The sequence below is a fragment of the Nocardia sp. NPDC058499 genome (assembly GCF_042719915.1).
Taxonomy (GTDB): domain Bacteria; phylum Actinomycetota; class Actinomycetes; order Mycobacteriales; family Mycobacteriaceae; genus Nocardia.
Map to the genome: position 1 here is coordinate 170,854 of NZ_JBHXMZ010000010.1, position 114,450 is coordinate 285,303.

At 67.5% G+C, this 114,450-nt stretch carries 102 protein-coding genes (2 of these 102 cut by a window edge); 52 read left to right on the forward strand and 50 right to left on the reverse strand.

All coding sequences use genetic code 11. From position 1 onward, the window contains the following. Positions 1-624, forward strand: partial view of a hypothetical protein gene (locus ACFWPH_RS27155; RefSeq protein WP_378754946.1) — the final stretch only. The gene continues 1,026 nt to the left of window position 1, outside the view; the window shows 624 of its 1,650 coding nt (coding positions 1,027-1,650); the start codon falls outside the window, past its left edge; its stop codon occupies positions 622-624. A 588-nt stretch (positions 625-1,212) separates the two neighbouring features. After that, positions 1,213-1,518, forward strand: coding sequence for a hypothetical protein (locus tag ACFWPH_RS27160; RefSeq protein ID WP_378754947.1), 306 nt, complete (start codon positions 1,213-1,215; stop codon positions 1,516-1,518). Between the two features lie 182 nt (positions 1,519-1,700). Here the strand turns inward: ACFWPH_RS27160 and ACFWPH_RS27165 are convergent, their stop codons facing one another. The 3 genes from ACFWPH_RS27165 to ACFWPH_RS27175 are packed head-to-tail and all read right to left on the reverse strand — an operon-like array spanning position 1,701 to position 2,718. Continuing rightward, positions 1,701-1,913 (reverse strand): hypothetical protein, encoded by a 213-nt coding sequence (locus ACFWPH_RS27165; RefSeq protein WP_378754949.1) that lies wholly within the window; start codon positions 1,911-1,913, stop codon positions 1,701-1,703. Further along, on the reverse strand, positions 1,910-2,428 hold the full coding sequence (locus ACFWPH_RS27170; RefSeq protein ID WP_378754950.1) for a DNA-directed RNA polymerase subunit beta: 519 nt from the start codon (positions 2,426-2,428) through the stop codon (positions 1,910-1,912). The genes ACFWPH_RS27165 and ACFWPH_RS27170 overlap by 4 nt, the downstream gene beginning before the upstream one ends. After that, a complete protein-coding gene (locus tag ACFWPH_RS27175) occupies positions 2,425-2,718 on the reverse strand; it encodes a hypothetical protein (protein WP_378754951.1) in 294 nt (97 codons plus the stop codon). The genes ACFWPH_RS27170 and ACFWPH_RS27175 overlap by 4 nt, the downstream gene beginning before the upstream one ends. A 253-nt stretch (positions 2,719-2,971) precedes the next feature. On the opposite strand from ACFWPH_RS27175, the gene ACFWPH_RS27180 reads away from it, so the two are divergent. Both ACFWPH_RS27180 and ACFWPH_RS27185 read left to right on the forward strand, forming a co-directional pair. Beyond that, positions 2,972-3,865 carry a helix-turn-helix domain-containing protein gene (locus ACFWPH_RS27180; protein ID WP_378754952.1) on the forward strand — a complete coding sequence of 298 codons (894 nt, stop codon included), beginning with the start codon at positions 2,972-2,974 and terminating at the stop codon, positions 3,863-3,865. Further along, positions 3,862-4,059, forward strand: coding sequence for a DUF397 domain-containing protein (locus tag ACFWPH_RS27185; protein ID WP_378754953.1), 198 nt, complete (start codon positions 3,862-3,864; stop codon positions 4,057-4,059). The genes ACFWPH_RS27180 and ACFWPH_RS27185 overlap by 4 nt, the downstream gene beginning before the upstream one ends. A gap of 74 nt (positions 4,060-4,133) precedes the next feature. On the opposite strand, the gene pglX is transcribed toward ACFWPH_RS27185, so the two are convergent. Continuing rightward, the gene (pglX, locus tag ACFWPH_RS27190; protein WP_378754954.1) at positions 4,134-7,754 is read right to left on the reverse strand and encodes a BREX-2 system adenine-specific DNA-methyltransferase PglX; all 3,621 of its coding nucleotides are present in this window, start codon (positions 7,752-7,754) and stop codon (positions 4,134-4,136) included. Positions 7,755-7,795: 41 nt separating this feature from the next. After that, on the reverse strand, positions 7,796-12,286 hold the full coding sequence (gene pglW / locus ACFWPH_RS27195; protein ID WP_378754955.1) for a BREX system serine/threonine kinase PglW: 4,491 nt from the start codon (positions 12,284-12,286) through the stop codon (positions 7,796-7,798). A gap of 250 nt (positions 12,287-12,536) precedes the next feature. Here pglW and ACFWPH_RS27200 point away from each other — a divergent pair, with 250 nt between their 5' ends. From ACFWPH_RS27200 to ACFWPH_RS27225, 6 genes are all read left to right on the forward strand, one after another. Beyond that, positions 12,537-14,114, forward strand: coding sequence for a TIGR02677 family protein (locus ACFWPH_RS27200; protein ID WP_378754956.1), 1,578 nt, complete (start codon positions 12,537-12,539; stop codon positions 14,112-14,114). After that, a complete protein-coding gene (locus tag ACFWPH_RS27205) occupies positions 14,114-15,331 on the forward strand; it encodes a TIGR02678 family protein (protein ID WP_378754957.1) in 1,218 nt (405 codons plus the stop codon). The genes ACFWPH_RS27200 and ACFWPH_RS27205 overlap by 1 nt, the downstream gene beginning before the upstream one ends. Further along, complete coding sequence (locus ACFWPH_RS27210; RefSeq protein ID WP_378754958.1) at positions 15,328-19,446, forward strand: TIGR02680 family protein; 4,119 nt, start codon at positions 15,328-15,330, stop codon at positions 19,444-19,446. Before ACFWPH_RS27205 ends, ACFWPH_RS27210 begins: the two co-directional genes overlap by 4 nt. A gap of 47 nt (positions 19,447-19,493) precedes the next feature. After that, on the forward strand, positions 19,494-20,762 hold the full coding sequence (locus tag ACFWPH_RS27215; protein WP_378754959.1) for a TIGR02679 family protein: 1,269 nt from the start codon (positions 19,494-19,496) through the stop codon (positions 20,760-20,762). Positions 20,763-21,329: 567 nt separating this feature from the next. Beyond that, positions 21,330-22,259 (forward strand): hypothetical protein, encoded by a 930-nt coding sequence (locus ACFWPH_RS27220; RefSeq protein ID WP_378754960.1) that lies wholly within the window; start codon positions 21,330-21,332, stop codon positions 22,257-22,259. A gap of 280 nt (positions 22,260-22,539) precedes the next feature. Next, a complete protein-coding gene (locus ACFWPH_RS27225; RefSeq protein WP_280416277.1) occupies positions 22,540-23,055 on the forward strand; it encodes a C40 family peptidase in 516 nt (171 codons plus the stop codon). Positions 23,056-23,088: 33 nt separating this feature from the next. On the opposite strand, the gene ACFWPH_RS27230 is transcribed toward ACFWPH_RS27225, so the two are convergent. After that, positions 23,089-23,964, reverse strand: coding sequence for a UTP--glucose-1-phosphate uridylyltransferase (locus ACFWPH_RS27230; protein ID WP_280416278.1), 876 nt, complete (start codon positions 23,962-23,964; stop codon positions 23,089-23,091). A gap of 508 nt (positions 23,965-24,472) precedes the next feature. On the opposite strand from ACFWPH_RS27230, the gene ACFWPH_RS27235 reads away from it, so the two are divergent. The 6 genes from ACFWPH_RS27235 to ACFWPH_RS27260 all read left to right on the forward strand — a co-directional run bounded on the left by ACFWPH_RS27235 (position 24,473) and on the right by ACFWPH_RS27260 (position 34,423). Beyond that, positions 24,473-26,137 carry a DNA polymerase IV gene (locus tag ACFWPH_RS27235; RefSeq protein WP_378755095.1) on the forward strand — a complete coding sequence of 555 codons (1,665 nt, stop codon included), beginning with the start codon at positions 24,473-24,475 and terminating at the stop codon, positions 26,135-26,137. A 94-nt stretch (positions 26,138-26,231) separates the two neighbouring features. After that, entirely contained in the window at positions 26,232-26,738 is a 507-nt protein-coding gene (locus ACFWPH_RS27240; protein ID WP_378754961.1) for a hypothetical protein, read from the forward strand. Between the two features lie 310 nt (positions 26,739-27,048). Further along, entirely contained in the window at positions 27,049-30,207 is a 3,159-nt protein-coding gene (locus ACFWPH_RS27245) for an arabinosyltransferase domain-containing protein (protein WP_378755096.1), read from the forward strand. Positions 30,208-30,241: 34 nt separating this feature from the next. Further along, positions 30,242-32,662 carry an HAD-IC family P-type ATPase gene (locus ACFWPH_RS27250; protein ID WP_378754962.1) on the forward strand — a complete coding sequence of 807 codons (2,421 nt, stop codon included), beginning with the start codon at positions 30,242-30,244 and terminating at the stop codon, positions 32,660-32,662. A 188-nt stretch (positions 32,663-32,850) separates the two neighbouring features. After that, positions 32,851-33,465, forward strand: coding sequence for a GNAT family N-acetyltransferase (locus tag ACFWPH_RS27255; RefSeq protein ID WP_378755097.1), 615 nt, complete (start codon positions 32,851-32,853; stop codon positions 33,463-33,465). Positions 33,466-33,604: 139 nt separating this feature from the next. Next, positions 33,605-34,423, forward strand: a complete 819-nt coding sequence (locus ACFWPH_RS27260) for a PhzF family phenazine biosynthesis protein (protein WP_378754963.1) — start codon at positions 33,605-33,607, stop codon at positions 34,421-34,423. Between the two features lies 1 nt (position 34,424). On the opposite strand, the gene ACFWPH_RS27265 is transcribed toward ACFWPH_RS27260, so the two are convergent. The 3 genes from ACFWPH_RS27265 to lspA are packed head-to-tail and all read right to left on the reverse strand — an operon-like array spanning position 34,425 to position 36,813. Next, positions 34,425-35,135: a hypothetical protein gene (locus tag ACFWPH_RS27265; protein ID WP_378754964.1), complete on the reverse strand. Its 711-nt coding sequence runs from the start codon at positions 35,133-35,135 to the stop codon at positions 34,425-34,427. Positions 35,136-35,140: 5 nt separating this feature from the next. Beyond that, positions 35,141-36,067, reverse strand: coding sequence for an RluA family pseudouridine synthase (locus tag ACFWPH_RS27270; RefSeq protein WP_378754965.1), 927 nt, complete (start codon positions 36,065-36,067; stop codon positions 35,141-35,143). Continuing rightward, on the reverse strand, positions 36,064-36,813 hold the full coding sequence (lspA, locus tag ACFWPH_RS27275) for a signal peptidase II (RefSeq protein ID WP_378754967.1): 750 nt from the start codon (positions 36,811-36,813) through the stop codon (positions 36,064-36,066). Before lspA ends, ACFWPH_RS27270 begins: the two co-directional genes overlap by 4 nt. A 133-nt stretch (positions 36,814-36,946) precedes the next feature. Here lspA and ACFWPH_RS27280 point away from each other — a divergent pair, with 133 nt between their 5' ends. The 7 genes from ACFWPH_RS27280 to ACFWPH_RS27310 all read left to right on the forward strand — a co-directional run bounded on the left by ACFWPH_RS27280 (position 36,947) and on the right by ACFWPH_RS27310 (position 43,622). Further along, a complete protein-coding gene (locus ACFWPH_RS27280; RefSeq protein ID WP_378754968.1) occupies positions 36,947-37,894 on the forward strand; it encodes a hypothetical protein in 948 nt (315 codons plus the stop codon). 94 nt (positions 37,895-37,988) lie between these two features. Continuing rightward, positions 37,989-38,450 carry a VOC family protein gene (locus ACFWPH_RS27285; RefSeq protein ID WP_378754969.1) on the forward strand — a complete coding sequence of 154 codons (462 nt, stop codon included), beginning with the start codon at positions 37,989-37,991 and terminating at the stop codon, positions 38,448-38,450. Positions 38,451-38,548: 98 nt separating this feature from the next. After that, a complete protein-coding gene (locus ACFWPH_RS27290; RefSeq protein ID WP_378754970.1) occupies positions 38,549-39,289 on the forward strand; it encodes a LytR/AlgR family response regulator transcription factor in 741 nt (246 codons plus the stop codon). After that, the gene (locus ACFWPH_RS27295) at positions 39,286-39,654 is read left to right on the forward strand and encodes a hypothetical protein (RefSeq protein ID WP_280460855.1); all 369 of its coding nucleotides are present in this window, start codon (positions 39,286-39,288) and stop codon (positions 39,652-39,654) included. Before ACFWPH_RS27290 ends, ACFWPH_RS27295 begins: the two co-directional genes overlap by 4 nt. Before the next feature lie 66 nt (positions 39,655-39,720). After that, positions 39,721-41,472 (forward strand): cation acetate symporter, encoded by a 1,752-nt coding sequence (locus tag ACFWPH_RS27300; RefSeq protein ID WP_378754971.1) that lies wholly within the window; start codon positions 39,721-39,723, stop codon positions 41,470-41,472. 171 nt (positions 41,473-41,643) lie between these two features. Continuing rightward, complete coding sequence (locus tag ACFWPH_RS27305) at positions 41,644-41,997, forward strand: DUF485 domain-containing protein (RefSeq protein ID WP_378754972.1); 354 nt, start codon at positions 41,644-41,646, stop codon at positions 41,995-41,997. Beyond that, positions 41,994-43,622, forward strand: coding sequence for a cation acetate symporter (locus tag ACFWPH_RS27310; protein ID WP_378754973.1), 1,629 nt, complete (start codon positions 41,994-41,996; stop codon positions 43,620-43,622). Before ACFWPH_RS27305 ends, ACFWPH_RS27310 begins: the two co-directional genes overlap by 4 nt. 109 nt (positions 43,623-43,731) lie before the next feature. Here ACFWPH_RS27310 and ACFWPH_RS27315 read toward each other — a convergent pair whose 3' ends face one another. Together ACFWPH_RS27315 and ACFWPH_RS27320 are read right to left on the reverse strand one after the other, a co-directional pair. Continuing rightward, positions 43,732-44,910, reverse strand: coding sequence for a sensor histidine kinase (locus ACFWPH_RS27315; protein WP_378754974.1), 1,179 nt, complete (start codon positions 44,908-44,910; stop codon positions 43,732-43,734). Between the two features lie 242 nt (positions 44,911-45,152). Continuing rightward, entirely contained in the window at positions 45,153-45,602 is a 450-nt protein-coding gene (locus tag ACFWPH_RS27320) for a hypothetical protein (RefSeq protein ID WP_378754975.1), read from the reverse strand. 288 nt (positions 45,603-45,890) lie between these two features. Between ACFWPH_RS27320 and dnaE the strand changes: the two genes are divergently transcribed. After that, complete coding sequence (gene dnaE / locus ACFWPH_RS27325) at positions 45,891-49,436, forward strand: DNA polymerase III subunit alpha (RefSeq protein ID WP_378754976.1); 3,546 nt, start codon at positions 45,891-45,893, stop codon at positions 49,434-49,436. A 413-nt stretch (positions 49,437-49,849) separates the two neighbouring features. Here the strand turns inward: dnaE and ACFWPH_RS27330 are convergent, their stop codons facing one another. The 3 genes from ACFWPH_RS27330 to ACFWPH_RS27340 all read right to left on the reverse strand — a co-directional run bounded on the left by ACFWPH_RS27330 (position 49,850) and on the right by ACFWPH_RS27340 (position 51,437). Further along, the gene (locus ACFWPH_RS27330) at positions 49,850-50,167 is read right to left on the reverse strand and encodes a WXG100 family type VII secretion target (protein WP_378754977.1); all 318 of its coding nucleotides are present in this window, start codon (positions 50,165-50,167) and stop codon (positions 49,850-49,852) included. Further along, a complete protein-coding gene (locus tag ACFWPH_RS27335; RefSeq protein WP_378754978.1) occupies positions 50,164-50,673 on the reverse strand; it encodes a YbaB/EbfC family nucleoid-associated protein in 510 nt (169 codons plus the stop codon). The genes ACFWPH_RS27330 and ACFWPH_RS27335 overlap by 4 nt, the downstream gene beginning before the upstream one ends. Before the next feature lie 149 nt (positions 50,674-50,822). Further along, positions 50,823-51,437 carry a class I SAM-dependent methyltransferase gene (locus ACFWPH_RS27340; protein WP_378755098.1) on the reverse strand — a complete coding sequence of 205 codons (615 nt, stop codon included), beginning with the start codon at positions 51,435-51,437 and terminating at the stop codon, positions 50,823-50,825. Between the two features lie 86 nt (positions 51,438-51,523). Here ACFWPH_RS27340 and ACFWPH_RS27345 point away from each other — a divergent pair, with 86 nt between their 5' ends. Continuing rightward, complete coding sequence (locus tag ACFWPH_RS27345) at positions 51,524-51,691, forward strand: DUF4236 domain-containing protein (protein WP_378754979.1); 168 nt, start codon at positions 51,524-51,526, stop codon at positions 51,689-51,691. Positions 51,692-51,695: 4 nt separating this feature from the next. Here the strand turns inward: ACFWPH_RS27345 and ACFWPH_RS27350 are convergent, their stop codons facing one another. Next, on the reverse strand, positions 51,696-52,421 hold the full coding sequence (locus ACFWPH_RS27350; RefSeq protein WP_378754981.1) for an amino acid ABC transporter ATP-binding protein: 726 nt from the start codon (positions 52,419-52,421) through the stop codon (positions 51,696-51,698). Positions 52,422-52,424: 3 nt separating this feature from the next. After that, a complete protein-coding gene (locus ACFWPH_RS27355) occupies positions 52,425-54,209 on the reverse strand; it encodes an ABC transporter substrate-binding protein/permease (RefSeq protein ID WP_378754982.1) in 1,785 nt (594 codons plus the stop codon). A gap of 489 nt (positions 54,210-54,698) precedes the next feature. Between ACFWPH_RS27355 and ACFWPH_RS27360 the strand changes: the two genes are divergently transcribed. Further along, entirely contained in the window at positions 54,699-55,250 is a 552-nt protein-coding gene (locus ACFWPH_RS27360; protein ID WP_378754983.1) for a hypothetical protein, read from the forward strand. Positions 55,251-55,264: 14 nt separating this feature from the next. Here ACFWPH_RS27360 and ACFWPH_RS27365 read toward each other — a convergent pair whose 3' ends face one another. After that, positions 55,265-56,125, reverse strand: a complete 861-nt coding sequence (locus ACFWPH_RS27365) for a helix-turn-helix domain-containing GNAT family N-acetyltransferase (protein ID WP_378754984.1) — start codon at positions 56,123-56,125, stop codon at positions 55,265-55,267. A gap of 331 nt (positions 56,126-56,456) precedes the next feature. On the opposite strand from ACFWPH_RS27365, the gene ACFWPH_RS27370 reads away from it, so the two are divergent. Beyond that, the gene (locus ACFWPH_RS27370; RefSeq protein ID WP_378754985.1) at positions 56,457-57,680 is read left to right on the forward strand and encodes a serine hydrolase domain-containing protein; all 1,224 of its coding nucleotides are present in this window, start codon (positions 56,457-56,459) and stop codon (positions 57,678-57,680) included. Positions 57,681-57,709: 29 nt separating this feature from the next. On the opposite strand, the gene ilvA is transcribed toward ACFWPH_RS27370, so the two are convergent. Continuing rightward, on the reverse strand, positions 57,710-59,056 hold the full coding sequence (gene ilvA / locus ACFWPH_RS27375) for a threonine ammonia-lyase IlvA (RefSeq protein WP_378754987.1): 1,347 nt from the start codon (positions 59,054-59,056) through the stop codon (positions 57,710-57,712). Between the two features lie 91 nt (positions 59,057-59,147). After that, positions 59,148-59,582 carry a nitroreductase family deazaflavin-dependent oxidoreductase gene (locus ACFWPH_RS27380; RefSeq protein ID WP_378754989.1) on the reverse strand — a complete coding sequence of 145 codons (435 nt, stop codon included), beginning with the start codon at positions 59,580-59,582 and terminating at the stop codon, positions 59,148-59,150. A 128-nt stretch (positions 59,583-59,710) separates the two neighbouring features. Between ACFWPH_RS27380 and ACFWPH_RS27385 the strand changes: the two genes are divergently transcribed. Together ACFWPH_RS27385 and ACFWPH_RS27390 are read left to right on the forward strand one after the other, a co-directional pair. After that, positions 59,711-59,938, forward strand: a complete 228-nt coding sequence (locus tag ACFWPH_RS27385; RefSeq protein ID WP_378754990.1) for a hypothetical protein — start codon at positions 59,711-59,713, stop codon at positions 59,936-59,938. A gap of 148 nt (positions 59,939-60,086) precedes the next feature. After that, a complete protein-coding gene (locus ACFWPH_RS27390; RefSeq protein WP_378754991.1) occupies positions 60,087-61,487 on the forward strand; it encodes an amidase in 1,401 nt (466 codons plus the stop codon). 16 nt (positions 61,488-61,503) lie between these two features. Here ACFWPH_RS27390 and treY read toward each other — a convergent pair whose 3' ends face one another. After that, positions 61,504-63,906 (reverse strand): malto-oligosyltrehalose synthase, encoded by a 2,403-nt coding sequence (gene treY / locus ACFWPH_RS27395; protein WP_378754992.1) that lies wholly within the window; start codon positions 63,904-63,906, stop codon positions 61,504-61,506. 223 nt (positions 63,907-64,129) lie between these two features. Then, complete coding sequence (locus ACFWPH_RS27400) at positions 64,130-64,672, reverse strand: cupin domain-containing protein (protein WP_378754993.1); 543 nt, start codon at positions 64,670-64,672, stop codon at positions 64,130-64,132. 29 nt (positions 64,673-64,701) lie between these two features. On the opposite strand from ACFWPH_RS27400, the gene ACFWPH_RS27405 reads away from it, so the two are divergent. Continuing rightward, positions 64,702-65,163: a MarR family winged helix-turn-helix transcriptional regulator gene (locus tag ACFWPH_RS27405; RefSeq protein ID WP_378754994.1), complete on the forward strand. Its 462-nt coding sequence runs from the start codon at positions 64,702-64,704 to the stop codon at positions 65,161-65,163. A gap of 180 nt (positions 65,164-65,343) precedes the next feature. Then, positions 65,344-66,642 (forward strand): adenosylmethionine--8-amino-7-oxononanoate transaminase, encoded by a 1,299-nt coding sequence (locus ACFWPH_RS27410; RefSeq protein ID WP_378754995.1) that lies wholly within the window; start codon positions 65,344-65,346, stop codon positions 66,640-66,642. A gap of 461 nt (positions 66,643-67,103) precedes the next feature. On the opposite strand, the gene ACFWPH_RS27415 is transcribed toward ACFWPH_RS27410, so the two are convergent. From ACFWPH_RS27415 to ACFWPH_RS27435, 5 genes are all read right to left on the reverse strand, one after another. After that, on the reverse strand, positions 67,104-69,425 hold the full coding sequence (locus ACFWPH_RS27415; RefSeq protein WP_378754996.1) for a DUF2339 domain-containing protein: 2,322 nt from the start codon (positions 69,423-69,425) through the stop codon (positions 67,104-67,106). Between the two features lie 149 nt (positions 69,426-69,574). Then, positions 69,575-70,240, reverse strand: coding sequence for a response regulator (locus ACFWPH_RS27420; RefSeq protein WP_378754997.1), 666 nt, complete (start codon positions 70,238-70,240; stop codon positions 69,575-69,577). A 218-nt stretch (positions 70,241-70,458) separates the two neighbouring features. Continuing rightward, positions 70,459-71,166 (reverse strand): GNAT family N-acetyltransferase, encoded by a 708-nt coding sequence (locus tag ACFWPH_RS27425; protein WP_378754999.1) that lies wholly within the window; start codon positions 71,164-71,166, stop codon positions 70,459-70,461. A 135-nt stretch (positions 71,167-71,301) separates the two neighbouring features. Next, the gene (locus ACFWPH_RS27430) at positions 71,302-72,024 is read right to left on the reverse strand and encodes a nucleotidyltransferase domain-containing protein (protein ID WP_378755000.1); all 723 of its coding nucleotides are present in this window, start codon (positions 72,022-72,024) and stop codon (positions 71,302-71,304) included. Between the two features lie 98 nt (positions 72,025-72,122). Beyond that, entirely contained in the window at positions 72,123-73,304 is a 1,182-nt protein-coding gene (locus ACFWPH_RS27435; RefSeq protein WP_378755001.1) for an alpha/beta hydrolase family protein, read from the reverse strand. 142 nt (positions 73,305-73,446) lie between these two features. Between ACFWPH_RS27435 and ACFWPH_RS27440 the strand changes: the two genes are divergently transcribed. Beyond that, on the forward strand, positions 73,447-74,298 hold the full coding sequence (locus ACFWPH_RS27440) for an alpha/beta fold hydrolase (RefSeq protein ID WP_378755002.1): 852 nt from the start codon (positions 73,447-73,449) through the stop codon (positions 74,296-74,298). 24 nt (positions 74,299-74,322) lie between these two features. Here the strand turns inward: ACFWPH_RS27440 and ACFWPH_RS27445 are convergent, their stop codons facing one another. Both ACFWPH_RS27445 and ACFWPH_RS27450 read right to left on the reverse strand, forming a co-directional pair. Further along, positions 74,323-75,756 (reverse strand): MFS transporter, encoded by a 1,434-nt coding sequence (locus ACFWPH_RS27445; RefSeq protein ID WP_378755003.1) that lies wholly within the window; start codon positions 75,754-75,756, stop codon positions 74,323-74,325. A 104-nt stretch (positions 75,757-75,860) separates the two neighbouring features. Further along, entirely contained in the window at positions 75,861-76,691 is an 831-nt protein-coding gene (locus tag ACFWPH_RS27450) for a helix-turn-helix transcriptional regulator (RefSeq protein ID WP_378755004.1), read from the reverse strand. Positions 76,692-76,918: 227 nt separating this feature from the next. Here ACFWPH_RS27450 and ACFWPH_RS27455 point away from each other — a divergent pair, with 227 nt between their 5' ends. Together ACFWPH_RS27455 and ACFWPH_RS27460 are read left to right on the forward strand one after the other, a co-directional pair. Then, complete coding sequence (locus ACFWPH_RS27455; protein ID WP_378755005.1) at positions 76,919-77,434, forward strand: MarR family winged helix-turn-helix transcriptional regulator; 516 nt, start codon at positions 76,919-76,921, stop codon at positions 77,432-77,434. After that, positions 77,431-78,657, forward strand: coding sequence for a multidrug effflux MFS transporter (locus tag ACFWPH_RS27460; RefSeq protein WP_378755006.1), 1,227 nt, complete (start codon positions 77,431-77,433; stop codon positions 78,655-78,657). The genes ACFWPH_RS27455 and ACFWPH_RS27460 overlap by 4 nt, the downstream gene beginning before the upstream one ends. Before the next feature lie 53 nt (positions 78,658-78,710). Here ACFWPH_RS27460 and ACFWPH_RS27465 read toward each other — a convergent pair whose 3' ends face one another. After that, positions 78,711-79,352 (reverse strand): SDR family NAD(P)-dependent oxidoreductase, encoded by a 642-nt coding sequence (locus ACFWPH_RS27465; RefSeq protein ID WP_378755007.1) that lies wholly within the window; start codon positions 79,350-79,352, stop codon positions 78,711-78,713. Between ACFWPH_RS27465 and ACFWPH_RS27470 the strand changes: the two genes are divergently transcribed. After that, positions 79,291-79,668, forward strand: coding sequence for a MerR family transcriptional regulator (locus ACFWPH_RS27470; protein ID WP_378755008.1), 378 nt, complete (start codon positions 79,291-79,293; stop codon positions 79,666-79,668). The genes ACFWPH_RS27465 and ACFWPH_RS27470 overlap by 62 nt on opposite strands. A gap of 103 nt (positions 79,669-79,771) precedes the next feature. Here the strand turns inward: ACFWPH_RS27470 and ACFWPH_RS27475 are convergent, their stop codons facing one another. Next, positions 79,772-80,200: a DoxX family protein gene (locus ACFWPH_RS27475; RefSeq protein ID WP_378755009.1), complete on the reverse strand. Its 429-nt coding sequence runs from the start codon at positions 80,198-80,200 to the stop codon at positions 79,772-79,774. Positions 80,201-80,703: 503 nt separating this feature from the next. Between ACFWPH_RS27475 and ACFWPH_RS27480 the strand changes: the two genes are divergently transcribed. Beyond that, positions 80,704-81,795: an epoxide hydrolase family protein gene (locus tag ACFWPH_RS27480; protein ID WP_378755010.1), complete on the forward strand. Its 1,092-nt coding sequence runs from the start codon at positions 80,704-80,706 to the stop codon at positions 81,793-81,795. Positions 81,796-81,814: 19 nt separating this feature from the next. On the opposite strand, the gene macS is transcribed toward ACFWPH_RS27480, so the two are convergent. The 4 genes from macS to ACFWPH_RS27500 all read right to left on the reverse strand — a co-directional run bounded on the left by macS (position 81,815) and on the right by ACFWPH_RS27500 (position 85,673). Next, the gene (macS, locus tag ACFWPH_RS27485) at positions 81,815-83,005 is read right to left on the reverse strand and encodes a MacS family sensor histidine kinase (protein WP_378755011.1); all 1,191 of its coding nucleotides are present in this window, start codon (positions 83,003-83,005) and stop codon (positions 81,815-81,817) included. Positions 83,006-83,014: 9 nt separating this feature from the next. Further along, complete coding sequence (gene bioD / locus ACFWPH_RS27490) at positions 83,015-83,746, reverse strand: dethiobiotin synthase (protein WP_378755012.1); 732 nt, start codon at positions 83,744-83,746, stop codon at positions 83,015-83,017. Further along, positions 83,743-84,909: an 8-amino-7-oxononanoate synthase gene (locus ACFWPH_RS27495; protein WP_378755013.1), complete on the reverse strand. Its 1,167-nt coding sequence runs from the start codon at positions 84,907-84,909 to the stop codon at positions 83,743-83,745. The genes bioD and ACFWPH_RS27495 overlap by 4 nt, the downstream gene beginning before the upstream one ends. Before the next feature lie 176 nt (positions 84,910-85,085). Further along, the gene (locus ACFWPH_RS27500) at positions 85,086-85,673 is read right to left on the reverse strand and encodes a TetR/AcrR family transcriptional regulator C-terminal domain-containing protein (RefSeq protein ID WP_378755014.1); all 588 of its coding nucleotides are present in this window, start codon (positions 85,671-85,673) and stop codon (positions 85,086-85,088) included. Positions 85,674-85,820: 147 nt separating this feature from the next. On the opposite strand from ACFWPH_RS27500, the gene bioB reads away from it, so the two are divergent. The 4 genes from bioB to ACFWPH_RS27520 all read left to right on the forward strand — a co-directional run bounded on the left by bioB (position 85,821) and on the right by ACFWPH_RS27520 (position 88,533). Further along, complete coding sequence (gene bioB / locus ACFWPH_RS27505) at positions 85,821-86,849, forward strand: biotin synthase BioB (RefSeq protein ID WP_378755015.1); 1,029 nt, start codon at positions 85,821-85,823, stop codon at positions 86,847-86,849. A gap of 32 nt (positions 86,850-86,881) precedes the next feature. Then, on the forward strand, positions 86,882-87,109 hold the full coding sequence (locus ACFWPH_RS27510; protein WP_378755016.1) for a hypothetical protein: 228 nt from the start codon (positions 86,882-86,884) through the stop codon (positions 87,107-87,109). 2 nt (positions 87,110-87,111) lie between these two features. Then, entirely contained in the window at positions 87,112-87,852 is a 741-nt protein-coding gene (locus ACFWPH_RS27515; protein ID WP_378755017.1) for a DUF2567 domain-containing protein, read from the forward strand. 150 nt (positions 87,853-88,002) lie between these two features. Beyond that, complete coding sequence (locus ACFWPH_RS27520; RefSeq protein ID WP_378755018.1) at positions 88,003-88,533, forward strand: DUF1353 domain-containing protein; 531 nt, start codon at positions 88,003-88,005, stop codon at positions 88,531-88,533. Positions 88,534-88,585: 52 nt separating this feature from the next. On the opposite strand, the gene ACFWPH_RS27525 is transcribed toward ACFWPH_RS27520, so the two are convergent. Next, the gene (locus ACFWPH_RS27525) at positions 88,586-89,335 is read right to left on the reverse strand and encodes an NUDIX domain-containing protein (protein WP_378755019.1); all 750 of its coding nucleotides are present in this window, start codon (positions 89,333-89,335) and stop codon (positions 88,586-88,588) included. A gap of 76 nt (positions 89,336-89,411) precedes the next feature. Here ACFWPH_RS27525 and nadA point away from each other — a divergent pair, with 76 nt between their 5' ends. The 3 genes from nadA (at position 89,412) to nadC (ending at position 93,486) form a co-directional block, all read left to right on the forward strand. Next, positions 89,412-90,467: a quinolinate synthase NadA gene (gene nadA / locus ACFWPH_RS27530; protein ID WP_378755020.1), complete on the forward strand. Its 1,056-nt coding sequence runs from the start codon at positions 89,412-89,414 to the stop codon at positions 90,465-90,467. Between the two features lie 144 nt (positions 90,468-90,611). Further along, positions 90,612-92,519: an L-aspartate oxidase gene (locus tag ACFWPH_RS27535; RefSeq protein ID WP_378755021.1), complete on the forward strand. Its 1,908-nt coding sequence runs from the start codon at positions 90,612-90,614 to the stop codon at positions 92,517-92,519. Positions 92,520-92,625: 106 nt separating this feature from the next. Continuing rightward, positions 92,626-93,486, forward strand: coding sequence for a carboxylating nicotinate-nucleotide diphosphorylase (gene nadC / locus ACFWPH_RS27540; RefSeq protein ID WP_378755023.1), 861 nt, complete (start codon positions 92,626-92,628; stop codon positions 93,484-93,486). A 45-nt stretch (positions 93,487-93,531) separates the two neighbouring features. Here nadC and ACFWPH_RS27545 read toward each other — a convergent pair whose 3' ends face one another. The 4 genes from ACFWPH_RS27545 to ACFWPH_RS27560 all read right to left on the reverse strand — a co-directional run bounded on the left by ACFWPH_RS27545 (position 93,532) and on the right by ACFWPH_RS27560 (position 95,934). Beyond that, entirely contained in the window at positions 93,532-94,350 is an 819-nt protein-coding gene (locus ACFWPH_RS27545) for a maleylpyruvate isomerase family mycothiol-dependent enzyme (RefSeq protein ID WP_378755024.1), read from the reverse strand. Positions 94,351-94,564: 214 nt separating this feature from the next. Next, positions 94,565-95,113 (reverse strand): DUF1062 domain-containing protein, encoded by a 549-nt coding sequence (locus ACFWPH_RS27550; RefSeq protein WP_378755026.1) that lies wholly within the window; start codon positions 95,111-95,113, stop codon positions 94,565-94,567. 255 nt (positions 95,114-95,368) lie between these two features. Then, positions 95,369-95,674, reverse strand: a complete 306-nt coding sequence (locus tag ACFWPH_RS27555) for a hypothetical protein (protein ID WP_378755027.1) — start codon at positions 95,672-95,674, stop codon at positions 95,369-95,371. Next, positions 95,671-95,934, reverse strand: a complete 264-nt coding sequence (locus ACFWPH_RS27560) for a hypothetical protein (protein WP_378755028.1) — start codon at positions 95,932-95,934, stop codon at positions 95,671-95,673. The genes ACFWPH_RS27555 and ACFWPH_RS27560 overlap by 4 nt, the downstream gene beginning before the upstream one ends. A gap of 263 nt (positions 95,935-96,197) precedes the next feature. Here ACFWPH_RS27560 and ACFWPH_RS27565 point away from each other — a divergent pair, with 263 nt between their 5' ends. Beyond that, a complete protein-coding gene (locus ACFWPH_RS27565; protein WP_378755029.1) occupies positions 96,198-97,490 on the forward strand; it encodes a hypothetical protein in 1,293 nt (430 codons plus the stop codon). Here ACFWPH_RS27565 and ACFWPH_RS27570 read toward each other — a convergent pair. Then, positions 97,468-98,487 (reverse strand): NAD-dependent epimerase/dehydratase family protein, encoded by a 1,020-nt coding sequence (locus tag ACFWPH_RS27570; RefSeq protein WP_378755030.1) that lies wholly within the window; start codon positions 98,485-98,487, stop codon positions 97,468-97,470. The two genes, ACFWPH_RS27565 and ACFWPH_RS27570, sit on opposite strands and share 23 nt — an antisense overlap. 242 nt (positions 98,488-98,729) lie before the next feature. On the opposite strand from ACFWPH_RS27570, the gene ACFWPH_RS27575 reads away from it, so the two are divergent. Further along, on the forward strand, positions 98,730-99,659 hold the full coding sequence (locus ACFWPH_RS27575) for an inositol monophosphatase family protein (RefSeq protein WP_378755031.1): 930 nt from the start codon (positions 98,730-98,732) through the stop codon (positions 99,657-99,659). A 39-nt stretch (positions 99,660-99,698) separates the two neighbouring features. On the opposite strand, the gene ACFWPH_RS27580 is transcribed toward ACFWPH_RS27575, so the two are convergent. Further along, positions 99,699-100,454: an SDR family oxidoreductase gene (locus ACFWPH_RS27580; protein ID WP_378755032.1), complete on the reverse strand. Its 756-nt coding sequence runs from the start codon at positions 100,452-100,454 to the stop codon at positions 99,699-99,701. An 84-nt stretch (positions 100,455-100,538) separates the two neighbouring features. Between ACFWPH_RS27580 and ACFWPH_RS27585 the strand changes: the two genes are divergently transcribed. Together ACFWPH_RS27585 and ACFWPH_RS27590 are read left to right on the forward strand one after the other, a co-directional pair. Continuing rightward, a complete protein-coding gene (locus ACFWPH_RS27585) occupies positions 100,539-100,880 on the forward strand; it encodes a winged helix-turn-helix transcriptional regulator (RefSeq protein ID WP_378755033.1) in 342 nt (113 codons plus the stop codon). Positions 100,881-100,991: 111 nt separating this feature from the next. Then, positions 100,992-101,873, forward strand: coding sequence for an arylamine N-acetyltransferase (locus tag ACFWPH_RS27590; RefSeq protein WP_378755034.1), 882 nt, complete (start codon positions 100,992-100,994; stop codon positions 101,871-101,873). On the opposite strand, the gene ACFWPH_RS27595 is transcribed toward ACFWPH_RS27590, so the two are convergent. Then, positions 101,847-102,149, reverse strand: a complete 303-nt coding sequence (locus ACFWPH_RS27595) for a hypothetical protein (RefSeq protein WP_378755035.1) — start codon at positions 102,147-102,149, stop codon at positions 101,847-101,849. The genes ACFWPH_RS27590 and ACFWPH_RS27595 overlap by 27 nt on opposite strands. Positions 102,150-102,714: 565 nt before the next feature. Here ACFWPH_RS27595 and ACFWPH_RS27600 point away from each other — a divergent pair. From ACFWPH_RS27600 to ACFWPH_RS27610, 3 genes are all read left to right on the forward strand, one after another. Next, a complete protein-coding gene (locus tag ACFWPH_RS27600) occupies positions 102,715-102,948 on the forward strand; it encodes a DUF397 domain-containing protein (protein WP_378755036.1) in 234 nt (77 codons plus the stop codon). Positions 102,949-103,008: 60 nt separating this feature from the next. After that, a complete protein-coding gene (locus ACFWPH_RS27605; RefSeq protein ID WP_378755037.1) occupies positions 103,009-103,926 on the forward strand; it encodes a helix-turn-helix domain-containing protein in 918 nt (305 codons plus the stop codon). A gap of 319 nt (positions 103,927-104,245) precedes the next feature. Next, on the forward strand, positions 104,246-105,559 hold the full coding sequence (locus ACFWPH_RS27610; RefSeq protein WP_378755038.1) for a cytochrome P450: 1,314 nt from the start codon (positions 104,246-104,248) through the stop codon (positions 105,557-105,559). A gap of 49 nt (positions 105,560-105,608) precedes the next feature. On the opposite strand, the gene ACFWPH_RS27615 is transcribed toward ACFWPH_RS27610, so the two are convergent. The 5 genes from ACFWPH_RS27615 to ACFWPH_RS27635 form a co-directional block, all read right to left on the reverse strand. Then, entirely contained in the window at positions 105,609-106,445 is an 837-nt protein-coding gene (locus tag ACFWPH_RS27615; RefSeq protein ID WP_378755039.1) for an ABC transporter permease, read from the reverse strand. Further along, positions 106,442-107,179 carry an ABC transporter ATP-binding protein gene (locus ACFWPH_RS27620; protein WP_378755040.1) on the reverse strand — a complete coding sequence of 246 codons (738 nt, stop codon included), beginning with the start codon at positions 107,177-107,179 and terminating at the stop codon, positions 106,442-106,444. The genes ACFWPH_RS27615 and ACFWPH_RS27620 overlap by 4 nt, the downstream gene beginning before the upstream one ends. Positions 107,180-107,194: 15 nt before the next feature. Then, entirely contained in the window at positions 107,195-107,677 is a 483-nt protein-coding gene (locus ACFWPH_RS27625) for a hypothetical protein (protein ID WP_378755041.1), read from the reverse strand. 102 nt (positions 107,678-107,779) lie between these two features. Continuing rightward, positions 107,780-108,592 (reverse strand): SAM-dependent methyltransferase, encoded by an 813-nt coding sequence (locus ACFWPH_RS27630; RefSeq protein ID WP_378755042.1) that lies wholly within the window; start codon positions 108,590-108,592, stop codon positions 107,780-107,782. A 196-nt stretch (positions 108,593-108,788) separates the two neighbouring features. After that, positions 108,789-109,856, reverse strand: coding sequence for a hypothetical protein (locus tag ACFWPH_RS27635; RefSeq protein ID WP_378755043.1), 1,068 nt, complete (start codon positions 109,854-109,856; stop codon positions 108,789-108,791). Between the two features lie 333 nt (positions 109,857-110,189). Between ACFWPH_RS27635 and ACFWPH_RS27640 the strand changes: the two genes are divergently transcribed. Further along, on the forward strand, positions 110,190-110,654 hold the full coding sequence (locus ACFWPH_RS27640; protein ID WP_378755045.1) for a MarR family winged helix-turn-helix transcriptional regulator: 465 nt from the start codon (positions 110,190-110,192) through the stop codon (positions 110,652-110,654). A gap of 16 nt (positions 110,655-110,670) precedes the next feature. Here ACFWPH_RS27640 and ACFWPH_RS27645 read toward each other — a convergent pair whose 3' ends face one another. Then, on the reverse strand, positions 110,671-111,309 hold the full coding sequence (locus ACFWPH_RS27645) for a GNAT family N-acetyltransferase (RefSeq protein WP_378755046.1): 639 nt from the start codon (positions 111,307-111,309) through the stop codon (positions 110,671-110,673). Between the two features lie 29 nt (positions 111,310-111,338). Then, complete coding sequence (locus ACFWPH_RS27650; RefSeq protein ID WP_378755047.1) at positions 111,339-112,517, reverse strand: winged helix DNA-binding domain-containing protein; 1,179 nt, start codon at positions 112,515-112,517, stop codon at positions 111,339-111,341. Positions 112,518-112,890: 373 nt separating this feature from the next. On the opposite strand from ACFWPH_RS27650, the gene ACFWPH_RS27655 reads away from it, so the two are divergent. After that, entirely contained in the window at positions 112,891-113,862 is a 972-nt protein-coding gene (locus tag ACFWPH_RS27655; RefSeq protein WP_378755048.1) for an alpha/beta hydrolase family protein, read from the forward strand. Between the two features lie 222 nt (positions 113,863-114,084). Here the strand turns inward: ACFWPH_RS27655 and hisH are convergent, their stop codons facing one another. Beyond that, a protein-coding gene (hisH, locus tag ACFWPH_RS27660) for an imidazole glycerol phosphate synthase subunit HisH (RefSeq protein ID WP_378755049.1) crosses the window boundary here: on the reverse strand, positions 114,085-114,450 show its 3' portion. 264 nt of this gene lie beyond the right edge of the window; 366 of the gene's 630 nt are visible here — the last part of the coding sequence; the start codon falls outside the window, past its right edge; the stop codon is at positions 114,085-114,087.

Consider the following 114,450-nt stretch of genomic DNA (forward strand, 5'->3'; position numbering starts at 1 on the left):
GGCCCGGTGAAGTGCGCGCTGAAGCCGGAGGGTGAGCAAGACTTCGGGGGCGTCAACGACCGGGTGAAGGGCTGGATTCAGGACGCGGTCGAATACGGCAACCAGGCGGGTGTCGATCCGCGCCTGGTATTGACCGTTCTCTACAACGAAGGTGCAAAACGATCGGATACCTGGATCGAGGACCGCATCGGTTCGCACTGGTGGGATCAAGTGCGGGAAATGGGAAACGGGCCACGCAAGCTGATCGACGGCGGGGTGGGTATGTCACTCGGGCTCGCGAATATCAAAGAGGATACTTTCAACGAACTGAAAGCCAAGTACCCGCAGGAATTTGGAAACGCAAGTTGGCAGGATATGACCGAGGATGATTCTTTGGCGATCAAGGCGGTGGCATTCAGTCTGAACAGGCTCGGCAAAGAATACGCCGGGTCGGCGGATGAAAATATTGTCGAGCAGTACTCGCGGAATGAGTACCTAGCCTTATCTTACAACGCCGAAGATTTTCTCGATGAATACAACGATATGAGCAAGGTCGGGCCGGAAGGCCAGAACTATATCAACATGACAAACGAAAACTGGAAGATCGCCTCGGATCTGATAGATGGAGCTTACAATTGCCAGTGATTCCGAAATCCAGGCGTGGGAAGTTGTCCCTTTTATTCTTTGTAGCGACACTATTTGCGTGTATTATCCTACTTTTTCTCGCGATCCAACCGTCGCCGACGTCTCGACACGCGGATGAGACCGTCATACTCGGCTACGAACGAATCGAAAAGAGCCCGCTCGGGGACAGTGGATTCGAAGTATTCTATTCGGGGCCACGGGATGAGAATATCCTGCAGAGAATTTCAGCCCCCGGACTGAAGATGAATATGCGGCCGCGAACACACGGACCCACCAGGTACGACTGGGTAGCCCGTGGATCCTTCGATGGAGATGATTGCAATGTACATGCAAAACTGGTCGAACCGGATTCCTGGGAGTGGCGGCACTATATGAAGGAAGTCGATTCGACGGGCGATGGCGACCCTGTTGATCTAGTTCGGCTGAACTTCTCCTGCGGTTCTGGATAACTCATGGAACGGTACCGAGGGTCGTTTTCCAAGAAGACCGGCGCGGGAAGGTAACTGACCTTGGGCTGAGGTGTAGACCGATCGGATGTCGGACCTCTGTGGTGTCATGACCCGAGCCTTTACAGAACAGGAGACTGCATTGGATGACGCTGAGTTGGTTGCCATCATCGAACTCGATGCCAATTCGAACGAGGACGCCTGGACCCAGGCCAATTGGATCGGGAAGCTCGAGGCGTGCAAGGCTGCCGGAATCACCGACCGCCGGGAGGTCGAGCGTACCCCTGTGAGTTGGGCCCGCGGTGGTTACGGGTTGACCGTCACAGGGCCCGACGGTCGGGCATATAAATCGCGGATTGTCACCCGTGAAATGGGAGGTCCACCGACCAACATTCCGTTGCGGACTCTCCGTCCTGGTGACGGTGACTGGCCTGCGCTGCTGGGGTGAGACCGGCACGGGGCGGGTAACAGTGGTCGTATCCATGTGAAAGCACCAACCCGACGGGTCCCGTGGAGCCTGTAGATGGTCGGCGTCTCTGTTCGGACGGTCTGTGTACGACTCTCTGATCGTGAGCGGGTGGCGTTCTCAGCGTCGTCGGACTGCTCGGGCGGCTGTGTCTTGCCAGCGGATCAGCTGTGGAGGTAGAGGCGTTCGTTGGGGAGGCGGGGGAGGCCGGTGGGCGGCCGGCCGGGGAGAATGGTGGCGGCGTCGGGGTGGTGGTGGGCGCGCCATTCGTGGAGGAAGTGGTGGGCGGCGGTGTGGCAGGCGGCGTAGTCGAGGCGCAGGTCGTGGAGGTGGATGCTGAGGTGGAGGTCGGGTTCGTGGGGGCGGGGTGAGGTCATGGGCGGGGTCCGGGGGTTGGGGTGCGCAGCCAGCCGGTGCGGGCGGTGCAGGTGCGGAGGGAGTCGAGGACGGTGTGGCCGGAGGGGCGGAAGGGGTTGTGGGGGAGATGGATCCAGCGGCGGAAGTGTGCGCCGCGGTCGGTAGGTGAGGGGAGGGGGAGGGTGGTGCCGGGGTGGGTGAGGGCGATGTGGAGGCGGAATAGTTCGGTGAACAGGGCGGTGTCGTCGGGGAGGTCGGGGCGGATGAGGAAGGTCCAGCGGCCGGAGCGGGGGTGGGCGAGGACGGGGCCGAGGGCGGAGACGGCGTTGTGGCGGTGGCAGTGCCGGAGGTCGGTGTGGACAGCGTGGGCGAGGGACGACGGCATGACGAGGGCGGCGATGTGGTCGGCGCGGACGGTGATGCGGCCGAGTTCGGGTGGGTCCAGGCGGGCGGGGAGATCGCAGACGCGGCGGTAGAAGATGCAGCGGGTGTCCGGGGTGTCGCCGAACGGGACGGGTGGTGTCGGGTCGGTCATGGGCGGATTCCGGTCGTGTATCGGGCGGCGGTGGTGTAGCGGGGGCAGTCGTGGCCCGCGTGAGCGGCCATGAGCTGGTGGGCGTGAGCGTGGCCGCGGATGGGTTCTCGGGAACGGCAGTCGTCGGTGGGGTGTTCGTCGGGAAGAGCGCGCAGTCCATCGGCGAGGCGGTGCAGGATCGCTGGGTCGTCGGTGATCCAGCATTCGCGTGTGTGCCAGAGGCTCAGGGCAGCGGTCATGGCGGGATCGGACGGTTGACGGGTGGGCAGGGGCGGAAGTTCGGGGCTCATGTCGTGGTGTACCTCGGTGGTTTCGGGCTGGAACAGAGGCGGGCAGCCGAACTGGGTGGAGCGCACAGCGTTGGCGCCAATTCGATAGCAACGCTGGTGTTTTGCTCGGTGTGGAGCCAGTCGACCATCGAAACAACCCATCGGGGAACATTCCCGAACGAAAATTCTTGAAAAGAGGGTGAAAGTTCCTGAACGGGGGCAGAATCGGTTCCAGTACGAACCATCTCGTCACTCAATCCATCTGGAGCATCCAATGATCGAGAGTTCGACCGTCCCCAACTCGACGCTTCCGCGACGCATCCTTGCCCGCCTGTTGCGAGAAAAGCGTGAGGAAGCCGGGATCTCTGCTGAAGCCGCGCGCCGGGCGATCGGCGTATCGAAACAGACCTTCTGGCGGATGGAGACCGGGCAGCCGACGCGGATCAACCCCTTGTTCATCACCCACTTGGCCGAGATGTACCGATTGAACGACGAGGACGCGGCGGTTCTCCTGGGACTGACGGAGGAATCGCAGGCCAAGGGCTGGTGGCACGCCTTCGGCGATGCTATTCCCAAACACTTCGACCTCTATATGGGTCTGGAGGATGCGGCGCGGAGTTTCAGCTCGTACCACACGATGCTGTTGCCTGGACTGCTCCAAACCGTCGACTATCGGCGGGAAGTGATCTGGGCTGAGTTCCCCGGGATGGCAACCAGTGAGGTGGAACTACGCCTGGAACTGCACACCCGCCGGCTCGACCGGTTGCACAGCAGGAAGCATCCGCTGGAGCTGACCGTGATGGTGGACGAGTCCGTCCTCCGGCGCAGCATCGGGTCGCCTGACATCATGGCCGCACAGTTGGCGCATCTCTTGGATGCAGACCAGATGCCGAACGTGGCGGTTCGGGTGGTCCCGTTGGCCGCACGCCGGCACAAGGGTGTCGTGACCGGTCATTTCGTGATTCTGGAGTTTCCCCGCCATCCGACGGCGAAGCTCACGGATCCACCGGTTGTCTACGTCCAGGGATTCACAGGCGCCCTGTATCTGGACAAGCAGGCCGAGTACGACCAATACCGTGACGCGTATGCTGACATCCGGCGTGTCGCGCTGGACGAGGCCGGTAGTTATGACCTCATCCAGGAGATTGCAGAGGAGTGGGTTCGGTGACGGTCGATCTATCAGGGGCACAGTGGTTCAAGAGCAGCCATAGCTCAGGGAGCCAAGAGTGCGTCGAAGTCGCGCACTTGGTGCAGCGCATGGTCGGTGTCCGTGATTCCAAGGATCCCAGTGGGCCCGTGCTGGCGTTTTCACCGTATGCGTGGGAGACGTTCACCCGCGCGGTGCACGGTGGAGTCTTTTGACATCAGATTCCAAACCTGAGGAAGGGCTCGTACTGCATTGCTGAGTACGAGCCCTTCGCGGTTCTGAGTGGCGTTCAGCTCGTGGCTGAGGTATCGACCTTTCGACGACCGCCGCGGCCGCCGCGCGAGTCGGCCGGTGGGCGCCAGGCTCGCAGATAGTCGTCGGTGAGGTTGTGTTCGCCCTGGATGGTGCGGCGGTGGGAGGCGAGGAAGGCGGCGGGTGAGAGGCCGTAGGCGGGGTCGACTTCGGTATGCCATTGGTCGAGCCAGGGTTGCAGTTCAAGCATGGCGGCCAGGAGTGGGGTGATCACCTCGGTCGGCGGTGCGGCGTTGGTGAGGTGGGTGGCGAGGGCGAAGGCTTGTTCGCGGTGGTCCCAGCCGGCCCAGCCGTACAGGTCGGGGGTGGGGGTGTTGGTGGTGGCGTAGGAGATGAAACGTTCCTTGGGGACATCGAGTTTGCCGCGTACCTGCCAGTAGGAGGTGCGCAGGAAATCGGCAGAGGTGTACTTCGGGGGGGCCGGGATGGATTTTCGGATGTCCAGTTTCTTGGCGCCATCGGGTTCGTGGTCCTCGGCGCGCTGGAGGTTCCAGACGTGCTCCCAGTCGGCGCGCTTCTTCAAGCCGGACGGTTTGTAGCGCAGCGCGGCGACTGCCGGGACGTGTTCGGGGGCGATCAGGTCAGACACGATTTTGGCGACGGCGGTGTGCGGGACGTAGAGAGCAGCCACCGAAACGAAATCCTCATCGCGGGAGAGATGATCTGTAAGCCGGGACAGGGTTAGAAGCTGCGGCTGGTCGAAATCGTCAAACCACAGGTGGCGGGCCTCCAGGCGATCTAGAAGCCAAGAGCGTAGAGCTTTATTCTGCAACGAATCCCAACCCTCGGTTGCCCAGCGGCGCTTGTATTCTGGGCGCTCGATCATATTGATCGCTTGGTTTGATTCGATGGTCTCGATGCGGCGTTGCACCAGCTGCCGATAAGATTCAGGCCAGTGGGCGGGGATGTCCGTAATGGCAGTGGAGCCGTGTCGCTTGAACCACTCGTCGGATGCTTCACCATTTGCAATCTGGCGGGCGAGGACAATCTCAAATGCTCGCTCACCCAGATTTATCGGCACATGCGTTGCTGGAGGATTCTGAAGTTCGGTTGGGATTAGCTCATACGCGGAGTATGTCCACCAGTCAAGCTCTTCCTGAAGAAAGATCATTCTCTCCCTCAGGCGATCCCATTCTGTGCGTTTCACTGTGAGTAACCCCGCAGAAGGAGCATCGTCTGATACATTGCCGGTCTGCAGGATGTCAAGCTCGCGCGCAGCCTGATCCAGTTCGGTGGCGATGTTTTTTTGCTGTGGAGTGGGGACTGGGAAATCAGACAGATTTCCCCCAGTGAACTCGTATCGGTCCGACCACGGGTGGATAGATACGCGTGCGCCTGAATTTCCCATAGGGTCGCCACCTTTCGGATAGCTCACCATTTTGAGCCAAAAGCAGGCGGTGGAGCTATTGAGTAGGCCGAGTAGTCGCAGGTGATCCTCCTCGGTTGCATTCTCAGGCAATTTTATTGCTGGCGCAGTTTGCTTGAATACCTTACCGCCTCGGTCGAGTGCGAAATGGTTGTGTGTGGCTACGAATGGGAAGGCGATCGATAACGGTGATCGGAAACGCTTTGGAAAAAACATACTGTGGTCGAACCATCTCAGACCTCGTTCTTCGGGTCGGTTTCCGAAGTCGACTCGTTGGCGCAGCAACGTTCTCATCGGCCAGAGGAAACGTTCCTCGGTAGCACCGATGGGGCGAGGTGCGCCATGCTGATCATAAGGGAAATATGTGCTCGTCGGGGCTGCGACCTGGTAGTCACGGATGCCGTCTCCCAGTACAACTGGCACGCAGTTCTTCTGAATTCCGCGAGTTATTCCAGACGACCGGGGCATGTAGTAGGCATCGTCCAAACCGGTATGAGTTGTTCTTCCGATAACTTCAACGATTGTTCCGAGCTTTGTGGCGCCGGCAGAGTCCAGCTGGGAGACCATTTCGAGTCCGCCTGCTGTTAGAATCCATGGCTGTTTGGCGAAATATTGCTGTCGGCCCAAGTCGTCAACCGCGACCCATTCACTCTTGGAGCCGGGTTGGTCGATCTGGTCGACGATTGCGCTCCACACTAAACCTTGTTCCGGAATCTCTGGAGAGTGCGGTTCCCCCTGTGCGCTTCGAGCAGTGCGGATTGTCGGTGAGCGGTGTGGGTCAGTGCGTGTGGTGCCGATCAAGATTACAGTGGGTGTGCCGTGCCCGGGGATGTATGCGCCAGAAGTATCGATGACTTCTGTTAGCTCGATATCCCGTGCAAAGAATCTCTCCACAAGCCTGTTTCCGAATTCGCGCTTCATGAAAGAGCTGGCGGTAATCTGCCCGACTCGGCCGAATGTGCCACTATCATCGTACTGCTTAGCTAACTCAAAGAATCTTTGAGCGAATGGGACTGATAGTGCGTAGGCGCCAGCGCAAGCGTCGTACCAGTTTCGGTATTGAGCACTTAGATGCTTGTCTTTGACGGTGATGTACGGCGGATTTCCTACTACCACATCGTATCGCCCGGGCTGCAAAATCGTGGGATAGTCTTGGATATCTTCGGTACCGTACGAGAATTCAATAAGGGGGCCGCCTGGTCGGTCGGCACCGAGGGATAGCTCAAGCTGACGTTCTTTTATTAGGGAGTCGCCGACGGCGACCTTGATGGGCCACTCGTGCTGGGTGGTTTCTGCGAGCGTGCGCATGTTAGCCGCAGCCATAGCGGCGACCAACAACCGGAATCGTGCGATCGCGACGGCGAAGGGATTGATATCCACACCGTGCACCGATTCGAGAGCCGACCGCACCTGTTCGTGCCGATCCTTGCTGGGATATTTCTCAGACCACAACCCCATGAGCCGTTGAAACGCTCCCAGGATGAAATGCCCCGACCCGCACGTCGGATCGATCATCTTCAGGTCTTCGAACCCGAACTCCCGGATAGCGGGCGTCATCGTCCGATCGAGAATGAACTCCTCCACGAACTCCGGCGTTTGCAGCAGCGCGTAGTTCTTGCGGATGTCCTCGGAGAGGTCCTGATAGAGGTCGCCCAGGAACCGCGTATCCCACCCGTTGATCCCCTCCTCGTCCAGCGGGTCAGTGAAATCGTGGACCAGCACCCCGTGCTCGTCCCGCTCCCGCCAGAACTCGATGAGATCCCGTGCCCCGTCGTGGGATAGCGGAACCTGGTAGAGCGCATTGTGCGCCGGGTCAAAGAGCAGTTTCCCCGCCTGCCCCGCCCCGAGTTCGGCGAAGGCGTGTTCCAGCCAGCCGCGGTAGGTCGGATCGGGGTCGGTTTCCACGTAGGCGTCGTAGCGGGCGAGAGCGAGTTCGCGGCGGTCGGGGGTGGGGCCGGTGAGGTAGGGGTCGGGGATGAGGTGGTTGTCTTCGCAGAAGCGGACGAAGACCGTGCCCAGGACCCATGCCACCGCTACCTGGGTGCGGCGTTCGTCGAGCCAGGAGGTTTCGGTGGCGGCGGTGCGTTTCAGGTCGCGGGCGCGGGCCCATTCCGCGTGCAGGCCGGCGCGGGTGTCGGCGAGGGCGGGGTGTTTCAGTTGGGCGTCCAGATCTTTCTCGGCTGCCGCTACCTGCTTTTTCAGGTCGGCGAGCAGGGCGGCGCGATCGATCATGGGCTGAACTCCTGTGTGCGGGAGACGGTTACGGAACGAGATTACGCAGACGCCTGGCCGGCGTCGGGTGCCGCCGCGGTATCGGTGGCGCGGTGCAGATTGCGGACCCAGCTCGCGGGTAGCGGGATCCATTCGTGCAGCGACGACTGGTACGGCACCGCCACCGTGCCCAGATGCGGGTCGCGATCGGCATCGGGCTGTGGGCACAGCAGCCATACCGCGCCCCGGCCCCGGCGGGCCTGTTCGACGGTGCGGCTGAGCACGCCGAGGGCGCCGTAGCGGGCGAAGACGTGGGCGTCGGTGAGCAGGAGGGGGCCCTCGCCGGGGAGCTGTTCGGCGATGCGCGGCTCCACGCTGCTCCATGCGGTGCGGGCGTATTCGGAGAACTTCACGGCCGCTTTGGAACCGGGGGCGGCGATATCGGCGCGCAGGATCGTGTCCCAGGTGGGTTTGGTGCCCGGCGGGACGAGGGCACGCAGGGCGGTGAGGAACAGTTCGGTCACCGAGAGCGGGCGGGCCGCGAACCGGCGGGCCAGGGTGTCGGCAGCGGTGCGGACCTGCCGGGATTCGACGGTGAGCACGCGGAAACCGTCGCGTTCGGCGGCGGATACGAGGCTGTCCTCGGCGCGGGCGGCGGCGGCCACCAGCGGGTCCTGGGCGTAGCGGGAGAGGGTGGGGCGGTCGGTGTCGGTGGTGCGGCGCAGGGAAGTGGCGTGATAGCTGGAGGGGGTGTCGGTGTGGTCGGGGAGGTAGCGATGGCGGTGGGTGTTCGCCCGGGTCGCCAGGTGGACGGCGAAACCGGCATCGCGTAACGCCTTGGTGAGCGCCGGCCCGGTCGGCAGACCTCCCTCACCGTCGATAGCGAGATCGGGGAAGCGGGCACGGATACGTTCGTGCACGTCCTTGACCTCGAGGCCGGGTTGCAGATCGGGGCGCACACCGGGAATCCAGGTCATCAAACCGGCCTGGGTGAGGCGGATGGCGCGCACCAGCGGCAGCGCCCGCGGATACACCTCGAGGCGTGGGGTTACGGCGGCGGTGCGGGAGGCGGCCACCGCGATTTGGGCGAGACGGCGTTCGTCCCAGAAGAATTCGGCCGGACGGTCCACGGCTGCGAACCGCTCCAGTGCTGTGGCGGCGGTCGGGAGGGTTTCCTCGGCAGCAAGGGTGTCGGCGATACGGCCGAGGCGCTGCGCGTAGTGGACGAGGCCGTGGAAGGAGGGGGCGTCGGGTTCGGTGTCCTGATCCACCTCGAGTGCCAGCAGAACCGTCACATCGGCGCCGTCGGTGCCGGCACCTGCGCGGCGCACCTGGGTCGAAAATGCTTTTTCCTCCGGCACCAGCTGCTCGACCTCGACGACCACTCGCAACACCGCCGATCCCATCGCGCGGCGATCGTGACGGCTATCGAGACGGGTGCCGCGGCTCGCGGTGAGCGCGTCGGCGAGTTCGGTGGCCGAAGCGATGCGACCGAATTCGGCGAGCAGACCGAGAACCTGCGCACGCAGCGCAGGGAAGGCGGGATTGCGTTTCCAGCGTTGCCGCTCCTGCCTCAGCAGCTGAGTGAGACCGCTCGACGACTGGCCGGGCGATTTCGCCACTGCGGCCTGGGTCGGCCAAGTGCCCAGCTCGGGGAGGTCGCTGTCACCGGGCACCCGAAGCAGCCTGGCTACCGCGTGCACCTTGTGCTCGTTCGAGCGGTCGGGTTTGAGCTCGGGGACGAACCGGGTGATCAGGTTGTCCAGCGACAGCGCATCGAGATCGGCGGCCAGGGCGGTGGATTCGGCCTTCGCCGCTTTACGCGCCTCCGAGGCGAGCGGGGCCGGGGCGAATTTGCCGAGCCGCTGCCCCCACTCCCTCTGCCGTTGCTGGATCTCCCGACGGGTGAGGTAGCCCAAGCCGCGGGCGGTGACGAGACTACGCTGCCCGTAGTCGAGCAGCTCACCGACCGTGGTCACTTCCAGCCCGTAGAGGAACTGTTCGGCGGTGGGTGACAATCCGGCGGCGGACAGATGGGTTTCGCGGGTGACCTGTTCGGCGGCGAGCTCCCGTTCCTCCGCCGGGGTTACCCGTTCGGATACCTGCTCCGGGTGGCGGCTGCGCGACGGTACCGCCTGCATGAGGGCAAGGAAAATCTGACGCCAGCTGTCGCGCATCGGCTTCAGATCCGGGAAACGCTGGGCGGTATCGCGATGCAACGCTTTACGGAAGAACGCGACCAGCCCGTCGCGCAGGGCAGGGTCGAAACCGTCCGCGGCGATCTGCGGATACGGCCATTCGTCCGCGTCGAGCTGCTGCGGCAGCGCACTGCCGTCCCCCCACTTCGGCAGCTCACCGGACGCCATCTCGTGCAGGGTGATCGCCAAGGCGTACCGCTCGGCGTGCGAGTCGTAGGAAGAACGGGGAATGATGTGCTTGCCGATGAACGGATCCAGGTAGCCGTCGGTACCGGCCTCCACCTGAGTGGCCGGATACCAGGAAAGCGAGAAATCGATCAGTACCAGCTCGCGAGTACGGTTGGGACGCACCCTGATCGCAATATTGTCCGGTTTCAGGTCGCGATGCCAGATCCCTTCGCCTTCCAGGAAATCGATCGCGCCGAACAGATAGTCGCTGTACCGCTCGAGCTGATCGATCTGCAAACGGCCGGTATCGCGCAGCTGGCGCGCCACCGTCTCCTCTGTGCGCCGCCGCTTACCACCGGACTCCGGTTCGGTCGCGACCTGCTCATCGCCGACATACTCCAGCACCAGCGTGGTCCGGCCGCCGAGTTGCACCACGCCGGGCTCGAGCAGGGTGATCACCCCGGAATGTGGCCGCAACCGGCGCAGCACCTCGGCTTCCTTCACCAAGTAGTCGGTGCGTTCATCCGAGAGCGCCACCTTCAGCACGGCGAGTGGATACGCACCGCGCTTGGTGAGATCTGCCCGCAGATCACGCACCAGCAGCGCCCGGCTCGTCGACCCGGTGCCGAGCCTGCGCACCACCTGCCAGCGGTCGCCCAGCACATCGTCGGGACCGGCCTCGAGGGGATCGGGCTCAGGTTCCGGATGCTCGCTCTCCACCGGCGGCTGCAATGATTCGTCCACCTCGTCGAGCTGTTCGAGGAACTCGTCCATCGAGGTGAGTCGCAAGGTTGGTTTGAATTCGGTGGCGGTGGCCACCAGCAGATCCAGATCGTCGTTCGGGCCCGCCAACAATGCGCTGGGACGCAACGACTCACCCGATTCGAACCGCGCCAGCAACTCGGCCTGCGTGGCTGCCGGAGCGCTGCCGGTCGCCAGTAGGAACGTGAGCATGCCGAGGCCGTAGACATCCAGCGCGATCGGATCCGGGCGCGGCGCAGTGAGTTCCGGCGCGAGATACGCCTCGGTACCGGCGGACAGATGCTGCACCGACAGTGTGGTCGAGGAATGGCGCGGACCGCCGGGATGAGCACTGCCCGCACGCAGCGTCTTCGCCAGCTGCCAATCGGAAATCTGCAGACGCGGGGCGCGCCAGCGTTGCTCCTCGGACTCACCGGGACGCGGGACCACATGGATCGAATGCGCGGTGAGCGCGCGGTGATGGATCCGTGCCTTGTGCGCCGACCGCAAGGTCTCCACGAGCTGGCGCACCAGCCCCATTCGGTCTGCGAGAGCGAGCAGCCCGCCATAGCGGGCGAGATACTCCTCCAACGGCAGGGTGTCGGGATGGAACTGGAAGATGAGTGCGGGGCCCGCCGAATGCGCCGACGGATCGAACAGCTTCAACTGGACCACCCCCGGATGCCGGAACCGGTCCAAGGCGGTGGCCTCCCGGTGGGCGGCGTTGCCGACCGAATTGCGCGCCTCCTGGTCGGCTCCGCGTTCCTGCAGGTAGATCCGGATGCGGACCAGCTCACCCAGGGATTCGTGGCGTGCCAGGTAATCCTGCCAGGTGGGACCGGTGTCGTAGGGTTTGCGCTCCAGGGCGTAAGGGCCCACCGCGAACTCGGCGTCGCTACGGCGGATACCCAGCGCGTTCAGTGCCTTGGCGATTCGTTCCGCCCGCATAGGGTCGATGCGATGATGTGGCTCCTGCGCCGGCGCAGCAAGCCGCTTCACCAGTCCGGCCACAGTATGGGTGGTGGCCTTCTCGCCGTCGGGCAATCTGAACTTCAAATCCGAATTGGTGAAGCACACCGCGTGGTGCACCCGCACGTTGACGCCGTGCCGGCCGAGCAGGCTCGCCAGCTCCTTCGACTTCTGGTTCACCAGATGCACCGGACTGCGACGTTTACGCCGGCTGCCGTTCGGTGTCACCTGCACCCAGGCGCCGTCGCGCCACGTGAGCTCGCCGCGCCAATCCTTCAACTCGACCATGTACACGCCGGAGGGTGAGATGACGAGCAGGTCCACCTCCCGCACATGCCCGGTCTGCGCGGTGAAGGTGAAATTCGACCATGCGGCCCACGGGGCGTTATCGGGCAGGCGGGTACGGATCGCCTCGAGACCCCGGCGCTCATGGTCGAAACTCGACTCGGTGACCGTGGTCCACCGACCCTTCTCCATACCGAATCCCCACCAATCTGCGCCGGTTGCCTAGCTGTTGAACGATCCTATCGGTGCGTGCCCGCTCTTCGTTGCAGTCGAGCAGATCATGCAGGCTCCCATCATCGGTGAACAGTTCCGTGAGCTCCTTGTGCAGAGACAGGTCATTCGAGACCGCTCCCGAATCCACAGTGGATGCGTGGTTCGCCGGAACAGGCTGGTAGCCACAGTTTCTGCGCAGCCGTCGGTAGGGTTCGGCACAATGGTTCTCGTGAATTCCGACCAGCCGCCAGTGCAGCCGTTCGCTCATCTGAGCGCGCCCAATGCCGAACTCTATCGGGATGTGCTGGTCGTGTTCGTGCATGCCCGGGATCGGTTCATCGTCCATATGCGGCCGGAGGATGTGGCAGTCGAGCTGGGGCATTCGGGTGCGCCGGAGACCGTGGCGGCCGCGTTGGAACAGTTGGTCGGGTGGGGCAACCTGCGGTCGGATCCGGATACCGGCCGGGTGACGACGGTGGCCGATTTCCATCGGGCTCGATACCTGTATCAATTGACCGCCGCCGGGCAGGCTGCAGAGGAAGCGCTCGCCGTCTATGACGAGGCCCTGGGACGCCGGGGCGCACTCCAGTCGGTGGCGCTCGAGGACATCGCGAACCAGTTGCGGGCATTGGTGGCGCTCGCTCGGGCCGAGGTCGCCGATATCGATCCGGCGAAGGTGCATCTGCTGCTCCTCGGGCTGGTGGAACGGTTTTCCGGGTTGGCCGATAACGCTCAGGCTTTTATGGCGTCGCTGCGCCGGGTGATCGATTTCTCCGACGGTGACGTCGAGGCGTTCGTGGCCTACAAGCAGCGGCTGATCGACTACATCAACCGGTTCATCGCCGATCTCGCGAATCGCGGCGCGGAAATCGCGGCGCTGCTGGATGAGCCGGCCCCCGAAGCGGTGGAGCGTCTGCTGCGGCTGGTAGTGGAACGTGAGGCTCGCGATCTGGTGCCCGAGGTGGCCGAGATCCCGGACGCGAACCGGGACGCCTACGAAGCGGCGCTCTCCGACACACTCACCATATGGCTGAACCGGTGGCGTGGCCTGCGCGAATGGTTCGTCTCGGCCGATTCGCAGCACCCGTCGCAGGCCCGGCTGCTGCGCTCGGCGGCGGTCACCGCCATCACCCAGTTGATCGATACGGTCGCCACGCTGAACGAGCGACGCTCGGGCCGCTCCGACCGGTCCGCCGATTTCCGGGCGCTGGCCCGGTGGTTCGCCGAGGCGCCCGACGATGCTGCGGCGCATCGGCTGTGGCGGTCCGCTTTCGGTCTCACGCCGGCCCGGCATCTGACGGTGACGGCGGAGACGGTGCAGCGGTGGGAGAAAGTGGAGCCGCCGCCCGGCCTTCCGTGGGCCGAGGCGCCGGGGGTGGAGATCAGCCCGCAACTGCGCCGCACCGGCACCTATGAGCGGCGTGGGCAACCGGCCCGGGTCGCCGACCGCGCCGAGGCCCGCCGCATGCTGGCGGAGCAGGCCGCGCGTGAACGGCAGCAGGTCGCGGCCGCCCGTGCCCGGCTGGCCACCGGAGGCCCGGTGCTGCTGTCGCAGGTCGATGTCCTGGACACCCGCGTGTTCCGGCTGTTCCTGGGCTTGCTCGGCGATGCGCTGTCGGCGCGACAGCCTGGTGCGGCCGAGGTGGAAACCACCACCGGCGACGGTACAATGCTGATCCGGCTGACCGCGGTCGCCGACGCGCGGGACGTCGAGATTCCCACCGAAGACGGTGTGCTGCGCGGCCCGGAACATATCCTCGAGATCATCGACCTCATGGGAGCCGCCCTGGTGGGGGCACCTGCCTGATGGATTCGCAGGAAGAGCAGGCGCAGCGCCGCCGCGCGATGCGGGCGCTCCTGGCCAAGCCGCTGCTGACGGTAGTCGCCGACGAGGACGCTCTGCGTCCGGTCCGTCGACATGCCGCGTATCTACGGGACTGGTTCGCCGCGGAGACCGGCTGGCGGCTGCTGGTGGACGCCGAATCGGCGCGCCTGTTCAAGGTATCCGCCACCACGGAGGACGCCACTCATCCGGCGCGGGACGGAAAAGGCAGGGCGCCGTTCGGCCGACGGCGTTATGTGCTGCTGTGCCTGGCTCTGGCGGTGCTGGAGCGAGCCGACGCACAGGTCACGCTGGGCCGTTTGGCGGAAGGGGTGCTGGTCGCCGCCGGTGACCCGGAATTCGCCGCTGCGGGTGTCGAATTCACGCTGAGCCGCCGCGACGAGCGCGCGGATCTGGTGGCCGTGGTGCGGGTGTTGCTGGCCTGGGGTGCGCTGGAGCGGGTCGCCGGCGAGGAGGATTCCTACCTCGGCGATACCGGAGACGTCCTGTACGACGTCCGCCGCCGGGTGCTGGCAGCGCTGCTCACCACCGGCCGGGGGCCGTCGACCGTTACGGAACCGGGATTCGAGCAGCGGCTCGCGGTGCTGTCGGCCGAATCAGTGCCCGATACCGAGGATTTGCGGCGTCGCACGCTGCGCCACCAGCTGACTCGGCGGCTACTGGACGATCCGGTGCTCTACTACGACGACCTGACGGACGACGAACGAGCCTATCTGATCAACCAGCGCACCGCCATTACCCGCCGTATCGAGCAGGCGACCGGTTTGGTTGCCGAGATGCGCGCCGAGGGTATTGCGATGGTCGATCCGGACGACGACCTGACCGATGTGCGAATGCCGGAGCAGCGGACCGACGGCCACGTCACCCTGCTGATAGCGGAATATCTGTCCGGTCGGGTCGGCGAACCGGTACTGCTGGACACACTGCGAGCTCAGGTGCGTGCTCTCGCTCGTCAACACACCTCGTACTGGCGTCGTGGGGTCACCGAGCCCGGCGCAGACACCGAACTGCTCGAGATCGCCCTCACCACATTACGGGCCCTGCGGCTGGTAGCGGACTCCGCGCCGGACGCAGTCCGGGCGTTGCCCGCGATATCTCGGTATTCCGTGCGGGAAGCGGTGATTCGCGACGGCAGTGAGCCCCGGACACGCCGCACGACACGAAAGGGGCGGTTGCGATGAGTCTGCCTCCCGTCCCGGCCCGGCAGCGCTGGCAGCCGCTGCGGGCCGGACTGGTCGACCTGTTCTACTACGACGTCGAGGAGTTCCATTTCCACGATGGCCGCCTGTTGTTGCGCGGCAACAACGGCACCGGGAAATCGAAGGTGCTGGCGCTGACGGTGCCGTTCCTGCTCGATGGGGAGCTGGCAGCCCACCGGGTGGAACCCGACGGCGACCGCAATAAGCGGATGGAATGGAATCTGCTGTTGGGCGGTAAACATCCGCATACCGAGCGGCTCGGTTACACCTGGCTGGAGTTCGGCCGGCTGACAGCGGACGGCACCCCGGAATACCGGACCATCGGCTGCGGGCTCAAAGCGGCCGCCGGTCGCGGTATCGCCCGGCACTGGTTCTTCGTGACCGGACAACGTGTCGGTCATCGGGGTGTAGCCGAGGAATTGTCCCTGATCGGCCCGACGAAGGTGGCGCTGACCAGGGAGAAACTCAAGGACGCGCTCGGCGGTATCGGGCTCTACGATACGGCCTCCGACTACCGCCGCGCAGTAGACGAGGCGCTGTTCGGGCTGGGACAGCACCGTTACGAGGCGCTGGTCAACCTACTGATTCAGCTGCGGCAGCCGCAGTTGTCGAAGAAACCGGACGAGAAGCTGCTCTCCCGTGCGCTCACCGAGGCGCTGCCGCCGCTGGACCCGGTGCTGGTCACCACGGTGGCCGAGGCGTTCCGGGGGCTGGACGAGGAACGCGAGGCATTGCGCGGCCTGGCCGAGGCGCGGTCGGCGGGCGAGACGTTTTTGGGCCACTACCGCAGGTATGCGCGGATCGCGGCGAAGCGGCGAGCCGAACCGCCCCGCAAGGCGCATAGTCGCTACGAGAGGCTGAACGCCGAACTGGCCGAGGCACAGACGGCGTTCGAGCGGACCGAAGCCGCGGTGAGGGAGGCTGTGGCGGAGCGGAACACCGCCGTTGCGCGCCGTTCGACGCTCTCAGCCCGGCGCGACGCTTTGCACGACAGCCCGGAGATGCGCGACGCCAAGGCGTTGACTCGAGCGAAATCGGAGGCCGAGCGACTCGGCGTGCTCGCGACCGATCGCGAACGCGATCTCACCGGAGCTGCGGAGACGCTGCGGCGCAGGGAAGGCCGGCTCGAGGCCGCGCGCACAGTCGCTGCCGCCGACGCCGACGCCTACACCCAGGCCGCCGAGGCAGCGGTGGAGGCGGCGACCGAGGCCGGGGTGGCCGAAGGCCATGCGGCCGTGATCGAGGCCCTCGGCACGGACGCCGCGCCGTACCCCGTGGCGCAACGGGCAGGCAATCGGCTCGTAGATTCCACCTGGACCGCGCTGACTACGCTGTCGGGTCTGCTGGACACCGCGGAAGCGGCCGACGGGGCCGCGCGGCGTGCGCGCGACGAAGTGGATCGGATCACGGGCGAACTGCAACAGGCCGCCGAGCGGATACTGGCGGCGGAACAGGGTGTCACGGCCGCCGGAGCCGCCCTGGTCGACGAATTCACCGAATACCTCGGTGGCGTGACATCTCTGCGGTTCGCGGACCCCGATATGGTGCGGGCTGCGCTCGAGGTCTGGGTCGACACCCTCGACGGTCCGAATCCGGCGGACGCCGCCGTGGGCGAGGCGGCGCGACTGGCCACCGCGGCACTCGCCCGGGAACAGCAGGCAGTGGAGGCTGCCACCGAGCTGGCCACGGCCGAACGCGACGCGCTGACCGATGAGATCGAACGACTTGAGCAGGGCGGCCACGACGCGCCGGCCGCACCACCCACCCGGGACGAGGCCTTACGCCGCACCCGAGCCGGTGCACCGTTGTGGAAGGTCATCGATTTCACCGACGTGGTAGCAGAAGAGCAGCGCGCGGGAGTGGAAGCCGCGTTGCAGGCCGCGGGCATTCTGGACGCATGGCTGGACCCGGACGGCAGCCTGCATGACGGGGTCACCGACGACGTCCTGATCGCAGTGGGTACCGCCGCCGCGGACGGCGGGCTGACCACGGTGCTGGCTCCGGCGATCGATCGCGCCGACCCGCAGGCTGCGGCGCTGGACGATTCCGTTGTCACCGCCGTGCTGGGTGCTATCGGTTTCGGGCACGGCAGTGCTGATACGTGGGTGGACAGCGACGGCAGCTTCCGGATCGGTATCTTGCGGGGATCCTGGCACAAGGCCGCCGCGGCCTACATCGGGGAAGGTGCGCGGGAGACCGCGCGGCGTGCCCGGCTGGAACAGCTGAACGTCGAACTCCGGCAGGTCGAAGCGCGGCGGGAGACATTGGCCGCCTCCGCACTCGAACTGGCAGACCGTCAGGAGACGATCCTCATCGACCAGCGGCGCTGCCCGCCAGATACCGCTGTGCAGGAGGCACACGGCCGGCTGGCCGCCGAGCATCGCACCCGGCAACACCTGGACGGCAAACACGCCGAAGCCGTCGCGGAGCATTCACGCCGGGAACAACGCGCTCGCGAAACATTCTCTGCTGCGGAAGAATTCGCGCACGACGTGCTGCTTCCGGTGGATCGCGCCGCCCTGACCGGAATCCGGTCCGCGCTGGGTGACTATCGAGTGGCGCTGGCCGGGCTGTGGCCGGCGGCACGCGCGGACGCGCGAGCACGAGAGGCGGTGCGCGAAGCCGGGTACGAGCTCGAGTCGGCCACCGAATACCGTGACAAGGCCGCCGAGATCGCCGGGCAGACCCGGATGGAGGCCGACGCCGCCGCCGAACGGCATCGCACACTGGTCGAGACCGCGGGCACCGCCGTCGAGGAGCTGTTCCGTGAGCTCGAATCGGTCGGGCAGCAGATCACCGCGTGCGATAACGCCGCCGAGGCCGCGTCGGCTGCCGAGCGCCGTGCCCTCGGCGACCGCGGCCACGCCGACGGACAACGAGAAACGCTGTCCGGTCGACTCGACGAGGCAATCGCCGACCGGGAACAGACGATCGCCGACCTCCGCGCGTTCGCCGCCACCGGCCTGCTCACCACCGCACTGCCCGATCTGGTTGTTCCGGACGTGGCCGCGGACTGGGCTCCGACACCGGCGGTGACGCTGGCCCGCGCCATCGATGCCGAACTGGCCGACCTCGACGCCGGCGAACGGCCGTGGGAGTTGGTGCAGCAGCGGGTTTCCGCCGAGCACAAACTACTCACCGACACACTGTCCCGGCACGGTCACTCGGTGGGGCTCACCGTCCGCGACGGCATCATCGTGGTGGATGTGCGGTTCCAGGGTGTCCAGCAGGACGTGCCGGGCCTGGTACACGCGTTGACCGCCGAAACCGAGCACCGCGCCCTGCTGCTGTCCGCCAAGGAGCGCGAGATACTGGAGAACCACCTGATCAACGAGGTGGCCGGACTGCTGCAGGAACTGATCTCCGGCGCCGAGGACCGGGTGCGCTCGATCAACGCCGACCTGGAGGCACGACCCACCTCGACCGGTATGCGGTTACGCCTGCAATGGCATACGGTGCGCGGGGCACCGGACGGATTGGGGCAGGTGCGCGACCGGCTGCTGCGGCAGACCGCCGACGCGTGGAGCACCGCGGACCGTGCGCTGGTCGGAGCGTTCCTGCAGGAACAGATCAACCGTGAGCACGCCGACGACACCACCGGCGGCGGCTGGACCGAACAGCTGACGCGGGCGCTGGACTACCGGTCCTGGCACGAATTCCGTATCCAGCGCTACCAGGAGGGCCAGTGGCGGCCCGCGGCCGGACCGGCGTCCGGGGGCGAACGGGCACTGGTCACCTCGGTGCCGTTGTTCGCCGCCGCGTCCTCGTTCTACAGCTCCGCGGGGAAATCCCAGGCCCCGCGGCTCGTCGCGCTCGACGAGGCGTTCGCGGGAGTGGACGATGATTCGCGGGCAAAATGTCTCGGCCTGCTCGCCGCCTTCGACCTCGATGTCGTGATGACCAGTGAACGCGAATGGGGTTGCTATCCACAGGTTCCCGGGTTGGCCATCGCACAATTGGCGCGCCGGGACGGTATCGATGCGGTGCTGGTCACGCCGTGGCGCTGGGACGGCCGGGAGCGGGTCGAGGTGAGTCCGCCGGTCTCGCGGCTACCGGCAACCGCATCCGTTGCCCACACCGAAGGCGGTCTGTTCTGAGCGGCGCCGAAGGGGCCGGTGGTATCGGCAACGGAGATCCCGACCGGGTGCGACGGCTACTCGGCGGCGAAGAGCTGGCGTGGCTGGTGGACCGAGTGCGGCGCAGGCTGGAACGGGGGGAGCCGGCCTCCGGTAGCGCCACCTTGGCCGGGGCGAACCCGGAACAGCGCCGCGCCGTGGAGCGGCTACTCGGCAGGCGGGCACGGTCCGGCGGATCACTCACGGTCTCGCTGGACGAGTTGGACCAGGTATTGCGACGAAGTGGCGCGGCACCGGATGGACTGGCCGGTGCGGTGCAGTTGCTGGTGGGGGAGATCGTGGACCGGTCAGAGCGGGCAGTGGCCGAGGCTCGGCAGTGGGCGCTGGCACTGACTCCGCTCGATGAACTCACCGCACGCCGCCCCGAACTCCGGGAATGGCGCGAATGGCTGGACAGCACCGGCCTGCTGCGTCGCTGCGCAGCCGATGCGACTGTGGCGCAGAAACTATGCGGTGACCTCGCCCGGGTCGTCGATCGGCTGCCCGCCGTGGACCTCGCCCTCGGCCGCCTCGCCGCCGACGCCACCGGGGACGCGCATGCGCTCGACGACGGCCGGCCGCTTGCGACGCTGGCACTGTCGGCTGCCCGGGTGCTGGCCGGGTCCGCGCCGGCCGGGTCCGGTTCGGTGTGGGAGAAACGGGTTGCCTGGTCCGCGGTAGGCGTGCACCGCGACGAGTTGTCCTCGACTGTGCTGATCTTGGGGCTGCCGGGCGGTCCGGACTCGACCGCAGGCCGGATCCTGGCGCTGGCTCGCGCGGCCGGCGACCCCGTGGTCCTCACCCTGCGCCAGATCGACCGCGTCGAACCGGACGCCTTCGGGGTCCGCCAGGCGCTGGTCCGGATCTGTGAGAACCCGATCGTGGTGGCCTCCGCCGCCGACCGATGGGGACCGGACTGCCCGCCGCTGATCTGCCTGTCCGGGCACCCCTCCACCGCGGCCCGGAACCTGCTGGCAATGCTCTCCGGGGTCGGCGTGGAGTTCGCCTATCACGGTGACTTCGATTGGGGTGGCATCCGCATCGCCAACGCGCTAGCACAGCATATCGACTGGCAGCCGTGGCGATTCACCACTGCGGACTATCTGAACGCGCTGCCCCGGGTCGACGGCGGCACGCTGTCCGGACGCCCCGGGGAAGCAGTGTGGGACAGCGAACTGGCCGGGGCCCTGCGCCGCCACGGTGTGCGTGTCGAGGAGGAACTCGTACTCGACGAGCTGATCGGAGATCTCGCCCCTCGGCTGGACACGAGACAACCGACTGAGGTGTCCGATGGATAGTCCCAGCGAACCGTCGTTTGCCGACTCAGGACCCGTTGCTGCGTCCCCGCCAGGATCCCACGGCGGTCTGGCGATACCACGCTCTTGCCGCCGCGTAGTTGGGTCCGCGCGATCCGCGTCGCCAGGCCGACCGGCAGGAGTGGGCACGCACCCACCGGGAACTCATCGCTGGCGAGATCCTTGCTGTCGAGCTGGAATTCGGTGCGGCCGGGTCGTACAGTGCCGAGCTGACGGGCGGGTCGCTGGATCGGATCACGAAGGTGAGCCGGTAGTCCAGATCTCGCCGGATCCGGGCGATACTCGGTGATCGGCGGTGTGCGACAACACCATGGCACGCCGCCGGTCCGCGCGGGCCCCGGATCGGCGGGCGCCGGATCGGAGTTCTCACTGGTCACCGCACCGGCGGCGACTCCCTGTTCCTCTTCGCTGGGACCGGCTGTTGCCGAGCTTCGGCGGTGGTGGATCGGCGGTGTACCGGTGCTCTCCGTGACGATGTCCCGGAGAGCGCGGGTGCCCGCGAGGTTATGGCCATGACCGAGAGGGAACGGCGCACTAGGGTATGCGCCTATGGCTTCGGACAATCCCGACGAGTGGTGGCAACATGCGCCCGAGGGTCAACAGAAGAAGGATGCCCCGTCGGGGCAGTGGCAGCAGGGTTATCAGTCCCAGGGCGGTCAGCCGGGCGTGCAGTGGGGACAGACCGCGGGGCAGGCTCCGCAGCCTGTTCCGCAGTCGGGCGCATGGGAAGTGCCGCCGCTCGGCTCCGGTGGGCAGGGAGGCCCGCCGCGGAACAACAATGCCACCCTGATCGCGGTGCTGGCCGTGGTGGTGGTTCTGGTGCTGGCCGGTGTGGCCGGGCTGGTGATCCTACGGTCGGGGGGATCGGAGGAGAACACCGCCGCGGCGGCGAGCACCACCACGGAAACGACCGGTGCGACAACGACTACGGCCGCCGAGACCACAACGAGCGCGGCTCCTCCGGTGGAAGGCGCACCGGCGCTGAAGGAGGGCCTGTCGCCGGTCGTGCTGTTCGGCCCCACCTTCGAGGACGGTGAGGATACCTACACCATGGCCTTCAAGGATTGGCCGTTCGCATTCCGGACGCCGGGGTCCTGGGGCTGTATGAAGGGGTCGATCGACACCATCCCGGATGCCCAGGCGTGGGGGTGTATCGACGAGGGGGATTCCTCGGCCGATCAGCGAGTGAACCTGATGTTGCGTAAATGCCCGTCCACCTGTGACGCGGCAACGCGTGCCGGGTTCGACGCGGACTGGTTCGACAAGGAAGGTGCGGCGAAGCAGTTCGACCCGAACACCTCGTATGTCGAGACGCCCACGAACGACAAGGGGATGTACACCATCGACCTCAGCCGGTATGTCTCCGCCGAGCCCGGCGGTGAACCGGTCTGGCAGGTGGGCGTCTTCGTGGAGTCGCCGTCGGCCACCAAGGACGCGGTCCTGAAGACGCTGAACGACATCCTGACGCAAACGCAATAAACATTTTTGTGATTTAGATCACATGCTAGAAGTTTGCCAGGTTACTTGGTGAACGCCCTTCTGCCGGGCACAATCATCGCGATACCGCTGCGAACGTTCCCTCGGGAGCAGCGGGAACGGTGATAATTTCGCTCGGTTCTACCTGAGTGGGGTTGCGCCGGAGTGAATTCGCTCCGGCGTAGCTCCAGTGGTCCGCGGTGGCCGGCTGCTCGGCGGATGCCGCGAGTAAACCGGGGCGCCGCATGGTGTCTCGTGCATCGACCGGCAGAAGGGTGGGCACGTGATCGGGATCGCACTGCGGCGAGGTATCGCCGGCTTACTTCTCACCACCGCCGTCACCGCGGTCGCGGCCGCACCGGGTTGGGCACAACCCTCCGGCAGCGCGAGCGGATCGGCCTCCGGCTCCAGTTCCCTCAGCGCCAGCGGATCGGCCGGGCTCCCGGTATCGACCCTCGCCGGCCTCGGCGCCCTCGCCGCCGCCACGACACAGACCGGAAAGATGTACGAATGGGGGGCCACCGGACCGGACACCTGGGACTGTTCGGCCCTGGTGCAGTGGGCATTCCGCCAGGTCGGGGTGGCGCTACCGCGCACCACCTGGGAACAGGCGGAGGTCGGCGCGGCGGTACCCCCGTATGCGCTGGCCGTCGGTGACGTGGTGATCATCAACCGCGACGCGTCCCATGTCGGTATCTACGCCGGAAACGGGCAGGTGCTCAATGCCTACGGCGCCGGTGTCCCGGTCGGGCTCACGCCACTCGAACATTTCTACGTGCACAGCATCCGGCGCTTCTGAGTCGTCCGCGCCGACCGGCGATTCGGGACCCGCTCACTCCACCTGACGCCGCAGCAGCGGGCCGTAATCGGGATGGGCCAGCGCGGAGGCGAACTGTGCGACGAGGTAGTCGCCGGGGTTGCCGGTGTCGTACCAGCGGCCCTGGATGACCTGCCCGTACACGGCGTGATCGGCGGCATAGGCATTGATCGAATCGGTCAGGTACACCTCACCGGTGCGATGGGTGTACCAGTTCTCGGTCTGCGTGCGCAGTTCGTCGACAATGCCGGGCGTGACGACATAGCCGCCGATCGCCGCATAGGCCGAGGGCGCGTCGGCGGGTTTCGGCTTCTCCACCAGGCCGGAGATCCGCAGCAACCCGTCGTCCAGATCCTCACGCACCACCGGGACGCCGTAGCGCTGGGATTCGTTCGGGTTCATCGGCATCAATGCCAGCACCGGGCATCCGGTGGCCTCGTAGGCACGAATGAGCTGCTGCGCGCGCGGAACCTCGGCCACGAACACATCGTCGGGCCACAGCACCAGCATCGGCTCGTCGCCGGCGGCGCGGGCCGCATTCAGCACCGGGGTGCCGTTACCGTACGGGCCGTGCTGATCCAGGTAGGTGATATGCCCGAGCCGCGACAGTTCGCCGACCTCTTCCACTGCATCGGCGTAGGCGGTCTTACCGTCGGCGCGCAGCTGGGCCACCAGCGCCGGATTGGGGCGGAAATGATCCTGGATCAGCGATTTTCCGCCACTGACCACGATCGTGATATCGGTGATACCGGAAGCCACCAGCTCGCGCACCGTATGCTCGATCACCGGCTTGTCGCCGACCGGCAGCATCTCCTTGGGGATCGCCTTCGTCAGCGGCAGCAGCCGGGAGCCGATACCGGCAGCGGGAATGACAGCCTTGCGGATCATCATGGGGCCGAGTTTATGGCGCGCCCGGGTCGCGCGGGGGTTCCGGGCCCAAGGTTGCGCGTTTCCGCCCTCCGGATGTCGCGGGTGACCTCGCCGAACCCGCTCCCGGGTGGCGGCCGGCCGAATCCACCGACGTGGTGCGGAACCCAGCGGGGCTTCGGCGATCGCCGGACTCCGCAGCCGGTTGCTTGCGCGATGAGCGGCCGGGGCCCGCTGTGGTCCGGTCATCCAGCAATCAGACACTCCGGGCGAACACCGAGCAGTCAGAGTACTCGACGCCGGACAGACATCGGGGGCCGGCAGTGCCTGCCTGTGCAGGATCCGGAGTTACTCGAAGGGATCCGGCCGGGCCCGGCGGCGGCGCCGTGTTCGGTGCAGTCCTGTGCGGGGGCCCTATGCGGTCTGGCCGGTCGGCTGTCGGTGTCCGCGCGTAGATTGCGCGGCATGTACCAACAGGGGTGTGACCAGTGGTGCGAGTGATGTGGGCCGGGCACCCGCGGGCCCGCCGGTGGTGAGTGGCGAGGGTCCGGAACGTCGTTCCGGAGCAACTCGGCACGTGTTCGCCGGGGAAACCGCGCGGCGCTGGGTGCTGCATATCGATATGGATGCGTTCTTCGCCTCCTGTGAGCAGCTCACCCGGCCGACGTTGCGGGGCCGTCCGGTACTCGTCGGGGGGACCGGCGCGCGTGGGGTGGTGGCGGGGGCCAGTTACGAGGCGCGGGTGTTCGGGGCGCGGTCGGCCATGCCCATGCATCAGGCGCGGCGGTTGGTCGGGGTGACGGCGGTGGTGGTGCCGCCGCGGGGGGCCTTGTACGGCGTGCTCAGCGGCCGGGTGTTCGACACCTTGCGGGCGCGGATCCCGGTACTCGAAACACTGTCGTTCGACGAGGCGTTCGGAGAACCCGCGGAACTCGCGGGTGCGAGTGTGTCCGCGGTGCTGGATTTCTGCGCGGAGCTGCGCGCGGCGGTGCGGGAAAGTACCGGGCTGGTGGCTTCGGTGGGTGCGGGTACGGGCAAACAGCTCGCCAAGATCGCATCGGGAATGGCCAAACCGGATGGGATCAAGGTGATCGCGCCCGGTGAGCAGCAGGAGTTGCTGGCCGGGTTGCCGGTCCGCAAACTCTGGGGGATCGGGCCGGTGGCGGAGAGCCGGTTGCGGGCCCTGGGCATCGAAACGGTCGGGGCGTTCGCGGCTTTGCCCGAGGTGGAGGCCGTATCGATCCTGGGCGGAAGTATCGGCGCCGCGCTGCACCGGCTGGCCCGCGGTATCGATGATCGGCCGGTCGCCGAGCGTGCCGAGGCGAAACAGATCAGTGCCGAAACCACCTACGAGACCGATATCGTCACGCTGGAAGGATTACGCCCGGCGATCACCGAGATGGCCGCGGCCGCGCACCGGCGGCTGGTGCGCGACGGGCGGGCCGCGCGCACCGTGGTGCTGAAACTCAAACGTGCCGATATGAGTATCACCACGCGGTCCAGCACCCTGCCCTATGCGACCGAGGATCTGGCCACGCTCACCTCCGCGGCTCAGCGGGCGGCGCTGGACCCGCGGGACCTGGGGCCGGTGCGGCTGGTGGGGGTCGGGTACGCAGGTTTGTCGACGATCCGGCAGGAATCGCTGTTTCCCGAATTGGACCGGTTGGGCGCGGATTCCACGGATTCCGGTGCGGACGTCGCCGGCCACGGCGCAACGGTCGCGCCGGCGCGCGATCTCGCGCGCGGGTCACCGGACGACGAGACGAATGGACCGGTGGGGCAGGGGCTCCCCTCGGCACCCTCGGTTGCGGGTGCGGCGGACGGCGAACCGGGCCCGGACGGCGCGGAGCTGCGGCCCGAGTTTGTGGCACGAGAGCAAGAGAGCTCTGTGGATTCGGTGAGATCTACCGTGGGCGAGCCCCCTTCCGGGCCGTCGGCCGGGCCCGCCGCCGGGCCGCGCGCCGAAACCGTCGACGCGGCGGCGGATCCGGGAGTAACCGCTGGTGGAGTCGTGGACTGGCGGGCCGGATCGGATGTCGTGCATCCGGAATTCGGTTTCGGCTGGGTTCAGGGAGCGGGCCACGGGCGGGTGACCGTGCGGTTCGAGTCCCGCTCGACAGGGCCGGGGATCGCGCGTACTTTCGCTGCCGACAACACCGAGTTGCGCCCTGCGGACCCGCTCGGCAGCCTGTCCTGAATCCCGCCGGGTAGGTTGGTGCCGGGCAGCGTCGCCGGTTCGGTGGGGCTGCCGCAGCGCACGACACCGAACCCCGAACGCAAAGGACGAGCAGTTGAAGCTTCGCAAAACCGGACGTATCGCGATCGCCGGCCTGGCCGCCGCGGCCGCGCTGACCCTGACGGCGTGTGGTAGCGATGATTCCGACTCGGACACCGCAGCGGCGACGAGCACCACGGCCGCGGCCGAGACCACGGAGGCGGAGGCCGAGACGCCGCCCGTCCCGACCCCGGCCGATCTGAACACCCAGCTCCAGCGCGCGCTCGACCCGAACGTTCCGAACGAGGAAAAGCTGGAGATGGTGCAGGGCGCCGAGGCGGATCCGGAGCTGCCGTCGAAGCTGAGCCAGTTCTACGCCCAGTCGGGCGCCACGATCGAGGTCACCGAGGTACAGGATTTCGGGACCGAGATCCAGGCCAAGGCCAATCTCACGCTGAACGGCCAGACCAGCGTGGCGGATGTGCCGTTCGTGGCCGAGGACGGCGTGTGGAAGGTCCAGCAGCAGTGGACCTGCACCATGCTCGCCAATGCGCAGATCCAGTCGCCTGCTTGCGCGGCCTGAGTCGGGCGTATGCCGAATCGGCCGGTCCGCACTCGTGCGGGCCGGCCGATTTTCTGTCGGGTGGACCTTTCGCCGGACCGGCACGTACGGGCTGGGTACAGCGTTGCACGCGGACTGCCGCGCTCCCGCCCAGCCGTGCAAGCGCTGGTCCGGGCCCTGCGCCGGTGCGCGCCGGTGTCGACGCCCGGACCGCGGGTATCTGTGGATGAGCCCGCCGTGATCGCGCCCGTTAGGATGGCGCTCCGTGGCTGACACGATGGTGGTGGCGGCGTCCGAGCCGGCAGAGATCTCCGATAGTCCGCGACCCCGAATGCGGGGCGGCTGGGCACGGCCGGTGGCCCTGGTGTCGGCGCTGATCGGCGCGTTGCTCGCGGTAGCGGTTCCGTTCCTGCCGGTACGAGTGGACGCGGCGACGCTGTCCTGGCCGCAGGACGATTCCGCCGCATCGATCGAGGCGCCGCTGGTCGCCTACGCGCCGCTGAGTTTCGAAGCCACTGTGCCCTGCGCGGCGATCCAGCAACTGCCCGCCGGTGGGGTGCTCTCCGCCACCGCGCCCTACGGCGCGCCCGATCTGGAGCGGTACGGGTTCCTGGCCCAGGTCCGGCCGCCCACACCCGAATCCGGGCCCGTCCTCGACGTGGTGCTGCGCAACCAGTCGCTGTTCAGCGTGCCGGTGGCCGAACTGGCGCCCGGGTGTGAGCTCACGGTGGGCGCCGGGATGACCGAGGCCGTGGCCACGCTCACCGGGCACGAGCCGGTGGTGCTGGGCGGGGATTACCGGCCGCAGATGGTGGGGGTGTTCAGCGATCTCGCCGACCCGGCCGGTGCCAGTGTCACCGCCGAGGTGGACAGCCGGTTCAGCTCCACCCCGACCCTGGTGAAACGCCTCGCCATCTGGGCGGCCGTGCTGGCGACCGTGATCTCGCTGGTGGCCCTGCACCGCCTGGACAACCTCGACGGCCGCCGTGCCCGCCGCTTCCTGCCCGCCCGCTGGTGGACCTTCCGGCCGGTGGATTTCGTGGTGCTCGGCACCCTGGTGCTCTGGCATTTCATCGGCGCCACCACCTCCGACGACGGCTATCAGTTCGGGATGGGCCGCACCTCGCAAGCGGCGGGGTATATGGCGAACTACTTCCGGTACTTCGGTGTGCCGGAGAACCCGATCGGCACCCCGTATTACGACCTCATCGGGCTGATGGCGGATGTGAGTACCGCCAGCCCGTGGGTGCGGCTGCCGATCTTGCTGGCGGGGATCGTGGCCTGGATGGTGATCAGCCGGGAGGTGGTGCCCCGGTTCGGGGCCGCGCTGCACCGCAACCGTTTCGTGCCGTGGACCGGTGCGCTGGTCTTCCTCGCGGTGTGGTTGCCGTACAACAACGGCCTGCGGCCGGAGCCGCTGGTCGCGCTCGGTGTGCTGCTCACATGGTGTTCGGTGGAGCGCGGGATCGCGACCCGGCGGCTGCTGCCTTTCGCGGTCGCGATTCTGATCGCGGCGTTCAGCTGTACGGCGGGTCCGCATGGGCTCATCTGTCTCGCCGCGCTGCTGGCGGGGTTGCGCCCGCTGTTCAAGATCGTTTCGGCGCGGGCGCGGCGGGTCGGCTGGCTCGCGCAGCTGCTCCCGCTCGGGGCCGCGGGCGTGCTGGTGCTCGTCGTCGCCTTCGCGGACCAGACGTTCAGCGCCATGCAGGAAATGAGCCGGGTGCACAAACTGGCCGGGCCGAATGTGCTGTGGTTCGACGAGTACCTCCGCTACCAGTACCTGTTCATGGGCACGGTGGACGGTTCGCTGGCCCGCCGGTTCGGCATCTTCGTGATGGTCGTCGGCCTGGCGGTGTGTCTGCTGACTCTGCTGCACAAGGGCGGCCGGATCCCGACCGCCGCGGTGGGGCCCTCGCGCCGGATCCTCGGGGTCACCATCGGCGCCATGGTGCTCATGATGACGACGCCGACCAAATGGACCCACCATCTCGGGGTTTTCGCCGGGTTGGCAGGTGCGGTCGCGGTGCTCACGGCGGTGGCGGTCGGGCCGCGGGTGATGCGCGGGCCGCGTAACCGGGCGTTGTTCGCCGCCGGGGTGGCCTTCCTGATGGCGCTGGTGTTCTCCGGGCCCAACGGCTGGTGGTACGTCTCCTCCTTCGGTATTCCGTGGTGGGACAAACAGCCCTCGATTGCCGGTATCGCCCTGAACAAGGTTTTCCTGCTGGGGGCGGTATTGCTGCTCGCGCTGGCGGCATGGTGGCATGTGCGGGCACCCGATACCGGACATCATCGGATTTCCCGGTGGGGCTGGCGCTTCGCGAAGATTCCGCCGCTCACGGTGGCGGCCGCATTCATGGTGCTCTTCGAGGTCGCCTCGTTCGCCAAGGGCGCGGTCAGCCAGTATCCGGCGTTCTCCCTGGCCAGTTCCAACTTCGGCGCGCTCACCGGAAACGCGTGCGGGCTGGCCCCGCATGTCCTGGTGGAAACCGATCCGAACCGCGGCATGCTCGCCCCGCTGGCCGGTGACCCGGCCACCACCCTGGCCGGCAACGCCAGTACCGGTTTCACGCCGACCGGTGTGGCGGCGGACCTGAGCGCCGACAGCGAACAGGGCGCCGATGCCGCGATCGCCGATTCGATGGGGAGCGAGGGCGGCGGCACCGGGGTCGCCACCGAAACCGCCGGTCCCGCCCTGCCGTTCGGTCTCGACCCCGCGACCCCGGTACTGGGCAGTTTCCAGGCCGACGGTCCGGCGGAACTGACCAGCGGCTGGTTCCGGCTGCCGCCCGTCGCCGACCGCGAAGATATCCTCGCCGTGAGCGCCGCCGGCCGGATCTGGTCCCGCGACGCCGACGGGGTGGTCACCCACGGACAGTCCTTCGAACTCGAATTCGGGTCCACCACCGCCCCCGGCGCCTCGGCCACCGAACCGGTGGCGCTGCGCCGGGTGAACCCGATCGATATCGGTCCCGCGCCGTCCTGGCGTAACCTGCGGGTTCCGCTGGAGCCGTACGCCGATGCCGATACCGTGCGAATCGTCGCCCACGACCGGGACCGCGACCCGCGGCAGTGGCTCGCCTTCACCCCGCCGCGGATGCCGCAGACCCAGGACCTGAACAGCGTGGTCGGGTCCACCGATCCGGTGCTGCTCGACTGGGCTGTCGGGCTGCAGTTCCCGTGCCAGCGGCCGTTCGACCACCGCACCGGTATCGCCGAGGTGCCGAAGTACCGCATCCTGCCGGACCGGGTCGGCGCCCACGACACCAGCCTGTGGCAGAACCACGACGGTGGCGGCCCGCTCGGCTGGACCGAACTGCTGTTGTACGCCCGCACCCTGCCGACCTACCTGAACCACGACTGGGATCGCGATTGGGGCCAGCTCCAGCAGTTCCTGCCGCGGGATCCGGACGCGGTACCCGCCCGGCCCCGGGTCACCCAGGAAGATCACCCGGGCACCTGGACACCCGGTCCGATCAACGTCTCCTGGTGAGCCGCCGGCCGCGACGCTGGTTACGCTGACCGTCATGTCGACAACTGTGGAGGCTGTCGGGTCGTCCGGGCTCACCGCCGCTGAGGTGGACCGGCGGCGCCGGGACGGGCTCACCAACGATGTGCCGGACCGGGCCAGCCGCTCGGTCCGCGATATCGTCCGGGCGAATGTGTTCACCCGGATCAACGCCATCCTGGGTGTGCTGTTCGTCCTGGTCATGGCCACCGGTTCGGTGATCGACGGGATGTTCGGGCTGCTGATCGTGGCCAACAGCGCGGTCGGCATCATCCAGGAGGTCCGGGCGAAGCGCACGCTGGACCGGCTGGCGATCGTGGGCCAGGCCCGGCCCACCGTGCGCCGCGACGGCCGCGCCGAGCAGATCGCGCCCAAGGATGTGGTGCTCGACGATCTGATCGAACTGGGCCCCGGTGATCAGATCGTGGTCGACGGTGTGGTCGCCGAAGCCGAATTGCTCGAAATCGACGAATCGCTGCTCACCGGCGAATCCGACGATGTCGCCAAAGAGGCGGGCGCGCAGGTGCTCTCGGGTAGCTACGTGGTGTCCGGTTCGGGCGCCTATCGCGCCACCAAGGTCGGCAAGGACGCCTATGCCGCGAAACTGGCCGAGGAGGCCAGCAAGTTCACGCTGGTGAATTCGGAGCTGCGCAACGGGATCGACACGATCCTGAAGGTCATCACCTACCTGCTCATCCCGGCCGGCGCGCTGAGTATCTACAACCAGCTGGTGTCCAGCGGGGAATCCTGGCGGCCCGCGGTCACCGGGATGGTGGCGGCGCTGGTGCCGATGGTGCCGGAAGGCCTGGTGCTCATGACCTCCATCGCGTTCGCGGTCGGGGTGGTGCGGCTGGGGCAGCGTAAATGCCTGGTGCAGGAGTTGCCCGCGATCGAGGGCCTGGCGCGAGTGGACGTGGTGTGCGCGGACAAGACCGGCACATTGACCGAGAACGGGATGCGCCTGGCCGAGCTCCGCATGCTCGAGGAGGGCGCGGAAGCCGCCGCCCGGCAGGCGCTGGCGGCGATGGCGGCCGACGATCCGCGGCCGAATGCCAGCGTGCAGGCGATCGCGGAGGCGCTGCCGGATACTCCCGGCTGGAAATACACCGCGGTGGCGCCGTTCTCGTCGGCGAAGAAGTGGAGCGGTTTCTCCTACGGCGAGCACGGCGACTGGCTGCTCGGAGCTCCCGATGTGCTGCTGGACCCGGGTTCGGCCGATGCCCGCGCCGCCGAGGAACTCGGAGCCACCGGCCTGCGGGTGCTGCTGCTCGCCCGCGGGGACCGGGCCGTGGACGCGGCAGATGCGCCCGGCACGATCACTCCCGTGGCGCTGGTGGTGCTGGAGCAGAAGGTCCGGCCCGACGCCCGCGACACCCTGGACTATTTCGCGAGCCAGGACGTGTCCATCAAGGTCATCTCCGGTGACAACGCCGTCTCGGTCGGCGCCGTCGCCTCCTCGCTCGACCTGCCCGGCGGTGACCACGCCGTCGACGCCCGCACCCTGCCCGAGGACCGGGACGAACTGGCCGGGGTCCTGGCACAGCAGAGCACCTTCGGCCGGGTGCGGCCCGACCAGAAACGCGCCATGGTCGGCGCGTTGCAGTCGCGCGGGCATACCGTGGCGATGACCGGCGACGGGGTCAACGATGTGCTGGCGCTGAAGGACGCCGATATCGGTGTCGCCATGGGCGCGGGCAGTCCGGCGACCCGCGCGGTCGCACAGATCGTCCTGCTGGACAACAAATTCGCGACCCTCCCGTATGTGGTGGGTGAGGGCCGGCGGGTGATCGGCAATATCGAACGCGTCTCGAACCTGTTCCTCACCAAGACCGTGTACTCGGTGCTGCTGGCCTTCCTGGTGGGCGCGGCGGGGGTGGGCTCGCAGATCTTCGGCTACGACCCGATCGGCTATCCGTTCCTGCCCCGGCATGTGACGATCGCGGCCTGGTTCACCATCGGTATCCCCGCCTTCATCCTGTCGCTGGCACCGAACAACGAACGTGCCCGGTCCGGTTTCGTCGGCCGGGTGATGCGATTGGCGATCCCGTCGGGTGTGGTGATCGGCACGATGACTTTCATCGCCTATCTCATCGCCTACGCCGGACCCGAAGCCGGCGACGAGCAGAAGATGCAGGCGGGTACCACCGCGCTCATCACGCTGATCATGATCGCGGTCTGGGTACTGGCGATCGTTGCCCGGCCGTACAACTGGTGGAAGATCGTGCTGCTGGTCGTCTCGGTGGTCGCGTACCTGGTGCTGTTCACGGTGCCGTTCACCCGGGAGTTCTTCGCACTCGACCCGTCGAATATCGCCCTCACCACCGCGGCCTTCGTCTGTGGCGCCGTCGGCATCGTCCTGGTGGAGGTTGCCTGGTGGGTAAGCGCGACACTACGCGGCGAATCACACAAACTGGTTCCCGCGGCTCCGGGCGAATCCTGAATCATCGCCGGTGGTTACCCGCACCACTTGCCTGGTGTGCTGCGGTCCGGAACTTGTCACCGTGCCGGGTTATTGTCACGGTCTCCTCCGCGCGGCGGCGGCCGACACCGCTCCGGGACGAGCCGGGAGTGTCCGGCTGCGCGGGGCAGGCAACTCTTTCGTCGAGAGATAGGACACTTCAGATGTCGATGGAGCCCGACGTCCGTCCGGCGCGTCGCGACGAGATTGCGGCGCTGTCGCGCACGCTGGCCGCCGCCTTCCAGGACGACCCGGTGATGGAGTGGATGCTGCCCAGCCCGCAGCGGCGGGCGACGGGCCTGGAGCGACTGTTCGACGCCCAGACCCGGTATCAGCATTTCGCGTCCGGCGGTGTGGATATCGCCGTGGACTCGGCGGGAGCGATCGCCGGTGCCGCGCTGTGGGATCCGCCCGGCCGGTGGAAAACAGCGCCGCTGACCGAGCTGCGGATGCTTCCGCAGATGGTGCGGGCGTTCGGCAGCCGGATGCGGGCAGGCAAGCAGTTGGTGGACCTCATGACCGCCGCGCACCCGGAAGAACCGCATTGGTACCTCGCGACCATCGGCACGGACCCGGCGCAACGTGGCGGCGGGTACGGGCGTTCCCTGATGAACAGGCGGCTCGAGCAGTGCGATCGTGAGGGCGTACCGGCCTACCTCGAATCGAGTAAAGAGGTGAATATCGGCTACTACGAACGGTTCGGGTTCGAGGTGACCGGCACGATCACCGTCCCCGGTGGGCCGGATCTGTGGCCGATGTGGCGCGCGCCGCGAACGGGAGCCTGAGCAGCCGGACGCCGCCGGACTGCTCGCGACACCCCGCCCCGACCGGCGATCCATCGCCTGAGCGGGGCGGGAGCCGGATCCGTAGAGGCCCAGATGGCTTGTGCAGGGGGCTTATTCACCGCTGGAGTACCTTCATGGCATGGAGGTTCTGCTGCACCAGATCGACGCGTTCGCCGACGCACCGTTCTCCGGGAATCCGGCCGCGGTCATGCCGTTACCGGATTGGTTACCCGACAGCGTGCTGCAACAACTGGCCGAGGAGAACAACCTCGCCGAGACCGCGTTCTACACCTCGCGCCTGCCTCCGGAAGCCGGACCGCCGCCCGGCGACGGGCCCGCCTACCACCTGCGCTGGTTCACCCCGGCCGTGGAAGTGGCGATGTGCGGGCACGCGACCCTAGCGAGTGCCGCGCAGATCCTCACCGATATCGCGCCGGGGGAGGACCGGGTCGGTTTCTTCACCCACAGCGGCTGGCTGCGAGTGGAGCGCACGGACGACGATGTCTACATCCTGGACCTGCCGGTCGTCGCGTCCGCGCCGGCCGAGCCCGATCCGGCGCTGACGGCCGCGCTCGGGGTGGAACCGGTGCGGGCGTTCACGGGCACCGATGTGGTGCTCGTGGTGGAATCCGAGCGGCAGGTCCGGGATCTGGCGCCGGCGCTGAGCGCGTTCCCGCCGCTGGCCCGCGGTGTGATCGTGACCGCGCCCGGCGACGAGGTGGACTTCGTATCGCGGTTCTTCGCACCGGGTGCCGGCGTCCCGGAAGACCCGGTGACCGGTTCGGCACATGCGCAGCTCGCGCCGCTGTGGAGCGCCGAACTCGGGCGGCAGCGGATGGCCGCCCGGCAGCTGTCCCGGCGGGGCGGCACGCTGGGGGTCGAACTGGCCGGTGACCGGGTGCTGTTGAGCGGCCGGTGCCGCCGGTATCTCGACGGTGTGGTGAGCCTGGATTTCTGAATCAGCCGGCCGGGACGGGGCCGTCGTCGGGCCGCGGGGCGACCGGGTCCGCGCTGTCCGGGAGCAGGGGTGCCACCGCGAACCGTTCGGCGACGGCATCCGCCGGGAGCGCCTGGACCGCGCGGACTCCGGGCCGGCCCGCCAGTTCGCGCAGCCCGGACAGCGGCGCCCGGACGACCAGTCCGGGTGAGCACGCACAGCCGGCGCGCAGCCGGGCGATGGATACATCCAGGACCTGGGCGCCGCGGGTGCCCTCGGCGGTATAACGGCGGCGGTCGGCCAGCTGCCAGGCCGCGTCCGTACCGGACCGTTCCAGCGCTGCCGCGTTCTCGGGAACCTGTACCGCCACCAACGGGGTCGCCACCCGGGGGAGCGGCACTTGATACAGCGCCTGGCTCACCCGCACACCACCCGACAGGCCGGGGAGCGCGGCGGCGGGCAGATAGTCGGCGAACGACACCAGCGCCCAGCGGTCACCGTCGTCGGTGCCGGACAGCGAATCACGGGCCCGGTCGAGGTATTCCGCGATCGTTTCCCCGGTGTCGGGGCCGAGCCGGTCGGTGGAAACCGCGTCCGGGACGGGCGGGTTCGTGAGACCGAGCGCCACGACGATCGCCGCGCAGACCGCGGCCGCGGCACCGAAGCCCAGGGCCCGTAGCCGGCCGCGGTCGCGTACGGGCTGCGGTTGCGCGGGATCCTGGTCGGCGGGCACGGCGGTCAGGCCTCGCGCAGTATCCGCAAGGCGCCGGCGAGGTCGTCGGGATAGTCGCTGGTGATCTCCAGGTAGCGGCCGTCCGCCGGATGCTGGAAGCCCAGTGCGCGGGCGTGCAGCCATTGCCGTTGCAACCCGAGCCGTTCGGCCAGCCGTGGGTCCGCGCCGTAGGTGAGGTCTCCGCAGCAGGGATGCCGGATCGCCGAGAAATGCACCCTGATCTGGTGGGTGCGGCCCGTTTCCAGATGGATATCGAGCAGGCTGGCGGCCTGGAACGCCTCCACCGTGTCGTAGTGGGTGACGCTGGGCCGGCCGTCGGAGGTCACCGCGAATTTCCACTCGCCACCGCGGGCGCGGCCGATGGGTGCGTCGATGGTGCCGCTGCTGGGGTCGGGATGACCCTGCACCAGTGCGTGATAGCGCTTGTCCACGGTGCGCTGTTTGAAGGCGCGTTTGAGCGCGGTGTACGCGTGCTCGGACTGTGCGACCACCATGACCCCCGAGGTGCCGACATCGAGCCGGTGCACGATGCCCTGCCGTTCGTGGGCGCCGGAGGTGGAGATCCGGTACCCGGCCGCCGCCAGGCCGCCCACCACAGTGGGTCCGGTCCAGCCGACGCCGGCGTGGGCGGCGACGCCGACCGGTTTGTCGACGGCGACGATATCGTCGTCGGCGTACAGGATTTTCATCCCCTCGACGGGCTCGGCCTCGATGGTCAGCTCGCGGCGGGGTTCGGGGAACACCACTTCCAGCCACGCACCGGCGATGAGCCGATCGGATTTTCCGGCGGCCACACCGTCGAGCTGTACCGACCCTTCCTCGGCGAGGGCGGCCACCGCGGTGCGGGACAGGCCCAGCAACCGCGCCAGTCCGGCGTCCACCCGCATGCCGTCGAGCCCGTCGGGGACGGGCATGGTCCGTGTCTCCCTCATGCGGCAGTGTCCTCGCCGGTACGGGCGGCCGGGGCGCCGGCGGCGGAGGACTCGGGGTCCGGGTCGCGGGTGGATTCGCCACGATCGGGTGCCGGGGATTCGCCGGTTCCGCTGCCGGGGTCGTCGTCCGGGCCGGGCCGGGTCGGGTCGGGCGGTGTCGCCTCGGGCGCGGTGGCGTCCTCGGCGGGGGCGTTGCGCTTGTAGCGGGTGCCGTCGGGTTCGAAACCGAACACTGTCAGCACCACCAGCAGGATGGCGCCGCAGACGATCGAGGAATCGGCCACATTGAACACCGGGAAGGAGCCGACCGAGAAGAAATCGACCACATGACCCTGCATCGGGCCCGGCGCCCGGAACAACCGGTCCATCAGGTTGCCGAACGCGCCGCCCAGCACCCCGCCGAGGCCGATCGCCCACAGCGGCGAACGCAGGGTGCGGCCGATCCGCAGGACACCGATCACGACCGCCGCCGCGATGAGGGTGAGCAGCCAGGTCATCCCGGTGGCCATCGAGAACGCGGCGCCCGGGTTACGGACCAGGACGAGCTGGACGAAATCTCCGATCAGCGAGATCCGTTCACCGGGCTGGATCTGCTGGACGACCACGATCTTCGTGATGAGATCCAGCGTGAACAGGGTCACCGCGATCGTCAGCAGGAGCGGCAGCCGCTGGCGGGGCTGATATCCGTCCCCACTCGGGCGGTCGGGGTCCTGCTCGCGCGTACGGTCCTCAGTCACGCCGACCATCATCTCTCGAGGCAGCCCGGCCCGGCACGTGGGCACCCGCACGCGTACATACCGCGGACCTCACCGTGTTCCCCGGACAGGTGGCCGCGAATGTCCCAGCCCTTCCTCAGGAACGCCTCGTAGGCTGTCGGGCGTGACGGTGTTGTGTTCGCTACCTTCGGTCCGCCAGGCGCGGTCCAGAGTGCTGATGCTGGTTCTCGCGCTGGGACTGACCACTTTCGGGGCCGGTTGCAGCGATACGGGGGAATCGGCGGCCGAGGCGGACGGTACCGAACCCCTGGGTATCGGTAACGAGGTGACGGTGCCGATCGCCGCGGCGCAGGTGAACGTGGTGGACCCCGGTAGCGAACCACGAACGCTGCTGCGGCCCTCCTATTACGACGGCACAATCCAAGCGGTGACCCTGCGCACCGATCACCACATCCAGCAGCAGATCGACGCCCAGCAGGTCCGCGATTTCTCCAGTCCCGCGCTCACCATCCCGATGACAGCCACCGCGGACTCCGACGGGGTGGAACTGACCCTCGGCGAGATCACCACCCCCGATCCGGCGCTGTCGGAGGCGCTCACCGCGGCCGGTGGCTCCCATGCCGGGCTGGAGATGAGCGAACTCGGCGGTATCACCGCGCTCCGGCTGGCGCCCTCCCCGGAAACGTCGAATTCGGCGCGCGTCGCGCTGGAACAGGCCTTTTACCAGGCGGTCTACCGGTCCATCACCTTCCCGGACGAACCGGTCGGGGTGGGCGCGGTATGGCAGGTACGGCAGACGGTCGGCGGCGGGGTCGACCTGGAGCAGGTCACCACGGCTACGCTCGTGGACCGGGACGGGGGCCGGTTGTCCATTCGGCTCGATGTCACCCAGACGCCGCAATCGAGTACCTGGGATCTGCCGAACGCGGCCGGGACCCTCGATATCGAGGACTATGCGATGCAGGGCAGCGGCGAGATCACCGTCGATCTGGGGCTGCCGCTTCCGGTGGCCGGGTCGATCACCATCGGCGGGCATCAGTTCTACCGCAACCCGCGCAACGCGACCGAGTTGCGGCAGGTCATCGAGACGAACGTGAGCTGGGGCGACTGATCGCGGCCGGGTTGTGTCGGACACCGGCGCTCGGCGCGGTGGGGGCCTAAGCTCACAGTATCCGACAATTCGATCCGAGACCGGAGGTCTTGTGATGTCTGATGTCTCCCCGATCCCCGAAGGTTATCCGACCATTTCACCCGGTCTGGCGATCGCCGGCGCCGCCGACGCGGTCGAGTTCTACAAACGTGTCTTCGGCGCCACCGAGCGGATGCGTATCCCCGGGCCGGACGGCACGGTGATGCACTGCGAGCTGCTCATCGGCAACTCCGTGCTGATGCTCGGCGATCCGGCGCCCGATATGGCCTTCCGCGATCCGCATTCGATCGGCGGTACACCGGTCAACCTGTACGTGTACGTCGCTGATATGGATGCCGCCTTCGCCGTCGCACTGTCGGGCGGGGCCACCGAGATCAGCGCCCCGGAGACCCAGTTCTACGGCGACCGCACCGGTTCGTTCGTCGACCCGTGGGGACATCAGTGGACGGTCGCCACCCATGTGGAAGATATCGAGCCGGAGGAAATGCAGCGTCGGATGGACCAGCTCGGGTCCTGACCGCGGTGCCGTTGCCGACCGGATAACCGGACCCGCCCCCGCCGCCCGGTACCGATGACTACCATGATCGGGTCGATGTAGCAGGAAAGGTCGGGCGGATGCGGGTGCTGGCCGTGGACGACGAGCCGCCGGCGCTGGACGAGCTGCTGTATCTCCTCCGCGCCGAACCCGCGGTGACCGAACTCCACGGCGCCGCCGATGCCACCGGTGCGCTGCGGATACTGCGCGCGCACGGTGCCGATGTGGTGTTCCTCGATATCAATATGCCGGGCCTGGACGGTATGGAACTGGCGGGGGTGCTCGCCGAATTCGCCGATCCACCGGCCATCGTCTTCGTCACCGCCCACGAAGATCACGCGGTGGCCGCCTTCGATCTCGGCGCGGTGGACTATCTGCTCAAACCGGTGCGACAGGCTCGGCTCGGCGCAGCATTGCGGCGGGTCGCCGACCGGCGTGCCCGCACCGGGACGGATCCGGCGCCGGCCGGGAACAACGAGGTGATCCCGGTGGAGCTCGGTGGCGTGACCACGCTGGTGCACCGGTCCCAGGTGAGCTGGGTGGAGGCCGAGGGCGACTATGCGCGCCTGCACACCGATACCGGTTCGCACCTGGTGCGGATACCGCTGTCGGCATTGCAGGACCGCTGGCGGGACGGCTTCTTGCGCGTGCACCGGTCGTATCTGGTGGCGCTGGACCGGGTCACCGGCCTGCGCACGGTCGGGGCCGCGACCCGGGTCTGCCTGCGCGGCGCCGGACAGGTGGAGCTCCCGGTGAGCCGCCGGCAGGTCCGCGAACTCAAACAGCGCCTGGTGCAGGGCCCGCATCCGGACCGGCGATGATCGGCCCGCCCCCCAAAGGACCGCGCGAGCGGGTGGTACTCGCCGAACGCCGCGGCGCGCGGCGGGTGCGCACGCGAGTGGAGGTCGCCGAGCAGACCGAGATCGGGGCGGCGCTGATCGGTGGCCTGATCCGCGCGCAACTCGGGCTGGCATTGAGCTGTGCACTGGTGATGGCACTGCTGCTGGCGGCGCTACCACTGCTGTTCCGGGTGACCGCGGTCGCCGAGACGGTGGTACTCGGGATCCGGTTGCCATGGCTGCTGCTGGGTGGGGCGGCGTATCCGCTGCTGTGGCTGACCGGCCGGATCTATGTGCGGCTCGCCGAACGCAACGAGCACGATTTCCTCGAACTCACGAGGGATTGACGAAGTGCCGGGGTCGACGACAGCCGGTACTGGATACTCCGGCTCCTGGTGTGTGGGGGAGCGGCGGTGAACTCGTCCGGGCTCACCGTCGCCGCGTTGCTGGCGGCGGCGGTCGCGACGGTGACCCTCGGTGTGTACGGGGTCCGGTGGGCGCGTACCACCTCCGACTTCCTGGTGGCCTCGCGCAGCGTCGGTCCCCGGTGGAATGCCGCCGCGGTATCGGGCGAATACCTTTCGGCGGCATCGTTTCTCGGGGTGGCGGGACTGATCGCCAAGTACGGTGCCGATGCCCTGTGGTATCCGGTCGGGTTCACGGCGGGCTATCTGGCGTTACTGCTGTTCGTCGCCGCGCCGCTGCGGCGGTCCGGCGCCTACACCGTGCCGGATTTCGCCGAGTTCCGGCTGGGCTCCCCGCGGGCACGCCGGTTCGCTGCCCTGGTGGTGGTGCTGGTGTGCGCGGTGTATGTGATCCCGCAATTCCAGGGCGCCGGTTTGACCCTGCGCATTCTGCTCGGGGTGCCGGGGTGGGTCGGGGCGGTGGCGGTCGCCGCGATCGTGGTGGCGAATGTGGTCGGCGGCGGGATGCGTTCGATCACCCTCGTCCAGGCCTTCCAGTACTGGCTGAAGCTGACCGCGGTGGCGTTACCCGCTCTCGTCCTGCTGGGGCATTTCTTCGGTAGCGGCGCGGAGGAACGCGAGATCGGCGCGGCGGCCCCGCCGACGGTCGTCGAACGCACCACCGTGGAAGTGACGACGCCGGTACTGGTGCAGTTACCGGCACCGCAATGGGTTTCGGTGCACGGGGAACTCGACGACCGTCCGGTGGACGGTCCGGTGCTGCTCACCGCGGGCGCCCATGAATTGGCGCGCGATACCCGGCTCGTCCTCGAACCGGGATCGGCGGTGCCGGTGGTGGCGGGTGCGCCGGCCGACGGGGCGCACTGGTTGCGGCCGGGGGGCGGTTTCGCCGGACCCCATCCGCAGTACCAGGTGTACTCGCTGATGATCGCGACCTTCCTGGGCACCATGGGTCTCCCGCACGTCCTGGTCCGCTTCTACACCAATCGTGACGGCCGGGCCGCGCGCGCGACCGCGCTGACGGTGATCGCGATGGTCGGGGTGTTCTACCTGTTCCCGGTCCTGCTCGGGGTTTTCGCGCGCCTCTACGTACCGCAGTTGCTGATCACCGGGACCTCCGACGCCGCGGTTCTGCTGCTGCCGTCCTCGGCGCTGGCCGGGTTGCCGGGGCAGTTGCTGGCCGCTCTGGTTGCGGCGGGGGCGATGGCCGCGTTCTTGTCGACCTCTTCGGGGCTGGTGGTCAGTATCGCGGGGGTGTTGAGCACGGATGTGCTGCGCGGGCGGATCCGGGATTTCCGGTTGGCGGCGCTGGCCGCGGGGGCGGTTCCGCTGGCGTTATCGCTGTCGGTGGTCTCCCTCGATCTGTCGCGCACCGTGGGGCTGGCCTTCTCGCTCGCGGCATCCACCCTGTGCCCGCTGCTGGTATTGGGGATCTGGTGGCGTGGGCTCACCGCGGCGGGCGCGGTGGCGGGACTGGTGGCCGGCGGTGTCGTGGCCGGCGGCGCGACGGTGGTCTCGGTATTCGGCGGTGTCTCCCCGGAACTGGCCGGCGGGTGGCCGGCCGCGATATTCGGCTATCCCGCGGCAGTCGCGGTACCGCTGTCGTTCGGGACGATGGTGCTGGTCAGCCGGTTCACCGCGAAACCCGCGGAGCTGGGCCGGGTTTTCGTCCGGATGCACGCGCCGGAACGGCTCGGTATGGGCGCCGATCGTGAACCGGGAACGCGCTCGGATCGCTGACACCGCCGCGGGTCGATCCGCATCTCGAGCTCGACCGCTCATCGCGTCACAGCGACCATTCACCGCACAGTCGCCTACCTTCACCGAGTGACCGTCATCACATCTGTTGCCGCTGTGCCGGGGTCGCTAACTTCAGTTCAGGTAACACACATCACATTGCGAGGACCCGGCATGACCGATACGGATCTCGACGACAGCGGCGGGCAGCCTACGGCGCCCCCCGATTTCGTCGCAGCACAAGCCAGCCCGGAGTTCACCGAACTCCGAAATCGGCTGCGCCGCTTCATTTTCCCCATGACCGCCCTGTTCCTGCTCTGGTATCTCGGCTATGTGCTGCTCGGCGCCTACGCACACGATTTCATGGGCACCGAGGTTTTCGGTGAGGTCAATATCGGGCTGCTGCTCGGCCTGGGACAGTTCGTCTCCACCTTCCTCATCACCGGTCTCTACGTCCGGTTCGCCAACCGGGAACTGGACCCGCGCGCGGCCGCGCTGCGCGCCGAACTGGAAGGAAGCGGGTCGTGACCACGCTGTACGCCGCCGAAGGTACGGTCGGTAACCCCGCGGCCAATATCGGCATCTTCGCCCTGTTCGTGGTCGTCACGATGGTCGTGGTGTTCTGGGCCGGCCGCAACACCTCCGGCGCCACCGACTATTTCACCGGCGGCCGCGGATTCACCGGCCCGCAGAACGGGGTCGCCATCGCCGGCGACTACCTATCCGCCGCGAGCTTCCTGGGTATCGCCGGCGCCATCGCGGTCTACGGGTACGACGGATTCCTGTACTCGATCGGCTTCCTGGTGGCCTGGCTGGTGGCCCTGCTGCTGGTGGCCGAAATGCTGCGCAACACCGGCAAATTCACGATGGCCGATGTACTGAGCTTCCGGTTGCAGCAGCGTCCCGTGCGTACCGCGGCCGCGATCACGACGCTGGCGGTATCGCTGTTCTATCTGCTCGCGCAGATGGCCGGGGCCGGCGGTCTGGTGGCGTTGCTGCTGGACGTATCGAGTGAGGCCGGGCAGGCCGTGGTGATCGCCGTGGTCGGTGTGCTGATGATCGTCTACGTGCTGGTCGGCGGGATGAAGGGCACGACCTGGGTGCAGATCATCAAGGCGGTCCTGCTGATCGCGGGTGCGGCCGTGATGACTGTGATGGTGCTGGCGAAATTCGGGTTCAACCCGTCCGACATCCTGGGCGGCGCCCAGAGTGCCATCGCCGGATCCACCGACTCGAAGGTCGCCGCCCGCGATGTACTGGCGCCCGGCGCCCAATACGGCGGCAGCGAGATGTCGAAACTCAACTTCCTGTCGCTGGGTCTTGCGCTGGTACTCGGTACGGCGGGCCTGCCGCACGTGCTGATGCGCTTCTACACGGTGCCGACCGCCAAGGAAGCCCGCCGCTCGGTGGTCTGGGCGATCGGCCTGATCGGTGCCTTCTACCTGTTCACCCTCGTCCTGGGGTACGGCGCGGCGGCCCTGGTCGGCCCCGACCGTATCCTGTCCGCGGCCGGTGGGCAGAATTCGGCGGCACCGCTGCTGGCCTTCGAACTGGGCGGGGTGATCCTGCTCGGAGTGATCTCCGCGGTGGCCTTCGCGACCATCCTCGCCGTGGTCGCCGGGCTCACCATCACCGCCTCGGCCTCGTTCGCCCACGATATCTACGCCAATGTGATCCGCCGCGGCAAGGTGGACGAGACCGCCCAGGTGCGGGTCTCCCGGATCACCGCCGTGGTGATCGGCGTTCTGGCCATCGCGCTGGGCATCCTGGCCAACGGGCAGAACATCGCGTTCCTGGTGGCGCTGGCCTTCGCGGTCGCCGCCTCGGCCAATCTGCCGACCATCCTGTATTCGCTGTTCTGGCGCCGCTTCAACACCCGGGGCGCACTGTTCAGCATGTACGGCGGGCTGATCTCCACGATCGTGCTCATCGTGTTCTCCCCGGCGGTATCCGGATCGGCGAGCGCCATGCTGCCGAGTATGGATTTCGACTGGTTCCCGCTGTCGAACCCGGGCATCGTCTCCATCCCGCTGGCCTTCCTGCTCGGTGTGGTGGGCACCTATCTCGGTGGTGACGAGGATCCGGCCAAGGCCGCGGAAATGGAGGTCAGGGCACTGACCGGCGTCGGCGCGGAAAAGGCCGTCGCGCACTGATCCCGGGACCCGGATGCCGTGCCGGCGGCATCCGGGCGGTCGATTTCGGAGGTGCGGAGTGCCGGACCCCGTTCTGTGAGGGTGAACGGGGCCCGGCCTCGTCCTGTGCTCACGGCCGGATTCCGGGGCGGAACTTCGGTACCCGCAAACTCACCTTCGTGCCCGCCCCGGGCGCCGTATCCACCACCAGTCCGTAGTCGTTGCCGAACGCGGCGCGTAATCGATCGTCCACATTGGCCAGCCCGATATGCGGTGCCTCGCGCATATCTCCGGCGGCATCCAGTGTCCCCGACCGCAACACCTCCGGGTCCATTCCGGCGCCGTCGTCCTCCACGCTGATCAGGCAGTCGGTACCGGCGTCGAGCGCTTCGATGGTCACCGTGCCGCCCCCGGGCCGGCCCGCCAGCCCGTGCCGGACCGCGTTCTCCACCAGCGGTTGCAGCGCGAGGAACGGCAGGGTCACCCCCAGCACTTCCGGCGCGATCCGCAACCGCACCTGCAGCGCCGGCCCGAACCGGGCGCGTTCCAGCTCCAGATACCGTTCGATATTGCTGAGTTCATCGGCGAGCACGGTGTATTCACCGGCCACCCGGAACGAATAACGGGTGAAATCGGCAAAATCCAGGATGAGTTCGCGGGCCCGCCCGGGATCGGTGCGGACGAACGAGGCGATTGTGTTGAGTGCGTTGTAGATGAAATGCGGGCTGATCTGCGCTCGCAGCGCCCGCACTTCCGCGCGGTCCAGCCGGGCCCGGGAGGCATCGAGTTCGGCCAGTTCCAGCTGACCGCACGCATAGCGGGCGACCTCGGCCAGCGCGCCGAGGGTACCGGGGCCCGGCCGGGCAGAGGTGACCATACCCAACGCTCCCGCCACGGCGTCGCTGTCGGTGAGCAGCGGCTGGGCCACCAGGGTGCGGCCCGGATGCTCGGGATCGGGAAGATGAACGAGTACCGGCCGCTGACCCGCGATGGCTTCGCGGACGGCCGCGGTGAACTCGTCCTCCGAGACGTGATGCGCGCCGTCCCATGCCAGGAGTTCGCCGTCGGGATCGGTCACTCCGAGTCCTTCGGCGCCGACAAGCGCCCGCAGGTGTGGGGCGGCATCGAGGGCCGAGGCGGCAGTGAGCCCGCGGCGCAATGACCGGGCCGCCAGCGAAGCAGTGTGGAGTGCCGCGTGCACCGCGCGTTCCGCGGGCGTGGTGACCATCCGTCTCGGCCGGGCCCAGACCAGCAGCGCCACCGCGAGCAGCGCCGCGGAAGCACAGATCGCGACGACGGTCGCGGCCATCCGGCCACCCTTTCTCTCCTGCACCACCGCCGGCTCGCCGGCCGGGGCCGGTCATCGTCTCACGCTTCCCGCAGCAACCGCCATTGCTGCGGGAAACCTTCTCCGGAGGCGATAACCGGCCCGGGCCGGCGAGCCGGCATACCAGGGAACCGGTGAGTCGGGGAGTGGGGTCGGCCGGGAGATACCACCGGCTGGATGGGCCGGTCGTGACCAGTGCGCTGCGCGCTATCGGGGGCCGCCGCTCACCCCCGGTACTCGGTGACGGTGAAGTCCACCGAACCGGGTTCGGGTACGTGCGCCGCGCCGACCGTGAGGGTCGCGGTGAACCGGCCCACGCCGGGGTGGAACAGCGCGGAGCGCCCGTCGTTCATCCAGTGCCCGGGCCCGTTCGCGGTCTGCGTGACCGATCCGGTGGCCCCGGTATCGAGATTGCGCCAGTTCAGGGTCACCGGCAGGGTGCACGGGCCGACGCCGAACATAATCGTCGAGACGGTGAACGCCGCGTGCTCGGGATAGGCGTCGCCGGTGACGGAGGCGTCGAGCTGGGCGACGCAGGCGCCCTGGGCGAGCGAATAGACGGGCTGGAACGAGCCGCCGTCCGCCGCCGCGGGTGCCGCGGTGGCCATGAGCGCCCCCACCGTCAGCGCCGTCGCGGCCGCCGGGAGGGCGAACGCCGTCGTACGTGCTGTCATCGTTCACCTCGCTGGGTCGTTCGTGGGCTTTGCGGGGTCGATCCTCGGTGGTCCGGGCCGTGGTGGTGCAGGTGGACCTCCGAACCTCCGGTTGATCCGATCGTGACGCGGCCCGACCCTACCAGCGTCCGGCCGCGCCGGTGGCCGATTCGGCGGTGCCGCAAGGTCACCGGGGAAGCGACACGCCGGTTCCCGCCCGGCACGCCGATCCGGGGGCGAAGCTGTCGGTGCGTACGCATAAACTCGCTACACCAACCCCCGCCGAGCCACTGGGAGGAAGGACAGATCTTGGCCTCGTCCGGATTCGTTCATCTGCACAACCACACCGAGTACTCGATGCTCGACGGTGCCGCCAAGATCTCGCCGCTGTTCGCCGAGGCCGATCGCCTCGGTATGACCGCGGTCGGGATGACCGACCACGGCAATATGTACGGTGCGGCGGAGTTCTACAACTCGGCGACGAAGGCCGGGATCAAACCCATCATCGGGATCGAGGCCTATATCGCCCCCGGCTCCCGGTTCGACACCAAACGTACCCAATGGGGCGATCCGAGCCAGAAGAGCGACGACGTCTCGGGTTCGGGTGCCTACACCCATATGACCATGGTCGCCGAGAACGCGACCGGCCTGCGCAACCTGTTCAAGCTGTCGTCGCTGGCCAGTATCGAGGGCCAGCTCGGTAAATGGGCGCGGATGGACGAGGAGCTCATCGCCGCGCACGCCGAGGGCATCATCGCCACCACCGGCTGCCCGTCCGGCGAGGTGCAGACCCGGTTGCGGCTGGGGCATGAGCGCGAGGCGCTCGAAGCCGCCGCGAAGTGGCAGGAGATCTTCGGCAAGGACAACTTCTTCCTCGAGCTGATGGACCACGGCCTGTCCATCGAGACGCGGGTGCGCTCCGGCCTGATCGAGATCGGCAAGACGCTGGGTATCCCGCCGCTGGCCACCAACGACTGCCATTACGTGCACGAATCCGATTCGACCAATCACGAAGCGCTGCTGTGTATCCAGACCGGTAAGACGCTGTCGGATCCCAATCGGTTCAAATTCGGCGGTAGCGGCTACTTCCTGAAATCGGCCGCGGAAATGCGGCAACTCTGGGATGCCGAGGTGCCCGGCGCCTGCGACAACACGGTGCTGATCGGCGAGCGCGTCGAGTCCTACGAGGAGATCTGGACCCACCGCGACCGGATGCCCAAATTCCCGGTCCCCGAGGGCGAGTCCGAGGCGTCGTGGCTGCGCAAGGAGGTCGCGCGCGGCCTGGAGTACCGCTTCCCGGACGGCGTTCCGCAGAAGTACCTCGACCAGGCCGATTACGAGATCGGCGTCATCTTGGAGATGGGTTTCCCGGCCTACTTCCTGGTCGTCGGCGACCTCATCAACCATGCCCGCGAGGTCGGTATCCGGGTCGGTCCCGGTCGTGGTTCGGCGGCCGGTTCGCTGGTCGCCTACGCACTCAAGATCACCAATATCGATCCGTTGCCGCACGGTTTGCTGTTCGAGCGGTTCCTCAACCCCGAGCGCGTATCGATGCCCGATATCGATATCGACTTCGACGATCGCCGGCGCGGCGAGATGGTCCGCTACGCCACCGAGAAGTGGGGCAGCGACCGGGTCGCCCAGGTGATCACCTTCGGCACCATCAAGACCAAGGCGGCCATCAAGGATTCGGCCCGAGTACTGTTCGGGCAGCCCGGTTTCGCGATCGCCGACCAGATCACCAAGGCGCTGCCGCCGCCGATCATGGCCAAGGACATCTCGGTGGCGGGGATCACCGATCCCGAACACGAGCGGTACAAAGAGGCCGCCGAGGTCCGCACGCTCATCGAATCCAATCCGGATATCGCCAAGATCTACGACACCGCGAAGGGCCTGGAGGGCCTGATCCGCAATGCGGGCGTGCACGCCTGCGCGGTGATCATGTCATCGGAGCCGCTCACCGACGCCATCCCGGTATGGAAGCGGGCTCAGGACGGCGCCATCATCACCGGCTGGGATTATCCGTCCTGTGAGGCCATCGGCCTGCTGAAGATGGACTTCCTGGGCCTGCGCAACCTCACAGTGCTCGGCGACGCGATCGACAACGCCAAATCCAACCGCGGTGTCGATATCGACCTCGACGCGCTGCCGCTGGACGATCCGAAGACCTTCGAACTGCTCGCCCGTGGCGACACCCTGGGCGTATTCCAGCTCGACGGCGGGCCGATGCGCGATCTGCTGCGCCGTATGCAGCCCAACGCCTTCGAGGACATCGTGGCCGTCGGCGCGCTGTACCGCCCCGGCCCGATGGGCATGAACGCGCACAACGACTACGCCGACCGCAAGAACGGGCGCCAAGAGGTCAAACCGATCCACCCGGAGCTCGAGGAGCCGCTGAGCGAGATCCTCGGCGAAACCTACGGTCTGATCGTCTACCAAGAGCAGATCATGCACGTCGCCCAGAAAGTGGCCGGGTACTCGCTCGGACGAGCCGATATCCTGCGCCGCGCGATGGGCAAGAAGAAGGCCGAGGTCCTCGCGCAGGAATTCGAGGGTTTCGAGAAGGGTATGCAGGAGAACGGTTTCTCCAAGGCCGCCATCAAGGCGCTGTGGGACACCATCCTCCCGTTCGCCGGGTATGCGTTCAACAAATCACATGCCGCCGCCTACGGCCTGGTGTCGTACTGGACCGCCTACTTCAAGGCCAACTATCCCGCGGAGTACATGGCCGCGCTGCTCACCAGCGTCGGCGACGACAAGGACAAGGCCGCGGTGTACCTGGCGGATTGCCGGCGCCTCGGGATCACGGTGCTGCCGCCGGATGTCAACGAGTCCGAGCACAACTTCACCTCGGTCGGCAAGGACATCCGCTTCGGTATGGGCGCGGTCCGCAATGTCGGTACCAACGTGGTGTCGTCGATCATCTCGGCGCGCGCGGAGAAGTCGAAGTTCACCGATTTCTCCGATTACCTGAACAAGATCGATACGATCGCCTGCACCAAGAAGGTCACCGAATCGCTGATCAAGGCGGGCGCCTTCGACGATCTGGGTCATCCCCGCAAGGGGCTCATGCTCGTGCATTCCGATGCCATCGACGCGGTGATGTCCACCAAGAAGGCCGAGGCCATCGGCCAGTTCGACCTTTTCGGTGGTATGGGCGAAGAGGGCGAGGAATCCATGTCCTCGGTGTTCGATGTGAAGGTGCCCGACGAGGAATGGGACAGCAAACATCGCCTCGCACTGGAACGGGAGATGCTCGGCCTCTACGTTTCCGGTCATCCGCTCAACGGAATCGACCATGTTCTCGCCGCCGCGGCCGATACCCAGATCCCGGCGATTCTCGAGGGCGATATCAAGGACGGTACCCAGGTGACCGTCGGCGGCATCCTGGCCTCGGTGAACCGCCGGATCAACAAGAACGGCCTGGCCTGGGCCTCGGCGCAGCTCGAGGATCTCACCGGTGGTATCGAGGTGCTGTTCTTCCCGCAGGCCTACTCCGTCTACGGGATGGATGTAGTGGAGGACGCGGTGGTGCTGGTGAAGGCCCGGGTCTCCATGCGCGACGACCGGATCTCGCTCATCGCCAACGATCTCGCCGTCCCGGACCTGTCCGCGATCGGGGTGGCGAAACCACTTGCGGTGACAATCTCTACCCGAATGTGCACCCGGGACAAGATCGGCGAGTTGAAGAGGGTGCTCTCCCGGCACCCGGGCACCTCGGATGTGCACGTGCGGCACGTGGGCGCCCGGGAGAAGACCACCCTGCTCAAACTCGACGACAGCCTCCGGGTCGAACCGTCATCGGCTCTCATGGGCGATCTGAAAGCGCTGCTGGGCCCGGGCTGTCTCACCTGATCCGCGGACGGCACCGGCGCGCAGCGAAGTCGCGGAGGCAGGGGCGGCGGTAGCCGGAAATCAGGCCGCATCGCGTTGCCCGGCCGCCGACTCGCGGCGGTCACGATGATCGCCGCGGAGCGGGCCCGGTGGAACTCCGGGGGCGGGTGCCCACAGTCTGTCCCTCGGCGCAGTAGCCACCAGCACTCCGCCGTGCCTGCCCGGGGTGGCCGGGGCGGAGATTTGCGCCGGTTCGGTGCGTCGGCCCTTCGAGACCATCGGGATGCGTCCAGCGGTATCCCCGACTCCAGCACCTGATCCGGTGTGCCCCGTCTCGGGAAATTCGCGCGTCGCAACCACCTCGCAGGCGGGGCCGGTCGTCTGTGCGGGCTGCGGACGACCGCCAGCCGATGTGGGTGCGATTCGGGGGCGTGTTACTCAGGGGCTACGGCGTTGAGTGCGCCGGCGTTGGTCTCGTCCTGGTTGCCGAAATCCGTCGCGACGGCTCCGATACCGTCACCGACCCCGTTGACCGCCTGGTTGAGCAGGTTCAGCCCGGTGAGTCCTTCCTCGGCGCCGGGTTTGTAGGTCTCCGCGAATTTCTGGCCGATCTCGTCACCGCCCCAGCATTCGCCCTCGCCGTTGATCACGCCGAGCGCGGCGTTCACCGCGTCGGCAACCTGGTCGGCCACCCTGGCAATGGCGGGCCGCGCAGTCTGCAGGGCTTCTTCGTCGACCTTGATCTCGCTCATTTACCACCGTCCAGGTAGCCGCGGTTACGGAAGTACTCGTCTTCGTCCTCGTCGTTCATCGGCTCCGCCGGGACGGGATCGGTGACCGGATCGGGGAAGAGGTTGTCGACGACGGATTTGATACTGGGCATCCCCGGGGCGATATCGGGCAGGTCCGGGATATCGCCGGCCAGCTCCGTGAGTGGCGCCCACGCCTGCTGGGAGACCTCGGTGGCCTGCCGGGCCGCGCTCTGCACGGCTTCGAGGATCGAACGCCCGAGTTTTTCGGGCGTGGACCGTTTGAATGCCTCCGGAGTCAGCTGCACATCCACGGGGACGCCGGCGGTATTGGCATCGACGCGGACCAGGTTGTCCGCCGACCAGGCCGTCACCGTGGTCGCGGCAAGCCGCTGCTCGACCTCCGCCATTTCCGCGCGCTGCCGTTCGAACGTGGCCATGAGATCGTCCACGCTCTCCCGCAGTATCTCGCCGGCTGCCTGGGTGGCCGCGCGATCCTCGATGCCCATCGGTTGCCTTTCCTCGTTTCCGCGTCGGGTTCTTTCTACCTTCGACGCAGGCGATCACCCAATGGTTCCCGGTGACCGGGGAGCAAGCACACCCGGCACACCGTTCGCCGGATCCGGCGGCGGTACCCGGCCGGGCTGCGCCGGTCGGTTCACGCGGCCGCGGCGACTCCGAGCGATTGGGAGTCGAGAAATGCGGGCCCTTGTCCCTTGAAGACATCCAGATCGCGGATCTCGAACCCGCCGGACCGGATGAGGGTGGCGATATCGCGGTTCAGATGGCAGCCGCCGGCGATCCGCTGCTGCAGCGGGTCGAGCCGATGCTGCCAGCGCTGGACCTTCGGGTCCGGGGAGAGTCCGTGTTCGACGAAATGCAGGGTGCCGCCGGGCACCAGGACACGACGCAATTCGGCAAGGGCGGCGCCGATATCGGGGATGGTGCACATGGTCCAGGTCGACAGTGCGGTATCGAAACTGTTCTCGGGAAACGGTAGCCGCTGACCGTCCAGGCCGGCCCGTTCGACCGGAACCCGGGCCTCGGCGAGCCGCCCGGCCGCGAGCTTCCATCCCAGGTCGGCCGGTTCGACGGCGCTCACCGAGGTGACAGTCGCCGGGTAGTACGGCACATTCAGACCGGAACCGAAACCCAGCTCGATCACCCGGCCCGACAGCCCCGAGCACACCCGCTCGCGCAGCGGTTCGTTCGCTTTCATCCCGCAGGCAACGTTGACCAGACGAGGTACGAAACGATCGCGGTAGATTCCCACGTCCTCCACTCTGGCACCCGGGGCGATCGAACGCCATGGGTGAACACCCGGAACCGCTATCCTGGGGCCGAGTCAGGGAGGTCGCCATGCCCATCAGGTTCCGGAAACGCACATCCTTCGGACCGCTGAAGTTCAATTTCACCCAGACGGGTATGTCCTCGTGGGGGATAAAGATCGGACCGTGGTCGTGGAACTCCCGGACGAGGAAGAACAGCGTCGACCTGCCCGGTCCGCTGAGCTGGCGGCAACGCTGAACACCTACAGCACCTGATCGAGAAAGCGGCGCAGCCGGGGTGTTTCGGCGTCGTCGAAGAGGGCTTCGGGCCGGCCGGATTCCACGACCTGGCCGGCGTCCATGAACACCACATGGTCGGAAACGCTGCGCGCGAAACCCATTTCGTGGGTCACCACGATCATCGACATCCCGCCCGCGGCCAGATCCGACATCACCGCCAGGATGCCCTTGACCAGCTCCGGGTCCAGGGCCGAGGTGGCCTCGTCGAAGAACATGATGTCGGGTTTCATAGCCAGCGCCCGCGCGATCGCCACCCGTTGCTGCTGGCCGCCGGAGAGATTGGCGGGCCGGGAATCGGCTTTACCGGCCAGCCCCACCACCTCGAGCTGTTCCATCGCCAGTGCGCGCGACTCCTCCTTGTTCAGCCCGCGTAGTTTGCGCGGGCCCAGGGCGATATTGTCGGCGACCGTCCGGTGCGGGAACAGGTTGAACTGCTGGAACACCATCCCGATGCGCTGGCGCAGGCGGTCGGGATGTTCGGCCAGTACCGATGTACCGTCGAGCAGGATATCGCCGGAATCCGGTTCGTAGAGCCGGTTGAGGACCCGTAGCAGGGTGGATTTACCCGACCCGGACGGCCCGATCACGGTGGTCGTCCGGCCCGCGTCCACGTGGATGTCCACGCCGCGCAGGATCTGGTTGTTACCCAGCCGCAGATGCAATCCGGTACCGGTCAGTGCGGAACTCATCGCCTATCCCCGCCCTTCCGTGATGGTTTGCTGTTCGACCTGGTCGATCGGCTGGTCGGGGCGCCCGGTACGCATCCGGTGGTCGATGTAGTTCACCAGATGGGTCAGCGGAATGGTCAGCAGCAGGTAGACGAGACCGGCCGCGACCAGCGGGGACAGATTCCCGGTCTGCGCGTTCAGATCGCGGCCGACCGCGAACAGTTCGCGCTGGGTCGCCAGCAGGCCCAGGAAGTAGATCAGCGAGGAATCCTTGATCAACGCGATGAACTGGTTCATCAGGGCGGGCAGCACCCGGCGCACGCCCTGCGGGATCACGACCAGCGTCATCGCCTGCCGGTAACCGAAGCCGATCGCGCGGGCCGCTTCCAGTTGGCCGGGCTCCACCGATTGGATACCGGACCGGAAGATCTCACCGATATAGGCCGAGGCGAGCAGGGCCAGCGCCACTGCACCCAGCCAGTAGGGGTTGTTACCGGTGAGCCCACTGGCGACCGGTCCGACCCCGAGGCCGATGATCAAGATGATCACCACCGCGGGCAGCCCGCGGAAGATATCGGTGTAGATCCGGGCCGGCCAGCGCAGCCAGCGGGTGCGGGCAATCCCCGCGACCGCCAGCAGCATTCCGATGACGGTGCCCAGGATCCCGGAGACGACCGCGAGGATCAGGGTGTTGGGCAGCCCGGTCTTGAACAGCTCCGGGAACGCCTGCTTGTACAGCGACCAGTCGAAGAAGGTGTCACGCAGCTGTTCCAGCGTGGATTTCGGCGCCTGTTCGGTGTGTTGCTGCGGTTCGCGTTCGGCGGCGACCGCCGCGAAATCCGGAAGGTCGGGAGCGGGCGCGGCCTTGGATCCGGGTTTCCAGCCGGGCGGCAGTTCGCGGGGTACCCAGTCGCTGTACAGGCGGGCGTAGGTCCCGTCGGCGATCACCGCGTCCAGGCCGGCATTGAGGGCGTCGATCAGCGGCTGGTTGTTCTTCGCGACGGCCCAGGCCGCGAAATTGTCCAGGCTGAACGAGTTCTCCACCACCGAGGTGGCATCACCCGGTGCGATCGCGCCGTCGGCCTGCGCGGACGGGGCGATCCAGGCGTCCACCTGGCCGGTTTTCACATTCGCGTAGGCGGTGTTGTAGTCGGGGAATTTGACCGGGTCCAGGCCCAGTTCGTTCACCACGTACTCGTCCTGCACGGTGCCCTGCACCACCGCGACCCGCGATCCCGGGCCCAGATCGTCGAACCCGCCGACCGGGCTCCCGTCCCTCACCACCAGCGAGTGGTAGCCGAAGTCGTAGCCGTTGGTGAAACCGACCTGCTCGCGCCGGGCATCAGTGGTGGTGATGTTGGACGAGCCGGCATCGAATCGTTTACCGGCGACCTGGGCCAGCAGACCGGCGAACTCGGTCCCGGAGAACTTCACCTGCAGCCCGAGTTTCGCCGCCACCGCTCGCAGCAGTTCGTTGTCGAACCCGGTGAACGAACCGGCCGAGTTCACACAGATACTGGGCGGCGCGTCCGACAGGGTCCCCACGCTCAGTACCCCGGGCTCGATCAGACCCAGCCGGGAGATATCCACCGATTCGACCGGGAGGGTGGACGGGGTGGTGAACCGGTCCTCGGACCCGCCGCCGGGCGCGTTAAGTTTCTCGGGCGCCGCCGACGCCGCCTCGAGCCCGGGCGGGGCGCACAGATCACGGGCGGCGGGCTCCCCGCCGTCGCCGCCACCGCATGCCGTCGCGAGCAACGCGACGGCGAGCAGTAGCGCCGCGATCAGCGCACGGGACAGTCTGGCCATGATCGACAACCCTAAACCCCGGTCTACCCGGGATCGGACACCCCTGGTCGGATGTCCACGGCCGTGCCTGTGTGCTCCACGGCCGGATGAACAGGACTTTCCGGACCCGCCGGCGAATTCGGCTCAGCCCGAGCCGAATAGCCGCCTACGGCGTTACGCCCGTGACGGACAGTCCCCGCGACAGCGCAGGATTGCCTCGCCCGGGGCTCGAACGGGCCGGCACCGTGGACAGCCACGGGGCGGGTTGCCCGCCGACGCGCTGCCGTCGGCCCAGGGCTGCTTCGAGCGGCGGTCGAGGCCCGGATCCTGAGCGGTACGTGGTGCCGGTCCAACGCAGCGTGGCGTGGACTTCGTTGGGCTCGGGGTCGTGCAGCGGGGGAGGTTCCGCGGTGCCGATCCGATCGTTAGGGTTGGCGAGGCAGGGCGGAGGCCGGGTACCGGGCCGTAAGCGGCGCCGTTGCAGCAGGATCGATCGGTACGGGGAGCGCTATGAGGATTTCGGCCGGTGCGCCCGGATGGTATGACGCGTGCACGCGGGACGAGCGCGCCGATACGGTCGCCCTGGCGGTGTCGCGGCGGAAATGGTCGCTGGTGTGGTCGGGTATCGCGGCCGTGGGGGTGGTGCTCGCCGTCTGCGGGCTGGTGAGCGGTGTCCTGCCGGTGGCATGGCCGGTGACCGCTGTGCCCCGCGCGGCGCTCGGGGTCGCGCTGGCGGCCCTGCTGATCGATCTGGCCGTGCTCGTACCGAACTGTATGGCCTGGTTGCGGGTGGAACAGGTGTTTTCCGGCCGGGCGCCGGACGAGGTGGTGCGGCCGTTCCGGTGGATGCGCTGGGTGCCGACCTCGCTGGTCTCGCTGTTGGGCACCGTCGCCATGCTCATGGTGGGTGTCCATCCGCTCGCCGTCCTGGGGGAGCACGGTCTCGGCGGGTTGTCGTTCCTCGACTGGCTGACCGCGGTGGTGGCGGTGCTGTGTGTGCTGTGCGGTTTGTCGACCATGTGGTTGAAGGTGATCCTGCGGCCGGTCCGTACCGGCCCGTGAACCGCCGGCCGCGCTCAGTTGAGTGGACTGCGGCGTTCCAGCAGCACCGCATCACGCCAGCGTCCTTCGGACCGGCCGATCCGCTCGCGGATGCCGACGGTGCGGAAACCGGCCGCGTGATGGACCGAGATACCGGTCCGGTCTTCGGGGTACAGGGTGGTCTGCAGCGTGCGCAGCCCGGCGTCTTCGGCGGCCATCACCTGCCGGCGCAGCAGCGCGGTTCCGATACCGCGGCCCTCCAGATCATCGGCGACCATCACGCAGCTATCGGCGATATCGCGGTAGAACTCGTGCCCGGAGACCGGGGTGAGGGCGGCCCATCCGGCGACCCGGCCGCCGGTTTCGGCGATCCAGCGGTGGCCGGGCAGCCATTGCCGGTCCAGGGCCTCCCGCTCGGGTGCTTCGGCGGCGAAGACCGCGGGGTAGGTGGTGCCGCGGCTGGCGTAGATGGCCCGGACCGCTGCCCAGTCGTCGCCGCGCATCGCGCGCACCGTGACGTCCGGGGGCGGATCATCGGGGCACAGCGGCTGCGGGGTCAGAATGCCCATGACCGCGTCGGCGGTATGGGGAAGTTCCGTGCAGCGGTCGGGGTTGATGGTGACGAGTGTGGCGGTGCCCTCTTTGTGTACCGTGACGAATCCGGCGTCGGTGAGTTTGCGGACGTGATGGGAGACGGTCGGCTGACCGATTCCGAGTGCTTCGGCGATTTCGCCGATATGGATTCCGGCGGGGCTCGTGGCGACCTGGTGCAACAACCGGACCCGGGTCGGGTCGGCCAGGCAGGAAAACCAGCCGGCATAGAGGGTCGCGTCGGCGACCGGGAGCGCATCGTCGCGCACCTGGTCCCGCACGATCGGCGGTTCCAAGGAGGTCATGCGGCCCACTATATCCACGGAAATATCCGTTTCGAGAATTTCGCCGTTTCGAATGTTTATCGAGTGTCCTCGATATTTCGCAGAGGGAATTATCCGGAATCATTTCGCATCCCGGTGGTGACTATTCCGTATCCTCGGCCGGGAATTATCTCGGCCGATTGCACACCGCGCGAGCGGCAGCTGTCCCGGACAATCGCGTTCGGGTATCGGGCCGAGAAGGGGACACGGGAGCTCACCGCATCCGGGGTGTATCGGTGCGTTGGGTCGCCGCGCCGTATACCGTCCGGGACGGACGTTGCCGGAACGTGCTGAATGACCTTACTGTGTAAGGATGAGCAGCGTCGCTTATTCCGGCACCGCCGGAGCAGGATTTCGGCGGCTGACGTCCGCCTTCACCCGGGTCTACGGTGGCCGGAAGGGTGTCGGTGCGGCGCTGGCGGTCTATCGGCACGGAGAGCCGATTCTGGATATCTGGACGGGGGAGTCCGCGCCCGAGCGGCCGTGGACCCGCGATACGGGCGCCATGGTCTTCTCGGCGACCAAGGCGATCGCCTCCACCGTGGTGCACCGCCTCGCCGACCGGGGGCTGATCGACTACGACGCCCCCGTGGCCGAGTACTGGCCCGAGTTCGGTTGCAACAAGAAGGACTGCATCACCGTCCGGCAGGTCCTGACCCATTCAGCGGGGTTGTCCGGGGTGGGCACACTGGCCGTGCACGGGTCCGAACTGCTCGACCACGAGCTCATGGCGCAACGGCTGGCCGCCGCCACGCCCGACCGCCTGCTCGGTGTACCCGCCTACCACGCGATGACCTACGGCTGGCTCCTCGCCGGCCTGGCGCGGGCGGTGACCGGTTCGAGTATGAAGCAGCTGTTCCAGCAGGAGGTCGCGCAGCCACTGGGTATCGAAGGTATCCATCTGGGCCGCCCGCCCGCGGGATCGATGACCATGGCCGCGGAAAGTTTCGGTACCGGCTTCGCCTTCGCCGGTACCCCGCACGGCTCGCGGCTGGTCTCCCTGTTGCAGAACATTCCGGGCGTGCTCGGCGTGAGCAGCCGATCGCTGTTCATCCCGGGCGCTGAGGCCATTCTCGCCGGCCCGAACCCGCCGGTACTGGACAGCGAGATGCCCGCCGCCAACGGGGTGTGCACGGCCAACGGGCTGGCCGCCATGTACGAGCCGCTGGCCTGCGACGGTATGGCCGGTGGGCAGCGGTACCTGTCCGGCGCCACCATGCAGGCGATCCGCCGGATCGAACGGTACCGCCCGGACACCGGACTGTTCCTGTACATGGGGCCGCTGTGGCATCTGGGCTATCACGCGATGCCGACGGTCGGCGCGCCGCGCGGTTTCGGCCATATCGGACTCGGCGGCTCGTTCGGCTGGGCCGATCCGGACAGCGGCCTCTCGGTCGGCTTCGCCCACAACCGGCTGTCGCTGGACATGCTGGCCGTGGACCAGCCAGCGTTCGCGTGGCTGCTACCGCTGGTGGTCGGCGGTGCCCGGTCGGCGCGCCGGATCGCCCGCCGCGCACCCCGGGAAGCCGCCGCCTGACCCGCGGGCCGGGCAGCGGACGGGGCCGGTCAGGTCAGGTAGCGGTAGGCCGGTGAGCCCGGTTCCAGCCGTTCGCACTGGATCGGCGATCGGCCGATCCGGTCCAGCAGCGGCTGCAGCCCGCTGCGTTCGCCGAGCTCCACACCCACCAGCGCCGCCCCGGTCTCCCGGTTGTTGCGTTTGACGTACTCGAACAGCGTGATGTCGTCGTCGGGCCCGAGTACCTCGTCCAGGAAGCGGCGCAGCGCACCGGGTTCCTGCGGGAAATCCACCAGGAAGTAGTGCTTGAGACCCTGGTGAACCAGGGACCGTTCGATCACCTCGCCGTAGCGGGAAACATCGTTGTTGCCGCCGGAGACCAGGCAGACAACCGTCGAACCGGGTTCCGGTGCGGCTTCGAGCAGCGCTGTCACCGCGAGGGCGCCCGCCGGTTCGGCGATGATCCCCTCGTTCTGGTAGAGGTCCAGCATGGCCGTGCAGATGGCGCCCTCGTCGACGCGCAGCAGGCCGAACGATCCCGCGCCGGGCGGGTATTCGGTGCCGGTGAGCAGGGGCAGCGAGGCATGCGAGACCACCCGGCCGCCGAAATCCGACACCGCGTCGAAGGGCACCTTGCCGATGCGGCGCACCGCGGCACCGTCGACGAACGGATCGACCTCGGGCAGGGTGACCGGTGTTCCCGCGATCAATGCCGCGGTCATGGACGCGGCCCCGGCCGGCTCGACCCCGAGGATGCCGGTCTGCGGCGAACGTTCCCGCAGGTAGGTGCCGACTCCGGCGAGGCATCCACCGCCGCCGACGGGGACGATCACCAGGTCGGGGGGTGTTTCGAGCTGATCCAGGATTTCCGCGGCGATGGTGCCCTGGCCCGCCGCGGTGCGGGTGTCGTCGAACGGGGGCACCATGGTGGCGCCGGTGCGCCGGACATCGGCGGCCGCGGCGGCCGCGGCGGCGTCGAAGGTTTCCCCGACCGCGATGAGTTCGACGAACTCACCACCGTGCACGCGGATACGGTCGCGTTTCTGCTTGGGGGTGGTGGTCGGCACGTAGATCCGGCCGGTGATTCCCATGGCCCGGCAGGCGAATGCCACGCCCTGGGCGTGATTACCGGCGCTGGCGGTGACCACACCGGCCGCCCGTTCGGGTTCGCTGAGCTGGACGACCAGGTTGTAGGCGCCGCGGAGCTTATAGGACCGCACAACGGTCAGATCCTCGCGCTTCAGATACACCTGCGCGCCGGTGAGCTGGGATAACCGCGGGCACAGCTGCAGCGGGGTGGGGTCGATAATGTCCGCAATACGCTTGGCCGCAGCATCGATCTCGTCCGCGGTGAGCGCGGGACGGGCTTCGGGCAGATGGGTCAGCACATCGGACACCCGCCCCATGGTGCCACCCGCCGCCGTCGCGGACTGCGGCGGGTGGTCTGTACTGGGGTTTTCGTTCATTTCACGGCGGCGTCGCCGCGCGTCAGCGTGGTGTCAGCACGAAGACGGGGATCTGGCGGTCGGTCTTGGTCTGGTAATCGGCGTAGGGCGGGTACGCGGCAACGGCGCGCTCCCACCACACGGCCTTCTCCTCGCCGTGTACTTCGCGCGCGGTGTAGTCCTCGGTCACCGTGCCGTCCTGCAGTTCCACATGCGGTTCGGCGACGATGTTGTGGTACCAGACGGGATGTTTGGGCGCGCCACCCAGCGAGGCGACGACGGCGTATTCGCCCTCGTGCTCGACCCGCATGAGCGCGGTCTTACGGAGCTTGCCGGTCTTGTTGCCGACGGTGGTCAGCACGATGACGGGCATACCGTTCAAGGTCGTACCCTCGGTGCCGCCCGAGTTCTCGATCTTCTCGGCCTGCTCGCGGGCCCAGTCGGACGTGGACGGTGCGTATTCTCCGGTCAATGGCATACCACGGGCAACGTCGGAGGTTCCGGCGATTGTTCCCGGCCGGTCGTGGTGGTCGTGCCGCGGGATATGTGTGCGGAAAGACAAAAGTTCGATGGACCGAACACTGGCTGCACGGGTAGCCTTACTGCATGGCCGTATCGCAAACTCTCGACACCCGCGCTCCCGCCCGCGCCGGGGCGGAGGTCGATATCGCCGGGACGCGCTGGCCGGTGTACAAGCTGGAGGCGCTGGGGGCGGGCCTGCTGTCACTTCTGGCCGCGGCACTCGTTCTCGGATCGCTACAGGCCGGCGTATTGCTCGGCGCCGCTGCCGGTGCCCTGCTGTGGACGCTGGGGTGGTGGCGGACAGCGCGGTAGTACCCGCGTGCGGCTCCGCCGCCGGGATCGGTATATCGCTCCGGCTCCGCAAAGGTCGTCCACGTACTACTCTGGGCCGAACTGAACTTATGTCCAACTTGGTCCGGCCGGTTCGTGCGCCGGCCCCGACGTACACGCGAGCCGAGATATGAGCGATCGAGTACATGCCTTCACCGACGATGTGCTGGGCGACCACGATGCGGTAGCGCTGGCGGAGCTGGCCGGTTCCGGGGCAGTGCGTCCCGACGAACTCGCGGCGGCGGCGCTGGCGCGCGCGGAGGCGGTGAATCCGCGGCTGAACGCCATCGCGCATCACTGCCCGGCCCCACGGCACGCGGCGAACGATTCCGGTACCTGGTACGGCGTCCCGGCCTTCGTGAAGGACAACGCCGACGTGGCGGGGCTGCCCAGCTGTCACGGTAGCGCCGCCATCACCCCGCATCCGGCGGGGAAGGACGACCGTTTCACCGCCCAGCTCCTCAGCACCGGGATCACGGTTCTCGGCAAAACCACCATGCCGGAGTTCGGTTTCACCTCCACCACGGAATTCGAGAGCAGCGATCCCACCCGCAATCCGTGGGATACCGGCTACACGGTCGGCGGGTCGTCGGGCGGTTCGGCGGCGATGGTCGCGGCGGGTGTGGTACCGGTCGCGCATGGTAACGACGGCGGCGGTTCCCTGCGTATCCCGGCGGCCTGCGCCGGTCTGGTGTCCTTGAAACCCAGCCGGTTCCGGCATCTGGACAATGCGCAGGCCCGGCAGTTGCCGATCAAACTGGTCTCCGAAGGTGTCCTCACGCGCTCGGTGCGCGACCAGGCCGCCTATCACGCCGCCGCCGAAAAATACTGGCGCAACCCGAAGCTTCCGCCCATCGGGACCGTCGAGGGCCCGTCGGCGCGCAGGTTGCGGATCGGATTGCTCACCACCGCCTGCAACGGCCGTGAACCCGATGCCGAGACAGCGGCAGCCGTCCACAGCACCGCCGAGATCCTCGAAGCGGCAGGGCATTCCCTCGAGCCGATGGCCTCCCCGGTGGCACCGAGCCTGGTGGAGGATTTCCTGCGCTACTGGGGTTTCCTGGCGCAGATGTCGGGAGTGACCGGCAAATTGAGCCACGGCCGCAGCTTCGACGCCGCCCGCCTGGACGCTTTCACGAGGGGTCTCGCCGCCTCCTTCCGCCGGCGGCTCCTGGCGACCCCCGGCTCCCTGTACCGGCTGAACAAGGCCCGCGCCGACTACGACGAGGTCCTCACCCGCTACGACGTGATCCTGTCGCCGGTGCTCACCCACACCACACCCGAACTCGGGTATCTCCGCCCGGGCGTACCGTTCGACGAACTGCTCGACCGGGTCACGAATTTCGTGGGCTATACGCCGATCAACAATGTCACCGGATCGCCGTCGATCGCGGTCCCGGCCGGGCTCACCGGCACCGGCCTGCCGGTCGGGGTGATGCTCAGCGGCGCCTACGGCGACGAACGGACGCTGCTCGAACTGGCCTTCCTGCTGGAGGCGCAGCGCCCGTTCCCGCGGATCACCGAATCCTGACGGGTTCCGGGAACGTTCAGCGGACCAGGAGCGCGACAGGGAGGCGGGCGAACAGTTTCTCGGTTCGGGCACGATTCTGGAAAGTGTGACCGGTGAGCCGGTCGGTCCAGGACCCGGACGGCAGCTCGAGATAGGTATCGGCCCAGCCGGTTTCGCCGATCGCCACACTGTGCCGGGTCACTGCCACGAGGATCTCCGGATCCGCCCCGACCCGCCCGCGGGCGTAGGCCACCAGTTTGTCGGCGTGCTCACCGTGCCCGAATACCGGCGTATAGCCGCCGCCGACGAAACATTCCGGCCGTTCCCGGCGCAACCACAGCGCATACGCCACCACCCACATCTTCGCGGCGCCGGTGATATCCAGGGCCGGGGTGGTGGTGAGGGTGTGCAGCATCGCGATCCGGGAGCCGAAATCCACCGGGCGCCGGTTGTCCGGGTCGACCAGGGAGTCCTCCCAGATCTCGCAGCCCTGGTAGATATCCGGGATCCCGGGCCCGCACAGTTGCAGCAGTTTCTGCGCCAGCGAATCCGACCAGGCGTGCGGTGCCAGATCGTGGGCGAGATCGGTGAGCTGGCGGCCCACCGGTCCGTCGATCACCTGGTCCAGCCAGGTGTGCACCGCGTTCTCGAACTCCACGTCGGGTTCCTCCCACGCGGTGTGCAGCCCGGATTCGCGCATCGCCTTCTCGGCGAAGCGGTGCACGCGTTCGCGCAGCCCCGGCACCGAAGACGCGGGGCGGCCGTCGGCCGGCCACATCCCGAACATGTTCTGCAACAGGAACAGTGCGGTCGCACCGTCGGGCGGTGGCAGTTTCTCCAGCCACAATGTGACCGCCCGCGCCCACATCCGCGGCACCTGGGACAGGATCCCGATCCGTGCCCGCACATCCTCGCCGCGTTTGGTGTCGTGCGTCGACAGGGTGGTCATCGAGGCGGGCCAGCGCAGCGCCCGCGACGCGTTGGCGAGATGGAATTCGTTGACGGTACGACCGAAACGGGCCGGGTTCCCACCGAGTTCCTGCAGCGAGACCAGTCGCACCGCGCGGTAGAACAGGATGTCCTCCACGGCTTTCGCACCGATCGCCGTACTCACCTGATGGAACCTGCTCCACGCGGAAGCCCCGCGGGTCAGCGCCGTCACCAGCACCGACAGCGGAACCCGCAGTTCGGCATTGCGCTTCTCCACCTCGGCCAGCACGGCGCTGATCATGCCCGCGAGCGGGGTGTAGTCGGCCCGGGCCACCGGCAGGAACGACAGCACCTCGATGGTGGCGTTGGTGAGCGCCATGGTGTCGAAATCCTCGGCGCCCGCATCCTCTTTGATCGCGGCGACCAGCCGGCGGATCTCCGGCAGCAGAATACTTTCCGCCACCGCGCGTTTGATGCGGTGTTCTTTTTCGCCCACCCATACGCGGTCGCTGCCGTGGCCGGTGATATGCCGGGACAGTTCGGTGAGGACCGGCTCGCCGGCGGGTTCGAGCAGCACACCGCCGAAATCGGCGAGGGTGTCGTAACCGGTGGTGCCGTCGATCGGGAGGGTGGCGTCGAGGGGTTCGCGGTTGGCGAGGGTTTTCTCCACCAGCAGTAACCGGTTCGGTCCGATCAACCGGCGCAGGCGCTGCAGGTAGTCCGTCGGGTCGGCCAGTCCGTCGGGGTGGTCCACCCGCACACCGTCGATGAGGTCGTGTTCGCACCAGGCCGCCAGTTCCCGATGGGTGGCCTCGAAAACGTGCGGATCCTCCTGGCGCAGCGCGGCCAGTCCGTCGATCGACAGGTAGCGACGGTACCCACAGATCCCGGATTTCCGGCTCACCAGCCGGTAGTGCTGTTTGTCGTGGATCCGCAGCGCATTGTCGCCGTCGGTGCCCGGGGCGATCGGGAAACGCAGATCGTAGAGCGCCAGCAGTGGTTCGGGCCCGGACCGGTCGACGGTCAGCGCGGCCGGATCGTTCTCACTGCGCAGCACCGGTAGCGCCAGCCGCCCCCCGACGCCGTTACCCGGGCTCCAGTCGATATCGAAGAACGGCGCGAACTGGGATTTGCGGCCGTACTGCAGCACATGCCACCACCAGGGGTTCTGCTGGGGATCCGCCACTCCCACATGGTTGGGGACCAGATCCATGATCAGTCCCATACCGCGGTTGCGGGCCTCGTCGGCCAAGGTTTTCAGGCCGACAGGGCCGCCGAGCGCGGGGGAGACGACGGTGGGGTCGGTGACGTCGTAACCGTGCGTGGAACCGCGCGCGGCGGTCATCACCGGGGACAGGTAGATATGGGAAACCCCGAGTTGCTGGAGGTACTCCGCGATCGCCGCGGCCTGCGCGAAGGTGAGGCCGTCCGGTCGCAGCTGCAGCCGGTAGGTGCTGCGGACCGGGGTGAGTCGCGGATTGGGGCGAAAACGCGGCGGGTCTGCGGGCATACGGTTCTCGGTCGGGTCCTGGGGTGGCACGGCGGACAGATGGGGCTGCGCGATCAGCGGCGGGAACGGGTCACCGCGGGTGATAGGCGTGGCCCCGGGGCCGGGGGAGATCCGGCGATCGCGGTGGTGGTGCCGCACCCTCGGGCAGCGGGTCGGACGCGTGCATGGTCAAAACCCTAGCGCCATTCCGGCGGAGTTCCGCCGGGGGCCGTTGGTCAACTGTTCAGTTAGCCGCGTATGACATACCCAGGCGGCGCGCGTAACCGGTTCGCCGTGCGATTGCGGCGAGGCTTCCGAGGGTGACGCGTTGCAGCCAGGAGGGTATTCCGGCGAGGTAGCCGTCCTGTAGTTCCCAGAGCAGGGCGAGCGCCAACGGGTTGCGTGGTACGCCGGCGCCGGTGGTGGCGCCGGCCTCGTCCAGGGCGCTCCACAGGGTGAACATCTGCCAATGCCGCAGCGGTGGCCGGATCTCGTGGTCGAGCACGGTATCGCGGGCCTCGTTGTGGAACTCGTGCACGGCGCGCGCCGGGGCCGTGACGGTATCGCCCGGCCGGGCGAGGATTTCGCGGCCATCGATCCGGAATCGCACGGCGCCCCGGCGCACCGTCCACTCCTCGGTGAGTACCGGATGCCAGTGGGGCCCGGCCTGGCGGCCGGGTTCGGGAAGGTCGTGCCGCAGGCGCAGATATGGGCCGCGGTCGTCGGTGCCCTGGTCGACCAGGGTGATGCGGTGACCGTTGCGGAAGGTGAGTACCCGGGACGACATCCCTCAATTAGAAAGGTAACCTTCATAATATGTCAACACCCGAACGTCCCTCTCTGTTGAAGCTGCTGACCCTTGCGACCGCGGCCGTCGAGAACGAACTGAACGCCGACTTGCGGGCCCGGCTGTCCGGCGACCTGCGACCCGCGCACTACGCGGTCTTCCGCTACCTCGACCCGGCCGGCTCGCGGGTGGGCGAGCTGGCGCAGGCGGCGGGAATGACGCAGCAGTCGATGGGCGAACTGGTGGGGCAGCTGGAAAGTGCGGGCCTGGTGCGCCGGCAGGTGGATCCGGCCGACCGGCGGGCGCGGCAGGTGGTGTGCACCCCGGCGGGCCGGGCGGCACTGGCGCTGGCCGGGGAGCGGATCGCCGGGATCGAGCAGCGGATCACGCGTGAGGTCGGGGAGGGGGGTATGGGCGAATTGTTGAAACTGCTCACACGGGTTGTGGACGTTCTCGGTACGACGCGGGACGCGAGTGCCGGTGCGCCATAGCGGTAGGCGGGCCGGTGCGGGCCCCGTGGGGGTAGGAGGCGCCGCTCGCCTCGTCGACCGGATGCCGGTGATGGTCGCCGTGCCGCTCGATGGCGTTCTCATGTTGTCCGGCCGGCTTTGGTAACTTGAACGGCGTTCAGGTCGCCGCGGGTGGCCGCCGACTCCGACGTGAGGATCTTCGTGACCACTGCTGCCGCGCCGCTCACCGCGGCGGAGATCTCGGCGCTGGACGCCCGCCACGTCTGGCATCCCTACGGCGGATTTCCGGCCACCACCGAACCTCTGGTTGTCGCGTCCGCCTCGGGCGCCAGGCTCACCCTGGCCGACGGGCGGGAACTCGTCGACGGAATGAGCTCGTGGTGGGCGGCCGTGCACGGTTACCGGCATCCGGTCCTCGACGCCGCGCTGACGGAGCAGGCGGGGCGGATGAGTCATGTCATGTTCGGCGGGCTCACCCACGAACCCGCCGCCCGCCTCTGCGAACTGCTGGTGCGGCACACTCCCGCCGGTTTGGACAAGGTGTTCCTCTGCGACTCCGGTTCGGTATCGATCGAGGTCGCGGTGAAGATGTGCCTGCAGTACTGGCGGTCGGTGGGTAGACCCGGCAAACGCCGCCTGCTCACCTGGCGCGGTGGCTATCACGGCGACACCTTCACCCCGATGAGCGTCTGCGACCCCGACGGCGGCATGCACGCCCTGTGGACCGATGTACTGGCCGATCAGGTCTTCGTCTCCGCGCCGCCGCGGGAATACCGCCCGGACTACGTACGCGAGCTCGAAGCGGCCGTCGCCCGGCATGCCGCCGAACTCGCCGCCGTCGTGGTGGAACCCGTGGTGCAGGGCGCCGGCGGGATGCGCTGGCACGACCCCCGTTATCTGGCCGATCTGCGCCGGCTCTGCGACGAACACGGGGTGCTGCTGATCTTCGACGAGATCGCCACCGGATTCGGTCGCACCGGAACACTGTTCGCGGCCGAGCACGCCGGGGTGTCACCCGATGTCATGTGTGTCGGCAAGGCGCTCACCGGCGGCTACCTGACCCTCGCCGCAGCGCTGTGCACCACCGAACTCGCCGAAACCGTCAGCGCGGCCCACGGCGGCCTCATGCACGGGCCGACGTTCATGGGTAACCCGCTGGCCTGCGCGGTCGCGGTCGCCTCCATAGAACTGCTGCTGTCGCGTGATTGGCGCGGTGACGTCGCGCGGCTGGAACATGGGCTGCGGGAAGGGCTGGGACCGGCCCGGGAGCTGCCGGGTGTGACCGATGTTCGGGTGCTCGGCGGGATAGGAGTCATCCAGCTCGACCGCCCCGTGGATATGCGGGCGGCCACCGACGCGGCCGTCGCCGCGGGCGCCTGGATCCGGCCGTTCCGCGATCTGGTGTACGCAATGCCGCCGTTCATCAGCGATGCCACGGACCTCGAGATCGTGACCCGCGCCATGGTCGCGGCGGCGCGGGCGGGAAATTGTGCCGGATGACGGGCCCGGCGCCGGAACCTCCGTTCGACCGGCCGTCCACCTGAGGCGGTGACAGCCGGGATCGCGCAGTGTTGTGCAAAGCCATGTCGGCTCGATGTTGTGCGCCAGGTCGGCCATATCGCAGTCGTGACACTGCTGACGGCGGCAGCGGCGCTGGGCGCCGCGTTCTCTGCGGCCGAGGGCTGGACGGGGCGATCGGGCCCGCCGGAGCAGCCCGCGACGGCGCACTCCGCGAAATGAAGATGTCACCACTCTCGCGGTTCGTGACCCGGGTCGAGTTCGGCGGGCCGAGGCAGAACCGCTGACCGCTGCTGCAGGTGCAGCGACGCAACTGCGCAATCCGGCGGTTACCGGTCCGCCGAACGGCCGCCGCTGCGCACCCGGAGGGGAGAGGCGCAGCGGCGGCCGGTTGCCGGGTTCGATGCCGGGAATCGGTACGCCGGACGACGGTCGAGAGAGCGTTACTCGGTGCGGGACTCTCGCGCCCCGGTTTCGGCGAACGCCCGGGCGTAGCGGGTTCCGGCGACCAGCAACAGGATTCCGACCATCAAGAAGGCCGCGACCCGGATCAGTCCGTCCAGCGTCGACAGGTCGAACAGGAACAGTTTCGCCAGGGCGGCGGCGGTGACCAGCAACCCGGACCCCAGCGCGACCTTCACCGTCGCCGACGCTTCGGCACCCAGGCGGCGCAGGCCGTACAGGAGAGCGGCCAGCGCCCCGGCCATCCAGATGATGGTGGAAACGCTGTGGCCGACGACGAATCCGTTCGCGGCGCCGGTGGCGACACCCAGCGATACCGCCGTGGTGGTCACCGAGTAGAGGGCCGCCCCACTGGCGCCGACCCACAGCAGCGTGGTCACCGATTCGTCGGTGGTCGTGCCGAAGAGCCGGCGCAGCGTCCACAATGCCACCGCGAGGACACCCAGGCCCGCGATGGCGGCGGCCGCGGTCGCGGTGCTCAGGTCCTCGATCGCCCGGCGGGATATGGCCAGCGTTTCCGGGTCGGCGACCGTGAGCAGGCCGATACCGCCGAGTACCGCGTAGCCGGCGCCGAACAGGGCGGCGACCCGGTTCCGGGCCTGACCCGCGACGCCCAGATAGCAGGCGCCGGCGAGCAGCAGTCCCAGCGGCAGAGTCGACCCGGTGCTGACACCCCAGACCGCCTCCAGCAGGGCGAAGGAGCCGCAGGTGCCGGCCACGATCGCGGTATGGCCCGGGATACGGGCGATATCACGCAGCTTCGGGACCAGCGGCGTTGCGGCAACCGCCAGCAATACCACCGCGTACCCCGCGGACAGAATCGTGGCGGCGGGCCGATCGATCAGGGCGGGCGCAGCGAGCAGCGGTGTGGCGGCCAGCGCGCAGGACAGGCTCGCGACGAGATCGCCCGGCCGCTGCCGGGTCACCAGGATCGCGCCGCCCAGGCCGACCGCGGCCACCGCCGTCGCCGCCGCGACGACCAGCGCCCGGCGGTCGTCCGGTTGTTCGATCACGAACGCGAGGATCGTGCAGTGGGTGGCCAGCACCGCCGGAACCGTGCGCACCAAATGAAGGAAGGGCCAGTCGTACCGCGTCTGCACCGGGACGCAGGCCACTTGCAGCACGATCAAGAAGGCGAGCAGGGCCAGTTCGATCGTGACGAACGGCGCGAGCACGGCCGCCCCCGCCACCACCAGCACAGCCAGCGGTTGCGACCGCCACTGCACCGCCAGCCCCACCCCGGCCGCCGCGATACCGAGGGCGGCGGCGAAACCGGGCACCGGATGCAGCCAGTCGTAGATCGTGGTCATCGCCACGACATCGAGGTAGGCGCCCGCGAAACCGGTCGCGGCGAGGGCGATACCGCCCACCCGGCCCCCGGGCCGCCGGAACACCCGCACCCCCGCGCCCACCAGCGCGGCGGAGAAGACCGCGCCGGCGACCACCCGCGGAACCGGTCCGAAGATCCCGGCCTGCGCAGCGAGAACCAGCAGCATCACGACCCCGATCAGCGTGACCGCCACCCCGGCCACCGCGAGCAGCCGGCTGATGACGCCCTCCCGCTGCCACCACGGCGGCGACGCGGGATGCGAACCGGGGGCACCATTTCGCGGCGGGATCGGGCCGCGCGGTGGGTGTGCCGGGGGCGGCACCTGCCCCATCGCTGCCCGGTACTGCCGCGCGGTCGTGGCGGGCCGGCCGGGCCACGGCGCGATACCGCCCGGCTGCGCCTGCGCGTTCTGCGGAGACAGTGCCGGCCCGCGCTGCGGCGGAGTTATCGGTCCGCCATGGAGAGGCGGCGCTGGTGTGGTGCGCGGGGTGGTCGTGCTCGGCGCGGGAGCACCCCATGCCGGCTGCGGGAATGCTTCGCCTGCCCGGTTTTGCGGGGCCGCGGTGGACTCGTTGGCCGGCGGTGAGGTGCCGGGCCCGGCCTCTCCGGTGAGAGAAGCCGAGCCCGGCGGTTCCGGTGTGTGCACCCCGCCGACGCGCACACCGGGTGACGGCACCGCATCCGGCGGAGCGCCGGGTGGTGCCGTGGTCTTCTCTGTCGCCTGCCCGGGGCCGGTCCCCGGGGCGGCTGCCTCGTGGCCGGGCGCCGCGCCCGGGCCGGGCAGCGCGGCGGATTCCGTGGTGCCCGGCGATCCGGCGCGGGCAGGCACCGCCGACAGCACCTGCCGGTGCAGGGAGGCCAGGTCGCGGCCCAGTGTGTTCATCTGCCCGCCGAGCGCGGTGAATTCGCCGGCCAGCGAGTCGAACTCGCCGGACAGGCGGGCGACCAGCGCCGGGTCGATCGAAATCGTCATATTTCGATGGTCGGGCGCACGGGTTCGCCGCGGATGAGTAGAACTACCCGCCGCCGCTCCGGGATCTACCCTTTCCCGCCGACCGGTTCGCCGGCTTCGTAGTAGCGCAACCAGGCCGGCAGCAAACTCCGGCCCTCAGCCCGGGGGAGTCACTCGTCGAGGCCCTGTTCGATCACATAGCGCGTGAGCTCCACCCGGTTCGCCAGTTGAAGTTTGCGCAGGGTCGCCTGCACATGGTTCTCGACGGTGCGATGACTCAGATGCAGGCGGGTGGCGATCTGCTTGGCGGACAGTCCCTTGGCCACCATGCGCAGCACCTCGGTTTCGCGTTCGGTCAGCGCGGGTTGCTCCGGTGTGCCGGGATCGCTGGGGGCGGTGGCCATCCGGCGGTACTCACCCAGCACCAGGCCGGCCAAACCGGGGGTGAACACTGCTTGCCCGGCGGCCGTATCGTGAACCGCAGCAACGAGTTCGGCCGCGGACGCACTCTTGACGAGGTAGCCGGAGGCCCCCGCTTTCACCGCATCCAGGACATCGTCGCGTTCATCGGACGCAGAGAGCACCAGCACCCGGCTGTCCGGGGAAACCCGCAGCACATCGGCCGTCGCCTGCGCGCCGTTCCCGTCGGGGAGCTGCATATCCATGAGCACCACCCGCGGCCGCACCGTGGCGGCCCGCCGGACCGCGGCCGCGGTGTCCTCGGCGGTGGCCACCACCCGGAACCCGGCCGCCTCGAGATCCCGGGCCACACCCTCGCGCCAGATCGGATGATCGTCGACCACCATCACCGAAATGGGCGCCGCCTCTTCTGTCATGCCACCGCTCCCTTCGGGTCAGGTCGCCGCATGCGTCCGGCCGGGCCGATACTGCCGGAATCCGCCGGTGCGGAACAGGCCGGCGCCGGTCTCCACGCTATTTTGCCCGTCGGGCCGCAACGGAGAAACCGGAAGGCCGGGCGCTGCCGGAAACTACACAGAAGCGCACCTGGGGAGCCGCCTTGCGGTTCACGTGGAATCCCGGTGGTTCACCGATATCAGGGTACGCGGAACCCCCGGAAGGTCACCTGCGTGCGGGTGCGGAAACCGAGCCGCTCGTACAGGGCGATCGCACCGGTATTGGTCTCGACCACATGCAGAAACGGCCGTTCACCGCGCGCCACGATCCGCGCGACCAGCTCACCGATCACACCGGCCGCATACCCTTTACCCCGCGCCTCGGGTGCCGTGCAGACCGCGCTGACCTCGGTCCAGCCCGGTGGCCGGAGCCGTTCACCCGCCATCGCCACCAACCTGCCCTGCTCGCGGATGCCGAGGTAGGTGCCGAGCTCGTGGGTACGCGACCGGAACGGCCCCGGCTGCGTCCGCGCGATCAGATCGAGCATCTCCGGCACACTGTCCGCGCCCAACTCCACCACATCGGCGCCGGGCCCGGACCATTGTTCCGGCCCGATCATCTGCCGCCCGTCGAGAGCGAAAACCGGCTCCCAGTCCGCGGGCGGCCGCGCCGGGCAACTGAACATATCCGCGACCTCACCCCGCCCCACCAGCCTGGCCAGATCCTCCCACGCCTGCTCATCCGGGTCGTTACCCATCGCGACGAACGACGCGACCTCCGGCAGGAACGTACCCGCCTGTCCGACCCACCGGCTCAGCTGCGCATGCCGCCCCCGCAGCGATTCACCCACCGGATCGTCCAGTTCGACGGCGCAGTCCACGGCCGCGCTGTACCCCTCGTTGCTCACACAGCGAGTATGCCGGTCGAGTTCGCGGCCCGCGGCCGCCCCTCGGAGCCCACGAACCTGCTCGGCTGCAGAGAGGTGACCGGATCCGCATCGGCATCGGCATCGGCCGGCCTGTCGCCGGCGTCCCAGGGGAGGTCAGCCGGGGCCGTCGGCCTTGAATCCGTCGAAGAGCGGGCCGCCGAATTCGTTCAGCGCCCTGGTGACGATCTCCACCATCGGTTCGACAGCGCCGAGCGCAACCGACCGGACCCCACGCGCCAGGGCTCGGGAGTAGTCCGTGCCGGCTTCTCGGTCGAAGGAGGCGAGCTCGCGGTGTAACCATTTGCCGCGGCCCATCCACTGGCCGTGGCCGGTGAGCAGTAATTCAGCTGTGGCGCGCCACAGGTTGAATGCGATCAGCAGGCGTTCGTCGTCGTCCCGGGAGCCCACGAGATCATCGAGCAGATCGGTGAGCCCGTAGCGCTCGGCCCGCAGTTCCTCGATGCTGAGCGGTTCCGGGCCGGCGGCCAGCAGAGCTATGCACTTCTCCTGCAGATACGCACCGCTCCCGTCCCTGTCGAGCAGGATCAGCGTCTGTGCGATAAGCCGCAAGGTCGTCGGCTTCCTGGCCCTGCGCTCGGTGGCGAGGAAGTGCTCCATCGACGCCTCGGTGTGCACGAAAAGCTCTACGGGCCACCGCTGATACTGCAGCGATTCGCGGTAGGGCGCGGGCGGGCCCGCGAGCAGCACGGTGATATCCAGATCGGAGGTCGCCGTGGCAGTCCCGAGCACAGTGCTGCCGCCCAGCCACGCCGCCCGCGCCTGCGGAAACCGCTCGTGCACCAGTCTTCTGGCGGTATCGAATGCGTCGATGCCCATACCCGAGATTCCCACCGGTAGTCAGCGAATGTAGCCGGAAACCTGTGCCCTGCCCGCTGACAGTCGTGCGGCCCCGCACCACGGCGGTGGTGTGGTGGTCAGGGGCGGGGGAGGACCTCGGGTCGGGCCAGGCTCATGAGGGTTTCGGCAATGCCGGGACCACTGCGGCCGAAAACTGCATCGAAGAAGGCGCGCATGTAGTCGCGTTGCAGGTCGATCGACCGGTACGGGTCGATACTGCCCACAGCTCGAGCCGCGGTTTCGCCGGGAAGGAGTCCCGCGGCGACGAGTTGCGGCAGGATGGCCTGCTGGTCGGAGAAAGACATGTGCTCGGTACCTGCTACCTGCAACGGTAGCTTCAAACCCGTATTGTTCGCCCACACCGGCTCCCACCCCGGCTGCCCGAACCACGGGGAATTTCCGCCGGCCGGCATCAGTAGGGGCCGGTCGAGTCCGTCGTCGGCGACTGAACCGAGGACCGGGCCGTCGAGGTCGACCCCCGCCAGGATCCGCGCGTCGTCGTGCATCGCTTGGGCGGTGGTCGACCCGCCGAGGGAATGCCCGAACATGCCGATCTTCGATACGTCGAGCGCATCGGCGAGGCCGGGTGGCAGATCGTGTTCGGATCCGGTCAGCTGGTCCAGCACGAATCGGGCGTCGGCCACGCGGTTCGGAACCAGAACATCGCGCAACACCTCTTGCGGAGAGTCCAGCGGGACCTCACTGCGAATTTCGCGGCCGTCGGGAAAGTGGACCGAGAACGCCTCGTAGGTGTGATCAATAGCCACCACCACGTATCCGTGACTCGCGAGATCCTCGGCTTGGGCGGTGCTCCAGCCGGTGGTGTCGGTCATTCCCGGAGAATTCAACAAGATCGGAAACCGGCCGTGATCGTCCACCGCCGGCGGGTCCAGGTGACTGTGGCTCGGTGCCAGAGTCCAGCTCCCCTCGGGCACACCGAGTCCGGCGAGGTAGCTCTCCTGCGCCTGCCGGCCGCCGGGCGGCATCCACGGCGCCGGGGGCGACTCCTGATCCACAGTTGCGGGATACCAGACCTGAACCATGAGCTCCCGCCGCTGCTCCGGATGCCACGGATCAGCGCGGCTGTAATCGATCAGATGCCAATCGGTGACTCCGACCGAATACGGTCCGGTGGGCGCCGGAAGCGTAAGCGCCACTGCTGTGTTCGGCGCTGCCGGACCGGCGGTCGAGACACCGGACCCGCCGGTGATCAGAGCCAGGACCACAACCGAGACGAGGCCTGCCCATCGGAATTTCATGGGATTCAACGTAACTCCCCAACGCTGCCGCTGTCGGCCGGTACCGACAAGGTCGGCATCCTGCCGACGCAGGGCCGCCGTTCATGGGTGCCTGTTTGTACGGCGGCGGAGTCGAAACTGAAACGTGTTCTAGTATTGTGAGATGGATGTGACCTACAACGGAACCCAGCGGGAAATCGCCACCGATAAGGGGGTATTGCGTTACCACGTGGCAGGCGACGGACCGCCGCTGTTGTTGTTGCACGGTTCCGGTATCGGGGTCAGTGGTTGGCGGAACTACCGCGGGAATTTGGAAGTCTTTGCCCGGCACTTCCGCTGCTACATCCTCGAGTTCCCCGGTTTCGGCATAAGCGACCCCGTCGACGGGCATCCGGTCTTGACAGCGGGATCGTCGGTCATCCGATTCATGAACGCTCTGGGTATCGAATCGGCCGCGGTGATCGGCAACTCGATGGGTGGCGTCGTGGGCATCAATGTGGCTATGAAGCATCCCGAGCGGGTGAACAAGCTCGTCACCATCGGCGGGGTGGGGCCCAACATTTTCAGCCAGAACCCGAGCGAAGGCACACGGTTGCTACAGGAATTCGCCGACGGACCCAGCCGCGACAAGCTGGTGCGCTGGCTCGAATGCATGGTCTACGACCGTGCCCTGATCACCGAGGAGCGGATCGAGGAACGGTGGGAGACGGCCCGCGATCCGGAATCACACAAAACACTGGCGGCCATGTACGGCTCCGGGGCATTCGCAGTGCAGCAGGCAGCGATGGCCGAATCGAGTATGCCGCCGTACTGGTCGATGATGCATAAGGTGACGTGCCCGACCTTGCTGACCTGGGGCCGCGACGATCGCCAGTGCCCGCCGGATATGCCGATGATCCCCATGCGGCTGATCCCCGAGGCCGAACTCCATATCTTCCCGAACTGCGGGCACTGGGTGATGATCGAAGCCAAGCAGGCGTTCGAACGGGTCGCGCTCGAGTTCCTACTCCGATGAGTCGGCACGTGGACGACGATGCCCTTATCCGGTCTTTCCCGTATTCCCATGGGATCGGTTGCGCAGTAGAGCGGAGGAGGCGACCGCGGAGACAAGGATCGCGGCCGCGGCGCCGAACAAGGTGGTAGTGACGGCAGCGGCCGAGGTGTCCGCTGATTTCGAAAGGTAGAGCGTGCCGAGAGTGGCGACTCCGAGTACTTGACCGAAGTTCAAGAGTGTGGTCAGTAGTCCGCTCGCGTCGGCGGCGTCGGCTATCGGAACCCGGGACAGTACAACGGTGAGCAGCGGGCTGTAACCCAGTCCGAAGGCGATCCCAGCGAATACGAGCTCGATTTCCAGAAGTACGGTCACCTGTTCGGTGTGGTGCAGAGTCACTGCCATTGCGGCGTAGCCGAGCGCGGCCCCCGCGAATCCGAGGGGAATCAACCGGGCGTGCAGCCGTTCGGGGAAACGTTGCCAGGTCAGGGCGCCGAGTGCGGTACCCAGACCCATCGGGACGAAGACGGCACCAGCAGGCGCCGGCGCGATATCCAGCACAGTCTGCAGATACAGCGACATTGCGAACAGAAACCCGGCGTAGCTGAGCATCGCGAGCAAGATGGCCAGGCCGCCGGGCACCAGCCCTGGGGCACGAAGTACTCGCGGGGAGACCATCGGGGCCCGGCCGGCACGAGCTGTCCGGTGCTCGATCGCGCCGAACAGAACCAACAGACCGATGCCTCCCAGCAGCATTACCCAACCCCACTGCGGCCACCGGTACTCGTGGCCGCATACCAGCGGTACCACGAGAGCGAAGACGCCGGCGGACACCACGGCCGCCCCCGGTAGATCGAGCGTCCGCTCGCGGTCCCCGGTTTCTCTCGGCATGAAGCGAAATGCCGCGATCAGTAACACCGCACCCAGTGGCACGTTGATCAAGAAGATCGGGCGCCAGCCGGTCCCGAACAGATCGGCTCCGGCGAGTAGGCCGCCGACAATTTGTCCGGCTACGGTCGCACCGGCGATCACCGCAGCGTAGAGACTCAACGCTCGGATGCGAGCCCGGCCGGCGAAGGTCCGCTGGATGACGCTCATCACCTGGGGGATCATCACCGCCGCACTCGCGCCCTGCAGTAGGCGGAAAACGATCAGGATGGTCGTGGAACCGGCGAGCCCGCACCCAAGAGAGGTGACGGTGAATGCCGCCAGGCCGGCTCGGAAAACTCGGCCGTGCCCGAATCGCGCGCCGAGCCGGGCTCCGGTGAGCAACAGGACCGCGTAGGTGACCGTATATCCGGCGACGATCATCTGAAGTCCGGCGCCGGAAGTGTGCAGATCGTGGCGGATGGTCGGTGCGGCAACGTTGACAACAGTGGCGTCGAGTATGGCCATGAACTGGGCGAGCAGCACTACCAGTAGTAAGCCGGAGCCCGGCTCACTCGTGCGCTCGCCCCGGGAGGCGCGCAGGGTATCGATCATCGACCGAACCTATGACCGCGCACAGGTAGGCAGAAGTCACCGCGGATACTGGTATCCGCACCACCCGTCAGGGCGTGTGTCGGGAATGCCACCGCGGCGCGGTGTCATTCGCGCCGGCAGAAGTCGGTGATCTTCTGCGTGTCCTCCTCGGTGACCGGTAGGTAGACCATCATTTGGCTTTCCGGGACCGCCACCACCGATAACGCTGTCGCCCGCATATTGATCTCACCGACCGGAGGACGCTGGAACGAGGTGACTTCGGGGAACGGTTCGGCGACCTGATGGGCGGACCACAGCGCCGCGAACTCGGGGCTGAACTCGCGGAGTTGCTCGATGAAGCCCGACCACTCCGTGTCTCCGGTGTGGCGCGCGTAGTTGGCGCGCACAACTGCGACCATTCTGGGCAGCATGTGCCGGTTGCCCAGCGGTTCACCGGAAACCACGCTCGCACACACCTGCAGTAGCAGATTTCGGCGGTTGCGCGGCGCCTGTGATAGTTCGGGGAATACCGTTGCATAGGTTGTGTTGGAGGCCAGCAAGTCGAACTTGCCGTCGTACACGCACGCCGGGGTCGGCTCCAGAGCATCCAGAACTGTCTGGATATCGGCAGATATACGGCCGTCGGCAGGAACTGCGGGCGCTGGGTGGACCAGCTCGAAAAGGTGTGCGCGCTCTGCTGCGGTCAGTCGCAGTACCTCAGCTACCGAATCCAGTACCTGCGCACTCGCGTTGATCGTCCGTCCCTGTTCGAGCCAGGTGTACCAGGTGACGCTGACCCCGGCCAGTAACGCGACTTCTTCTCGCCGCAGGCCGGGCGTCCGCCGACGGACGCCTGGCGCGATTCCTACGTCCGCCGGGGCAATCCGGCCACGGCGATTGCGGAGGAAAGCCGTCAACTCCGTGCGCCGAGCGACTTCGGCCCTGCCATGGATCATGCCAGCACATTCTGCCGAGACCGGGCGCTCAATGCACCACATCACTGCGGAATCGGGCGGCCGGGCGGTGCCCGTGCCGGTCGGCTGGACCGGCCGGGTTATCGCGAATTCCTGAACAAAGGCAGGTTCGGAGCTGGGCCCGGACTGAATAATTCGAAGTATATGCTTAGTAATTCTAGATATGTACAGGATTGACTCATATATTTGCGAAGCAGTAGCTTATAAATATGGTGGATGAGGGCGAAGGTGGTGGCGAGGTTCTGTTGTTGGCGGAGTCGCTGCGGTGGGCGGTATCGCGTCTGTCCTCCCGACTCCGGGCCGAACAACCGGGGAGTGGTAGACCGTTGACGCGCCTGGCGGCGTCGGTGCTGGCAAACCTTGCGCACAGTGGTCCGCTCACGGCGTCGAAGCTTGCGGGGATCGAAGGGTTGCAGGTTCAGTCGCTGACCCGGGTGTTGAACGAGCTGGACGAGCTGGGACGGATCCGCCGTTCCCGCAGCGCTTCCGATGCTCGGCAACAGGACATCGTCATCACCGAAGCCGGGCGTAATGCGCTGCTCGAACATGTGCGTGACGGCAATGCGTGGCTGGCGGCCGCGCTACGCCACTCGCTCACCGATGCCGAATGCGGTGTTCTCGAGATCGCCGCCGGGCTACTGCGCACGGTCGCCGAGTCGCCGGTCGCCACAGATGACGCGGGGCCGGCGCGGTCGCGTGACGATGGGGCGGCACCGGCGTTGTGATCACCGAACGCGCCGACAGCAGCGTCCCCCGGAGCCGGGTGGCCGATCGGGGCCGTCTGCTATTGGTGCTGGCCGGGCTCAGCGGCGCGGCGCCGTTGGCCACGGATATGTATGTGCCTGCGCTTCCAGAGCTGGCCCGCTCGCTGGGCACCGACACCTCCGGCGCTCAAGTGTCGCTGACCGGCTTTCTGGTAGGGATGATCGTCGGACAGTTGATACTCGGCCCGTTCAGTGACGCGCGGGGCAGGCGTCCTGTCCTCCTGGTGGGGGCGCTTGGATTCGCTGCACTTTCGGTGGTGTGCGCGCTGGCGCCGACCGTGGTGATTCTGGATGTGGCGCGTTTCGGCCAAGGTGTGGCCGGTGGGGCGGGAATCGTGGTGGCCCGTGCGGTGGTCACCGATATGTTCGACGATCACGACATCGCGGGTGTGTACGCGCGGTTGGGGGCGATCACCGCCGCCGCCCCGGTGCTGGCGCCGATGGCGGGCGGTGCGCTGCTGTTGGTGCTGCCTTGGCGTGGCGTGTTTCTCGTGCTCGCAGCTGTCGGGCTGTTGCTGGCGGTGGGTGTCGCGCGATGGATTCCGGAGTCGCTCCCGGCGCATGCCCGGCGGCCGGGCGGCGTCGCGGCCGGACTGCGTTCGATCGGCGTGCTGGTCGCCCACGGAGCCGTGCTACCGCCGGTGTTGGCGCTGTCGTTCGGTGGCGCAGCAGTTTTCGCTTATATCGCCGGTACGACCTTCGTGTTCCAGGAGATCTATCACCTCACCCCGGCGGCGGCGAGCCTGGTCTACGGCGTCAACGCGGTCGGGAACATGCTGGGGAGTCTCGCCTACGGCCGACTCGTCCGACGCCGGTCCCCGGAATTACTGCTGTGCGCGAGCGCCGCCACAGCGTTGACCGGGCCGGTGCTGCTGGTGTCGGTATCGGTTACCGTGGGCAGCCCGATGGTGCTGACGTGGGCGTGCCTGCTGGTGTCGCTCACCGCGTTCGGTGTGTTCTTCCCTGAAGTAGTAACCATCGCTCAACAGCGTGGACGCAGCGCGCCAGGGGCCACCTCGGCACTGCTCGGCGGCGGGCAGTTCTTGTTCGGCGCCGCCGCCTCGCCGGTCGTCGGACTGTTCGGTGCCCGCAGCCCGGCGCCTATGGCCGCGGTGATGGCTGCGGCCATGGCGGCCGCTGTTCTCGCCGCTGCAGTGACCGCCCGCGCGGCAGCACGGTCCTGACTCGAGCCGCCGCGTCGGGAACTTTCAGTTCACCGAAGTTCCGGTGCAGTTTCTCAACTGAGCCCCTGGGCGAAACCGCCGTCGACGACGAGTTCGGTGCCGGTGGTGAAAGTGGCATCGGCCGCCAGGTACAGCGCGGCGGCGGCGACTTCGTCGACAGTTCCCGGCCGGCCCATCGGGGTGGTCGCCTTGCCGTCGCGGATGAACTCCTCTCGCTGTTGTTCGGTGAGCTCGGCGACGCCCATGCTGGGGGTGAGAATGAACCCGGGGGCTACCGCGTTGACCCGGATGTTGCGTGGCAGCAGTTCGGCGGCAAGGACCTTGGCGAAAGCGCGGACGGCTTCTTTGGCAGCCGAATATGCGCTGAGACCGGGGAAGATTCGATCGTTGGACACGGTGGTGAACACGATGCTGCCGTTGTCCCGGATGAGGGGTGTCAGGCGTTGGGTGGTGAAGAAGGCGCCCTTGGCGTTGACATCGAAAACGCGGTCCCAGTGCGCGACGGTGGCGTCGGCGAGTGTCTGGAACTCCGCGATGCCGTGGTTGACGAAAAGATAGTCGATTCCGCCGAGGTGATCTTCGACGAGACGCCCGAGGCTGTCGATATCGGCGGCGTCGGTTGCGTCGGAGCGGATGACGTGCGCGGGAAGCGGCTGCAGGAGCCTTCTTGCCCGCCAACGGTTTCGGGGTTTCATATTCGGTCATGCAGCGACGCTAAACTTACTGCGACCACGGCGGCGGTCCAGCGGCTATCGGGACTACGAGGAAACCGCCGTGGAGTCGGTGCGCCGGATCCGGATCCTGCTGGCTGCCGGACTAGCCACCCGGGTCATCGCCGAAGTACTGCCCTGCATGATCGCCACCGGCAGCTACCTCGCGCCGACCTGCGAGGAGATGGCCGAGGATCTCCGCGCCGAACTGGACCGGATGAACCGTGACATCGACGAACGCCTGGCCGCTCGCGAGATACTCGAATCCATTCTCGCCGCGGAGTCGCGCACCGTTTCGTGATCGCCGACGCAGCGATCGCCGCCGACCCGGCGGGCGATCGCTCCGGGCACGCACGATCGGCGATCGGTGGGGTCACCGATCGCCGATCGTGCTTATGGGTTTGTCATCGTGCGAAAGAGTTGCGCAGGTCGCTGACGGTGGCGCGGCGCTCGTAGGTGATCCAGGCGAAGATCGCGGCGAGGACCAGGGGGAAGATCGCCATCGCGGGCTTGTCGGCGATGAAGGCCTGTGTTCCGGCGGCGAGCACGGTGAGGACGGTCAGACCCGCGGCGGCGAGGGCGGACAGGCGCGGCACCATCAGGCCGATGCCGCCCGCGACCTCGACGATCCCGATGAAGATGAGCAGCGCGAAGGGGATGGTCAGATTCTCGGGGGCGTTGTCCACCAGGGCGTTCGGCATCACGAGCTTCGGTCCGCCGGAGGCGATGATGAAGAACAGGCCGAGCAGGATCTGCAGGGTCCACAGGATGCGGTTGCGGATCGTGCCGGGGCGGTCGGTGGCAACGGTGGCGGTGGGGTTCGCGGTGGTCATTGCTGGTCCTTTTGGTCGGTCGCGCCGGGTCGGTAGCGCGTTCAACCGATAGGACGGGGTATCGCCGGTGGAGTAATCGCTGTCCGCGAAGTTTTCTCACCGAACCCGCTTCGCGCGCAGGCGGGCTACGTCGAGGCGTCCGGCGGGTGGAGCTGTCGGAGGATTTCGCCGGCATGGGTCCACAGCAATGCGGCGCCGCTGTCGGGTAGGTAGTGCCTGGTGGCGTTCGGGATCCGGGCGGCGAGTGTGGCGCCGTGGTCAACCGGCGCCCATCTCGCAGTCCTGTTATCCCTACCCGCGCGGGACCTTCCCCGAGTGCCACGTCCATGGAGGTCATGATGGCCATGCGCCGGTGGTCGTTACAAACGGTTTCGCGGCTGCCGGCGGGCATCGTTTCCCGCAGGGGGCGATAAGTCGTTGGCTGAGCCAACGAAATGCTATGTTGGTGTAGCCAATGTTGGTTGCATCAATGAAATGGTGCCGAGTCCACTGGAGTGAGACCCGTGATCGAACCGTTCCGCATCGAAATCCCCCAAGCCGATCTCGACGATCTGGCAGACCGGCTCGCCCGCACCCGGTGGCCCAACGAAGTCGCCGGCGCCGGATGGGATTACGGCTTCCCGCTGACGCGGCTGAAAGAACTCGCCGAGTACTGGCGCACCGGCTACGACTGGCGTGCGCACGAAGCCGAGCTCAACGAACTGCCGCATTTCACCACCGAGATCGACGGGCAGAACATTCATTTCGTCCATATCCGCTCCGCGAAACCGGAGGCGCTCGCGCTGATCCTCACGCACGGGTGGCCGGGGTCGTTCCTGGAATTCCTCGACGTGATCGAACCGCTGTCCCGCGACTTCCACCTGGTGATCCCGTCGATTCCGGGGTACGGCTTCTCCGGGCCGACGCAGGAGCGCGGCTGGGATATCGGCCGGGTCGCCCGCGCCTGGGCCGAGCTGATGCGCCGGCTCGGGTACGAGCGATACGGGGCGCAGGGCGGCGATTTCGGGTCGGGTATCTCGACGGCGCTCGGGGCGGTGGCGCCCGGGAATGTGGTCGGTGTGCACGTCAACTACCTGCCGACCCGGCCCGACCCGGAGGCCGGTCTCGAACTGTCCGAATCCGACGAGGCCCGGCTCGGCAAGGTCCGGCAGTTGATGGCGAATCGGCCGCCGTATCAGGCGCTTCAGGCCCTCACTCCGCAGACAATCGGCTACGCATTGACGGATTCGCCGGTCGGTCAGCTCGCCTGGATCGCGGAACGTTTCGCCCACTGGACCGACCCCCGGACGCCGATCGGCGACGATCGGATGCTCACCGATATCTCGCTGTACTGGCTGACCGGCACCGCGGCATCCTCGGCGCGGCTGCACCGGGAGTCGTCGCGCGGGTCCGCGCCGTGCCCGGTCCCGCTGGGTGTGGCGGTTTTCGCGTACGACATCACGCAATCGGTGCGGCCGCTGGCGGAGCGGATATACGACATCCGGCACTGGTCGGAATTCGATCGCGGCGGTCACTTCGCGGCGATGGAGGTGCCGGAGCTGCTTGCCGCCGATATCCGGGACTTCTTCCTGACGCTCGCCGGCGAGGACGCATGAGCCGGTTTCTCCTCGGGTGTCAGGCGTGCGGGATGTGGAATTCCCATTCCGTTCCCTCGCCGACGATATCCGCGGTGAGTAGTTCGGCGGTACCGCCGAGGGCGGCGATACGACCGGTTATCGAGCGCGACACCCCCATCCGGCCCTCGCTTTCCGCTTCGGCGAGGCGGCCGGGTGGGATACCGATACCGTCGTCGCGGACGCTGACGACCAGTTCGGTACCTGTGTCCTCCAGGAGGACATAGGCGCGTGCGTCGGTTCCGGCGTGTCGCTCGACGTTGGTCAGGGCGGCGGCGACCGCGGCGGTGATTTCCTGGGCCGTCCAGCGGCCGACGCGTACCGGTTCGCCCGGAGTGGAGACCACCACCCTGGGGGTGGCGTGCGCGGTCAGTTGGGGACGTAGGTCGACGGCGGTATCGCCGTTATCCGGCTGCGCGGCCTGTTCGGAGACGAGCCGCCGCAACGCGACCTCCTGTTCGGCGGCCCGGTCCGCCAGTTCCAGCGCCGGGCCACCTATTTCACTGCCGCGCCGGCTGATATAGGACAGGATCTGCAGGACGCCGTCGTGCACCTGGCGGGCCAGTCGTTCCCGCTCCTCGGCGGCGGCGGTGAGCCGTACCGCGCGCTGTAACTGTTCCTGGGCGCGGCGGGCGGTATTGGCGGCCAGACCCAGCGCCAGCCCCACCGACACCAGAACGGGCGCCGTCGCATCGGCCCACACATCCTCGCCCCACTGCTGCCGCATGGTGATGATCGTGGCCGCGATGAGCAGACCCGACGCGACCCCGGCGAGCGGGCCGCGCAGAATGGCGGCGGAGATGACCGCGTTCGCCGACCACATGGTGGTGGGCAGCGGCTGGTGTCCGTGATACCAGTCGTAATCGGCGACCAGGGGAGTGGCCGCGATCAGTCCGAGCACCACGAGATGGTCGCCCAGGACCACGAGCGTGCGCGTGCGTGCGGTATCGGAAGTGCGCGAGCTGGTCAGGAGCAGGGCGGACAGACCGGACCAGATCACCATGAGCGCGATGAAGAACCAGCTCAGTAATTGGTTCTCGTAGTACTGCACCGACGCGATCTGCTGTCCCACCGCGTACAGCAGCGTGACCAGCCGGAATGCCTGGACCGCACGCCACAGCGGTGCGGTCGCGGCGTCGGCGGGGTCGGGTGCGTGGTACAGCGACTCCCGCGGGGACCTGGTCGTGGCCATATCCGCACTCTAAGCAGTGATCGTGATCTGCTCCGGCCGAAACTCGTGATCGCCTTCGGGGAGCCCCAGGTACCGCTGTGCCCATGTCCGGGCGAACCAGCCGGGCGCCGCCGCCCGGAACCGCTGCGGCGACCACGACCCGGCCCCGGAGGGGATGGCGCCGACGAGTTCGGTGCCGGTCACTCGCGGCAGGTCGATGCGATTGGTCCGGGCTGCCAGATCCGGGTGTTGCGGCCAGGAACCCACCACCAGGCCGGCGCACGGCACCCCGGCCTGAGCGAGCGCGCGGGTGGTGAGTTCGCTGTGGTTGAGCGTGCCCAGGCCCGGCGCGGTCACCACCAGTACCGGGGCTGCGAGCTCGCGGGCGAGGTCGAGGAGGGTGAACTCGCCGAGGCGTACCAGCAGGCCGCCGGCACCTTCGACCAGTGTCAGGTCGGCGGAATCGAGAGCGGCTATGGCGGAGGCGGTTTCGGTCAGGGTGAGCAGTGCGGCTCCGCACCGGCGGGCGGCGGTATCGGGGGCGAGCGGGTCGGGGTAGCGGGCCGGTTCGAGCGTCCGGGTCACCCCGGAGAGCGCGGTGATCGTGGCGAGGTCGCCGGGTTCGGTGGCCGCGACACCGGTTTGGGCGGGTTTGCAGACCGCGACCGTGCGGCCGGCGGCGTGGGCGGTGGCCGCGAGGGCCGCGGTGGTGACGGTTTTGCCGACCTCGGTGGAGGTGCCGGTGACGAACAGCAAGGTCATGCGGGCACCGCCGCGCTGTTGCGTGCGTGCGCCAGCACCGGGATCAGGACCTCCGCGAGGGTGTCCAGATCGGCGGCGGTCAGATCCGCGCGGGCGGTGAGGCGCAGCCGGGAGGTGCCCTCGGGTACCGACGGTGGGCGGAAACACCCCACTTCCACACCTTGCTCGCGGCAGGTGCGGGCAGCGTCGTGGGCGATCTGCGGGTCGCCGAGGACGATCGGGACGACCGCCGAATCCGGTGCCGCCACCCCGGCGATCCGCGCGATATCGGCGGCACGATCCAGCACCCGGGGTCCCAGCCAGGGGTCGCGACGCAGAATCCGCAGGGCCGCGCGGGCGGCGCCGACGGCGGCGGGGGCCAGCCCGGTATCGAAGATCATGGTGCGGGCGGTGTCGATGAGATGCGCCCGCACCCGCTCATCGCCCAGTACCGCACCGCCCTGGGCGGCGAGGGCCTTGGACAGGGTCACGGTGACGATCACATCGGGTTCCCCCGCCAGCCCGGTCTCCTGGACGAGGCCCCGCCCACCGTCGCCGCGCACACCGAGCCCGTGTGCTTCATCGATGAGCAGCAGAGCGTTGTGGTCGCGGGTCACGCGGTGCAGTTCGGCCAGGGGTGCCAGATCGCCGTCGGCGCTGAACACCGAATCGGTGAGCACCAGGGCGCGCTCCTCGGTGCGGCCGGCCAGCAGCCGGGCAACGGCGGCGGTATCGCGGTGCGGTGCGATCGCGACCCGGGCGCGGGAGAGCCGGCAGGCATCCACGAGGGAGGCGTGGCATCCGGCGTCGGAGACGATCAATGAACCTCGGCCGGCCAGCGCGGTCACGGCGCCGAGGTTGGCGGTGTAACCGGAGGAGAAGACCAGGCCGGCCGGGAATCCGGTGAATTCGGCCAGTTCGGCTTCGAGCAGCTCATGATCGGTGGTGGTTCCGGTGACCAGTCGCGAGCCGGTCGACCCGGCGCCCCAGCGGCGTACCGCCTCGATAGCTCCGGCGCGGACTTCCGGGTGCCGGGTGAGGCCCAGGTAATCGTTGGAGGCGAGGTCCAGTGCCCGTGAGCCCGCCGTGCGGGGGCGCAGGTGCCGTCGTAAACCGGCGGTCACGCGGATCGCCGCGTGGTCGTCGAGCCAGGTCAGTGGGTCCGAGGTCACGCCAGGCACCATACTTGAACACCGTTCAAGATTGCTAGGGGTCCCCTCGCCGTCGCCTGTGGCGGGCTCCGGCGTGCGGGAGCGGTATCGCAGCCGGCCGGGGCGGAGTGACGGCGAGGAGTGTGCCCCGACCGGCGTGCCAGGCGGTGCGTGCGGAAGGGGCCCTGAGGCGGATGGACTGGTTCGGGTCAGCGGATTTCCGCGCCCAGCCGGTGCCGGATGCCGGCGGTGAACAGTTGGAGGCCGAAGTCGAATCGGGCGGTCGGGTCGGGACCCTCGGCGGGCTCGGGGGAGTCGGGGGTGGGCAATGCCCCGGCCGAATCCATCTGCATCCGTGACTGTTCGTCGACGGTGTGGCCGAGCACGTAGTAGAGCAGCGTGTAGGCGGCGAGTTCGGCCTGTTCGCGGGGCATACCCGCGCGGATCGCCGCGCCGGCGATACGTTCCCGGCCCTTGCTCGTGGTGAGCCGGGAGGCGTAGGTGGCCGAGACCAGTTCCGCGCCGTCGCGGTAGGTGAGCAGGCAGTTACGCAACCGGTGCGCCAATTCGGTCATCGCCCCCGGCCAGTCGCTCGCGGCGATGGGCTGTTCCATCGGGGCCAGGATCCGGTCGGCGACGGCGCCGAGCAGTGCCTGTTTGTTGGGGAAATGCCAGTACAGCGCGCCGGGCTGGACGTGGAGCGAACCTCCGAGCCGGCGCATGGTGAGGTCGGCGAGTCCGTACTGGTCGAGGATGGTGAGGGCCCCGTCCACGACATCGTCTCGGTGTAGCTGCACAGTCGGTCCTCCCGGTGGCTTCGATACCGCCCTGACGCTACCCCAGCCTGAACGCTGTTCAATCTTTGCCGCTACCCTGTCCTGAACACTGTTCAAGTCCGGTGTGCAGGCCCGCCGCCGCACACCTCCCGACGAAGGGATCCGCCAGTGACCCAGGCCCCTGTCACCACCGAGATATCCGCCGGCGATGTGCTGACCGTTGCGCGGGAGCAGGTGCTCGAACGCGGTATCGGGCTGTCCCGGGAGCAGACCCTGGACGTGCTGCGCCTCGATGACGACCGGCTCGAGCGGCTACTCGAACTCGCGCACGAGGTCCGGGTGAAATGGTGCGGCCCGGAGGTGGAGGTCGAAGGCATAATCAGCCTCAAAACCGGCGGCTGCCCGGAGGATTGTCATTTCTGCTCGCAATCGGGGCTGTTCGCCTCCCCGGTCCGGGCGGCCTGGCTCGATATCCCGAGCCTGGTCGAAGCAGCCAAACAGACCGCCAAGACCGGGGCCACCGAATTCTGCATCGTCGCCGCCGTACGCGGCCCGGACGAGCGGCTGATGGCGCAGGTGGCCGCGGGGGTGGAGGCCATCCGCAACGAGGTCGACATCCAGGTCGCCTGTTCCCTCGGGATGCTCACCCAGGACCAGGTCGACCGGCTCGCCGCGATGGGCGTGCACCGCTACAACCACAACCTGGAAACTGCCCGCTCCCACTTCCCGAACGTGGTCACCACCCACACCTGGGAGGAACGCTGGGACACCCTGCGCATGGTGCGGGCCGCCGGGATGGAGGTCTGCTGCGGCGGAATCCTCGGCATGGGTGAAACTCTCGAACAGCGTGCCGAATTCGCCGCCGACCTGGCCGCACTCGAACCCGACGAGGTGCCGCTGAACTTCCTCAACCCCCGCCCGGGCACACCGTTCGGCGACCTCGAGGTCCTGCCCGCCGCGGACGCCCTGCGCGCCGTGGCCGCCTTCCGGCTCGCACTGCCCCGGACCATCCTGCGCTTCGCCGGCGGCCGCGAGATCACCCTCGGCGACCTCGGTGCCCGCCAGGGCATCCTGGGCGGAATAAACGCCGTGATCGTCGGTAACTATCTGACCACCCTGGGCCGCCCGGCCGAACAGGACCTCGACCTGCTGGGCGAACTCCAGATGCCGATCAAGGCACTCAACGAGACATTCTGATCGGCGGCGCCAACCGCGGAAGGCAGGGCCGGATGAGTACTGTCGGCGATATGGACGAGCGCTACAACCCGTTCACGGGCACGCGGGTCGTGCCCGGGCACGACGAGCCGGCCTCCCGGGCCGTCGCACTGGGTCTGGAACCGCCACGGTTCTGCGCGCACTGCGGGCGCCGGATGGTCGTGCAGATCGATCCGGACGGCTGGCGGGCCCGCTGCTCGCGGCACGGGGTCCTCGAGTCCGCGTCCACGGAGAGGCGGTAGCGGTGCCCGGGCCACGCGGTGGCGCCGCGCGCAAGGAACACCGTGGCGGCGGGCGCAGGGAGTGGCGTGCTGCCGTGGTGTTGCTGGCTGCGGTGGTGGTGCTGAGTGTGTTCGCGGGCGTGGTGTGGGGTCTGCTGGTACCGGCCGAACTGGTACTGGTGGTCGAACCGGGCCGCGGCGCCACACTGGTGGGGGAGAGCCTGCACAGGTTCGACGCCCTGGCGATCTTCGCGGGCCTGGGCGCGGTGACCGGCGTGCTGTCCGCGGCCGCGGCCTGGCGATGGCGGCGGATGCGCGGCCCCATCCAGCTCATCGGGCTGCTGCTGGGTTCGGTGGCCGGGGCGTGGGTGATGGCGTGGATCGGGGAATCGGTCAACACCTGGGACAACCCGCGGCCCGACGATCCGCCGGTGGGGCAGATCGTATCCTTGCCCGTCGGTCTGGAAAGCCCGCTCGCCCTGCTGGTCCAGCCGCTGACCGCGGCGCTGGTCATCCTGATCCTGGCCGGGCTCAGCACGACCGAGGATCTCGGTAGCGGATTCATGAGTCCCTTCGGGGAATCACGTCCCCAGCCGTATGCGGAGCCGGAGTACCCGGATTACGATCAGGCTTTCTACCCCGGTGAACCATCCGCCCGGGTGCCGGCGAACGGCCCCGCGGAACCCGGGGGCCAGGTGCCGGCGGGCAGTGAAACCGCGCTGTCGCCGCAGGAGCCGCCGACCGGACCGTCGCTGTCGAAGTAACGCGCGGCCGATCCGGAAACTGGCAGCGGCAACGGTTTTCGCCCACCCCGCCCCGTCCCGCGTAGCGGGATCGCGCGCTGCCCGCCGCGCGACCCCGGCCGCCCCGCCGTAGGCTGACTGCGTTCGGGAGGACGACAGGGAGAAGACGTCGTGGGGTTCACCAGTTCACTCGTGGTCGAGGAAATCGACGGGAAGTTCTGGAAGGTCCGGGAGCCGCTGACCTATCAGGGGGCGGCCGAAGAATTCGAGGTACCGGCGGGTTTCCGTACCGATTTCGCCTCGGTGCCGCGGCCGCTGGTCTGGCTGATCCCGCGGTACGGGGTGTACACGCGGGCGGCGATCCTGCACGACTACCTGTGCCGCACGGAGCGGGTCGGGGCGGCCGACGCCGACGGCATCTTCCGGCGCACGCTGCGGGAATGCGATGTCTCCCGGCCACGGCGCTGGATGATGTGGGCCGCAGTGCGTGTGGGTAGCCGGCTGAAGGGGATCTCACCGACCGTGTTCGCGGTGTTCCTGGTGATCGCCGTGCTGTCGATCGTTTTCGTAGCGATACCGACCGTTGTGGTCGCGGTGTTCCTGGTGCTGTTCTGGTTCATCGAACTGCTCGCCTGGCCGGTGGATCGGCTCGCGCCACCGGAGCGGCGTACCCGGGTCCCGCGGCCACAGATGCGTACCTGACGTGGAGCAGGCAGCCGGGGCCGCGCCCTGAGCGGCCGCGCGCGTTCCGGGGTCAGCCGCGGGGCCGTAGCGCCGCGAACTCGTCGGTGACCCGCAGGTCCGAATCGGTGAAACGGTACACCGACGCCGGCCGGCCACCGGCTCGGCCCGGTGTGGCGGTATCGCCGGTGGGTGTGATCACCTTGCGGCGCGTCAGAACACGCTGCAGATTCGTGGTGTCCACGTCATAACCCAGTGCAGCGCAATAGATCTCACGCAATGTCGACATCGTGAACCGGTCCGGCGCCAAGGCGAAGGAGATATTGGTGTAGGACAGTTTCGCGGCCAGGCGGGTGCGGGCGTGCTGTACCACGGTCCCGTGGTCGAAAGACATCTCCGGGAGCGCGGACACCGGATGCCAGCGAGTGTCGGAGGGGAGCTGCGGGTCGGCAGTGAGCGGGACCAGCCCGAGGTAGGCCGAGGCGATCCGGCGCGGGCCGGGCACCCGGTCCGGGGCACTGAACACCGACAGCTGCTCGAGGTGGTCCACCTCCCGCACATCGACCTTCTCGGCCAGCTGGCGGCGGGCCGAGGTGTCGAGATCCTCGTCGTTGCGCAACCGGCCGCCCGGTAGCGACCAGGTGCCCTGCTGCGGGTCGAGTGCGCGCTGCCACAGCAGGACGGCGAGTTCGCTGCGCTGTCCGGGCCGATGGCGGTCGAACATCCCATTGTGACCGCTCTCACCTGCGGCGATATTGGCGGGGAAGCGGCGAACCTGGAACACCGCGGTGAGCGATTCATGGATGGTGCTAAACTGGTCCACGTTTTCGATCATAAGTCGAAAACCTGGTTGAGTGCGAATCGGCAGGGTTGCCGAGCGCGCGAAGGAAGGAGCGACCATGGCGACGATGGGAGCAGAATTGGCCCCGGCGCCGGGTACCGCACTGCGGGAGCGGATCGTCGACGGGCCCACGGGCTACACCGGGGTGGAGGCGACACCGGAATGGGCAGCCGAGGTGAAACGCCTCGCGCGGCAGCGCAACGCGACCATTCTCGCGCACAACTACCAGCTCCCGGAGATCCAGGACGTGGCCGATCACGTCGGTGACTCCCTGGCGCTGTCCCGGATCGCGGCCGAAGCCCCCGAGGGCACGATCGTGTTCTGCGGTGTGCATTTCATGGCCGAAACCGCCAAAATCCTGAGTCCGGAGAAAACCGTGCTGATCCCCGATCAGCGGGCGGGTTGCTCGCTGGCCGATTCGATCACCGCCGAGGATCTGCGCGACTGGAAAGCCGAGCACCCCGATGCGGTGGTGGTGTCCTACGTCAACACCACCGCGGCCGTGAAGGGCCTGACCGATATCTGCTGCACGTCCTCCAACGCCGTGGACGTCGTAGCCTCCATCGACCCGGACCGCGAAGTGCTGTTCCTGCCCGACCAGTTCCTGGGCGCGCACGTCAAACGCGAAACCGGCCGCGAGAACATGCACATCTGGATGGGCGAATGCCACGTCCACGCCGGAATCAACGGTGACGAACTCAACGACCAGGCGCGCGCCCACCCGGACGCCGAACTGTTCGTGCACCCCGAATGCGGCTGCGCCACCTCGGCGCTCTATCTGGCCGGAGAGGGCGAATTCCCGGCCGACCGGGTACACATCCTGTCCACCGGCGGCATGATCGACGCGGCCCGCGCCGCCACGTCGAACCAGGTACTCGTGGCGACCGAGGTCGGCATGCTGCACCAGCTCCGCAAGGCCGCTCCCGGTATCGATTTCCAGGCCGTGAACGACCGCGCCGCCTGCAAATACATGAAGATGATCACCCCGGCCGCGCTGCTGCGCTGCCTGGAGGAGAACCGCGACGAGGTGCACGTCGACCCGGAAACCGCTGCCAAGGCACGCAATTCGGTCCAGCGCATGATCGAGATCGGGAACCCCGGCGGCGGGGAATGACGCGAGGTCCGGGACGAGCCGTATCCCGGTGCGTGGCACGAGTGTGTCGGGCCGCGGAGCGGGGAGAACCGCCGATACGTGAGCTGGTCCGGTTACCGGCTGTGCCGGCGTCCCGTCGGTGACTGCTCCGCTGTGGAGGACACGATGACTGGTGAACGAGGGACCCCGGCGTGGGACGAGCGCGCGGACCTGGTGGTGATCGGCGGCGGCGTCGCCGGGCTCACCGCCGCGCGCGCCGCCTCGCGCCGCGGCCTGCGCGTGCTGATTCTGAGTAAAGGCGGCCCCAGTGATACCGCCACCCAATACGCGCAGGGCGGTATCGCGGTAGTCGCGCCGCAGGGCGATTCGGTGGACTCCCATGTCGCCGACACCCTGGCCGCCGGCGGCGGACTGTGCGACCCCGCCGCGGTGCGATCCATCGTCGAGGCCGGACCCGACGCGGTCGCCGCCCTGACCGATCTCGGCGCGGTATTCGACCTCGGGCGCGACGGCCAGATCTCGCGGACGCGCGAGGGCGGGCACAGTACGCGTCGCATCATCCATGCGGGTGGCGACGCCACGGGCGCGGAAGTGCAGCGGGCGCTGTCGGAGGCGGGCCTGCCCGTGCTCTTCGGGACAGCCGTACTCGACGTGGTCACGGACGAGTCCGGTGTCCAAGGGGTCGTCGCGGTCTCCGGCCGAGGTACCGGAGTCGTGCACGCTCCGGCGGTACTGCTCGCCACCGGTGGTCTCGGACAGTTGTACGCGCTGAGCACCAACCCCGCCGGAGCCACCGCGGACGGGGTGGCGCTGGCTTTGTGGGCGGGCGCGGCGGTGGCGGATCTCGAATTCCTGCAGTTCCACCCCACCGTGCTGTACACGCCCGGTGGGATCGGCCGGCAGCCGCTGATCAGCGAGGCGGTGCGCGGTGAGGGCGCGGTGCTGATCGATTCCCGCGGAGAATCGGTAACCGCCGGGGTCCATCCGCGCGGCGATCTGGCGCCGCGGGACGTGGTGTCGCGGGCAATCGCCGCCAGGCTGCGGGAGTTGGGCGAGGACCACGTCTACCTCGACGCCCGCGGGATCCCCGATTTCACCGCCCGGTTCCCCACGATCACCACCTCCTGCCGGGTCGCCGGGATCGACCCCCGTCGCGACCTCATCCCGGTGGCACCCGCCGCGCACTACCAGTGCGGGGGAGTGGTCACCGACCTGCACGGCCGCACCGGTGTGCCCGGGTTGTACGCAGCAGGTGAGGTCGCCCGCACGGGGTTGCACGGCGCGAACCGGCTCGCCTCCAACAGCCTGCTCGAAGGTTTGGTGATGGGCGAACGGGCGGGCCTGGCGGCGCTCGAGCGGCTGGGCGAACCGGCACAGGTATCCGGCCGGTCGGTGCCGGAACGTCCCGCGCTGCCGCGGGCGCTGGTCCAGCGAACGATGACCGAACACGCGTCGGTGGTGCGCGAGGGGCGCGGCCTGGCCCGGGCCACGGCCATCCTCGAAACCGCTGCCGGCCAGGGTGCTCGGTTCCCGGCCGAAAGTGCCGAGCCGCACTCTCGGGCCACCGTGCCGATGTCCGCGGAAACCTTGCCGACCCCGGCATCCGGTCGCCTGCCGGCCGGTCCGGCAGAGTTGATCGCGCGCTTCGAAGATTCCGCTCTGACCGTCACAGCCCGCGCCGTACTGCTGGCGGCCGCGGCGCGCACCGAGAGTCGCGGCTGCCATACCCGCGCCGAACACTCCTTACCGCAGGAGGATTCGGCCGAGCCCATGGTGATACGCCTGGACGGTTCGGGCGCCCCGCACCTCGCCACAGATGCCATGGGGTCGCCGGTTGTGCATGGACTGGGCATGCCCTCGCACCCCGGTGGTCGTGCCGCCGCACAGATCGAGGTCGCCGAGGCCCCTCGCCGCCTGATGCCCGAGGACCCGGGGTCGCGGTTCCGCAGTGCCGGCGAAATGGGTTCGGCCGCCGGTGCCACGAATATCCAAGGCCCGCCCGATGCATCGACCGGCGACGGGATTCCCGCGCGTGCCACTGCGGGTACAGGCCCATCGGACGCATCATCGTGATCGGCACGGACGGAATCGGGGACCGCACCTGTTGCGCACGGGCCCAGAGCGCGCCCGTCATCCGGTATTGCGCGGCGCACGCGGAGAAGGAAAAGAGGAGTACACAATGACTTTGGACCCCGGGCTGGACCCCGACGCGATCCGCGGCCTCATCCGCACCGCGCTCGACGAGGACCTGCGCTACGGCCCCGATATCACCACTGTCGCCACCGTTCCCGCGGAAGCCGTGGTGAAGGCCGCGGTCGTGGCGCGCCGGCCTGGCACGGTCGCCGGTATCGATATCGGCCTGCTCGTCCTCGACGAGGTGATCGGCGCCGATGGTTACGAAATCACCGAACGCGTGCCCGACGGCACCCGCATTGCGCCCGGCGATTCCGTACTCGGCATCGTCGCCCCGACCCGCGGCCTGCTCACCGCCGAACGCACCATGCTCAACCTGCTCTGCCACCTGTCCGGTATCGCCACCGCAACCGCCGCCTGGGTGGACGCCGTAGCCGGGACGAACTGCCGTATCCGCGACAGCCGTAAAACCCTGCCCGGCCTGCGTGCCCTGCAGAAATACGCGGTCCGCGCCGGCGGCGGCGTCAATCACCGCATGGGCCTGGGCGACGCGGCGCTGATCAAGGACAACCATGTCGTCGCCGCCGGATCGGTGGTGAACGCCCTGCACGCCGTCCGCACCGCCGCCCCCGATATCGACTGCGAAGTGGAGGTCGACAACCTCGACCAACTCGACGCGGTCCTCGCCGAGAACGTCCAGCTGGTCCTGCTGGACAACTTCCCCCTCTGGCAGACCCAGGCCGCCGTCCAGCGCCGCAACGCCGCCGCCCCCGACACGAAACTCGAATCCTCCGGCGGACTCACCCTGGACATGGCCGCGGACTACGCCCGCACCGGCGTCGACTACCTCGCCGTCGGCGCCCTGACCCACTCCGTCCGGGTACTCGACCTGGGCCTCGATATGTAGCGCGATCCCCCCACGAACGGGCCGCCGGCCTGGGCGCCGCGTGGCTCAGGCGACTACCGCGAGCAGCGTGGTGGCGGCCGCGGTGAGTTCGGGATCGCCGGTCGCCTCCGCGCGCCGGCGAGCCTCCTCGACGGTGATTCCGCGGCTGCCCAGACGCCACACCGTATCGGCGCCCATCCGCACCGCGGCCGCGGGATCCGGGGCGACTCGGTCTCGAAGACCCCATCCCGTACCGTCGCTGACGGCCACCCAGCGCCCACCGGACGGCCCGGTGACCTCGAAGCTCACCTCCGTACCCGCCGGGCGGACGAGCCCGCTCAACGCCACCGGCAGCGCGTGCAGAAATGTCACCACCACAGGCCTGAGTAGCTCCCGTTCGTCGGCTCCCGGCCGCCCCACCGCGTCCCGGATCTGCTGCTGGTGCACCCAGAACTCGGTGTACTCGCGGGCACAATCGAGCCAGGCCGGGCTCGTGCCCGCCCCCGCCCAGGACACATCCAGGTATGCGGGCCCGGCGGGATCGGTCCGTTCCCACAACTCGTCCAGCTGAGGACCCAGATGCGTCAGTAGGTCCACCATGGTGGCCGGGCTGCACTGGCGCATCCCCGCCACGAATTCACCGTTTATCCGCGCCAGATAGGCAGGCAGTGCTTCGCCCGAGGCGAAGGGAACACCGCTGTACCCGTCCCGGCTGCCCGACAACCGGCGCAGATAGTCGTCGAGAAGATGCGCCACCACATCCCGCACCGCCCACCCCGGACAAACGGTGTCCGCGGACCACTCCGCCTCTTCCAGCGACCCGAGCAGGTCCAGCAGTGCGCGACGTTCCCGCACGAACAACGGCCGAGCATCGAATACCAGCATGCCTCCCAGTCAAACGGCGCCCGCGCCCCCGCGCCACCCATTTCCGCCCGCGGCGCGGCGCGGTCACAGATCTACTGGAATAGGCGCGTACTCAGCCGCCGCCTGTTCGTGGCGGCCAAGTGATCGAAAATCTCCCGAAGAAGGGCACGGGGATCGCCCGCAAACCTGTCCGTGGGGCTTTGCGGGACAGGCTTGCAGGCGCGACAACGAGGGCTCAGCGTTTGAGCGTGAAGGTGAAGTCGCTGGAAAGCCTGCTGCTCAGCCGGACGGCCGAAACCAGGCTTCCCTCCGTGAGGAGATTCTCGACCTCGGCATGGGAAAGACCGAAACCTTCGGCGATCAGTCGCGTCGGCCGGACAGGGATCCGGGCCGCAAACCGGACCGAGACATCGATTACCTCGCAGTCCGTGTGGTCCGATCCGCCGGTGTCGAGGCACCAGGCGTTGTCCCAGTCGAGGGCGATGCGATTACGGCGCTGCACTACCGGGTCCTGGAGCAGCTTCGCTGTCAGGCCGGGGTCGTTGCCATACAGCCGGTCCAGCAGCTCAGGTCGTATGGAACGCACATTCACCCGCTCCAGGACAGTGAGCTTCGTCGTTTCTCCGCACGCGGTGCACAACGCGAGGAGCCATGCGTCGATGAGCTTGTGGTGTGCGTTGACGCGGAATTTTCCGTTTGTCCGGAAATGCTCGGACGCGCAGACGTGGCATCGGCGGTGAACGAGGGGCAGGCAGGTGGGCACGACCACCCAGGTTTTGAGCATAGAAGTACACCCGTTTCAGTGAGAGGTTCGCAGCAAGAAGGAGCGCGACGCACATGCGCGGCGCGCGGCGATTCAGCGCTGGGGAGGTCTCACTGGATGTACAGCGGAATGTCCTTGGTTAGACGACTGGGTTCGGCAGCATCGTAATGACGCGCAGTGGCGCAGTTCTACTGGTTTTCGAGCGCCTTCCCGCCGGATCGCCCATCCGATCGAGGTGGCCGAGGCAACGAGGACGGAGGGCATCGGAGTTCTCCATCACGTGCCTTCCTCGGCGATACCGCCAACGACCGGGCCGTCCGAAGTGATGATCTCCGCGGCAGCGACGACGGCCTGCCACTGCTGGTCGTTCGCCAGCCGGGTGGTGAGATGCGGGACCACCAGCACTTCGGCGTCGTGCTCGATGATGTGCTGGAGGGCGATCAGTGCGGCGAGTTTCGCCGATCGGGTATCGGTGAACACTGTGAAGACCACGTCGAGTTTGTATTGGCGTGCCAGTTGCTGGATTTCGCGTACCGCGGTGTCGGGTGGGCACTGCACCACAGTGCGCCGCAGCTCTCTCACGGTCGCGCCTGCTCTGTGTATCGGGAGGCCAGGTCGTAGCGTGGGCAACGGTGGCGAGCGTGTGCGGCCATCACCTGGTGTGCGTGCGCGTATCCGCGCAGCGGCTCTTCGGATCTGCAGCAGGCAGGGTAGTCGAGTGCCCGGAGCCCGGCGGCAATTCGTTCCATGAGGGCCCGGTTGCGGTTGTGCCAGATCTGGAGTGTGGTCGCCATCGCCTGATTGCCCGGGGTTCGGGTCGGCAGTGGGGGAGTCTCTGTCATGGGGAGACCTCGTTGTGTAGTGGATGTCAGTTCACGGCATCGAAGGTTCTCGGGGCTGACCCTTTCGCGGTCCGGCCCGGCGACTTGTCTTCTTGGCCGACATCTCGCTGTACGGCCGGACCTGAAATCCCGGAACCTGAAGAGATCGTGGCCGGAAAGACTGCCCCGGATCTATACCGGATGCGTCCCGTTCGATCCCGGTTCTTCCCGAATCGTGGTTATGGCGCGATGTTTCCGGTGGACATACCCTGAGCAGCAGGCCGATGAGAAAGGCGACGGCGATGGAAGGACTACCGCGGACACGACTGGAGCAGGTCATCAAGAGCCGTGGTCTCAGCACGTCCGGAGTGGTTCGGGAATTCAATCACCGTGCAACCGCGCTGGGTATCGATGCGACTGTGAGCCCGTCAACGCTGCACAGATGGGTATCCGGTGCCGAGCGTCCACGCGTTGGATCGCAGAAGGTGCTCGAGGATTGGTTTTCCGAGCCCGCGGGAGTACTTCTGGGGTGCCCGCATTCTGTTCCGGCCAAGGCGATTTGCAGTGTGGAGGATTTGGTTATGACATCTGGACACGAGTCGGCAGAGCATGCGTTTGCGGCCGCAGCCGCCGCGATCGATCCAGTGGCGGTCGAGAATTTGCAGGCTCAGGTCGAGCGACAAGCGCGCCGATTCAATACAACGCCAACTTTCACCGTGATGCGGGACCTGGTTGTCCTCCGTGACCGCGTGTACGACCAACTCGATCGCACGGACAAGCCCAGGCAGAAGGCCGAGCTATTTCTGGCTGCGGGGCAAATCTGTGGCTTGATCTCGGTGGCCAGCCTCGACCTGGGCTACGCCGACGCAGCGGAACAGCAGGCGCGCGCGGCGCTGACCTATGGCCAACTCATAGAACACCAGTCGCTACAGGGCTGGGCTCGGGCATTGCTCGCTACCGTCGCGTATTGGTCGGGACGGCCACACAAAGCGGTCGACAGCGCCGAGGGCGGGCTGGCCGTGACCACGGCGGCGACAGTCCGTGCGCAGCTCCACAGCCTGACCGCCCGAGCGCTCGGCCAGATCGGCGCCCGGGAAGAAGTCGCCCAGCAGTTGCATGCCGCAGAGAACGAACTCGACCGCGCCGGCGCGGACCCGCTGTTCGACGGGATAGGCGGTGAAATGAGGTTCGACTTGTTGCGTTATTCCGTGTGTGCCGCCGCCGCCTATATATCCCTGGGTGACGGCGCGGCCGCGGAGACCGCCAGCGACAATGCGCTCGCACAGTTCAGCACCGGCGAGTCGACACGGCTCGCAGTCCTGGCTGCGCAGACCGACCTGGCGACCGCTCGAACGCTGCGCGGTGATCTCGCCGGTGCCCAGCAGGCCCTCGGGCCGTTGCTGGAGATCGACACTGAGCGCCGCACCGAACGGTTGACCCAGCGCGCAGTCGCCCTCGGACGCTTGCTCGGAGTCAACCGGTTTCACGGCGCAGCCGAAGCTCGCACACTGGGCCTGACCCTCGAAGACTTCACCCGCGCGAGTTTGCCGCGCACTATCCCTGCTGCCCTCCCGTAGCTGCGCGGAGGTCATCCCAACGAGCGAGCAAGCTCCGCTCAACTTCTGCGGAAATCCCGTTTCCCGCAGAAGCCATGGCAGTATCCGCTCCACCGCTGGCCAACCAGTCCCAGGTCTCAGCAACAGTGTCGACAAGCGGTTGCGTTGTAAACCCTGATTGCCGAGCCCGACCGGCATCGACCTGCCACACACCCCGCTCGATGCGCCATAGCGGCAGGCTCGTCCAGGGCGTAAGGCATTGACCTGCAAGCCATTCCTCGTCAGTGACCCACGACAACTCTGCGTGTGCACCGGTCGCATCACGGCAGGCGTACAGCAGATCGGCCATGGTGGCCCTATTGGGCGGCCCGGCAAGATTGAAAATTCCGCTGCCCCCTTGCGCACATCGGATCGCGAATTCCGCAACATCATGGACATCGACCGGCGTGATCTCCCGGTCGGGGTGTCCCGGAGCCAGGACACGGCCGCCATGAGCGATGCGATGCAGCCACCAAGGCAGTCGGCCGAGGTAGTCGTGCGGTCCGAGGATCGCTCCGGGCCGCAATACCACCGTGCGGTCGGCTCCGAAGATTTCCCGCACAGCCGCTTCGCAGCCTGATTTCAGCGCCCCGTATCCGGCCTGACCAGCAGGCGTGTCGGATGGGCACAGGAATGTGGGCGAGGTCTCGGTGGTCGGGGCAGCCGGCCAATCTCGGTACACCGCTACCGTGGAGACCACGATGTATCTGGCCGCCACCGGTTCCAGGGCGGCGGCCAGTTTCTGGGTTCGGTCGGGGGCATAGGCGGAGGTGTCTACCACCGCGTCCCATTGCCCCGATCCCGCCAGCCGGGCAATATCTACGGCATTGTTCCTGTCACCACGGATCAGCGCCGTTTGCTGCTGTCCGGTTTCCGAGGTGCCTCGCCGAAAACAGGTGACCTCGATACCCATGGCTGTCGCGCGACTCACCACAGCGCGGCCGAGGAACCGCGTCCCACCGAGAACAAGCAACTTCACGAGGACCAATTCTGCACGCCTTCCAGTCCATCGACCAGCAGAGTGCCGCCCGGCGATGCGCGGTCGCCGACTGAGCGCTCCACGCTTACTCTCATGCTGGAACCCGCCGCTCACGCGTCGGTCCCGGCCATGGAATGGAGCGGCAAACATGGTCAAAACCCAAGAGCTTTCCGTCAGTACCCGAAGCCTGGAGGCGAGATGAATGCATGATCGGTAGCGGTCGATCCGAAAGTTCATCGCGGATGAGCGGGCGGTCCACGGTTCCCGAACTGGCCGAGCGCCTCGCTGGACTGGTTCGCGGGATGATGATCGAAGTTCGGCCGCGGCTACTGGACGCAGCCTTGTCCGGCCGACGCTCGGAGAACGAGAATTCGCGGCACCACGATAATTTCCTGTCCGACTACGACCTGTGGATGCACCGGCGGTACAAGGACCTCCTGGCCGGGTGCCTACCGTCGTTCATCTATGCGTCCGAGGAAGCTGATCCTGAGATCGTCGGCGACGAGGCAGACCCCGACCTCTGTGTGCTCGTCGATCCTCTCGATACCAGCGAACTCGCTGTGCGCGCATTGCACGGCTACACACACGTTCTCGTTTACTCCCGTGCGCTGGCCCGGCCGATCGTTGCGGTTGTCGGCGATATCTTCCATCACGTTCAGGTATACGTTGCCGCCAGGGATGCAGCCGGCGACGATATCGCCTTCCTGGTCACCGTCGACGGTATCGAACATCGCCTGGACCAGCCTTCTGGTGCCTGCCTGTCCGAAGCTTTGGTCACAAACTATTCGATGCGGCCGCAACAGCGATTCCGGCCACTCGCTCGGCAACACGACTTCATCGACGCGTTGAGCGCGGAATCCGGGGAGGGCAAGGCCAAGGGGCGCATCGGTGTCGATTTCGGGTCCATCGGCCTGTGCCATGTCGCAGCCGGGTTCACCGACGCAATGCTCGAGTTCGCGAAAGGGTTCGCTGTCTGGGATCTGTCGCCGGGGCACTACATCCTGCATGCGGCGGGCGGCACGGTCACGGACCTGCGCGGTAGGCCGCTACCCCTGGACTACGACCTCGGCTCGATGGCGACGATCAACCGCGCAATGGGCAGGCGCCAGACGTTCATTGCGGCTGGGAATTCGGCGCTTGCCGGAGAAATCAGCCGGTCGCTGAGCGTATGAGTGTTGCGGGTACGGCCGACCCCAGCGGCGCGCGGCCGATCAGACTCCGGAGGGGAGGTAGTCGTGGCCACCGACATAGGTGGTGTGCCCGCAGGGCACCGCGGTGTCTATCGATCCGGCTACTGCTTCGGCGAATTGGTCGAGGGTGGGTAGCGGCCCGCTGGTGCGGCGGGTGGCGACGGCTTCGGGGTCCCGGCGCTCCAGCAGCCGGACGACGATCGTCCCGTCGATCATGTCACCGGAGACGACGACGAATCCGATCCGGCGTGCGGTGAAATCCGGGATGAGCGCTCGTAGTGCGTGCTCACCGGCGCGTTTGCTCGCGGCCACCGGTTCATACCCCTGCGGCAGCGGGCCGCCTCGGTCGTGGAAGTGCGCTTGATGGCTGGTGACGAAGACGATTCGCCCGCCGGCGGGCATGAGCGGCAGAGCGAGTGTGGCCAGCCGCACCTGCGCGTCACGATTGAGCCGCAAGGCGTAGCCGGGGTCGGCGTCGCGTTCCAGCCCGCCGGAGGCGTTGAGGACGAGGACGTCCAGCCGGCCGAAGTCGCGGCGGATCTCGCCGAGCATGGCGGTTACCGCCGCAGCATCGGCTAGATCGGCGCCGATCGCGGAGGCGTTGCCTCCGGCCGCGACGATCCCGTCGACCACGACCTGCGCTCGTTTCACCTTCTCCCGGTAATTGACCACGACATGGGTGTCCGGGGCAGCGAGACGTTGCGCCGTGGCGGCGCCGACTCCGCGGGACGCGCCGGTGATCAGCACCACCCGCCGGCTCGTATCCGAGCGGCCCATCGAGACTCCTCCCACTCCGGTGCTTCTAATTCAGAACCAACTATGGTGCTTCGAAATGAGAAGTGCAACTGCTGGGATCTTGCAGTGAGCGCCGACGTCGACCCGGCGCACGGCCCGATCCTCGCCGCCATCGAGCTACTGGGGCAGCGATGGATACTGCGGGTTCTCTGGGAACTGGAACCGGGGCCACTCGGCTTTCTGGAGCTGCGCCGACGGATGGGCAATTGCTCCTCGAGCATGCTGTCGAATCGACTGCAGCAATTACAGGCGGCGGGGCTGATCGAGAAGCACGGGTCCACCGGCTCCTACGAATTGACGGCGGCAGGGATCGGCCTCAGTGAGGCGTTGCAGTCTCTCTGGGACTGGTCCGAGTCCTGGGCCGGTGGTGAGTCGGGCGGCGTGTGGACGCGCGGCGACCGGAGATGACGCGGGCACGCTCGATCGGCAGGTCGTGCCTGTGTACGGCGGCTGCGCGGGGAACATATGCCGTGTGCGGAAGGTTGCTCCTATCGATATCGGGTGAAATCGAGGAGTGTCATGCCGAAGCCCGCCGATGCGGCATACCACTGGAACGGCGACCAGCTGGATCTGGAGCTGTACCTGAACAGGGTCGGGTACTCCGGGCCGCGTACCCCCACGTCGACAGTGCTGCGGTCACTGGTCGCTGCCCATACGACTTCCATCCCGTTCGAGAACCTCGAAGCGGTACTGGGCCGGCCCGTTCCGCTGGACCTGGAAACTTTGCAGGACAAGCTGTTACGGCAGCGGCGGGGTGGCTACTGCTACGAGAACGTCACCGTGTTCGGGGCGGCGCTGGAACGGCTGGGTTTCGGGGTGACCGGGCTGTCCGGGCGGGTCACGATGGGGGCGGACGGGTTGCGGCCTGCCACCCATGCGTTGCTGCGGGTCACCACCAGCGACGACGACCGGATATGGATCGTCGACGTCGGGTTCGGGGCGGGTCCGGCCGAACCCTATGCGCTCGTCGACAGCCCGGCGGAGTTCCTGCTCGGTGAATGGCGGTTCCGGCTCGCTCGGGAATTCGGCGAGCTGGAAAACGAACAGTGGATCCTGCACCAGTTCGCGAAGGACGGATGGGTCGACCGCTACACCTTCACCCTCGCACCGCAGTACCGGATGGATTACGAGGTCGGGAACCATTTCGTCGCCACCTCGCCGCGGTCGCCCTTCACCCGGCGGCCGTTCGTGCAGCGTTTCCATCCCGACGTCCACCACATCCTCGACGGTCGTGTCCTGACCACCGAACATCCCGACGGCTCCAGCCGGTCGCGGGAATTGGAGCCGGCGGAACTGCCGGAAACACTGGCGAAAGTGTTCGATATCGAACTTCCCGACGAGGATGCCGCGGCGTTGCTTCGCGCCCCGTGGGCCTCAGCGAGGTTGGTTGACGTCGAGTAGGGCCGCCCAGAATTCCTGTTGCACCGCATCCCACAGGTCCTGGTGTTGCGGCAACACTTCACGGGCATCGGCAAGATCGAGCGGGCCCGCATCGCCGGCGAAGACGACCATTCCGCGTTGCGCCGATGGCAGCGGCTCGTCGGGCCACTGGACCGCGGGACTCGAGTCGCCGAGTAGCAATACGCGCCGAATCCACGGGCGTCTGCGTGTCAGCGACCAGTCCGCGGTCTTCTTCCCGTCGGTGGTTGTCGTCGTACGCAGTCCTTCTCGCTTCATTGCTTCCTCGCGGCTGGTGGTTCCCGGTGCGGGGACTCTGCACCCCGCACCGGGACGACTCGAATTCCCTCATACCGATCCGAACGCCCTCGCCGGCTGCGGAACCGTGTGCGCGGCAGCATCATCTGTCGTGACATCCGTTCGCCATCCGGCCGCGTGAGTTCGGTCCCCCGTCGACTGTCCCGTTGAAACGAACTGCGCCCCGGACGAATAGGCGTACCCCCAACGGCATGCATTGCCCGCGAGTAAGCGGGCCGCAGCATCAGGACGAAAACACGCGCTACATCGCAACTGCGGATTGGTAGTGAGAGATATGGGGCAGACGGGGTGATGACCGGCCGCCCGACGCGGAGCCCCCATCCAGTCCTCCTGTCGCAGAACAGTACTCGACTGCCCGCCGTGCACGCCTGCACAGGCGCTACCGGTCGATGCAGTGTTTCAAACTCAAGGTGAAGATGCAACGGGAGATGCAGCTGCATCTTCGAATAGACATGCACCTGCAAGTGCATCTGTGGGTACGGTAGGGCCGCGAGTCTCGTTCATCGACAGGAACAGTGAGAGAATCATGTCCGATCCCATCTGCGAGTCCTCCTCGACGCCGAGTGCAATCACCTGGCGGAAAAGCTCCTTCAGCGGACCGAACGGCAATTGCGTCGAGCTGTCGCAGCTTCCCGGCGACCTGATCGGAATGCGCAACTCCCGAGACCCCCAGGGGGCCGTACTGTCCTATACGCGCGCGGAGTTCGCTACCTTGCTGCGCGATATCAAGGGGGGCCGCTTCGATAGCCTCATGCTGTAAGGTGTTGCGGGGGCGCAGCCACTAGGGGATACGGATGCTTGCCGGATGGGAGTCGACTCGATGACAGCCAGGGCCGACTCCGCGGCGGCGAGGTTCGACCACGACGGTGAGGTGACGGCCCCAGCTTCCGTCGACCGCGGCCCCACCGTCCTGCGGATCGCGCTCGGTGTCCAGTTACGGAAACTGCGCGAGGAACGCGGGATCAGCCGCGAGACCGCGGGCGAGGCGCTGCGTGCCTCCGAATCCAAGATCGCCCGACTCGAGTTGGGGCGAACCGGGTTCAAAGTACGCGATATGGGCGACCTCCTCACGCTGTACGGCGTGCACGACGCCGACGAGCGTGACCGCTTCCTTGCTCTGGCTCGTCAGGCCAACCAGCCGGGCTGGTGGCATCGCTACAATGACCTGCTGCCCTCATGGTTCGAGACCTATGTCGGTCTGGAACAGGCCGCCCTCGGCATTCGCATCTATGAGACCCACTACATCCCGGGCCTCTTCCAGACCGCCGACTACGCCCGCTATATCTTCGGTCTCGATTCCCGGGCGGACGCCCAGCGCCTGGTCGATATGCGGATGCGGCGCCAGCGCATATTGACTCGCACACCGAACCCTCCCAGCGTATGGGCGGTCGTCGATGAGCATGTGCTGCGCAGGCTGCCCCCGGATCCGTGCGTGGCCCGCGATCAGCTGCTGCACCTGCTCGAGCTGACCGAGCAGCCCAATATCACCATCCAGGTGCTCCCGGAATCGGCCGGTCCCACGCCCGCCGAAGGCGGTTCCTTCAGCATGTTGCGCTTCCCCGAAGAGGAACTGCCCGACATCGTCTATCTCGAACAGCTCACCAGCGCACTCTATCTCGACAAAGCGGTCGACCTGCAGCACTATCGGAAACTGATGGACACCCTGTGCGCAGGTTACGCCCACCCCGTAGGGAGAACCCCCATTCTCCTTCAGGAGCTCCTCGACGCAGTCGGTTAGCGTCAAGGGCCGGAGAATCACTCTCGGCCGGGCGACCCGATCGCAGACAGATATCCATTGCGCGGGATACGGAACCGAAGCCGCACTCGCCACCGTGTCCCTTTACCGGGGGCACGATCGAACACCGATCCCTTGCCGGCGCGGTTCCTCCTCCGAAGCGTGACGTTATGCTCTGCGGGACAGACGTATTCGCCTGTCAACTCCACGGCGCACGTATCCGGGCTGAGGTAACGTGTGGATCGATCACAGGCCTCAGCGATCCGACCGATCCGCCGAAGTCCGTGGCCTCGGACCTGCCGATTATGAGGGGCAAGATACTGTGGATATCCGCGACGTCCCGCGCGCGCCCGGCCGTTTGCCTGTCGTCGGACACGGCTGGGGACTATGGCGTGATCCGGTCCGCTTCATGGCGGAGCTGGCCGGCGTCGGAAAGATCGCGCGAGTCGATATCGGCAGTCGCGTCCTCTATGTCGTCACCGATTTCGAACTGCTGCACAGGGTGTTGGTCGAGAACTCGGATGCCTACGAGCGAGGGCTCCTGTTCGAACGCATCCGTCTCATATTCGGGGAATCGCTGATCGTCGCGGACGGTGAGCGGCACAGGGATCTTCGTCGTCTGCTTCAACCAGCGTTCCACCGGACAGAGCTGGCAAGCCACACGCACACCATGAAGCGGAACGCGGACGCGTTGGCGAGTTCGTGGCGGCCGGGCCAGCACGTCGAGGTGCGTTCGGCAATGCTGGAAGTGGTAATCGCCAACGTGCTCGAATCGATGTTCTCGCACAAACCCGATACCGGAGAGCTGCGGTTCATCTCGGGTGTGGTCGAGGACATAGGCGCAGGCGCCATGGTGGGCAGTGTGCTCCCCGAGAAGCTGGCGAACCTGCCGTTACCGGTGAACCGCAAATTCCTGTCTGCCGGAACGCAACTGCGGGAATACTGTCAGGATCTGCTTGTCGCGCGCCGGGCCAGCGGTGATCGCCGCAACGACTTGATCGATATCCTGCTGGATTCCTCAGATGACGAACACCACAGTGACAAGTTCCTGGCAGAGCAGGCCGTAACCGTACTCTTCGGCGGGATCGACCCCTCGACCACCACGCTGACCTGGGCTCTGTACGAGTTGTCGCAGCGTCCGGAGGTGGCTTCGACATTGCAGCAGGAGATCTCCGGCGCGGGAGAACTCGATCCCGGAAGCCTCGGCCGGCTCGACTATCTGAACCGGTTCCTGAACGAGGTCACGCGGATCCATTCACCACTACTGCAAACCAGACGCACCGTCACCACTGTCGATCTCGACGGTTTCACATTTCCGGCCGGGACAGATATCGGCTACAGCATCGCGGCCATTCATCGAAACCCGGATATCTTCGCCGAGCCGGACACTTTCGACCCCGATCGGTGGCCGGCCTCGAGCGCCGGGACGAAATGCCGGAGCTTCGTCCCGTTCAGCATGGGCAATCAGATGTGCATCGGCAACAATTTTGCTTGGATGGCAATGCAGGCGACGCTCCACAGTTTGTTGTCGAAGTGGGAGTTCCGGCCGGTCGTCACCGAGAAGGTCTCGCGAGCCATGGGGCCGATCCCTGGGATCGGCAAGCTTCCGCTCGAGGTTCGTCCGGTCTCCCGGTAAGGTTCGGCCGATTCGATTACCGTGACGACCCCCCAGTCGGCGCCGTGAATCAGGCACCTGATTTGGTGACCGCTGCTCTGCGATATGCCGAAATCTTGCGAATCAGGGCAGGCAGGACAACCGCGGCGACGAAAAGAACGACTGCGAAGAGGACGAAGTAGAGCAGAGAGCCGTTGCGGCCGAAGCGGGGGATGAACGCGACTTCCTGGCCGGTTGCGGCGACGGCGTTGAGGAACGGGGCATAGGCCTGCAAGGTGTACCCGTGGGGCAACATATTGATGGAATTCTCGGCCACATAGACCCAGAACAGAAGGACCGCCACAGCGGCGGACGGAGTGCGGATCAACGACCCCACCGCGACACCCACACCGCAAGCGGCGAACCCGTAGCTCGGGACGGTCCAGAGGAACCGGATACCGGCCGAGTCCGTGATGTCCACAGCACCATAGATCTGGGGGAACTGGGTCGGCAGCGTGACCATGACGACGACGAGCAGAACAACTGTCGACACCGCAGTGATGGTGCCGTAGTAGAACCACCGGGCCAGCGCAACCGTCCAGAACCGGGGAAACAGGAACGCATTGAGATCACTTGTCCGACCGCGCCATTGCGCGGCGTGGGCGTAGGCGGTGGTGACCGTCATGACCGAGACGGACAAGGTGATCACCCAGTAGACCGAGTTGGTTGTGGAGACTGTGGCCAGGTAACTCTGTCCAGGGAGTTCTGCGAGCCGTTCGGCGACAGCGGCGATTCCGAAGGTGACGATCAGCGGCAGCACGAAGGTGAAGGGAACCGCGACGATCCACAGAAAACTGCGCCCGGTGGTGCGGGTCCATTCGGCGGCGATGCCGCGGCGGATCAGTGTGGCCGCACCGGGACTGTTCATGAGGCCGTGCCGGACGCGATATCGGTAGGCAGGCCGGCGATCCGCAGATAGGCGTCTTCGAGGCTGGTCTCGCCGGGACCCAACGTGTCCATGAGGTGGGCGAACGGCTGGTCGGCCAGAACGCGCCGGTTTCCGAGGATGACGATGTGGTCGGCGTTGCGTTCGACCTCATCGAGCAGATGCGTGGCAACCAGGACACAGGTCCCGGCATCGGCGAGGTCGCGCAGCAGTTCGCGTATCCAGCGGATGCCCGCGATGTCGAGGCCGTTGAGAGGTTCGTCGAGCAACAGGGTTCGAGGTTCGGAAAGTAACGCGGCGGCGATGCCGACACGTTGGAGCATCCCGAGCGAATAGTGCCCCAATCGCCGATCGGCGACCCGGGCGAGGTCGACGATCTCCAGAACGTCGCCCACCCGCCCGGTGGGGAGCCCACGGGCGCGGGCGATCCAGCGTAAGTGCCGCCGTGCGGTGTGACGTGGGTCGAAGGCCCGGTAGTCGATATGCAATCCGAGCGTCGCCGGTGTGGTGTGATGGGCGCGGACGAGGGTGCCGTCGACGTGGATGGTGCCGAGGGCGGGCGCGATGACGCCGCAGATACTCCGCAGCAGTGTGGTTTTACCGGTGCCGTTGAGGCCGAGCAGGTAGGTGAGTGCCCCGTCGGCCACCGTCAATTCGGGGATTTCGAGAACGGTGACGCCTGGATAGCCCAGAGTGAGGTCACGGATGTCGATCACAGTGCGTGCAGCCGGTCAGAAATCGCAGGCCATCGCCAGCCCCACGGCCTTGACACCCTCACACACGGAGCTGTTGGACAGCTTCCAGACACCGTCGATACGCTTCCAGACCACCCGCGCAACGAGATCCGGTTGGCCCGCTGTCTTGCTTCGCAGCATAGCGGTGTGCACGTTGCCGTCGTGGGTTTCGGGACCGGTGATCTCGTTCGACCCGCGCGGAGCTCGATACAGGCCGATGTTGTAGAGGGTGCGCGCCACCACGACGGCCCGCATACCGCCTTCCATATTGGCTGCCTTGGCCTCGTCGGAGGCGGGTTTCTCGATCAGGAACGCGACCTGGGCGTCCAGATCTTCCAGGGTAGGGACCTCTCGGGTGATGAGGAACTCACCCGGCGCCGCGGAGGCGGCAGGAGCATCGACAACCGAGGCGCCGGTTGTGACCGCGGCGACCGTGGCGATTGTCGAGAGGACACCGGCGATAATTTTGAGGGTCTTCATTGTCATCCTCTGATGGACCGGGACAGCACCTGTTGCAGGCTCGAATAGGCAGGTGGCCGAGAAATCAGCGTGTTCGGGACTACTTCTGGTCATCTCGGCTCCTCACGGTTTGCGGCCGACGGCACCGAGCATGACCATTCGAGTGTCCGGCAAGTCGGGGCGCAGCCACTGCTGTACCGGCACCACACCGGGATCGAGCAGCTCGAAACCGGCGAGGAATGCCTCTGTCTGCGCTGTGGACCGAAAGGCCACCTGCGCCGATGTGCCGTTGGTGCCGGCGAGTACCTGGAGTATCTCCGGGGAGGAATCACTGGAGCCATGAGTGATCGCCAGGAAACTGCCCGGCGCCATCCGATCACGGAGCGCCGCGAGGATCTCGGCGGGGTGTTCGTCGTCCATCACGTAGTGCAGCACACTGACGAGTGTGATGGCCACGGGTTCCTCGAGATCGATCAGTTCGCGCTCGATCAGCTGATCGAGAATGTCGTGGGGACGACGAACGTCTCCCAACAGTGCTGTGACACCGGGCGATCGGGCCAGCAGCGCATCGCAATGGGAGACCACGACCTGGTCGTAGTCGACATACACCACCCGCGCCGACGGTTCGATCTCCCGAGCCACTTCGTGCACATTGGGCGAATTCGGGGTACCCGAGCCGAGATCGACGAACTGACGGATACCGGCGTCAGCGGCTATCTCGACCGCTCTGCGCATGAAACTCCGGGTGAACCAGGCCAGCGTCTTGAGTTCGGGTGTGCTGGACAACATTTGACGAGCCATGTCCTGGTCGACATCGTAATTGTCCTTTCCGCCCAACAGGTAGTCGTACACCCGGGCGGAAGCCAGCTGTTCGGTGTCGAATGGGCGCGGCATCCGGCTGCTTTCCGGTACAGGGCCTTCGATTCCTTCGACCACGGGTGCAATCGTAGCCGACGGCCACCTCGGGTGTGCGTTCCTCCGGAGATCTCTCGGCCTCATACGGAGTGGAGTACGCGTTACGCGAACGAGTCAGCGCTCAGTCCGGCCGAACCGCGCTCCCCGACCCGGGCTGTCGACGAAACATGTTCCGACGAAATGCGATCCGGCGGTGTTGCCGTGACCACCGGCAGTTTCACAGATCGGTTTCGGCCAGGGCGACTGCGTGTGCTACTGCGGACCGTGCCCGGTCGACGGTGCTGTACCGGCCCAGACCACACGGGGCCGCGATGTCCAACAGGCCGCCGTAGGCCGACTCCGCCGCCGCCAGGCTCTGTCGTGCTTGTTCGAGCGGCTGCGCCGGATGCGCGAGCCCGGCGGCAACTCGCGTAGTGGCAGGCAATTCGAGGCGGGCCAAAGGCTCGTAGTACCGCGGTCGCACCGGTGCCTGCTTGCCGTTGCCGATGGGCAGGTGGACGAACTCGAGATGTCTCCCTGCGGGCCAGTATCGCGCAATCGCGTTGGCCAGCACGACGACCGCCTCCGTGGACCTCGGCGCCACGACCGGCTTGTCGTCGAGGCTCCCGTAGCAGAGATGTACCCCGAAACGGGCACCGTGGGGTGCCCGTGCCACGAGGCGTGCGATCGCCCGACCTGCCGCGGTGGCCACAGCCTGCCGCAGGACCGCGGGCATCCGCGCGCAGAGCAGCGTCTCCGCGGCAAGTTCGAGTTGGAATACGACGTTGTCCCCCAACGTCTCGTGGATCCGGAGGATTTCCCTGACGGTGGCGTCGACGATCGGGCGGTAATAGGGGAACCGTCGGTCACCGCGGTGCGCCGAGCGTCGACGCCACACGAGCATCCGTGCCTCGAAAGCGATGAAACCGATGACGAACGGCGTCGGTATGCCTACCTGTAAACGTAGTCCGGGAGCTGTTCGGCGCATATCGGCCAATGCCTCGAGGGCACGCCCGGCTTCCTCCGCATAGCCGAGGGCGGCGTCGATATCCGCTTCGCCCAGAGATCGGCCCGGCCGGAGCCGAAAGGTGTTGCGGGAATGCAGGGTCGACCAATCACCGCGACGCACCGGCTCCAGTACGGGGATGCTGTCGAGCCGATCGATGATGGGTCTGATGTACCACTGGGCGCGATAGGGATCCGCTTCGCCGCCGGGAACCAGACCATCCAGGAACTCACCGGCAGTGTCGACGGCGAACGCCATCGCCTTCGCTGGACTGTCCAACTGTGCGGGCAAGCTGCCCACGAAGTGAACCCTACGCTTCGGCTGCACGTCGTCAGTGTCGCACAGGGCTGTCGCGAGAGGACGGTCAGATCCCGATGAGTCTCAATGATGAAGTCGAGCCGCTTGCGCGACCGGTGGGCGGGAGTGAAGGCCCGGTTGTCGCGCAGCAGTGCCCACAGCGCGCCGACGTGTCGGCGGGCCGGGGCGATGAGGGCTTGGCAGTGTTCGAGACCTTCAACGCGTTTTGAGGTAAGCCGGAACCGGTATCGGCCCGGCGTGAACGACCTCGATGTACCTGCGCGGGAGCGGAGGGTTTTGTGGGTCCTGCCAACGGGCGGTTGCTAGATTGCCGATATGGAAGCCGCGCACCAGGGGGCAGCGAGCAGGCTGCGTAGTCTGCCGACGCGACTGATCAACCAAACCGCGCTACTCGCCGGCCGGGCGACCGAACAGGCGATGGCCGGTACGGGTTCGCGCCGGTACCACTACGCGGTGCTGACCACGCTGGACGAAGGCGGTGCCGGCAGCCAGGCCGAACTCGGGCGCCGCACCGGAATCGATCGCAGCGATATCGTCGCTGTCCTGAACGATCTGGTGGCCAGGGGGTTCGTAGAGCGCGCCGCCGATCCGGACGATCGGCGGCGCAATATCGTGACCCTGGCGGGTCCCGGCCGGGAACATCTCCGTGAGCTGGACCGCAGGCTGGACCTCGCTCAACAGGATCTGCTCGCCGCTCTTTCCGCCGCGGAACGCCGCACCCTGGTTACGCTGCTCGGCCGGGTACTCGACGATCACGCGACGCGGCCGGCCGGGAAATAGTCCGGCGGCGGAGCCGTCAGCAGTTGCGGACCATGGTCTGCTGGTGGACTCGTTTGCCCTGGTAACGCAGCCCCGGCACCGGCGGTGTCGATCCGTGTGGGGCAAAGCCCATCCGTTCGAAGAACCGGACGGCCCGGGTGTTTTCGACCAGTGTCTGCAGATAGCACCCGGGAGAACTCACCGACCGGAGCCGTTCGAACCAATTCTCCATGAGTCCGTCTGCCGCGCCGGTGCCCCGGGCCTCGGGCACCACATTGATGTGAAGATGCGAGGGCCAGCGCGGATCGTGGATTTCACCGGCGGCCGGTGCCCGGCGCAGCGCCCCGCTCGCGGCGTCGAATGCGCTGCGGGCGAAGAACAGGACGGGCCGGCGCCGCAGGATCAGGCGGTGCGCCCGGATGGCGTCCGCGATGCGCTGGTCCTCGCCCGGGAAGGCCTCCGTGTCCACGCAACCGGTGAGGTAACCGATCAGTTCGCCGTCGGATTCGGCCAAGAACAACGATTCGGGTTCGCGATCCATATAGGGATCGAGGTATATCTGCGCCTCGGATTCCGGATGGCCCCACAGGGATTCGGTCGGCGAACCCTGACCCGCCCGCAGCGCCAGCTGCCGTAGTGCCGGTCTGTCCCGTTCCTCGAACGTTCGGATACGCATGGCGCCAACCTATCTCGATGCGCCGCCGCTCAGGCGGTGAGTTCCCGTTCCAGGGGAGTGCGGAAGCGGGGGATCGGCCGGAGCTCGCCGTACCAGCCGGCGGCGCGCTCGGCCTCGGCGGTGACGAGGGCACGGGCATCGGCCCCGATATCTTCCAGCAGCCGGGTCACGATCTCGCCGTCCTTACGTTGTGCCCAGCCGCCGACGATCCGGCCGTCGAACCAGATACTCGGCCCGATATTGCCGTTACGGTCGAATAGTTGCTCCTTGTGGGCGCCCAGGTACCAGTCGCGGGATTGCCAGCCCATCGGTGTGGGGTCCAATGCCGGTAGCAGGGCAGCCCAGGGCGGCGGGGCAGGAACCGGATCGAGATCGTCGGCGAGCAGCAGCCCGGTGGTGCCGTCGAGATCGACCTCCACCGTCTCCAGCCGGGCCAGTGTGGTGCGGACCTGCCCCAGCGTCCAGCCTGTCCACCATTTGATATCCCCGATCGGGGCGGGGCCGAAGGTCCGCAGCCAGCGGCGCACCAGCTCGGCGCGGGCAACGCCTGCGTCCAGCTCGTCGATGGGCGCGGGCAGCCAGGATTCGGCCGGCGCCCACGAATACTGGCTGCTGGACCAGCTGCCGCCCGGCCGGGCGCGGACGATCCGGCCCTCGGTGCCGAGTAGTAGGAGCACCCAGGTGGTGATCGAGGTCGGCTTGGAGTAAGACTTTTCAGGGCTCGTGTTCACCTGGGTGCGCAGCGCGGGGACATCCTTGCTCAGCTGGGCGCCGGTGGCGCTGCCCCGGGCCAGAAGCGCGCGATAGGTGTCGTCTGCGACGGCGGCCAGCCAGGATTCTGGATCGCCGTCGCCGATACCGGCGTCCGCCAGGTACTTCGCGTAGGTGCGGCGTTGCCGGGCGGCCAGATCGCCGGCGCAGGAGGCGTGCAGTACGGGCGCCAGCTCGACCGGCGCCACGAACATGGTGCGCCGCATCGCCAGCATGCGCAGCAGCGAACGATCGTCGTACAGCGCGCGCTCCACGTGGGCCGGACCGAGCGCCGTGCCCCGGGCAGCCACCGAGAGGTGCACGGTGGCCGGATCGGTGGCGTGCAGTACCACCAGCGATCGCGCGATTTCGGCGACGTCGCCGCTACGGGACTCGACCGCCAGCCGATGCCGGATCCCGAGGCGTGCTTGTCGCTGCTCGGTGGTGAAGGCGTACATGAGGCGGATGCTAGCGGTGCCCACCGACGTGCGCGGCTGCGGAGTCCGGGCCGGGGTTGCCCCGCTGCTCACCGCCGTGCGGCGCGCAGCAGCCCGCCAACCACCGTTTCCGGGCCCGGCCGTGGGCAGGTTCCCGCACCGGAACGGCTCTGCCCCGGCGGTGGGCCTGTGGCCGCGACGCGAGAGATCCAGCCGTCACCCGGATCGGAGCGAGGGCTCGGGGCCGGGGCTCGGTGACCGGCCCGCGGCATGCCCCCGCAGTGGCGGCTCATCGGGGCGAGAGGATTTCCCACGCAGCGTTGTTGCGGTGAATTGCCGACGGGCCCAGTGTGGTTCCCGCTCACCCGGCCTCTGGCGTGGAAATATTCCTGTTATGAGCAGACGTGCACTGAGCTATTTGGCCGGGTTACTGCTCCCGGCGTTGACGGCGACCCTGCTGGCCGCACCCGCGGCCGCGTCCGACGCCTGCTCGGTGCATACGCGCCCGGTCGCGGTGCCGGTGGACGGTGAAATGGCCACCGGACTGGTGTACGAACCGCAGGGCTGTGCGGTCGGCAACGCCCTGGTGGTGGCCGCGCACGGGCACAAGGGTTCCGCGGCCCAATACTCCGAGTACCTGATCTCGATCGCCGCCCGCACCGCCACTCCGATCCTATCCATGGATCTGCGCGGCAGCCCGCAGTGGCCGACCGGCGACTGGAACCTGTGGGCCGGCTGGCGCGATCTGGTGGCCGCCACCCAGTGGTACAAATGGATGAACCCCAGGGTCGCGCGCACCGTGCTGTGGGGCTGGAGCCAGGGCGCCATGACTTCCGGCCTGGCCGCCGCCTACGGCCCCGCCGGTTTGTTCGACTACTGGGTCGACACCTTCGGCCCGTCGGATCTGTTCACCCATTTCCAGGGCCCCGCCGCCGACTATCCCGCGTTGCAGGCCCAGATCCAGCGTGATGCCGGTGGATGTGTCCCGGCCGTCTGCCCGCTCGCCTACGCCGAACGTTCCCCGGCGCTACAGGCCGGCCGGATGAACATCCGGCACGCCTTCCTCATCCACGGCACCGCCGACGAGGTGGTGCCCTATGCGGCGAGTATGCAGATGCGTGCCGCTCTCATGCTGGCCGGTAAACCGAGCACCATGTACTCCATCGTCAGCGGTCGCACCCTGGACGGGGTGGTGGAACCGGGCCGTCACAACGTCGGTCCGGCACTGTTCGAAGCGGGCTGCGTGGTCGAACGACTGCTCCTGGGCACCGAACCCCTCGACGGCAACCGCGACTTCCTTGTCGATGTCGCCGCCGGGGTCGTCGCCGCACCCCCCGCCCCGCCCGGCGCGAAATGCGCGGCATAACGGTTCGAGCCGCTCAGACCACCGAATCCGCCGTCGACACCGGGCACCTGCCCGGTGATCCAGGAATCCGGATGCGCCGGCGCGGGCCCGCACTCGGCCACATCGGTGGAGGCGCCCCGGCGGCCCAGCGGAAGCCGCGCAGCTTTCCTGCGTGTCCGGGCCGGCCTGACCGGCAGGCCGGGGCCGGCCCAGCGTGCGGGTCGGTCGGACAGGCGGCCGGGATCAGAGGGATTTCACCCAGTTGGACAGCAGTTGGGCGCCGGCGTCACCCGACTTCTCCGGGTGGAACTGGGTGGCCGAGAGCGCGCCGTTCTCGACCGCGGCCAGGAAGCGGCTGCCGTGTTCGGTCCAGGTGAGTTTGGGCGCGGCGAGATGATCGCTGGGCGGCAGGTCCCAGGACCGGGCGGCGTAGGTGTGGACGAAATAGAAACGGGTGCCGGCGTCCATACCGGCGAACAGCACACTCTCCGCGGGGGCTTCGACGGTGTTCCAGCCCATATGCGGCAGGACGGGCGCGTCGAGTTTGTCGACAATACCGGGCCATTCCCCGCAGCCCTCGGTTTCCACACCGAATTCCACGCCGCGGTC

Excerpts from the sequence above, each read along its gene's own strand:
- ACFWPH_RS27165 (WP_378754949.1), bottom strand. The coding sequence starts at position 1,913 with ATGACCTCACCCCGCCCCCACGAACCCGACCTCCACCTCAGCATCCAC.
- ACFWPH_RS27170 (WP_378754950.1), bottom strand. The coding sequence starts at position 2,428 with ATGACCGACCCGACACCACCCGTCCCGTTCGGCGACACCCCGGACACC.
- ACFWPH_RS27175 (WP_378754951.1), bottom strand. The coding sequence starts at position 2,718 with ATGAGCCCCGAACTTCCGCCCCTGCCCACCCGTCAACCGTCCGATCCC.
- ACFWPH_RS27180 (WP_378754952.1), top strand. The coding sequence starts at position 2,972 with ATGATCGAGAGTTCGACCGTCCCCAACTCGACGCTTCCGCGACGCATC.
- pglX (WP_378754954.1), bottom strand. The coding sequence starts at position 7,754 with ATGATCGATCGCGCCGCCCTGCTCGCCGACCTGAAAAAGCAGGTAGCG.
- pglW (WP_378754955.1), bottom strand. The coding sequence starts at position 12,286 with ATGGAGAAGGGTCGGTGGACCACGGTCACCGAGTCGAGTTTCGACCAT.
- ACFWPH_RS27205 (WP_378754957.1), top strand. The coding sequence starts at position 14,114 with ATGGATTCGCAGGAAGAGCAGGCGCAGCGCCGCCGCGCGATGCGGGCG.
- ACFWPH_RS27210 (WP_378754958.1), top strand. The coding sequence starts at position 15,328 with ATGAGTCTGCCTCCCGTCCCGGCCCGGCAGCGCTGGCAGCCGCTGCGG.
- ACFWPH_RS27220 (WP_378754960.1), top strand. The coding sequence starts at position 21,330 with ATGGCTTCGGACAATCCCGACGAGTGGTGGCAACATGCGCCCGAGGGT.
- ACFWPH_RS27230 (WP_280416278.1), bottom strand. The coding sequence starts at position 23,964 with ATGATGATCCGCAAGGCTGTCATTCCCGCTGCCGGTATCGGCTCCCGG.
- ACFWPH_RS27245 (WP_378755096.1), top strand. The coding sequence starts at position 27,049 with ATGCGGGGCGGCTGGGCACGGCCGGTGGCCCTGGTGTCGGCGCTGATC.
- ACFWPH_RS27250 (WP_378754962.1), top strand. The coding sequence starts at position 30,242 with ATGTCGACAACTGTGGAGGCTGTCGGGTCGTCCGGGCTCACCGCCGCT.
- ACFWPH_RS27255 (WP_378755097.1), top strand. The coding sequence starts at position 32,851 with ATGGAGCCCGACGTCCGTCCGGCGCGTCGCGACGAGATTGCGGCGCTG.
- ACFWPH_RS27260 (WP_378754963.1), top strand. The coding sequence starts at position 33,605 with ATGGAGGTTCTGCTGCACCAGATCGACGCGTTCGCCGACGCACCGTTC.
- ACFWPH_RS27270 (WP_378754965.1), bottom strand. The coding sequence starts at position 36,067 with ATGAGGGAGACACGGACCATGCCCGTCCCCGACGGGCTCGACGGCATG.
- lspA (WP_378754967.1), bottom strand. The coding sequence starts at position 36,813 with ATGGTCGGCGTGACTGAGGACCGTACGCGCGAGCAGGACCCCGACCGC.
- ACFWPH_RS27285 (WP_378754969.1), top strand. The coding sequence starts at position 37,989 with ATGTCTGATGTCTCCCCGATCCCCGAAGGTTATCCGACCATTTCACCC.
- ACFWPH_RS27290 (WP_378754970.1), top strand. The coding sequence starts at position 38,549 with ATGCGGGTGCTGGCCGTGGACGACGAGCCGCCGGCGCTGGACGAGCTG.
- ACFWPH_RS27295 (WP_280460855.1), top strand. The coding sequence starts at position 39,286 with ATGATCGGCCCGCCCCCCAAAGGACCGCGCGAGCGGGTGGTACTCGCC.
- ACFWPH_RS27305 (WP_378754972.1), top strand. The coding sequence starts at position 41,644 with ATGACCGATACGGATCTCGACGACAGCGGCGGGCAGCCTACGGCGCCC.
- ACFWPH_RS27315 (WP_378754974.1), bottom strand. The coding sequence starts at position 44,910 with ATGGCCGCGACCGTCGTCGCGATCTGTGCTTCCGCGGCGCTGCTCGCG.
- ACFWPH_RS27320 (WP_378754975.1), bottom strand. The coding sequence starts at position 45,602 with ATGACAGCACGTACGACGGCGTTCGCCCTCCCGGCGGCCGCGACGGCG.
- ACFWPH_RS27330 (WP_378754977.1), bottom strand. The coding sequence starts at position 50,167 with ATGAGCGAGATCAAGGTCGACGAAGAAGCCCTGCAGACTGCGCGGCCC.
- ACFWPH_RS27335 (WP_378754978.1), bottom strand. The coding sequence starts at position 50,673 with ATGGGCATCGAGGATCGCGCGGCCACCCAGGCAGCCGGCGAGATACTG.
- ACFWPH_RS27345 (WP_378754979.1), top strand. The coding sequence starts at position 51,524 with ATGCCCATCAGGTTCCGGAAACGCACATCCTTCGGACCGCTGAAGTTC.
- ACFWPH_RS27350 (WP_378754981.1), bottom strand. The coding sequence starts at position 52,421 with ATGAGTTCCGCACTGACCGGTACCGGATTGCATCTGCGGCTGGGTAAC.
- ACFWPH_RS27355 (WP_378754982.1), bottom strand. The coding sequence starts at position 54,209 with ATGGCCAGACTGTCCCGTGCGCTGATCGCGGCGCTACTGCTCGCCGTC.
- ACFWPH_RS27360 (WP_378754983.1), top strand. The coding sequence starts at position 54,699 with ATGAGGATTTCGGCCGGTGCGCCCGGATGGTATGACGCGTGCACGCGG.
- ACFWPH_RS27365 (WP_378754984.1), bottom strand. The coding sequence starts at position 56,125 with ATGACCTCCTTGGAACCGCCGATCGTGCGGGACCAGGTGCGCGACGAT.
- ACFWPH_RS27370 (WP_378754985.1), top strand. The coding sequence starts at position 56,457 with ATGAGCAGCGTCGCTTATTCCGGCACCGCCGGAGCAGGATTTCGGCGG.
- ACFWPH_RS27380 (WP_378754989.1), bottom strand. The coding sequence starts at position 59,582 with ATGCCATTGACCGGAGAATACGCACCGTCCACGTCCGACTGGGCCCGC.
- ACFWPH_RS27385 (WP_378754990.1), top strand. The coding sequence starts at position 59,711 with ATGGCCGTATCGCAAACTCTCGACACCCGCGCTCCCGCCCGCGCCGGG.
- ACFWPH_RS27390 (WP_378754991.1), top strand. The coding sequence starts at position 60,087 with ATGAGCGATCGAGTACATGCCTTCACCGACGATGTGCTGGGCGACCAC.
- treY (WP_378754992.1), bottom strand. The coding sequence starts at position 63,906 with ATGCCCGCAGACCCGCCGCGTTTTCGCCCCAATCCGCGACTCACCCCG.
- ACFWPH_RS27400 (WP_378754993.1), bottom strand. The coding sequence starts at position 64,672 with ATGTCGTCCCGGGTACTCACCTTCCGCAACGGTCACCGCATCACCCTG.
- ACFWPH_RS27405 (WP_378754994.1), top strand. The coding sequence starts at position 64,702 with ATGTCAACACCCGAACGTCCCTCTCTGTTGAAGCTGCTGACCCTTGCG.
- ACFWPH_RS27415 (WP_378754996.1), bottom strand. The coding sequence starts at position 69,425 with ATGACGATTTCGATCGACCCGGCGCTGGTCGCCCGCCTGTCCGGCGAG.
- ACFWPH_RS27420 (WP_378754997.1), bottom strand. The coding sequence starts at position 70,240 with ATGACAGAAGAGGCGGCGCCCATTTCGGTGATGGTGGTCGACGATCAT.
- ACFWPH_RS27430 (WP_378755000.1), bottom strand. The coding sequence starts at position 72,024 with ATGGGCATCGACGCATTCGATACCGCCAGAAGACTGGTGCACGAGCGG.
- ACFWPH_RS27435 (WP_378755001.1), bottom strand. The coding sequence starts at position 73,304 with ATGAAATTCCGATGGGCAGGCCTCGTCTCGGTTGTGGTCCTGGCTCTG.
- ACFWPH_RS27440 (WP_378755002.1), top strand. The coding sequence starts at position 73,447 with ATGGATGTGACCTACAACGGAACCCAGCGGGAAATCGCCACCGATAAG.
- ACFWPH_RS27445 (WP_378755003.1), bottom strand. The coding sequence starts at position 75,756 with ATGATCGATACCCTGCGCGCCTCCCGGGGCGAGCGCACGAGTGAGCCG.
- ACFWPH_RS27450 (WP_378755004.1), bottom strand. The coding sequence starts at position 76,691 with ATGATCCATGGCAGGGCCGAAGTCGCTCGGCGCACGGAGTTGACGGCT.
- ACFWPH_RS27455 (WP_378755005.1), top strand. The coding sequence starts at position 76,919 with ATGGTGGATGAGGGCGAAGGTGGTGGCGAGGTTCTGTTGTTGGCGGAG.
- ACFWPH_RS27470 (WP_378755008.1), top strand. The coding sequence starts at position 79,291 with ATGACGTGCGCGGGAAGCGGCTGCAGGAGCCTTCTTGCCCGCCAACGG.
- ACFWPH_RS27465 (WP_378755007.1), bottom strand. The coding sequence starts at position 79,352 with ATGAAACCCCGAAACCGTTGGCGGGCAAGAAGGCTCCTGCAGCCGCTT.
- ACFWPH_RS27475 (WP_378755009.1), bottom strand. The coding sequence starts at position 80,200 with ATGACCACCGCGAACCCCACCGCCACCGTTGCCACCGACCGCCCCGGC.
- macS (WP_378755011.1), bottom strand. The coding sequence starts at position 83,005 with ATGGCCACGACCAGGTCCCCGCGGGAGTCGCTGTACCACGCACCCGAC.
- bioD (WP_378755012.1), bottom strand. The coding sequence starts at position 83,746 with ATGACCTTGCTGTTCGTCACCGGCACCTCCACCGAGGTCGGCAAAACC.
- ACFWPH_RS27495 (WP_378755013.1), bottom strand. The coding sequence starts at position 84,909 with ATGGTGCCTGGCGTGACCTCGGACCCACTGACCTGGCTCGACGACCAC.
- ACFWPH_RS27510 (WP_378755016.1), top strand. The coding sequence starts at position 86,882 with ATGAGTACTGTCGGCGATATGGACGAGCGCTACAACCCGTTCACGGGC.
- nadA (WP_378755020.1), top strand. The coding sequence starts at position 89,412 with ATGGCGACGATGGGAGCAGAATTGGCCCCGGCGCCGGGTACCGCACTG.
- ACFWPH_RS27535 (WP_378755021.1), top strand. The coding sequence starts at position 90,612 with ATGACTGGTGAACGAGGGACCCCGGCGTGGGACGAGCGCGCGGACCTG.
- nadC (WP_378755023.1), top strand. The coding sequence starts at position 92,626 with ATGACTTTGGACCCCGGGCTGGACCCCGACGCGATCCGCGGCCTCATC.
- ACFWPH_RS27545 (WP_378755024.1), bottom strand. The coding sequence starts at position 94,350 with ATGCTGGTATTCGATGCTCGGCCGTTGTTCGTGCGGGAACGTCGCGCA.
- ACFWPH_RS27550 (WP_378755026.1), bottom strand. The coding sequence starts at position 95,113 with ATGCTCAAAACCTGGGTGGTCGTGCCCACCTGCCTGCCCCTCGTTCAC.
- ACFWPH_RS27560 (WP_378755028.1), bottom strand. The coding sequence starts at position 95,934 with ATGACAGAGACTCCCCCACTGCCGACCCGAACCCCGGGCAATCAGGCG.
- ACFWPH_RS27565 (WP_378755029.1), top strand. The coding sequence starts at position 96,198 with ATGAGAAAGGCGACGGCGATGGAAGGACTACCGCGGACACGACTGGAG.
- ACFWPH_RS27575 (WP_378755031.1), top strand. The coding sequence starts at position 98,730 with ATGAGCGGGCGGTCCACGGTTCCCGAACTGGCCGAGCGCCTCGCTGGA.
- ACFWPH_RS27580 (WP_378755032.1), bottom strand. The coding sequence starts at position 100,454 with ATGGGCCGCTCGGATACGAGCCGGCGGGTGGTGCTGATCACCGGCGCG.
- ACFWPH_RS27590 (WP_378755034.1), top strand. The coding sequence starts at position 100,992 with ATGCCGAAGCCCGCCGATGCGGCATACCACTGGAACGGCGACCAGCTG.
- ACFWPH_RS27595 (WP_378755035.1), bottom strand. The coding sequence starts at position 102,149 with ATGAAGCGAGAAGGACTGCGTACGACGACAACCACCGACGGGAAGAAG.
- ACFWPH_RS27600 (WP_378755036.1), top strand. The coding sequence starts at position 102,715 with ATGTCCGATCCCATCTGCGAGTCCTCCTCGACGCCGAGTGCAATCACC.
- ACFWPH_RS27605 (WP_378755037.1), top strand. The coding sequence starts at position 103,009 with ATGACAGCCAGGGCCGACTCCGCGGCGGCGAGGTTCGACCACGACGGT.
- ACFWPH_RS27615 (WP_378755039.1), bottom strand. The coding sequence starts at position 106,445 with ATGAACAGTCCCGGTGCGGCCACACTGATCCGCCGCGGCATCGCCGCC.
- ACFWPH_RS27625 (WP_378755041.1), bottom strand. The coding sequence starts at position 107,677 with ATGAAGACCCTCAAAATTATCGCCGGTGTCCTCTCGACAATCGCCACG.
- ACFWPH_RS27640 (WP_378755045.1), top strand. The coding sequence starts at position 110,190 with ATGGAAGCCGCGCACCAGGGGGCAGCGAGCAGGCTGCGTAGTCTGCCG.
- ACFWPH_RS27645 (WP_378755046.1), bottom strand. The coding sequence starts at position 111,309 with ATGCGTATCCGAACGTTCGAGGAACGGGACAGACCGGCACTACGGCAG.
- ACFWPH_RS27650 (WP_378755047.1), bottom strand. The coding sequence starts at position 112,517 with ATGTACGCCTTCACCACCGAGCAGCGACAAGCACGCCTCGGGATCCGG.
- ACFWPH_RS27655 (WP_378755048.1), top strand. The coding sequence starts at position 112,891 with ATGAGCAGACGTGCACTGAGCTATTTGGCCGGGTTACTGCTCCCGGCG.